This is a genomic window from Marinobacter sp. MDS2 (genome assembly GCF_030718085.1).
Taxonomy (GTDB): domain Bacteria; phylum Pseudomonadota; class Gammaproteobacteria; order Pseudomonadales; family Oleiphilaceae; genus Marinobacter.
In genome coordinates, this window is record NZ_JAVAJF010000001.1 from 741,620 (window position 1) to 856,962 (window position 115,343).

General features: G+C 52.9%; 108 protein-coding genes and 1 pseudogene (1 of these 109 cut by a window edge). 31 read left to right on the top strand and 78 right to left on the bottom strand.

The window, feature by feature from the left end:
- Nucleotides 1-72 precede the first annotated feature (72 nt).
- The 14 genes from fliS to pseB form a co-directional block, all read right to left on the bottom strand.
- On the bottom strand, nucleotides 73-474 hold the full coding sequence (fliS, locus tag Q9245_RS03545) for a flagellar export chaperone FliS (RefSeq protein WP_305895861.1): 402 nt from the start codon (nucleotides 472-474) through the stop codon (nucleotides 73-75).
- A gap of 35 nt (nucleotides 475-509) precedes the next feature.
- Nucleotides 510-1,886: a flagellar filament capping protein FliD gene (fliD, locus tag Q9245_RS03550; protein WP_305895862.1), complete on the bottom strand. Its 1,377-nt coding sequence runs from the start codon at nucleotides 1,884-1,886 to the stop codon at nucleotides 510-512.
- Between the two features lie 211 nt (nucleotides 1,887-2,097).
- Entirely contained in the window at nucleotides 2,098-2,475 is a 378-nt protein-coding gene (locus tag Q9245_RS03555) for a flagellar protein FlaG (RefSeq protein WP_305895863.1), read from the bottom strand.
- Between the two features lie 73 nt (nucleotides 2,476-2,548).
- A complete protein-coding gene (locus tag Q9245_RS03560) occupies nucleotides 2,549-3,373 on the bottom strand; it encodes a flagellin domain-containing protein (RefSeq protein ID WP_305895864.1) in 825 nt (274 codons plus the stop codon).
- Between the two features lie 145 nt (nucleotides 3,374-3,518).
- Nucleotides 3,519-5,627, bottom strand: coding sequence for a motility associated factor glycosyltransferase family protein (locus Q9245_RS03565; protein WP_305895865.1), 2,109 nt, complete (start codon nucleotides 5,625-5,627; stop codon nucleotides 3,519-3,521).
- 240 nt (nucleotides 5,628-5,867) lie between these two features.
- Nucleotides 5,868-6,464 (bottom strand): hypothetical protein, encoded by a 597-nt coding sequence (locus tag Q9245_RS03570; protein WP_305895866.1) that lies wholly within the window; start codon nucleotides 6,462-6,464, stop codon nucleotides 5,868-5,870.
- A 23-nt stretch (nucleotides 6,465-6,487) separates the two neighbouring features.
- Nucleotides 6,488-7,495, bottom strand: coding sequence for a pseudaminic acid synthase (gene pseI, locus Q9245_RS03575; RefSeq protein WP_305895867.1), 1,008 nt, complete (start codon nucleotides 7,493-7,495; stop codon nucleotides 6,488-6,490).
- A gap of 7 nt (nucleotides 7,496-7,502) precedes the next feature.
- The gene (locus tag Q9245_RS03580; protein WP_305895868.1) at nucleotides 7,503-7,727 is read right to left on the bottom strand and encodes an acyl carrier protein; all 225 of its coding nucleotides are present in this window, start codon (nucleotides 7,725-7,727) and stop codon (nucleotides 7,503-7,505) included.
- A 21-nt stretch (nucleotides 7,728-7,748) separates the two neighbouring features.
- Nucleotides 7,749-8,681 (bottom strand): ketoacyl-ACP synthase III, encoded by a 933-nt coding sequence (locus tag Q9245_RS03585; protein WP_305895869.1) that lies wholly within the window; start codon nucleotides 8,679-8,681, stop codon nucleotides 7,749-7,751.
- A gap of 37 nt (nucleotides 8,682-8,718) precedes the next feature.
- Nucleotides 8,719-9,369, bottom strand: coding sequence for a hypothetical protein (locus Q9245_RS03590; RefSeq protein ID WP_305895870.1), 651 nt, complete (start codon nucleotides 9,367-9,369; stop codon nucleotides 8,719-8,721).
- Nucleotides 9,362-10,525 carry a UDP-2,4-diacetamido-2,4,6-trideoxy-beta-L-altropyranose hydrolase gene (pseG, locus tag Q9245_RS03595; RefSeq protein WP_305895871.1) on the bottom strand — a complete coding sequence of 388 codons (1,164 nt, stop codon included), beginning with the start codon at nucleotides 10,523-10,525 and terminating at the stop codon, nucleotides 9,362-9,364. The genes Q9245_RS03590 and pseG overlap by 8 nt, the downstream gene beginning before the upstream one ends.
- The gene (gene pseF / locus Q9245_RS03600) at nucleotides 10,522-11,214 is read right to left on the bottom strand and encodes a pseudaminic acid cytidylyltransferase (RefSeq protein WP_371824781.1); all 693 of its coding nucleotides are present in this window, start codon (nucleotides 11,212-11,214) and stop codon (nucleotides 10,522-10,524) included. Before pseF ends, pseG begins: the two co-directional genes overlap by 4 nt.
- On the bottom strand, nucleotides 11,211-12,383 hold the full coding sequence (gene pseC / locus Q9245_RS03605) for a UDP-4-amino-4,6-dideoxy-N-acetyl-beta-L-altrosamine transaminase (RefSeq protein ID WP_305895872.1): 1,173 nt from the start codon (nucleotides 12,381-12,383) through the stop codon (nucleotides 11,211-11,213). The genes pseF and pseC overlap by 4 nt, the downstream gene beginning before the upstream one ends.
- Before the next feature lie 2 nt (nucleotides 12,384-12,385).
- Complete coding sequence (pseB, locus tag Q9245_RS03610) at nucleotides 12,386-13,384, bottom strand: UDP-N-acetylglucosamine 4,6-dehydratase (inverting) (RefSeq protein WP_305895873.1); 999 nt, start codon at nucleotides 13,382-13,384, stop codon at nucleotides 12,386-12,388.
- 254 nt (nucleotides 13,385-13,638) lie between these two features.
- On the opposite strand from pseB, the pseudogene Q9245_RS15950 reads away from it, so the two are divergent.
- Nucleotides 13,639-13,734, top strand: a pseudogene (locus tag Q9245_RS15950) (IS5/IS1182 family transposase); the annotation flags it as partial.
- A 169-nt stretch (nucleotides 13,735-13,903) separates the two neighbouring features.
- Here the strand turns inward: Q9245_RS15950 and sbcB are convergent.
- Both sbcB and Q9245_RS03625 read right to left on the bottom strand, forming a co-directional pair.
- A complete protein-coding gene (gene sbcB, locus Q9245_RS03620) occupies nucleotides 13,904-15,352 on the bottom strand; it encodes an exodeoxyribonuclease I (RefSeq protein ID WP_305895875.1) in 1,449 nt (482 codons plus the stop codon).
- A gap of 45 nt (nucleotides 15,353-15,397) precedes the next feature.
- The gene (locus Q9245_RS03625) at nucleotides 15,398-16,312 is read right to left on the bottom strand and encodes a hypothetical protein (RefSeq protein WP_305895876.1); all 915 of its coding nucleotides are present in this window, start codon (nucleotides 16,310-16,312) and stop codon (nucleotides 15,398-15,400) included.
- A gap of 361 nt (nucleotides 16,313-16,673) precedes the next feature.
- Here Q9245_RS03625 and Q9245_RS03630 point away from each other — a divergent pair, with 361 nt between their 5' ends.
- Nucleotides 16,674-17,699, top strand: a complete 1,026-nt coding sequence (locus tag Q9245_RS03630) for a response regulator (RefSeq protein ID WP_305895877.1) — start codon at nucleotides 16,674-16,676, stop codon at nucleotides 17,697-17,699.
- Between the two features lie 2 nt (nucleotides 17,700-17,701).
- Nucleotides 17,702-18,655 (top strand): sensor domain-containing diguanylate cyclase, encoded by a 954-nt coding sequence (locus tag Q9245_RS03635; protein ID WP_305895878.1) that lies wholly within the window; start codon nucleotides 17,702-17,704, stop codon nucleotides 18,653-18,655.
- 1 nt (nucleotide 18,656) lies between these two features.
- Here Q9245_RS03635 and Q9245_RS03640 read toward each other — a convergent pair whose 3' ends face one another.
- From Q9245_RS03640 to cysQ, 43 genes are all read right to left on the bottom strand, one after another.
- A complete protein-coding gene (locus tag Q9245_RS03640; protein ID WP_305895879.1) occupies nucleotides 18,657-19,871 on the bottom strand; it encodes a type II toxin-antitoxin system HipA family toxin in 1,215 nt (404 codons plus the stop codon).
- Entirely contained in the window at nucleotides 19,868-20,125 is a 258-nt protein-coding gene (locus Q9245_RS03645) for a helix-turn-helix domain-containing protein (protein WP_305895880.1), read from the bottom strand. Before Q9245_RS03645 ends, Q9245_RS03640 begins: the two co-directional genes overlap by 4 nt.
- A gap of 87 nt (nucleotides 20,126-20,212) precedes the next feature.
- Nucleotides 20,213-20,584 carry a histone-like nucleoid-structuring protein, MvaT/MvaU family gene (locus Q9245_RS03650; RefSeq protein ID WP_305895881.1) on the bottom strand — a complete coding sequence of 124 codons (372 nt, stop codon included), beginning with the start codon at nucleotides 20,582-20,584 and terminating at the stop codon, nucleotides 20,213-20,215.
- A 163-nt stretch (nucleotides 20,585-20,747) separates the two neighbouring features.
- Nucleotides 20,748-22,010: a Vi polysaccharide biosynthesis UDP-N-acetylglucosamine C-6 dehydrogenase TviB gene (gene tviB / locus Q9245_RS03655; protein ID WP_305895882.1), complete on the bottom strand. Its 1,263-nt coding sequence runs from the start codon at nucleotides 22,008-22,010 to the stop codon at nucleotides 20,748-20,750.
- A 50-nt stretch (nucleotides 22,011-22,060) separates the two neighbouring features.
- Nucleotides 22,061-23,587, bottom strand: a complete 1,527-nt coding sequence (locus tag Q9245_RS03660; RefSeq protein ID WP_305895883.1) for an MBL fold metallo-hydrolase RNA specificity domain-containing protein — start codon at nucleotides 23,585-23,587, stop codon at nucleotides 22,061-22,063.
- Between the two features lie 51 nt (nucleotides 23,588-23,638).
- Nucleotides 23,639-25,591 carry a nucleoside-diphosphate sugar epimerase/dehydratase gene (locus Q9245_RS03665; protein ID WP_305897162.1) on the bottom strand — a complete coding sequence of 651 codons (1,953 nt, stop codon included), beginning with the start codon at nucleotides 25,589-25,591 and terminating at the stop codon, nucleotides 23,639-23,641.
- Between the two features lie 40 nt (nucleotides 25,592-25,631).
- Nucleotides 25,632-26,807 (bottom strand): DegT/DnrJ/EryC1/StrS aminotransferase family protein, encoded by a 1,176-nt coding sequence (locus tag Q9245_RS03670; RefSeq protein WP_305895884.1) that lies wholly within the window; start codon nucleotides 26,805-26,807, stop codon nucleotides 25,632-25,634.
- 68 nt (nucleotides 26,808-26,875) lie between these two features.
- Nucleotides 26,876-27,532, bottom strand: coding sequence for a NeuD/PglB/VioB family sugar acetyltransferase (locus Q9245_RS03675; protein ID WP_305895885.1), 657 nt, complete (start codon nucleotides 27,530-27,532; stop codon nucleotides 26,876-26,878).
- 1 nt (nucleotide 27,533) lies between these two features.
- Nucleotides 27,534-28,142, bottom strand: a complete 609-nt coding sequence (locus tag Q9245_RS03680; protein WP_305895886.1) for a sugar transferase — start codon at nucleotides 28,140-28,142, stop codon at nucleotides 27,534-27,536.
- Nucleotides 28,139-29,353, bottom strand: a complete 1,215-nt coding sequence (locus Q9245_RS03685) for a glycosyltransferase family 4 protein (RefSeq protein ID WP_305895887.1) — start codon at nucleotides 29,351-29,353, stop codon at nucleotides 28,139-28,141. The genes Q9245_RS03680 and Q9245_RS03685 overlap by 4 nt, the downstream gene beginning before the upstream one ends.
- A gap of 48 nt (nucleotides 29,354-29,401) precedes the next feature.
- Nucleotides 29,402-30,556 carry an O-antigen ligase family protein gene (locus Q9245_RS03690; RefSeq protein WP_305895888.1) on the bottom strand — a complete coding sequence of 385 codons (1,155 nt, stop codon included), beginning with the start codon at nucleotides 30,554-30,556 and terminating at the stop codon, nucleotides 29,402-29,404.
- Between the two features lie 3 nt (nucleotides 30,557-30,559).
- Complete coding sequence (locus Q9245_RS03695) at nucleotides 30,560-31,894, bottom strand: lipopolysaccharide biosynthesis protein (protein ID WP_371824782.1); 1,335 nt, start codon at nucleotides 31,892-31,894, stop codon at nucleotides 30,560-30,562.
- 18 nt (nucleotides 31,895-31,912) lie between these two features.
- Nucleotides 31,913-32,677, bottom strand: a complete 765-nt coding sequence (locus Q9245_RS03700) for a hypothetical protein (RefSeq protein ID WP_305895889.1) — start codon at nucleotides 32,675-32,677, stop codon at nucleotides 31,913-31,915.
- A 162-nt stretch (nucleotides 32,678-32,839) separates the two neighbouring features.
- The gene (wecA, locus tag Q9245_RS03705; protein WP_305895890.1) at nucleotides 32,840-33,898 is read right to left on the bottom strand and encodes a UDP-N-acetylglucosamine--undecaprenyl-phosphate N-acetylglucosaminephosphotransferase; all 1,059 of its coding nucleotides are present in this window, start codon (nucleotides 33,896-33,898) and stop codon (nucleotides 32,840-32,842) included.
- Nucleotides 33,899-34,043: 145 nt separating this feature from the next.
- Nucleotides 34,044-35,813, bottom strand: a complete 1,770-nt coding sequence (locus Q9245_RS03710) for an SLC13 family permease (protein WP_305895891.1) — start codon at nucleotides 35,811-35,813, stop codon at nucleotides 34,044-34,046.
- A gap of 42 nt (nucleotides 35,814-35,855) precedes the next feature.
- Nucleotides 35,856-36,455 (bottom strand): adenylyl-sulfate kinase, encoded by a 600-nt coding sequence (cysC, locus tag Q9245_RS03715; RefSeq protein ID WP_305895892.1) that lies wholly within the window; start codon nucleotides 36,453-36,455, stop codon nucleotides 35,856-35,858.
- Nucleotides 36,452-37,864 carry a sulfate adenylyltransferase subunit CysN gene (gene cysN / locus Q9245_RS03720; protein ID WP_305895893.1) on the bottom strand — a complete coding sequence of 471 codons (1,413 nt, stop codon included), beginning with the start codon at nucleotides 37,862-37,864 and terminating at the stop codon, nucleotides 36,452-36,454. The genes cysC and cysN overlap by 4 nt, the downstream gene beginning before the upstream one ends.
- A complete protein-coding gene (cysD, locus tag Q9245_RS03725; RefSeq protein WP_273134947.1) occupies nucleotides 37,864-38,778 on the bottom strand; it encodes a sulfate adenylyltransferase subunit CysD in 915 nt (304 codons plus the stop codon). The genes cysN and cysD overlap by 1 nt, the downstream gene beginning before the upstream one ends.
- Nucleotides 38,779-38,891: 113 nt before the next feature.
- Nucleotides 38,892-39,857 carry a DHH family phosphoesterase gene (locus Q9245_RS03730; RefSeq protein ID WP_305895894.1) on the bottom strand — a complete coding sequence of 322 codons (966 nt, stop codon included), beginning with the start codon at nucleotides 39,855-39,857 and terminating at the stop codon, nucleotides 38,892-38,894.
- Nucleotides 39,854-40,945 (bottom strand): glycosyltransferase family 4 protein, encoded by a 1,092-nt coding sequence (locus tag Q9245_RS03735; RefSeq protein WP_305897164.1) that lies wholly within the window; start codon nucleotides 40,943-40,945, stop codon nucleotides 39,854-39,856. The genes Q9245_RS03730 and Q9245_RS03735 overlap by 4 nt, the downstream gene beginning before the upstream one ends.
- Nucleotides 40,946-40,974: 29 nt before the next feature.
- Nucleotides 40,975-42,006 (bottom strand): NAD-dependent epimerase/dehydratase family protein, encoded by a 1,032-nt coding sequence (locus Q9245_RS03740; protein WP_305895895.1) that lies wholly within the window; start codon nucleotides 42,004-42,006, stop codon nucleotides 40,975-40,977.
- 68 nt (nucleotides 42,007-42,074) lie between these two features.
- Nucleotides 42,075-42,824 carry a YdcF family protein gene (locus Q9245_RS03745; protein WP_305895896.1) on the bottom strand — a complete coding sequence of 250 codons (750 nt, stop codon included), beginning with the start codon at nucleotides 42,822-42,824 and terminating at the stop codon, nucleotides 42,075-42,077.
- 49 nt (nucleotides 42,825-42,873) lie between these two features.
- Complete coding sequence (locus Q9245_RS03750; protein WP_305895897.1) at nucleotides 42,874-43,914, bottom strand: EpsG family protein; 1,041 nt, start codon at nucleotides 43,912-43,914, stop codon at nucleotides 42,874-42,876.
- A 49-nt stretch (nucleotides 43,915-43,963) separates the two neighbouring features.
- Nucleotides 43,964-45,937, bottom strand: coding sequence for an asparagine synthase (glutamine-hydrolyzing) (asnB, locus tag Q9245_RS03755; protein ID WP_305895898.1), 1,974 nt, complete (start codon nucleotides 45,935-45,937; stop codon nucleotides 43,964-43,966).
- 3 nt (nucleotides 45,938-45,940) lie between these two features.
- Entirely contained in the window at nucleotides 45,941-46,909 is a 969-nt protein-coding gene (locus Q9245_RS03760; protein WP_305895899.1) for a glycosyltransferase family 4 protein, read from the bottom strand.
- A 110-nt stretch (nucleotides 46,910-47,019) separates the two neighbouring features.
- Nucleotides 47,020-48,195: a glycosyltransferase family 4 protein gene (locus tag Q9245_RS03765; RefSeq protein WP_305895900.1), complete on the bottom strand. Its 1,176-nt coding sequence runs from the start codon at nucleotides 48,193-48,195 to the stop codon at nucleotides 47,020-47,022.
- 189 nt (nucleotides 48,196-48,384) lie between these two features.
- Nucleotides 48,385-49,470, bottom strand: a complete 1,086-nt coding sequence (locus Q9245_RS03770) for a glycosyltransferase (RefSeq protein WP_305895901.1) — start codon at nucleotides 49,468-49,470, stop codon at nucleotides 48,385-48,387.
- 9 nt (nucleotides 49,471-49,479) lie between these two features.
- The gene (locus tag Q9245_RS03775) at nucleotides 49,480-50,598 is read right to left on the bottom strand and encodes a glycosyltransferase (RefSeq protein ID WP_305895902.1); all 1,119 of its coding nucleotides are present in this window, start codon (nucleotides 50,596-50,598) and stop codon (nucleotides 49,480-49,482) included.
- 23 nt (nucleotides 50,599-50,621) lie between these two features.
- Nucleotides 50,622-51,506 (bottom strand): sulfotransferase, encoded by an 885-nt coding sequence (locus Q9245_RS03780; protein WP_305895903.1) that lies wholly within the window; start codon nucleotides 51,504-51,506, stop codon nucleotides 50,622-50,624.
- 4 nt (nucleotides 51,507-51,510) lie between these two features.
- Nucleotides 51,511-52,503, bottom strand: a complete 993-nt coding sequence (locus tag Q9245_RS03785; protein WP_305895904.1) for a glycosyltransferase family 2 protein — start codon at nucleotides 52,501-52,503, stop codon at nucleotides 51,511-51,513.
- Between the two features lie 23 nt (nucleotides 52,504-52,526).
- Nucleotides 52,527-53,180 carry a sulfotransferase family 2 domain-containing protein gene (locus Q9245_RS03790; RefSeq protein WP_305895905.1) on the bottom strand — a complete coding sequence of 218 codons (654 nt, stop codon included), beginning with the start codon at nucleotides 53,178-53,180 and terminating at the stop codon, nucleotides 52,527-52,529.
- 15 nt (nucleotides 53,181-53,195) lie between these two features.
- Nucleotides 53,196-54,479, bottom strand: a complete 1,284-nt coding sequence (locus tag Q9245_RS03795) for an oligosaccharide flippase family protein (protein ID WP_305895906.1) — start codon at nucleotides 54,477-54,479, stop codon at nucleotides 53,196-53,198.
- Between the two features lie 238 nt (nucleotides 54,480-54,717).
- Nucleotides 54,718-55,263, bottom strand: coding sequence for a dTDP-4-dehydrorhamnose 3,5-epimerase (gene rfbC, locus Q9245_RS03800; protein WP_305895907.1), 546 nt, complete (start codon nucleotides 55,261-55,263; stop codon nucleotides 54,718-54,720).
- Nucleotides 55,264-55,370: 107 nt separating this feature from the next.
- The gene (locus Q9245_RS03805; protein WP_305895908.1) at nucleotides 55,371-57,326 is read right to left on the bottom strand and encodes an acyltransferase family protein; all 1,956 of its coding nucleotides are present in this window, start codon (nucleotides 57,324-57,326) and stop codon (nucleotides 55,371-55,373) included.
- Nucleotides 57,327-57,383: 57 nt separating this feature from the next.
- Nucleotides 57,384-58,256: a glucose-1-phosphate thymidylyltransferase RfbA gene (gene rfbA, locus Q9245_RS03810; RefSeq protein WP_305895909.1), complete on the bottom strand. Its 873-nt coding sequence runs from the start codon at nucleotides 58,254-58,256 to the stop codon at nucleotides 57,384-57,386.
- A 140-nt stretch (nucleotides 58,257-58,396) separates the two neighbouring features.
- Nucleotides 58,397-59,254, bottom strand: coding sequence for a dTDP-4-dehydrorhamnose reductase (rfbD, locus tag Q9245_RS03815; RefSeq protein WP_305895910.1), 858 nt, complete (start codon nucleotides 59,252-59,254; stop codon nucleotides 58,397-58,399).
- A 121-nt stretch (nucleotides 59,255-59,375) separates the two neighbouring features.
- Nucleotides 59,376-60,455 carry a dTDP-glucose 4,6-dehydratase gene (rfbB, locus tag Q9245_RS03820; RefSeq protein ID WP_305895911.1) on the bottom strand — a complete coding sequence of 360 codons (1,080 nt, stop codon included), beginning with the start codon at nucleotides 60,453-60,455 and terminating at the stop codon, nucleotides 59,376-59,378.
- A gap of 101 nt (nucleotides 60,456-60,556) precedes the next feature.
- Nucleotides 60,557-62,764 (bottom strand): polysaccharide biosynthesis tyrosine autokinase, encoded by a 2,208-nt coding sequence (locus Q9245_RS03825; protein WP_305895912.1) that lies wholly within the window; start codon nucleotides 62,762-62,764, stop codon nucleotides 60,557-60,559.
- A gap of 15 nt (nucleotides 62,765-62,779) precedes the next feature.
- Nucleotides 62,780-63,214, bottom strand: a complete 435-nt coding sequence (locus Q9245_RS03830) for a low molecular weight protein-tyrosine-phosphatase (RefSeq protein WP_305895913.1) — start codon at nucleotides 63,212-63,214, stop codon at nucleotides 62,780-62,782.
- Nucleotides 63,215-63,224: 10 nt separating this feature from the next.
- On the bottom strand, nucleotides 63,225-64,349 hold the full coding sequence (locus Q9245_RS03835; protein ID WP_305895914.1) for a polysaccharide export protein: 1,125 nt from the start codon (nucleotides 64,347-64,349) through the stop codon (nucleotides 63,225-63,227).
- Between the two features lie 92 nt (nucleotides 64,350-64,441).
- The gene (locus Q9245_RS03840; RefSeq protein ID WP_305895915.1) at nucleotides 64,442-65,938 is read right to left on the bottom strand and encodes a capsule assembly Wzi family protein; all 1,497 of its coding nucleotides are present in this window, start codon (nucleotides 65,936-65,938) and stop codon (nucleotides 64,442-64,444) included.
- Nucleotides 65,939-66,208: 270 nt separating this feature from the next.
- Complete coding sequence (gene rfaH, locus Q9245_RS03845) at nucleotides 66,209-66,688, bottom strand: transcription/translation regulatory transformer protein RfaH (RefSeq protein ID WP_305895916.1); 480 nt, start codon at nucleotides 66,686-66,688, stop codon at nucleotides 66,209-66,211.
- Nucleotides 66,689-66,760: 72 nt separating this feature from the next.
- On the bottom strand, nucleotides 66,761-67,528 hold the full coding sequence (gene cysQ, locus Q9245_RS03850; protein ID WP_305895917.1) for a 3'(2'),5'-bisphosphate nucleotidase CysQ: 768 nt from the start codon (nucleotides 67,526-67,528) through the stop codon (nucleotides 66,761-66,763).
- A 169-nt stretch (nucleotides 67,529-67,697) separates the two neighbouring features.
- Between cysQ and Q9245_RS03855 the strand changes: the two genes are divergently transcribed.
- The 3 genes from Q9245_RS03855 (at nucleotide 67,698) to Q9245_RS03865 (ending at nucleotide 69,025) form a co-directional block, all read left to right on the top strand.
- The gene (locus tag Q9245_RS03855) at nucleotides 67,698-68,345 is read left to right on the top strand and encodes a transposase (RefSeq protein WP_305895918.1); all 648 of its coding nucleotides are present in this window, start codon (nucleotides 67,698-67,700) and stop codon (nucleotides 68,343-68,345) included.
- A 151-nt stretch (nucleotides 68,346-68,496) separates the two neighbouring features.
- The gene (locus Q9245_RS03860; protein ID WP_305895919.1) at nucleotides 68,497-68,772 is read left to right on the top strand and encodes a type II toxin-antitoxin system ParD family antitoxin; all 276 of its coding nucleotides are present in this window, start codon (nucleotides 68,497-68,499) and stop codon (nucleotides 68,770-68,772) included.
- On the top strand, nucleotides 68,744-69,025 hold the full coding sequence (locus tag Q9245_RS03865) for a type II toxin-antitoxin system RelE/ParE family toxin (RefSeq protein WP_305895920.1): 282 nt from the start codon (nucleotides 68,744-68,746) through the stop codon (nucleotides 69,023-69,025). Before Q9245_RS03860 ends, Q9245_RS03865 begins: the two co-directional genes overlap by 29 nt.
- An 85-nt stretch (nucleotides 69,026-69,110) precedes the next feature.
- Here the strand turns inward: Q9245_RS03865 and Q9245_RS03870 are convergent, their stop codons facing one another.
- Nucleotides 69,111-70,472, bottom strand: coding sequence for an MBL fold metallo-hydrolase (locus Q9245_RS03870; RefSeq protein WP_305895921.1), 1,362 nt, complete (start codon nucleotides 70,470-70,472; stop codon nucleotides 69,111-69,113).
- A 147-nt stretch (nucleotides 70,473-70,619) separates the two neighbouring features.
- Between Q9245_RS03870 and Q9245_RS03875 the strand changes: the two genes are divergently transcribed.
- The 3 genes from Q9245_RS03875 (at nucleotide 70,620) to Q9245_RS03885 (ending at nucleotide 73,769) form a co-directional block, all read left to right on the top strand.
- Entirely contained in the window at nucleotides 70,620-70,901 is a 282-nt protein-coding gene (locus Q9245_RS03875) for a pyrimidine/purine nucleoside phosphorylase (RefSeq protein ID WP_305895922.1), read from the top strand.
- Between the two features lie 228 nt (nucleotides 70,902-71,129).
- Nucleotides 71,130-73,283, top strand: a complete 2,154-nt coding sequence (locus Q9245_RS03880) for a mechanosensitive ion channel family protein (protein ID WP_305895923.1) — start codon at nucleotides 71,130-71,132, stop codon at nucleotides 73,281-73,283.
- A 99-nt stretch (nucleotides 73,284-73,382) separates the two neighbouring features.
- Entirely contained in the window at nucleotides 73,383-73,769 is a 387-nt protein-coding gene (locus Q9245_RS03885; RefSeq protein WP_305895924.1) for a glutaredoxin, read from the top strand.
- A gap of 41 nt (nucleotides 73,770-73,810) precedes the next feature.
- On the opposite strand, the gene Q9245_RS03890 is transcribed toward Q9245_RS03885, so the two are convergent.
- Both Q9245_RS03890 and Q9245_RS03895 read right to left on the bottom strand, forming a co-directional pair.
- Entirely contained in the window at nucleotides 73,811-74,248 is a 438-nt protein-coding gene (locus tag Q9245_RS03890; RefSeq protein ID WP_305895925.1) for a pilin, read from the bottom strand.
- Between the two features lie 233 nt (nucleotides 74,249-74,481).
- Entirely contained in the window at nucleotides 74,482-74,934 is a 453-nt protein-coding gene (locus Q9245_RS03895) for a pilin (RefSeq protein ID WP_305895926.1), read from the bottom strand.
- Nucleotides 74,935-75,332: 398 nt separating this feature from the next.
- On the opposite strand from Q9245_RS03895, the gene pilB reads away from it, so the two are divergent.
- From pilB to Q9245_RS03955, 12 genes are all read left to right on the top strand, one after another.
- Nucleotides 75,333-77,045, top strand: coding sequence for a type IV-A pilus assembly ATPase PilB (pilB, locus tag Q9245_RS03900; RefSeq protein WP_305895927.1), 1,713 nt, complete (start codon nucleotides 75,333-75,335; stop codon nucleotides 77,043-77,045).
- A 2-nt stretch (nucleotides 77,046-77,047) separates the two neighbouring features.
- Nucleotides 77,048-78,268: a type II secretion system F family protein gene (locus Q9245_RS03905; protein ID WP_305895928.1), complete on the top strand. Its 1,221-nt coding sequence runs from the start codon at nucleotides 77,048-77,050 to the stop codon at nucleotides 78,266-78,268.
- A gap of 122 nt (nucleotides 78,269-78,390) precedes the next feature.
- A complete protein-coding gene (locus Q9245_RS03910; RefSeq protein WP_305895929.1) occupies nucleotides 78,391-79,266 on the top strand; it encodes an A24 family peptidase in 876 nt (291 codons plus the stop codon).
- Between the two features lie 87 nt (nucleotides 79,267-79,353).
- Entirely contained in the window at nucleotides 79,354-79,953 is a 600-nt protein-coding gene (gene coaE, locus Q9245_RS03915) for a dephospho-CoA kinase (protein WP_305895930.1), read from the top strand.
- Nucleotides 79,940-81,037 carry a hypothetical protein gene (locus Q9245_RS03920; protein ID WP_305895931.1) on the top strand — a complete coding sequence of 366 codons (1,098 nt, stop codon included), beginning with the start codon at nucleotides 79,940-79,942 and terminating at the stop codon, nucleotides 81,035-81,037. The genes coaE and Q9245_RS03920 overlap by 14 nt, the downstream gene beginning before the upstream one ends.
- Nucleotide 81,038: 1 nt before the next feature.
- Nucleotides 81,039-81,788 carry a tRNA (N6-threonylcarbamoyladenosine(37)-N6)-methyltransferase TrmO gene (gene tsaA / locus Q9245_RS03925; RefSeq protein WP_305895932.1) on the top strand — a complete coding sequence of 250 codons (750 nt, stop codon included), beginning with the start codon at nucleotides 81,039-81,041 and terminating at the stop codon, nucleotides 81,786-81,788.
- 157 nt (nucleotides 81,789-81,945) lie between these two features.
- Nucleotides 81,946-84,186 carry a response regulator gene (locus Q9245_RS03930; RefSeq protein WP_305895933.1) on the top strand — a complete coding sequence of 747 codons (2,241 nt, stop codon included), beginning with the start codon at nucleotides 81,946-81,948 and terminating at the stop codon, nucleotides 84,184-84,186.
- A 38-nt stretch (nucleotides 84,187-84,224) separates the two neighbouring features.
- A complete protein-coding gene (yacG, locus tag Q9245_RS03935; RefSeq protein WP_133004943.1) occupies nucleotides 84,225-84,413 on the top strand; it encodes a DNA gyrase inhibitor YacG in 189 nt (62 codons plus the stop codon).
- A 144-nt stretch (nucleotides 84,414-84,557) separates the two neighbouring features.
- Complete coding sequence (locus Q9245_RS03940; RefSeq protein WP_305895934.1) at nucleotides 84,558-85,118, top strand: YfaZ family outer membrane protein; 561 nt, start codon at nucleotides 84,558-84,560, stop codon at nucleotides 85,116-85,118.
- Nucleotides 85,119-85,244: 126 nt separating this feature from the next.
- Nucleotides 85,245-87,449 carry a hypothetical protein gene (locus tag Q9245_RS03945; RefSeq protein WP_305895935.1) on the top strand — a complete coding sequence of 735 codons (2,205 nt, stop codon included), beginning with the start codon at nucleotides 85,245-85,247 and terminating at the stop codon, nucleotides 87,447-87,449.
- A 77-nt stretch (nucleotides 87,450-87,526) separates the two neighbouring features.
- Nucleotides 87,527-88,441 (top strand): glucosaminidase domain-containing protein, encoded by a 915-nt coding sequence (locus Q9245_RS03950; RefSeq protein ID WP_305895936.1) that lies wholly within the window; start codon nucleotides 87,527-87,529, stop codon nucleotides 88,439-88,441.
- Between the two features lie 33 nt (nucleotides 88,442-88,474).
- A complete protein-coding gene (locus Q9245_RS03955; RefSeq protein WP_305895937.1) occupies nucleotides 88,475-89,371 on the top strand; it encodes an acyltransferase in 897 nt (298 codons plus the stop codon).
- Between the two features lie 24 nt (nucleotides 89,372-89,395).
- On the opposite strand, the gene Q9245_RS03960 is transcribed toward Q9245_RS03955, so the two are convergent.
- From Q9245_RS03960 to zapE, 5 genes are all read right to left on the bottom strand, one after another.
- A complete protein-coding gene (locus Q9245_RS03960) occupies nucleotides 89,396-92,080 on the bottom strand; it encodes a LuxR C-terminal-related transcriptional regulator (protein ID WP_305895938.1) in 2,685 nt (894 codons plus the stop codon).
- A gap of 271 nt (nucleotides 92,081-92,351) precedes the next feature.
- Nucleotides 92,352-93,713 carry a DUF1329 domain-containing protein gene (locus tag Q9245_RS03965; RefSeq protein ID WP_305895939.1) on the bottom strand — a complete coding sequence of 454 codons (1,362 nt, stop codon included), beginning with the start codon at nucleotides 93,711-93,713 and terminating at the stop codon, nucleotides 92,352-92,354.
- Nucleotides 93,714-93,746: 33 nt separating this feature from the next.
- Nucleotides 93,747-95,534: a DUF1302 domain-containing protein gene (locus Q9245_RS03970; protein ID WP_305895940.1), complete on the bottom strand. Its 1,788-nt coding sequence runs from the start codon at nucleotides 95,532-95,534 to the stop codon at nucleotides 93,747-93,749.
- Between the two features lie 471 nt (nucleotides 95,535-96,005).
- Entirely contained in the window at nucleotides 96,006-97,190 is a 1,185-nt protein-coding gene (locus Q9245_RS03975) for a thiolase family protein (RefSeq protein WP_305895941.1), read from the bottom strand.
- Between the two features lie 37 nt (nucleotides 97,191-97,227).
- Nucleotides 97,228-98,325, bottom strand: a complete 1,098-nt coding sequence (zapE, locus tag Q9245_RS03980; protein ID WP_305897165.1) for a cell division protein ZapE — start codon at nucleotides 98,323-98,325, stop codon at nucleotides 97,228-97,230.
- A 234-nt stretch (nucleotides 98,326-98,559) separates the two neighbouring features.
- Between zapE and Q9245_RS03985 the strand changes: the two genes are divergently transcribed.
- Nucleotides 98,560-98,994: a YhcB family protein gene (locus Q9245_RS03985; protein WP_305895942.1), complete on the top strand. Its 435-nt coding sequence runs from the start codon at nucleotides 98,560-98,562 to the stop codon at nucleotides 98,992-98,994.
- Between the two features lie 255 nt (nucleotides 98,995-99,249).
- Here the strand turns inward: Q9245_RS03985 and Q9245_RS03990 are convergent, their stop codons facing one another.
- The 11 genes from Q9245_RS03990 to Q9245_RS04040 form a co-directional block, all read right to left on the bottom strand.
- Nucleotides 99,250-99,993: a Nif3-like dinuclear metal center hexameric protein gene (locus Q9245_RS03990; RefSeq protein ID WP_305895943.1), complete on the bottom strand. Its 744-nt coding sequence runs from the start codon at nucleotides 99,991-99,993 to the stop codon at nucleotides 99,250-99,252.
- Between the two features lie 218 nt (nucleotides 99,994-100,211).
- Complete coding sequence (gene hisC, locus Q9245_RS03995; protein WP_305895944.1) at nucleotides 100,212-101,273, bottom strand: histidinol-phosphate transaminase; 1,062 nt, start codon at nucleotides 101,271-101,273, stop codon at nucleotides 100,212-100,214.
- A 232-nt stretch (nucleotides 101,274-101,505) separates the two neighbouring features.
- Nucleotides 101,506-102,810, bottom strand: coding sequence for a histidinol dehydrogenase (hisD, locus tag Q9245_RS04000; protein WP_305895945.1), 1,305 nt, complete (start codon nucleotides 102,808-102,810; stop codon nucleotides 101,506-101,508).
- A gap of 241 nt (nucleotides 102,811-103,051) precedes the next feature.
- Nucleotides 103,052-103,699: an ATP phosphoribosyltransferase gene (gene hisG, locus Q9245_RS04005; protein ID WP_305895946.1), complete on the bottom strand. Its 648-nt coding sequence runs from the start codon at nucleotides 103,697-103,699 to the stop codon at nucleotides 103,052-103,054.
- A 30-nt stretch (nucleotides 103,700-103,729) separates the two neighbouring features.
- Nucleotides 103,730-104,992: a UDP-N-acetylglucosamine 1-carboxyvinyltransferase gene (gene murA / locus Q9245_RS04010; protein WP_305895947.1), complete on the bottom strand. Its 1,263-nt coding sequence runs from the start codon at nucleotides 104,990-104,992 to the stop codon at nucleotides 103,730-103,732.
- A 19-nt stretch (nucleotides 104,993-105,011) separates the two neighbouring features.
- Nucleotides 105,012-105,260, bottom strand: a complete 249-nt coding sequence (locus tag Q9245_RS04015) for a BolA family protein (protein ID WP_114334096.1) — start codon at nucleotides 105,258-105,260, stop codon at nucleotides 105,012-105,014.
- A 60-nt stretch (nucleotides 105,261-105,320) separates the two neighbouring features.
- Nucleotides 105,321-105,638, bottom strand: a complete 318-nt coding sequence (locus tag Q9245_RS04020) for a lipid asymmetry maintenance protein MlaB (RefSeq protein ID WP_305895948.1) — start codon at nucleotides 105,636-105,638, stop codon at nucleotides 105,321-105,323.
- Nucleotides 105,635-106,288, bottom strand: coding sequence for a phospholipid-binding protein MlaC (locus Q9245_RS04025; protein ID WP_305895949.1), 654 nt, complete (start codon nucleotides 106,286-106,288; stop codon nucleotides 105,635-105,637). The genes Q9245_RS04020 and Q9245_RS04025 overlap by 4 nt, the downstream gene beginning before the upstream one ends.
- 24 nt (nucleotides 106,289-106,312) lie before the next feature.
- Nucleotides 106,313-106,762 carry an outer membrane lipid asymmetry maintenance protein MlaD gene (gene mlaD / locus Q9245_RS04030; protein WP_305895950.1) on the bottom strand — a complete coding sequence of 150 codons (450 nt, stop codon included), beginning with the start codon at nucleotides 106,760-106,762 and terminating at the stop codon, nucleotides 106,313-106,315.
- A 21-nt stretch (nucleotides 106,763-106,783) separates the two neighbouring features.
- Nucleotides 106,784-107,566, bottom strand: coding sequence for a lipid asymmetry maintenance ABC transporter permease subunit MlaE (mlaE, locus tag Q9245_RS04035; protein ID WP_305895951.1), 783 nt, complete (start codon nucleotides 107,564-107,566; stop codon nucleotides 106,784-106,786).
- Entirely contained in the window at nucleotides 107,563-108,375 is an 813-nt protein-coding gene (locus Q9245_RS04040) for an ABC transporter ATP-binding protein (RefSeq protein ID WP_305895952.1), read from the bottom strand. The genes mlaE and Q9245_RS04040 overlap by 4 nt, the downstream gene beginning before the upstream one ends.
- Nucleotides 108,376-108,578: 203 nt before the next feature.
- Between Q9245_RS04040 and Q9245_RS04045 the strand changes: the two genes are divergently transcribed.
- The 9 genes from Q9245_RS04045 to rapZ all read left to right on the top strand — a co-directional run.
- Nucleotides 108,579-109,568 (top strand): KpsF/GutQ family sugar-phosphate isomerase, encoded by a 990-nt coding sequence (locus Q9245_RS04045; protein WP_305895953.1) that lies wholly within the window; start codon nucleotides 108,579-108,581, stop codon nucleotides 109,566-109,568.
- Nucleotides 109,568-110,137 (top strand): HAD family hydrolase, encoded by a 570-nt coding sequence (locus Q9245_RS04050; RefSeq protein WP_305895954.1) that lies wholly within the window; start codon nucleotides 109,568-109,570, stop codon nucleotides 110,135-110,137. The genes Q9245_RS04045 and Q9245_RS04050 overlap by 1 nt, the downstream gene beginning before the upstream one ends.
- The gene (lptC, locus tag Q9245_RS04055) at nucleotides 110,134-110,733 is read left to right on the top strand and encodes an LPS export ABC transporter periplasmic protein LptC (protein WP_305895955.1); all 600 of its coding nucleotides are present in this window, start codon (nucleotides 110,134-110,136) and stop codon (nucleotides 110,731-110,733) included. Before Q9245_RS04050 ends, lptC begins: the two co-directional genes overlap by 4 nt.
- Nucleotides 110,717-111,238 carry a lipopolysaccharide transport periplasmic protein LptA gene (gene lptA, locus Q9245_RS04060; protein WP_305895956.1) on the top strand — a complete coding sequence of 174 codons (522 nt, stop codon included), beginning with the start codon at nucleotides 110,717-110,719 and terminating at the stop codon, nucleotides 111,236-111,238. Before lptC ends, lptA begins: the two co-directional genes overlap by 17 nt.
- A 13-nt stretch (nucleotides 111,239-111,251) precedes the next feature.
- On the top strand, nucleotides 111,252-111,977 hold the full coding sequence (lptB, locus tag Q9245_RS04065) for an LPS export ABC transporter ATP-binding protein (RefSeq protein ID WP_305895957.1): 726 nt from the start codon (nucleotides 111,252-111,254) through the stop codon (nucleotides 111,975-111,977).
- A gap of 182 nt (nucleotides 111,978-112,159) precedes the next feature.
- On the top strand, nucleotides 112,160-113,692 hold the full coding sequence (locus Q9245_RS04070; protein ID WP_305897166.1) for an RNA polymerase factor sigma-54: 1,533 nt from the start codon (nucleotides 112,160-112,162) through the stop codon (nucleotides 113,690-113,692).
- Between the two features lie 71 nt (nucleotides 113,693-113,763).
- Nucleotides 113,764-114,066: a ribosome hibernation promoting factor gene (gene hpf / locus Q9245_RS04075; protein WP_305895958.1), complete on the top strand. Its 303-nt coding sequence runs from the start codon at nucleotides 113,764-113,766 to the stop codon at nucleotides 114,064-114,066.
- A gap of 103 nt (nucleotides 114,067-114,169) precedes the next feature.
- Nucleotides 114,170-114,640: a PTS IIA-like nitrogen regulatory protein PtsN gene (gene ptsN / locus Q9245_RS04080; protein ID WP_305895959.1), complete on the top strand. Its 471-nt coding sequence runs from the start codon at nucleotides 114,170-114,172 to the stop codon at nucleotides 114,638-114,640.
- A gap of 42 nt (nucleotides 114,641-114,682) precedes the next feature.
- Nucleotides 114,683-115,343: the 5' portion of an RNase adapter RapZ gene (gene rapZ, locus Q9245_RS04085; protein WP_305895960.1), read on the top strand. Its footprint extends 224 nt past the window's final position; only the first 661 of its 885 coding nucleotides appear in the window; its start codon is at nucleotides 114,683-114,685; its stop codon lies off the right edge, out of view.

The following is a 115,343-nucleotide window of genomic DNA, read 5'->3' on the forward strand; positions in this document are numbered from 1 at the left end:
CGGGGGAGTTGGCTATTGGGAGGTGCGTTCACCCTCTCCCACGAAGGGAGGGGGTGTCGCGGAATTTAGATATCAGCCAACGTGTGCGGTTTGGGTAACCGCTTCTTCGCGGATGCCGTCCCAGCCTTCTTTGATGGAGCGGAGGAGGCTAATGACTTCGTCCAGTTTGGCCATGTCGTTCTTGGCGCTGGCCTCTAGAAGCGTGCGCTCCATGTAGTCGTACAACGCTTCCAAGCGGGTTGCTAGCTCACCGCCCTTTTCAAAGTCCAGAAAGCTTTTTAGGCCACCAATGATTTCGATGGCCTTGCCGATTAGCTTGCCTTTGCCTTCGTAATCTTTCGCCTGCATACGGGCTTTGGCCATGTTAATGCGTTCGATCGCCCCGTTATATAACAACTGAATCAGCTTGTGGGGGTCCGCATCGGTGATGCTGGTTTGGGTGTTAACACGTTGGTACGCTTGTAGACCGTTCATAGCTAACCTCTTTAACTCTAATCGGATTCAACCGATCAATTGTTCTGATTGTTCTGCGGAGCCAGCGCAGCCAACTGCTGAGAAACATAGTTACCGGTACTCTGAAACTGCGCAATAAGCGCGTCGGCAGCGGAAAACTGCTTTACCAACCTAGCTCGTAAAGACTCGATTCTGTCATTCAATTGAGTACGCTGATCTTGGATATCGTCAAGCGTCCGACTCAAACCTTCTGTTCGGTTATCGAGCCGGCCACTGAACTTCACATATTCATCCACCGCATTGAGCGCACTTGATGCAATGCCTGCTTCGCCTGAGAACAAGGCCCTTACATCTTCCGGATGATCAGCCAGCTGCGTCTTGAATTCGCTGGCATCGAAATCCAACTTACCGGTATCCGGATTGGTTGAAATACCAAGATCGGCCAGCATCCGAACTGGGGAGTTCTGAAGGTCGGCCGGAATACTTGTCAGCATGCCCCGCAATTCATTTTGAAGACTGCGAATGGTGGAATCGCCTGTAAGCGCTCCACCACGATCCGTGGCCGCATCGTACCCAGACGCGTTTTTGATCACGTCTTGCAGAGCATTGTACTTATCGACAAATTCTTGGACCCGCTCTGTCACCGCATCCGGGTCTGAATTGATGGCAACCGTAGACGTGCCCGTCGATTTCAAATCAAAGGTCACACCCTCTACAACGCCTTCAACGGTATTCGAGGAACGTGTAATCGCAATCCCGTTCACTTCCAGCTCAGCATCCAGAGCCGCAACGGTTTCACTCATGCCTGTGCCGCTTCCGTCATAAGCAAACTGAGACAACCCGGCGTCACCCGAAGCGGTCACACTAACGGCGTTAGCAGTTCCACTCTCATCGGAGGTCATCACCAAACGGTAGCCCGAACCTGTATCCACCACCCCAGCCGATACCCCCGCCCCAGCATCGTTAATAGCATTCGCGATGCCCTCAAGGGTGTTATTGCTGTCATCGATGGTTACTTCCGTTGTCACACCGCCCACCTCAAAGGTGAGCGTACCATTGCCAAAGGTCGTCGCATCTTTATCCGCTTGACTGGCGGAAGCCAACGACTGACGCTGGGCCAATTGCGTGACGTTCAGCGTATAGGAGCCCCTTGAGACATTGCCCTCATCAATGGTAGCACCTGCAACCGCCTCGTTGGAGATGCTCGACGTGTACGCGTCAAAAGCCGCCCCTGACTTCAAGCCGTCTAAAGGCGACTTCATCTCTTCCAACGCATTCTTCAACGCACCGAACGCCGAGATTTTGGCCTGTATCGACCTTTCTTTGCTATTCAGACGCTCTTCTGTAGGAACGCGCTCAGCCGCGACAAGCTTGTCGACAAGGTCAGCACTGAAAATGCCTGATCCTACTCCGAGTGAAGAAATTGATGCCATGATGCGCCTCCATAGGGGCTAAACTGCACGTATGTCTACCGGTATATAAGAGTTATCGGCAGCAAGCGGAAAAACTTTGCCGCTTTTTACACTTTAGATACAAACATTATAGGCCTTAACGAAAAACACCGTCGGCTCTTGCGAGACTGACGGTGTTAGCAGCTGGCCCTCAGCCCTAGCGCCGAAACGCCCTGAGCTAAAATGACGGGCCTCAAACCTTGATATCAAACAACGTCAGCGGTTCTTCATGCTGCAAGTTTTTTGCCAACCTTAGCGCAACCTCGTCCGGGATCTGACGAATCACTTCCTGGGTTTCGCTATCCACAACTCGAACGATCGTCTCGCCACGCTCCAAATCGACTTCAAACTGCAAGTCTCGCTGTACGTTTTGTACGTAATCGTTGAGCCGCGTGACCGCTTCACCAAGCTCTTCAGGCTGAATTTCAGCGCCAGTCGGCTGAGCTCGCCCTACAGATGAAGAGTCCGCCGCGATTTCGCGACTTACGGGCTGAACCTGCTGAGTGCCGGGAACCTGGCCAGCAGCCTCAACAAACTTCATATTTGGGCCATACAACTTCATGTCATTCATAGACCACCCCGCTAGCACAAAAACCAGCCTTCCTTACGAAAGACTGGCTTTATCATCTATCTAACCGCTTCAATTACTGAAGCAGGGACAGAACCTGGTTTGGACGGGCGTTTGCCTGTGCCAGTACCGAGATGCCAGCCTGCTGCAACACGTTGGCCTTGGCCATTTTGGCAGACTCGGCGGCAAAGTCGGCGTCCAAAATTCGACTGTTTGAAGCGCTCAGATTCTCAAGGTTTGTCGAAAGGTTGTTGATTGTGCTCTCAAACCGGTTTTGTACCGCACCCAGATCAGCTCGAAATGCATTCACTTCCGAGAGCGCACCGTCAATGGTAGCCAACGCAGCGCTCGCACCACCTGCAGAAGAAATCGAAATTCCACTGATACCTAGGCCAGTAGCGTTCATGGTTGAATCGAAAGCAATATCAATGGTTTGCCCGGCGTTTGCACCAACCTGGAACGAAACTGCCGACCCCAAACTACCATCCAAAACATTCAAACCATTAAACTGGGTATCAGTGGATATACGACCAATCTCCGCTACGCGCTGATTAACCTCAGCCTGCAGTAAAGCACGATCGTCATCGGTGTTAGAGCCGTTAGCTGCCTGAACAGCCAACTCACGGATACGCTGGAGGTTAGCAACCGTTTCGTCGAGACCGCCCTCTGCAGTCTGAACCATTGAAATACCGTCGTTAGCATTTCTTTGTGCAACGGTCAGGCCACGGATCTGAGTATCAAAACGTGTAGAGATGGCCAAACCTGCAGCATCGTCTTTAGCCGAGTTAATGCGCAAGCCTGAAGACAACCGCTCCATTGCCTGATTCGCCATACCCTGCGACTTCGAAAGCTGATTCTGAGCGTTCAGTGAGGCAATGTTAGTGTTGATTCCGAGAGCCATAATGCTTCCCCTTCGAGATTGTGTAGAGACACTTTAGAATGGCCAGCTCCCAGTTAATATTTAGGGAAAGCTGCCCTGATACTCTTCTTAACGGCAGCTGTTCCGATCGCTTTAGAATTCTTTTAATTATTAGTGTAACAAAATGTTATCCCCCAAACTCCGGCAGACTGGGTTCTGCATTCATAAGCCGAGTTGTCACCCAAGGATCGTCCTCAGGAGGCTGATTAGATAAGATAACTGACGAAAAATGCATGGGCAGTTTTTCAAGAAAGGATTTAAACGTCGCGACCCAATGATCTAAAAAGGGTTGCAAGTCCTTGTCTTCGTGCGCTAGCCCATGACAAAGCCCGGTCTGCAGAAAGCGTTGAACTGTTCCCTTCAGGATTTGCCAGCCCATCAACTGGATAACAACGGGAGATTGCCGATCACTGCCTGGCCCGACTCTATTGAGGTGATCTCGAACCTCGTTACACACAACAATGAGATCCTTACGCCCCCGAAGCCGACTACTTTTTAGTACTAACAAAAATTCTCGGGCCCTCTCCGCAACCTCTTTAGCAACATCCCCGAATAACTGTTGTGTATCAAACGTTGGCATACCTTTAAAGCAAGCTTCTAACGCTTCCAGCTCTCGGGCTAGAGCTACCGTCTCAGGCTCGAGGAGCTTACCTAGCTCCTCAGGTGACAGCCACTCTGCCCCTTCGATTAGAGCTCCATCCGAACAATTCCGCACCGAAAAGTTAAGCCTTTGGTTCTTACGGTCGAGCAAAAAATTTTCCACAGCCCGCTTAGCCGTAAAGTAATCTCCTTGGGTTATTATCGTGGTTCCGTTAACACCTTGAGTTTCAAATTTTGGCCGAGCTTCCGTGCCTCTCGCCGTTTCTTTCTGGAACCGAGAAGCGAAGTCGGTTCGGGACTCCTGTCCATACACAGAAAATCGCGAGTGATGCTGCGACTTATCCTGATACCCATAGTCTGTTCCGAACAAAAATAAATTTCGAAATCCGAAGGCAAACGCCAGCGCAAGCGCCGCATTGGTGCAAGTTGGGGAGCAGCCAGGAATGGCGTCTGCGTTCAGCCCCAAAAACGCGGGAATGTAGTACTCATTGGAGAGATAAAACTGATAGCGCTCAAACAAGGGAGGAACAAGTGGATTTACACTGATCGTACATAGCAGGGTGATACCTTTCAGGCCGTATTGCTCCTCAATATCTTTAAGCATCTCATAGATCATATAATCGGCATCCAGCTCGACATGGAAGTCCGGCCGGATGCCATGACTAAGAAGCGCCCGAAGACCAGTGCCTGCGCTAATGACGATCATTTTTCCCCTATTCGCTTTCAGCCCGTCGATACGCGCATCAAGCGACGGCCCACTACCAACTATCGCGACTGGTACCTGCGATTCATCTAATTGATAGGGTTTAACCTGCCCCCCTCCCATTCTCAAGTTATGAAACACATTCCGAAAGCCTCTCAGCTCAAAATCGTAGTTACCCCAGTTTGCACCCACAACCGGCAAATCGTTTTCCAAATCCTTGGCGATTCGATACAAATCGACATTGGCTAAGTGGTTGTAGTAGCTAGTCAAATAAGGGTAAAGCGGTACGATTTCAGCAAGTTTGGCACCAAGCACTCGTCTAATATTTTCTTCATCGTGCCTAGTCGCTATACAAAAAGAGATAGACCGCCCTTTTTCTCGGAAACGAGCACAAATCTCTTCCCAATCGACCGAGAATAACGTCAAATAAAAACGGTCAGGGTCAGGCTCAAAAACAACGGCATCAATCACTTCCATTTGGGCCGTCAGGCTGTCTATGTGATACCCAAGACCGCACCCCAGAAATACGACCGATGGCAATACAGTGCCTCGATAATAGCCTTTGAATGTAGACGGAGTCAGTCGACTCTTTACCAAGCTCTCCCGCACATATTTAGAAGCAAACCGTGCGCTCTCATTCACCTCTAGGTACAAAGGCGGAACAGTATTCATAGGTTTTTCAGGCAAATTGTTATTTATAAATTGCTGCACTTCTGCCTGAGAATATTCTCGCGCGAGATGCCGATAAACAGACCGCCCGCGATCAACAAGATCAACGTCATCTCTACCTGGCGTGATGCTTAGCTCGCAATGACGCGGTTCGTAGTTAGCAAAAAACCCGAAAATCTCAGGACGGTATCTCTGAAAGTACAGTAGATTTTTTTGCTTACGTCTTAAGAACGGCGCGGCAATATCTTCATCGTTAACAGACATCAAGGATTCCTCGTTAAAGATTCAGGTTATTAAGGATGTCTTCGAGATAGGTTTCTGCAGTCTTCGCTGCAGTACAAGACGATTATCCGGTGAGATCAAAGGATTTCTCCCGGCTTTTTGGGCGACGCAATGAAATTCATGGCGAAAAAAGAGTCAAAAATCACGCCAACTCATTGCTTTATTTTAGATTTCTGGCTTTTAGGGCCGACCGTTTTGACAGACTTCGTACCAGAACCAATGTTAAGCAACAATAAATCGAATATCACCAACTAGACGACCATCCAAAACAATCCGGTTACGGCTGAAGCGATCTTTAATGTTCTGATAGTTTTCGATCTGTATCTGCCCACTGCACTCAGGCAAACGCTCATTAAGAATAATCTGGCCGAAAACCCATTTACCCTCGGTAAGAGGAAGCTTCTCACTATGAAGTCTCTTAGTAAGTGCCACGATATTCTCAATCATTGAGAACTTTGAATCGAATGGCCGAAGAATCTTGTCTTCGCTAATCTCAGCGCCAGAACAAAGCCCCCCTTCATCAAACTCATAACGATCAGACACCGAGGCCCCTTGTTCCACCACCCAAAACTTTACGTCTAAGCCCTCCTGACTGACGTGCCAACGCCCTTGGCAAATGATCCGGGCATCCGGACTGTCAGGAGCCGAGAACAGTATAGCGCATTGCCTATCGCCAAAAAGACGGAACGACATTTCCTTCAAATAGCCACTTTTTCTGGTTTCCAAAAACTGAGTTACCGACTGAAACAGGTCTGTGCCATGAATATAGGTTCGTCCACCTTTGAATCTGAAATCCGGTAGCATTGTTAATTCAGACAACTTATACATCCCCGCATCAGAATTTATTCAAAGTCTTCAGGCCGAGCCGGTGTTCCAGCCGATATATCTAATTTTGCGCGTTTACCAATAAACCAACTTATAGAATCAGGCTCTGCGCCATGGCCAGGCCGAACGGAGCGAAGGTCATCCTCGGTCACTGCCTGCCCTTTCGTAAACGACACGCTGGTAAAAAGCGAGCGTCTTCGGAGCTTGTCTTCATCTGCAACGTCGTACGAAACCTCTCCCATAGTCTCCTCGGCGGCGCGAACCTGACGCACCATTTCCGAGAACTCTGAGGGGTCGAGAGAAAACGCTGCATCCAACGTTTCCTGTTTTTTATCAAGCACCACATGCTTTTCAACAAGACTTGCACCCAATACCACAGAAGCGACGGGCACGATGAAACCTAGGGTATGGTCCGAAACACCAACCGAAACACCAAATCGCCGAACCATATCTGGAATGGTTCTCAGGTTCGCAGCGTTAAGAGGGGCTGGGTAACTGGACGTACATTTCAGGAGGGTCACGTCTGTGTTACCCACTTCAAAGCATGCATCCACAGCTTTCTGTATATCCGGAATGCCACCAAGCCCGGTTGAGATTATGATCGGCTTACCTTGCGAGGCTGCTTTTCTGATCAAAGGTAGGTCATTGATCTCCATAGAGGCGATTTTATAGCGGCTCACATTCATGGAGCTCAAAAAATCAACGGCCTCAAGATCGAACGGGGAAGAAAAAAACTCAATTCCTCGTTTTTGGCAGGCCTCTTGTATCTTCCAATGCCAATCATAGGGAAGAGAACCTTCGCTGTAGATATCCCAAAGAGTTTTACCTTTCCAGAGTCCGGATTTTCTTGGGCCAAAGTAGTCATTGTCTATGTTCATACACAGGGACTCTGGACGGAATGTCTGCACCTTAATCGCGTCGGCACCCGCCGATGCGAATGCATCGACGGTTTCGAGAGCCAGCCCAAGGTCATTTCCGTGATTGGCGGAAAGTTCCGCCACAATCAGAGCATTTCGCTGCGTCATTTTGCTATCAGCCTGCATAGAACTGGATGATTGCCTCAATAGTGTTCATTTTATCGATATCTTCATCTGGAATTTTCTTTCCACCCACATCCTCAAGCTCAAGGAAAAGGTTGAAAAAGTCTAGACTATCAATGCCATGATCACCCAAGTCATCTTGGGGTCCAATTGTGCTGACATCTACGTCAATTCCCGCGGCAATGATGGCGTCTTTTACTTGTTGCTCGGTAATCATCGCAATCCTCACTTCAATGAATCAATTTTCGTTTCTAGTAAGCAAGCCTGTTCCCCAGGAGAACCCAACTCCAAACCCACTGATGACAATGGTCTTACAGTCTGATTTAAGCACGTGCTTTTCTATCAGTAATGGAATGCTAGAAGAAACCGTGTTGCCCGTGTTTTCAATATCCCGAACGAATCGATGCCGGTTTTCCTTAAATCGCCGGGAGATCACATCAACAATGGCATAGCTACCCTGGTGAATGCAGAACGCATCAACCTGGCTTTCAGCCATTTTGGCTTTGGCCAGTAGTGCTTTGATATTCGGGGCAACGTTTTTCGCTGCAAAGTCGAAAACCTGCCGACCGTTCATGGTCAGGCATGCCCCACTTGTTTTGAGTGCGTCCTCTCCCTCTCCATCGGTACCGAAGAGGGCGGGGCCTATCAGCCACGAAGGCGACTCGCCTAACCAGGTGGCGGTCGCTGCATCCCCAAATAGGAGCGAGGTGTTCTTATCAGCAGGATCAACAATTTTTGAGTAAGGGTCTGCAGTTACCAGTACACCATTCTTTAATCCTGCGGATTCCATGAATCCTTTAAGTACATGCAAACCATAGACGTAACCGGAGCACCCAAGAGACACATCGAAGGCGGCGACGCTTTTGGGCAGCCCCATCTTGGCCTGAACGATAGCGGAAGTGTGTGGCAAACCTTCACCATCACCGTTCTGCGTCACAACTACCAATGCGTCAATTGAAGACGATGCGAGCCCATCCGAACTCCTAAGCAGCTGCTCGATCGCTTTGACTACCAAATCAGACGTCTCTTCCGCTTCGCCTTTCCGAGGTAGTTTTAAGGCACCGATTTTCTTTACGATGAAATCTGATGTTTCACCGAACTCCTCCACTCTCTGAAGGTTGTCCAACGCATCTTCTGGGATAAAGGACGCTACATTCTTGATTCCGATCATTTTACCTATCCTGTCTGATGCAAGAAATTTTTAGAGGTTACTTAACTCTTCTAGCTGGATTTCCCATCCAGACAGTTCTCGGCTCGATATTCCTAAGCGCGACACTCCCAGCACTCAAAACTCCGAACTCGCCCACTGATACGCTATCCCGCACAACAGAATTCGGAGCCAAATGCGCGCCTTTCGCCACGGCGGAGTATCCGCAAAGCGTGCAATTCGGGCCGATATCAACAAAATCAGCCACCTCGGCGTCATGGCCCAGATTCGCTCCCGCTCTGACAATCGAGTTGTTTCCAATGGAGCTACCAGGCTGACAAGTAACATAGGAACAGATAACGGACCCTTTACCGACCGATACCCCAGAGCCCACCAACGCGGTTGGGTGAACTAGAGTCTCAAGCTTGTCTTCAGGCACCAAAAGCGCCGAGAGCAGGTCACTGCGCTCTTCCATTTTCCCTACACTCAGCAAGGCGAAAACGATCTGCGTGTCTGACTCAAGTTTCTTCCATTCTCTGGGACGACCGATAACTTCGTACTCACCAATGCGACTGCCTATCGGCTCGTGATCGTTAAGAAAACCCGCAACCGCAATGTTTTGGCCAGCACTAGCCATATCTTCAATAACCTGAGCAACAACAAGGCCGTTACCTTTGCCGCCAACAATTGCGATTTTTTTAATCTCACTCATTATTACAGCCTTTCATAACATTCAGCCAATCATCTGTTTGAGGCCAGTCTGACATGACTTCAAACGCCGCGCTTGACATAGTGCATAAAGCCTCAGGATTCTGGGAAATGTGTCTCAAGGCCTTCTCAACTCCGGATTCATAACCCTCGTCGGGCGACCCAACTGAAATCACAGCTCCCTTTGCTTCAAGCCGTTCTATTGGTTTTTCCTGATTCTCAGCCAGCGGCACGACGATTGCTGGCAACCCTAACAAGCATCGCTCCCACAGCATGATCCCACCACCTCCAATGGCCAGATCTGCCGACAGCATCAAGGACGAGAGATCGTTCAAGCCAACGTGCGTACGACAACGGGAATAGCCCACAACCAGTTCTTCCAACCTCTTAAGAGACGGAAGATCCGATGGCACAGCAATATCGATCTCAACGACGGAAGACCGCGTCTGGTCAGCTCGGGCGACTAGGGTCTGCACCGCCCTGTATACGAGGTCCTGAATGTCGGTGCCTCCAAAACACACCAGAACCCTTTTTACAGGCCCTGACCGGATTGAAGCTCTTTCCCGCGCTGATTCAAAAGCTTGTGACAACGGCAGGCAGGATGGACCGCTATAAAAAACACAAGTATCGGGCAACAGGCCAGCCCACTTTTCCGCCGGGTTTTCAGAAATCTGCGGATCAACCAAAACATCTGCGTGGTGGGGCGTATTAGCCTGGCCGTCTATCGCCAGAACCATACACCCCGTTTTGGCAGCAAATCGCGCCTGCCAGGGTTCTCTGATCATCATGTGATCGGATACAACCCATGCTATTTTCACCCCCGGATACTGCCTTGCAAACGCATCTGCGCTCCGCTCGGCGTCCTGCACCATGTTCTCGAAATCGGCTGCGGAAAACGTGGAGCTAAATACGCTGAAAGCAAAACGTTCGTCGTCGGGTAACAGAACCAGTTCGAAACCGGCTTGTTCAATTATATGAGTGTTCGCTCCAGGGATATCCCGACAGATAAAGACAGGGCCAAAGCCGTTTCTCTTAAGGAAAGCGGCCAGAGACAAACAGCGGCGCACATGGCCAGAACCAATCTTGTGGCCGCTATCTACGCGGATAGCAACCGCAGGTAGCGTAGGTAGAAACGCTGTCTCTGAAGGGGTTTGTCTCATCGCTGCTCTAGAGCCCTGAACAAGAGCTCGGCGACAGCCCAGTCTTCCTGGGTATCAATATCGTGGACACGGGTTCCCGGAAGCACGTATGCAACCCCTGCCTCAGACATCGGGTCTCCAAGGTTCAGGAAGGCATTGGTTTTTCCCCAATAGAACTGCCCTGCATCATGATAGGTTTCTTCCAGATCCTGAGACCTTGTATATCGATGCTCTGGCCAGAGGCGTTCAACCCGGCCTAAGTCATTAACCCGAAAGCCCCGCTTTATCGGATACGGAAACCGACCGGCGGAAAAGACAAAATCGGCGTTGCTGTCTCTGAGTTTGGTAAAGGCCTGTTTCAGGTCCTCGGCCAGCATGAATGGTGATGTTGCATAGAGACAACATACGTATTCAGGCATTCCCCAAAGCCGGGAGACTTCCTGAATGGCATGGTTGATCACTGGCCGTGTTGCAGTGTGATCATCGGCCAGTTCCGGAGGCCTGGTAAACGGGACTTTGGCTCCATACTCCTCAGCAACTGCCGCAATCTCCGGGTCATCCGTCGAGACAATAATATGATCAAAACACCCCGACTCGCGGGCAGCTTCAATCGACCAAGCAATCATGGGCTTGCCGCAGAACTCTTTAATATTCTTACGCGGTATGCGTTTACTGCCACCGCGGGCGGGAATAATTGCAAGCCGCATCATACCTTACCTCCAGCGTCCAGCGCCGACGTCAAAGCACTCAGTACTTCATCTTGCTGCTCATCCGTCATGCCCTGAAACATCGGTAAGCTGATAGCCTCACCGTAATAGGCCATCGACTCCGGGAAATCTTCCGCCTTGAAGCCCATCGCCTTGTAATACGGCTGTGTGTGCACCGGAATATAATGCAGATTCACTCCAATGCCCTGTTCCCTCAGAATTTCAAAAACCTGCCGGTGACTGACCGTAATTTTGTCTAGTTGGAGGCGGATCACATACAGGTGCAGGCCTGAATAACTATCAGGATGCTGCGAGGGTGTGGTCACGGGCAGATCCTTCAACAACCGGTTGTAACGCCTTGCCAACTCGTGCCGGCGCGCCACAAAAGCATCCAGTCGATCCATTTGGCTGATACCAAGTGCCGCTTGCAGCTCTGTCATCCGGTAATTAAAGCCCAGATCCACCTGCTGATAGTACCAGGGCCCATCCGGTTCGTGGGTCATCAAACTCTGATCCCGGGTTACCCCGTGGCTACGCAGGAGGTTCATGCGGCTAGCCAGCTCACCGCAGTTCGTGACAGCCATGCCCCCTTCCGCCGTGGTGACAATTTTCACGGGGTGGAAGCTAAACACCGTTATGTCGCTGTAGCGGCCGCTGCCTAAAAACTCATCCTGATACTTGCCGCCGATGGCGTGGGAAGCATCCTCAATGATCCGAAAACCGTATTGTAGGCTTAGCTTGTGGATGGCTTGCATATCGCAGGGCTGGCCACACAGATGTACCGCCACCAGCACTTTTGGCAGGCGGCCTTCACGCTTAGCCGCTTTAAGCTTTGCCTCTAACGCTTTGGGGCACAGGTTGTAGGTACGTGGGTCTATATCGACAAAACCTACTTGAGCTCCGCAATACAAGCCGCAGTTAGCAGAGGCCACGAAAGTAATTGGCGTGGTCCAAAACCAATCGCCCTTGCCCAATCCTAAAGACAAACACGCAATGTGCAATGCCGAGGTGGCGCTATTTACCGCCAGTGCATACTTTGCACCCACGTAGCCGGCAACCTTGGCCTCGAAGGCTGGGACCTGCGGCCCTTGCGTCAGGAAGTCAGACTGCAGCACATCAATCACGGCATCAATGTCTGCCTGGTTGATGTCCTGCTTACCGTAAGGAATCATTGTCAGATTTTACCGATTTCACTGTAATTGGAGTTAATCCAATTCTGTAGCTCTTCTTCCGTCATCCACTCAGCATTGTTGTCACTGGCATAAACAAAACCTTCTTGGACCTTCTTGCCATCTTTAATCCTGTGTTTGCAAGTGCCCCAGCCATTAATATTAGGCAAAATCTTATAGTGTTCCGGGTATTCGTAGGTGAAGTAGGAATCTTCCGCACCAATCATCTGCTCGTGAAGCTTCTCGCCTGGGCGAATACCCACCACTTCATGCTTCGCATTGGGCGCCACCACGCGGGCTAGATCGGTCACCTTCATGGACGGGATTTTCTTCACATAAATCTCACCACCAACCATATCCTCAAACGCATGCCAAACCAACTCTACGCCCTGCTCTAAACTAATCATGAAGCGGGTCATACGAGGGTCTGTGATGGGTAGAACACCCTTCTCTTTGATGGACATAAAGAACGGAATAACGGAGCCTCGGGAACCCATCACATTGCCGTAACGCACCACGGAAAACTTAGTGTCATGACCGCCTACGTATGAGTTTCCGGCTACAAACACTTTGTCCGAAGCAAGTTTTGTGGCGCCGTACAAGTTAATAGGGCTGCTGGCCTTATCAGTTGAGAGCGCCACTACGCCTTTAACCTTCTTGTCAATGCAGGCATCAATCAGGTTCATAGCCCCGATGATGTTGGTTTTGATGCACTCAAACGGATTGTACTCCGCGGTAGGTACAATCTTCGTAGCTGCAGCATGGACTACGTAATCGACACCATCCATTGCGCGATAGAGACGTTCTTTGTCGCGGACGTCTCCAATGAAAAACCGCAAGCGGTCATCATTTTGGTACAGCTTGGCCATTTCCCACTGTTTCATCTCGTCCCGAGAAAGAATAATGATTTTCTTGGGGTTGTACTTTTCCAGCGTCATGGGAATGAATTTGTGGCCGAAGGAGCCAGTGCCACCGGTGATTAGAATGGTTGAATTTTGCAACATATTTCAACTCTGATGAATGAAGTTAAACAAGGCGTGGCATCTCTATGCGACACTAATACAGCAAACGTCAACGGCAAAAGTCAATTGACATCTTGGATCGTGATTACCGTTTCCGAAGCGGAATACCAGCCCAACAAGCTCAAAACCCACCACGAGATCCCTCTCGAACGAGTGGACGAGCTGATTCCCTGAAAGCAGCTAAAGAAGAAAGTAGCCCTTTATGACCCGAAAGGCCAGAACGGGCTCGCATGTGTCCGTTGTTTGCCAAACTGCGCGTTAACTGCTGGCAGTTGTTCTATAACCTCAGTGATCCAGCCGTGGAAGACGCGCTGTACGAGATTGAATCCATCGGAATAGCCCACGATAAAGATGGCCACAGCTTGGCGACTGCACCAGTGCAGAGGCAGATCCAGGCGGAGGCTCTGAGAAGTGAAGTACAGAGCTTGATGGGGCAGAGTTTGAATGTTTATTTTCAGAAGCGGAGATAAACGAAACGGGGGCCAAAACTGGCCCCCGTTTTTACATATAAGGAATCAAAGACTCTCCATACAAATGCAAATCCTCCAAGATCTGCTGATTCCTAGACGTCAGCTCCGGATCACTCGCCAGCCGCTGCAATTCGAGCCCGTAGGCCTCCAGCGAGCGCCAGCCCTTTTTCGGATTCATCAGGCGCTCCGTTCTGAAGGTTTCCCAACGTTCCATTTCTTCGCCGCTCAGGGTGTTCGGATAATTCCGGGCGCGGTAGCGGAAGAGCATCTCGTTTAAACGCTCATCATCAAACCGTACCTCTTGCTCGCCTAATGTTTCTACCGGTTGGGCGATCAGGTCTTTCAGCCGCTCTCGGTCAGCATTGCTGATAAAGCCACCGGCGTAGAGTTGCTCGTCGGGGTCGGTCAGGTCACTGCCTTCAAAGCTACGGTCGAAGGCTTTCGCAATGCGTGCTGGCAAGTCCGGGGCGTTTCGCAGCTTGGCCAAATTGGCGCGCAGCACGTCACCATCCAGCTCTAATTCCGCCAAGCGTTCTTTGGAAAGCGTAGACAGCATGTTAGCCGGGGCCAGTACCGGGCACTTGTTCACCTGAATGCCTTTCAGGGGGAAGCGCGCTACACCCTCACCCAGCTCGGCCTGGGAGGTAAATACTCGCTCCTGAATCTGCTTCGGCGTGGCGTTGATCAGTTCTGTTGGGTCTTCGCGCAGATCGTAAACGATAACCTGGTTTTTATTGGTGGGGTGCTCCGCCAATGGTGCCACCAACGCACAACAGCCGCGGCTGGCCGGGAATTTGGCGGAGATGTGGAACACCGGTTTCATAGTGGCGGTGTCCAGCATCTGGCGCGCCGCGTGTTTGTCTTTGTTCTTGAGAACAAAATCAAACAGCTTAGGCTGCTTCTCTTTAATCAGCTTGGCTACCGCAATGGTCGCCCAAACATCCGACATGGCATCGTGGGCCGCTTCGTGGGCAATGCCGTTGGCGGCCGTGAGTTCTTCCAACCGGAAGCTGGGGCTGCCGTCTTCCTTACGTGGCCAGTTGATGCCTTCCGGGCGCAGGGCGTAGGTCAGCCGCACCATGTCGATGATGTCCCAGCGGGAATTACCGTTCTGCCATTCTCGGGCGTAGGGGTCACGCAGGTTGCGGTAAAGGGTGTTGCGGGTGACTTCGTCATCAAAACGCAGGCTGTTATACCCCACTACGCAGGTGCCGGGCTGACTGAAGGCTTCATTAATTTGCGCGATGAATTCCGCCTCGGGGAAGCCATCTTCCAAAGCTTTTTGCGGGGTGATGCCGGTAATCAAGCAAGCTTCAGGGGAAGGCAGGTAGTCGTCCGTTGGTTTGCAGTAAATCACCAACGGGTCTTCGATCACATTCAAATCCGCATCGGTGCGAACCCCGGCAAACTGGGAGGGCCGGTCATGCAGCGGGTCTACACCGAAGGTTTCGTAATCGTGCCAGTAAAAAGAGCGGATCAAAGGAAGACTCCCACCGTGTGAATGAATAGCAGGAGTCTAACAAAATCAAAACAACTTAGTCCCCATATCCACCTGATGGGTACGGCGGCGGTCTATACCGGGGCCGGTCAATTGTTCCAATTTCACGGTCATGTTTGTGGGAAGATTGATGTAAACGCCCTTTCCCGCCGCTATCGAACTGGTTCCATCCAACGTTTTCCAGGCCACACCATCTTGATCTCGCTGAAAGCCAATAAAGAAACCATCGGTGAAACCAGCCACACCGGCCTGCCCGGAATCTTCGCCGATATCCAGTGAGCGGAGTTGTGTGAGCGGTGCACAGTTGGCCAAGGTTGCACTCACGTTGCATCCGGCAGCCTGATTCGGGTTATTCGGTTTTAAACCAATGTGCGTGGCGCGGTAATCGGTAGCCGCGCCACCCGGCCCTTGAAACAATTGAGCATCATATACTTGGCCGAAAGATTCGATCTTCATGCCAATGTTGCCGCTAAAGCTGGTGGTATTGGAAGAAACCGATCCACGAGCCTCATGAAAGCCCATGCGGAAGCCGGCCAAGCCGGCGGCATCTTCCGCCAATTCGATATAAGGGCGGCGAGCTTCGAAGGGAACGGCGTCGCCTTCGTTATAGGTCACACCGTTATAGACTTCGCCATTAAGCCGAGCAATGTGGCCTAGGGCGAGGTGGCTGGCCGCGAAATCCGTACCAGCATTTATTTCACCAACCTTTACGTCATCCACGTTCACCCGTGTTTCCACATCAATGCCGAGCGACATCCGGGTAACTTTTTGTTCCTGACCGTTAAGGTTCTGACCAGTGAAGTTTTCAATCTGCATAAACGCCTGCCCGGTCACCTCACCCATCGCGTCATCAGAAATGGGTGCCAATTCCGCGTGGGCAACGGGCATAATACCCACGCAGAATAGATTAAGGGCAGCGTATCCGTACGCATACTTAGTCATAGATTGTGTCTCTGATTTATTATGTGAGCCAGTTTCGACGCCCGACTCTCATGCCGCCCGTTTATTATGTTTTTCCGGTGCTGGCATGCGGTCTTATTATTGAATGTAACGATTTGTTTCTTTTTTGACCGCACATCCACTATAGCCGAGTAAAGGCTGTGAATAGAGTGAGCCACATCACACTCGGCCATTGCATTGAAATGAATCAAAGTAAGCTTGAAGCGTGTCACAACCTGCCGCGCACCAATGCAAGCACTCGCACAGACGACCCGAACACCAAAATCGCCAAATGTAGCACATACATACACATTCCATTAGGCTACTCTTGTCACTCTACGGTTCCGGCACCACACTACACATCATGAACACCAAAATCCTGATATGCGATGACTCCGCGCTAGCCCGCAAGCAAATGGCCCGCGCACTGCCGACTGGCTTGGTAGACAGCGTGCTGTTTGCCCAAGATGGCGAAGAAGCCCTTGCCGTTCTACGCAAAGGCGAAGCGGAGCTTTTGTTTCTTGACCTGAACATGCCGGGGCCAGACGGGTATCAGGTGTTAGAACGGATTCGTAAAGAAGACCTTCCGGTGCTCACCATCGTGGTGTCTGGTGATATCCAACCTGAAGCTCGGGAACGGGTGCGCAAACTGGGTGCCATCGATTTCATCAAAAAACCGACCAGCACCGAGCTTGTGGCAGACCTGCTTCAGGAATACGGCTTTTTCCGGCCGGAAGAACTTTCTGCGTTGGCAGCAACAAGCCCTTCTTTTTCCAAACCAAGCCACACCCCGGAAATTTCCGTCAGCCTCACGGAATACCTGCAAGAAACCGCCAACGTTGCCATGGGCCGGTCGTCTGATCTTCTGGCGCGGTTGCTGCGGGTGTTCGTCAAACAGCCCGTTCCGAAAGTCGCTTTTATCGCCAGCTCCGAGCTTCACATGGCAATTTTCTCTGCCGAGGCCGGCAATACCTTTTCGGCCGTGTGTCAGGGGTTCACCGGCTCGGGCCTGGCTGGTGAAGCGCTGCTTTTATTCGATGACGCCAGCTTCGAGGAAATGGCCGAGCTGCTTCATTACGAAGGCGTAGAAGGCGACGCCATTGATGTGGAAGTGTTGATGGACATGTCCAGCATCCTGTTTGGGGCTTTCCTGAACGGCGTGAGTGACCAGCTCGATATCAAGCTCGGCCTGAGCCACCCGACCGTACTGGGCCAACACCGCCCTATCAACGAACTGCTGGAGCACCACAGCAGCCGGGAAGAACAGTTGCTGTGCTTAGAGATCTGCTACACCATCGAAAACAGGGATATTCGCTGTGACATGCTGGTGCTGTTTACCGAAGACTCCGTGCCCTTTCTGGAAAAACGTCTCGAATATTTGGTGGATTGACCATGGCTTTTGACTCAGACAACGTAGACGCCTTCCACTGGCTGGCCGACATGATCGAAACCGTCGAAGTCGGCCTGGTGGTACTGGACCTCGATTTCCGCGTGCAGGCGTGGAATGGTTTTATGGAAAACCACAGCGGCATCACCGCCACCCAAATTCGGGGTCAGCAGATCTTTACCACCTTTCCCGACATCCCCAAAGCCTGGCTCACCCGCAAAGTGGATGCCGTTACCACACTGAACACCCGCGCCTTCACCTCGTGGGAACAACGCCCGTACCTGTTCCGGTTTCGCAATGCCCGCCCCATCACGGGCACCGAAGAGTTCATGTATCAAAACCTGACCATCAGCCCGCTCACCAATTCAACCGGCAAAGTCGATAAAGTCTGCCTGCTGATTTACGACGTCACCGAATTCGCCAGCAGCAAACGGGCGCTGGAACGGGCGAACGAGCAATTGGCCAAATTAAGCATGACCGACCGATTAACCGGCTTGCTTAACCGAGGCACCTGGGAAAACCTGGTGGATGCAGAATTCGAACGTTACGGCCGCTACGGCCAAACCACCACCCTGGTGATGTTCGACATCGACCACTTCAAATCAGTGAACGATACCTACGGCCACCTGGCCGGAGATGATGTGATCCGCCACACCGCACAAGTCACCCGCGACAGCATCCGCCAATCCGATTCCGCCGGGCGTTACGGCGGGGAAGAATTCGGCCTCATCCTGCCGGAAACCGATGCAGAGAACGCGCGCATTCTATGTGAGCGCATACGGGAAACCATTGCACAAAGTAGGGTCAACACCACGGCGGGTGATATTCAATACACCATCAGCATGGGTATCGCGCAATTAGGGGGGGAACCGGAGAATTATATGCAGTGGATGCAACAGGCGGATAAGGCGCTGTATCGGGCTAAAGAAGGGGGACGTAATAAGGTGGTTATCTATTAAGTCAGGGCCTTACCCCTGAGTTAATTTCAGTACTACTTTCCCGGAAAAGCTTGGCCATAGCTCCGCCGATATCAGAGAAAGCTGGCGACTTTTCACAGTAGACCTCAATCTGCCCTGCAACTTCTCTAAGTTTGCCCGCAAGCAGGCTCAAATCTTCCGAAATTTCTTTGGTCGTCAAACCACACGATTGACGGCCATATCTCCTGAGATAATCGACCGGCCACCATACCTTCCGGCCCGCTAATGTCAGCGCCGGCACGTCATGTTTCAGATAGGGTATCGTTGAAACGATATCGTAAGTAGGCGCTAACCAACGCTCGGTAAAGGGTTCCCGATATAAAAGCCCGAAATTCTTTAAATGAGCATCGCCATTACGCACTGCCCAAGACAGTGCCACCGACATAAATAACCAGCGTAAACCTTGGCGACGGTGTTGAGGAGAGAGATAACGTGAAAAGGTTTTAGCAAGTTTCTCGTAGCTGCCCGAATATTTGTCTTCCGGAAGCAACCCCTGAAGTACGCAGGCATCTTCAAAACCGAGCCAAACACCACCCGAACACCGATCGAAGCGCGACATAATAAATAGCCGACCATTATCGGACAAATAAAAATCCGGCACCGGCAGCCCACACCCCTTTGCTAACGTCATACAAAAGAATTCATTAGCCGCCAACTGGGGATAATCATCGCCCCACGTTTTTACAATGTACCCCTCGGTTCGAAGGGTGGATTTTTCAGAAACGCGCGCGGGCACCAAGACCTTAGGCTGAACACCGGAAATACCGGAACGCAAAGCATATTTCTCAACCAGCTCTTCAAAGAGCGAACCATCATCCGCAGCCAGCAACCCGGCTAACGACTCGCCAGCAGTATCACCCTCACCTGCGCCAGACGTTGGCCCGGCCACCACCACTCGCCCAACCTGGTGTCGGCCCAGAGCGGTAAGGACCGTTAAATCGCCGGTGCCGTAAATCTTTGCAATATGCTTTCGAATCACATCACCCAGATATCCTTCAGGAAGATTCTGGGCAAAGATCGGGTGAAGTCCATCGTATGAATAGCTCGACCCGTCAACGGGCATCGTAACGGAGACTGCGAGCTCATCAACGACATTGTCACGATAACCGAAGATCGTGGGTTCAGGTCGCCCGGGAGAAAACAAGTCCCCAATTTCTTGGCCGGAAACCTCCACAGCCGCCCGGCGAAGTGAGCTCACTCGTCACCTCCTGCACGTTCACGCTGCAAATCCTTTAAGGTAGGGAGCCCACCAATGGGGCGGATAGAAAATTCCAGATTTAACGCTGCCAGCAAACGCTCTAGCTTTGCATAGCCCATCTCGGGAAGGCGTTGGTTTTCCAGCTTTGAGAGTGTCGTGCGGTCAACCCCAGCCATTTCGGCCAATGCCTGCATGGAAAGTCCTGCACGCTTTCGCTCTGCACGGATGTAAGGGCCGAGATCAAGAAGGGTCATGTGAATATACTCCACAAATCTGCATAACTAGCATTGATTGTAGCGTATATTCACACTTTTGCCAGATACCAAACGGCAGGGTTTTGATCAGTCCTGCTGCTGCCAGCTCTGAACCGCTTCTTTACCGTGCTTCTCACGCCACTCGTTCAGAGTTTTGTGGTTACCGCCGCGGGTTTTCACCACTTCACCGGTATGCGGGTTTTTATAGGTTTTCATCGGGCGCTTGGCACGAGTACCTGTGGCTGTTTCCGCTTTTGCGCCGGCAATAGAAGGATCAATCGCGGCAAGAATCTGCAATACATGCTTTGGTGACTTATCGTATTCGGTCATCAAATCACGAACTTTATTTTCAAATTCCAACTCGCGCTTAAGCGCCTGGTCGTTTTCGAGCTGCTCCAGCTCTGCCGCAAGCTTTTCCATAAGCTGTTTTTTCTGATAGTAATCGTTGATCTTCGCCATGAAAGTAAGGCCTTATATCGGATGATTTAAACAAAAAAAACATGACCGGAAAGTCAGGCTGCATAGTAATAAATAAGTGTGGCACTCGTAAAGAAAATTAATTAAAGATCATAAAAAAAGCCGACACAATGGTCGGCTTTTAAATTAAAAACAAATCCGATTATTACAGCCGAATATCGGCTTCTCCCAAAGGCAACACACCTTTCAGATCAAAAAGAATACCGTTATCTTTTGTATAAGCTCTCAACTGCTGCGCGCTCATGGCCGCATATTCATTGTGTGGCACCGCCAGGAACACGGCGTCGTAATATCCGCTTTCCGGCTTATCCACCAAAGAAATACCGTATTCTTCTTCCGCTTCGGCATTGTCTGCCCAGCAATCGGTTACGTGTACTTCGCAGTTATAGTCTTTTAGTTCTTCGATCACATCCACGACACGGGTATTGCGCAAATCCGGGCAGTTCTCTTTAAACGTCAGCCCCATCACCAACACTTTGGCGCCAGAAACCGCTTGGCCATTCTTAATCATCGATTTAACCAACTCAGAAGCCGCATAAGGCCCCATATTGTCGTTAACACGACGGCCAGCCAGAATGATTTCCGGATGATAACCAATAGCCTGAGCTTTATGGGTCAAATAATACGGGTCCACACCAATACAATGGCCACCCACCAAACCCGGCTTAAATGGCAAGAAGTTCCATTTAGTTCCTGCTGCGGCCAATACTTCATGGGTATCAATACCCAGCTTCGCGAAGATCATAGAAAGCTCATTCATCAGCGCAATGTTCAAATCCCGCTGCGTGTTTTCAATCACCTTCGCGGCTTCTGCCACTTTAATGGAACTGGCTTTATGGGTGCCGGCGGTAATGATATCGGCATACAAGGCATCCACTTCGTCAGCAATTTCCGGCGTAGAGCCAGACGTTACTTTCATAATGGTCGTAACGCGGTGCGCTTTATCACCCGGGTTGATTCGCTCGGGGCTATAACCACCAAAGAAGTCTTTATTGAACGCAAGGCCAGATACTTTTTCCAATACCGGCACACATACTTCTTCGGTAGCTCCTGGGTACACCGTGGATTCGTAAATAACGATGTCGCCTTGTTTTAGCACCTTACCGACGGTCTCACTGGCTTTGACGAGTGGGGTCAGGTCCGGAGTTTTAAATTCATCAATCGGAGTCGGTACCGTCACGATATAAACCTGACAATCCGCAATCCCTTCCACCGAATCGGTAAACGTCAACTGCGTTGCGGTTGCCAACTCTTCGCTGGACAGCTCACGAGTGAAATCCACGCCATCCTTCAGCTCTTCAATACGCTTGGTGTTGATATCAAAACCCACCACCTCACGCTTCTCACCAAACGCTGCAGCCAGCGGTAAACCCACATAGCCCAAACCTACAACCGCAATCTTCTTCATCACTCCTCCAAACCATGATTGGGGTCAGACCCCGGATACATTTTAATCGGTCAAATGTCTGGGGGTCTGACCCCAGGTATTAAAATTTGTGTGTTGGGCAGGCGAGTTTCTAGTTCTCGCTTGAACGCTGCCTTTGCATCGTCATCCCCGTGTACGATGCGAATTTCTTTGGGCGGTACTGGAATGCCGTCAATAAACCGCAATAAATCGTCTTGCCCGGCGTGGGCGGAATAACCGCTTACCTGATGCACTTTGGCGTGGATGTCGTAACGCTTCCCATCCAGCTCAACCCAGCCGCCTTTCGGGCCATGGGTGAGAATATCCCGCCCGGGTGTGCCGGCAGCCTGATAGCCAACGAATAACACATCGTTACGCTCATCGCCCAGCATGGCTTTTAGATAATTCACCACCCGGCCACCGGCGCACATACCAGAACCGGCCAATACCACACAGGGGCGGTGAGATTTGGCGAGGTATTCTACGGCATTCAGGTGGTCATCGTGAGAATTGATTACCGTTAGCTGCTCGAACGACAGCGGGTGGCGGCCCGATTTTACGAGCGTTTGGGCTTCTTCATCCCAGAACGGCTTAAGTTGGCGGTAGATGTTGGTGAATTCGGCGGCCAGCGGGGAGTCAACCACTACTTCGAGGTTGCCCCAGGTCTGGCTTTGGGTGGGGTCTGACCCCGAGGGGTCAGACCCCTTTGTAGACTGCACGCTCTCGCTACGGGGTCGGTCCCCACGAGAACCGACCCCAATCGCACCAACTCCAAGCTCCTCGCCACCAAACTCCGCGATCAGGCCTTCGATCTCATAGAGAAGCTCCTGAGTGCGCCCAATACTGAACGCCGGAATCAACACCGTACCGCCATCCCGCAGCGCGTGCCCCAACACCGCCTTCAAACGATACCGGCGTGTCTCACGGTCTTCATGATTTTTGTCACCGTAGGTGCTTTCAATCACCAGGCGGTCAGCACGCTCCGGGGAAGCAGGTTCCGGTAGCAAAGGCGAATGCGGTGCACCGAGATCGCCGCTAAACACGATTCGCTCTTCAAGCCCGCCAACCCGGGCATCACACTCCACATAAGCCGAGCCTAAGATATGCCCTGCCCTTTGCAATCGCACCGACAAAGAACGGTCAGGTTCTTCGAATACCCTATGCCACTGGTTATAAGGCACTGGCACCAAGCGCTCGCGAATAACGCACAAAACACGCTCAATTAACCGGCGGTCCCGGGTGAAGCCTATTTTCAGCGCATCTCCCAGAATCTCGGGAAGCATTACGGCTGAAGGTTCGGAGCAAATAATCGGGCCGTCAAACCCCGCGGCTAACAAGTAGGGAATTCGGCCAACGTGGTCAATATGAACGTGGGTGACCACCAAGGCGCGGATGTGAGCGATGGGGAAATCTATTACTAGATCTTCAGCGGTCGAGTGGCCTTTGGATTCGCGGCCTTGGAACAGGCCGCAGTCTACGAGGATTGCATTTTTAGAACGGTGGTCATCCGAGATTAAAGAGAGTTCATGGCAGGAGCCGGTTACGCCGTTCACCGCTCCGTGGTGGCTTGTATTAATCATCCAACAATCCTTGTTGTAAAACGAATCCCCTGCACGCTTTCACTGTTTCACTCAGTGCTGATTAACGCCAGGGAAATGATGCACCTTAGCGCTGCCAGCATCCAAGCCAGCTTGATCATGACTGCCGTTGCACCACACCAAATCAACCACGTCCCCATTGGGCGAATATCCTGTTGGCGCTTCACGCAACATCGTTACAATCCGGCCACAGTCAAATTCACGGCTCGCCTCGGCAAGCTTATCCAACAAGTCGCGCAGCTCAGCCCAAGGCATTGAGACCTCCCTGGCCATCATGATGCGCGGGTGCTCGGTACCCTGCGGGTCATCGCCGATCAACAGTTCCTCAAACAGTTTCTCGCCCGGGCGTAATCCCGAATAAACAATCTCAATATCGCCAGAAGGATTCTCGTCGTTCTTTTCTGTAAGCCCCATCAAATGAATCATCTTGCGGGCCAGATCGGCGATCTTTACGGGCTCCCCCATGTCCAGCACAAACACTTCACCACCCTTTCCCATACTACCGGCCTGAAGCACCAACTGGCTTGCTTCCGGAATGGTCATGAAGTAACGGATGATATCCTTGTGCGTGACCGTCACCGGCCCACCGTCACGGATCTGATCACGAAACAGCGGAACAACCGAGCCGGAAGACCCCAGCACGTTGCCAAAACGCACCATAGAAAATACCGTTTTGCTCTGATGCTGTGCTAAGCCCTGCAGCACCAATTCAGCCAAGCGCTTACTGGCGCCCATAACATTGGTCGGGCGCACCGCTTTGTCGGTAGAAATCAGCACAAAACGCTCAACGCCGGCCGCAATAGCTGCTTCCGCCGCATGCCAGGTACCAAATACGTTATTTTGGACACCTTCAATGACATTGTGCTCAACGAGCGGCACATGCTTGTAGGCTGCTGCATGATAGACCGCCTGAACGCCAAACGTGCGCATAACGGTCTCACACCGGCGACGATGTACTACATTGCCCAGAACCGCATGCAACGAAACATTCAATCCTTCAATCTGGTTAATTGTCCTGAGTTCGCGTTCAATCGAGTACAGTGAAAACTCAGATTGCTCAAACAGCACCAACGTTTTTGGCCTGTGCTTTAATATCTGCCTGCATAGCTCCGAACCAATAGAACCCCCGGCGCCAGTCACAAGCACAGATTTTCCAAAGAGGCTTTCCGTAACAGCAGCGGCATCGGGGCGAACCGGATCCCGCCCTAAAAGGTCTTCAATTTCCAAGTCTCGAATGTCATTAATCCGGGCTTGCCCCGCCACTAGCTCCGACATAGAAGGAACGGTTTGAACGGGTACAGACAACTGTTCAAGAACCTGCATTAACTGCTTACGGTTCACCGGCGCGCTATCTTCAAGGGCAAGCAACACTCGAGACGCGTCCTGCTTGCGAACAGCCTTTTCAATATGCGCGATAGAAAAAACGGGAAGGTTTCCAATTAGCGATTTATGGTTTGACGCAACCAAAGAGACGAAACCGACAGGTCTAAACTCAACGCCTTGTGCAAGCGCGGAAGCCAGCTGCATTCCCTTTGGACCGGCTCCTACAATCAGTACGGGCTCCTTCGAGCTCCGCCCAGGTCGGCGAACAATACTTCTCACCGCAAACCGAGTTCCACCAACCAATAAAAACGCAAACGCGCCATATAAAACAGGCACCGAACGCGGCACCAAAGCTTGAAATAGAAACCCAAAAACAATTAACGAAATGCTGGATATAACCACGCCCACAAGGATGGCGAGGAAGGCGTACTCACTCAGATATCGAATAACTGCGCGATACAAACCGAGTTTCACGAAAGCCACAATGGTAAAGAGTACCGTTGCACTAGCGGCAGACAACTGATACCCGGTAGGCACCCATGAAAGGCTCTCAAACCGCAATGCAAAGGCAGCCCAGGCCGCCATTAACAGCAACACAATGTCCGTCACCACGGAAATTGCTCGCTTCGTTGGCCGAGAAAAGTGCAGAACCTTGTTAATCATCCTGTTTTTCACTGTCTACACTCCTTTAAAACACGCCGACTCATTCAGCTGCTTCTGCCATCACACCCTGTAATACGCGGCAAGTTTTCTCGATTTCCTGCGCTGTAAGCGTTGGGTGCACCAAAAACATCAAGCTGGTTTCCCCCAACTCCTGGGCAACAGGCAAACGCTGTTCGGGGCGCAATCCGGTATTGTCGAATGCTTTTTCTAAGTAAACTTCCGAACAAGAACCAGAGAAACAAGGCACACCGGCATCGGCAATGGCTTGCTGGATGCGATCACGACTCCAGCCTTCGGCTAATTTTTCAGGCTCGACGAACACATAGATTTTGTAGGCACCATGCTCGACAAACGCTCCAACCTCCGGAACTCGCAAGCCCGGGAGTGTTCGAGCAGTGCTCCAGATCTGCTCTGCATAGCGCATACGCTGATGATGCCACTCCCCCATCCTCCGCAACTGGATACGACCAATCACAGCCTGCATTTCGGTCATTCGCCAGTTCGTACCAAAGCTTTCATGCAACCATCTGAAGCCAGGTGGATGCTCGCGTTCGTAAACAGCATCCCAGCTTTTCCCGTGATCTTTGAAGGCCCACATACGCTTCCACAAAGCCTTGTCATTAGTCGTTACCATGCCGCCTTCGCCGCCAGTCGTCATGATTTTATCCTGACAGAACGACCAACATCCCACGTGGCCAAGAGCTCCAACTGAGCGATTTTTATATCGAGCAGCATGGGCCTGGGCACAGTCTTCGATCACATAAAGGCCATGCTCATCTGCTAAGGCCATAAAGCCATCCATGTCACAAGGCCAACCCGCCAAGTGAACGCACACGATAGCCTTGGTACGCGGAGTTATCACATCACGTACGGTTTCAGGCGTAATGTTCTGGCTGTCCCGATCGACATCCGCGAACACCGGGTTGGCTCCTGCCGTCACAATACTTGAAACGGATGCAAGAAAAGTTCGTGGTGTAACCACAACCTCATCTCCCGGACCAATACCCAGCCCCTTCAACGCCAAGTCCAGTGCCACCGTACCATTAGCCACCGCAATGGCGTGTCCTGCGTCTGCAAAAGCCGCAAATTCTCGCTCGAACTCACTACACTCCTGCCCAGTCCAGTAATTAACCTTATTAGACAACAGCACATCGCGTACAGCATTGGCCTCTTCTTCGGTAAAAGATGGCCAAGGGGAAAACGGTCCGTTCAGCATGATTAATTAGTTCTATTTCGAGATTGAATAATGAGACAACCATTTAAGATTGAATGCAGAGGCGCACTTTACGATTTTCGGGGCGCAAATACCTTAGCAGGGTTGCCAACCACAGTAACCCCCGGCGGGACATCCTTTGTAACTACTGCCCCCATACCAACAACGGCACCTCGGCCAATGACCAGTGGCTTATCAGGGGCACCCTGCTTGATGATAGCCCCTGTTCCAATATATGCATGATCTTCAATCATTATGTTGCCATTACAGCGAACGGATGGAGCAAAAGTCACATAATCCCCAATCACACAATCATGGGCTACATAGCTGTAAATATTCGCGTGAAAATGCTTACCAATGCGAATATTGGAAGTAAGCTGCGTAAAATGAGAAAGGATCGCTCCCTCTCCGATTGATACATCGTCAAGCACAACCACATTGTCAGCTTTCACTGAAAGCACAGAAACACCATCGTTGGCACACTTTTGTGCGAGCAACTCTCTGATCTTTCCATCAGCAATCGCAAAAACAATCTGCTTACCCGGTGCATCCGAAGCCAAAAACTGTTCGTAACTCAGAACCCTATAGCCGTTAACCGAAGCACCCACGTCACCGTCGTCTACAAAAACCAAATCAGCATCGACTGCGTGCAGCTGTGCGCGGGCCAAGGGCAAGACTTCGCGTCCTAGCCCGCTTGCACCGTAAATTCCTACCAGTGTTTGGGCCATATCACTTCATATCCTTTTTTTCGCTACCGGTAAAAGGTGCCATAGTAACTTCACCCTCACCACTAATTCCATCTCGCACGAGAACCTTTTTCACGGTCAAAAACAGTATCTTTAAATCCAGCCAGAACGACCGGTGGTCCACATACCATACATCCAGCTTGAATTTCTCTTCCCAAGAGATCGCATTACGGCCATTTATCTGTGCCCAACCCGTCACACCAGGGCGAACATCGTGGCGACGGTATTGCTCTTCGGAATACAGCGACAAATAGCTCATCAATAACGGCCTTGGCCCAACAAGGCTCATATCACCTTTCAAGACATTCCAAAGTTCCGGAAGCTCATCAAGGCTCGTCGAGCGCAAAAAACGGCCGAAGCCGGTCATTCGCTCCGAATCCGGTAGCAACTCGCCATTCGCATCCCGCTGATCCGTCATCGTGCGAAACTTCACCATACGAAAAGGCTTGCCTCCCAACCCTGGGCGCGACTGCGAAAACAACACAGGTCGGCCTAACTTAGAGGCAACAACAACCGCAAGAATCATTAGAAGAGGAAACAGAACCAGCAGGGCTCCCCCAGAAACAACAACATCAAACGCACGCTTAATCACGACTCAACTGCCTCTCCAAGAACGCCGATTAGGCGCTTGGCCAGTATATCCCTAGAAAACTCAGCCTCAGCTAGCTTAAATGCCGCTTGTCCGGCAGACTCAACCAGCGCGGGTTGCAGCAAAAACTCATTTAACTTTATAGCCGCCGCATCACTGACTTCAGTCGGCAGAGCCACGCCAATGCCGTGATCTTCAATGAGTTGTTTTTGCCACCCTCCGTGGTTTATAGCAACGGGTTTGGCTGCGGCCATGGCATCAAAAACCTTGTTCGCACTATTCTTCCAAAGCTCCTCCATCCCGATCACCCAAGAACAGCATATTGTCGCCGCAGAGAACATTTGAGCAACCTCTTTCTTAGGCACCGCGCTTTCCATGAAGAAATTGACATCGAGCACACCGGAAGCACTCGCCAGGTTCCGCACGCTATCCCATTCAGCTCCGGCTCCAACCGCGAGAAAACGCACGTCAGAGTTAATGCCCAGCATCTTCTCGGCAAGCTTCACCATGTAATCTACCCCGTTTACACGGCCAAAAGTCCCGGCGTACAAAACAAGGGGGCGCTCTCCAAGCCAAGGGCGACTGGCCCTAAAACCCTCACCAACCGACGGGGCGCAGTTAAACAAATCAATATCCGCACTATTGGGTATGCAAGAAACTTTGGCGGGATCAATGCCCGCGTTGATCACCCCTTCGCGCATACCGGGTGATAAAGCAATAATCCTCTCAGAATTCTCATACGCCCATTTTTCAAGCCGCTTAGCGAGGAAAGCGCTCCCTGGTAGACGAAGTGCTCCCATCGCAATCGGCACTTCCGGCCACAGATCCCTGACTTCAAAAACCAGCGGGACTTTTCGCTTTCGGCTGGCGCGCACGCCTGGAAGCGCTATCGTGAGAGGCGTACTGGATGCAAAAACAACATCAGCCTCTAACTTCGCCGCATAGGCTCCGGCCTTTCGAGCAAACTCCGTAAATGCGAGAAGTCGCCGCGCAATACTCATTGAATTGTTGTATTGAACCGGCAACCAATGAACGTTAATACCCGAAATGGTTTCCCGCACCCACTCGTTACCCGTGAAAGCATTGTCAGTTCTTGAAGTAACCATGTCCACTTGGTGGCCGGCCTTCACCATCCGGCGAGCCATTTCATATGACCGGGTGCCCCCGACCATATCCGGAGTATTAAAATACTGATGCAGGTAAACAATTCTCATTTAGCCAAACCTATCCGGTAAATTGGCACCATCTGTAAGACAGCACTTTCATGCATGATTTAACATTTTCCGTTTTTTATAACGTAAGGGGTGGCGAAGAATAACGCCCAAAAACCCAAACAAATAAACGAACCGAAGGTAGCCTATATCGCCACTAAACGACGTACACAACACAAAAAACAAAATATAGCCTCTGTACTCTACGTTACTTTTCACCAGCATCCACATCACGACCAAAACGTGAAAAAATCCCGCAAATACACCCAGCTCTAAAAACACTTCCAAATGTTCATTGTGTGGATAAAACAATACATCGTACTGATAATTTCCCAAACCGATACCAAGGAGAGGGAACTCCAAAATTTTAGCTAAGGAATCAAACAACATCGCCTGTCGGATTCCGATAGAGCCCCAGTCAGACTGAGTTACATCTGCTTGCGCTAGTCTATACACACCGGAAAATCGTGAATCCAAAAACGCCGCCCATAACACATCAAAGAAAACTACTGCGACACCTATCGCCAAAAAACCACCCAGCAGTAGATAACGCCGGCCAATTCGGTGGGCCAAAGAAAAATACAAGAAGACAAAAGCCAAGGCTACAAGCGGCCCCTTCGACGCTGTCCAAACCACCGCCAATGAAAACAGCGCCGTTGCCAGAAGCAGGTGCAACTTCTGTCGCCGAAGAAAATTTACGTAGGACACCAGCGCGGCAAACCCCATCAACCAACCAAAAACGATCGGACCGTTCAGAAAGAAACGAACATCACGATCCATTAACCCAAACTTCAACTTGAACACGATGGTCATCGCGAGAATCGCCATCGAAACAAGCAGATAACAATGCCAGAATCGATATTGACCGTAATTTGATATCAGTTTTCCGGATAGAATACTCGCAATTAAGGTCACAACAATGAAAGCATCGAACTTCTCTAACGCGTAAACGGGCTCGTAGCTCCGAATTGCACCGATCAGCAAAAAAACACTAAATACAAGTAACACATAAAAGACGAAACCAAACTCAGATCCACGAGACTTAAGCAGATAAAAAAACACCGAGGCAAAAAAAATCAACAATACAGATAGTGAAAAGAAAACATACTGTGACAAAAACGAGAAAAAACCGCCAAATGCCATGAGAACATAAAAAAAGAAAGCTCCCAGAAAAACCAGCAGACTATTCCGTTCAATGAATATCATGCTTTAAGTACGCCCTTGATTGATTGCAACGCAGCGCTTGGTGATCCCCCAGAAATCCCGAAAACTTGGAACAACTCTGATACTTACCAGCTTAGTGGCGTAATATAAGGCGATAACGTTTGGAAGAGCGATAAACAACAGCAACGCAATCGCGCCACCTTCCACAGAAAACGCATCGATCAACGGGGTCATCACTAAGAAGGACAAAACGTAAGAGGCAATCGAAATATTCCGCATCCGGCGGGAATAGTCGGTCATTCCCAAGAGTTGAGCTCCGGGGCCAGTTAACACATTGATCATCTGCCCCGTGGCGACGAGTATCAACACGCCCCCGCCTTGTGCCAGGCCCCTATCAAGCAAACTCAACACCTCCCCGGGCCACAAAGTAATCACAATGTAAAACGGGAAAGCGCCCCAAAAACCCAACACAAAACAATTATGCACTAACGACCGTAGTTCGGCGGTATTACGCTTAGCCCATGCCCGAGCGAACTTCGGCGGATAGATAGCATTCAGCACCATTTGTACGAACTCAACGGCAACCGCCACCTGCTGAGCAGCCTTTAATAAACCAACGTCCTGTTTACTCAGATATAAACCAGCCAAGATAAAGGCACCAGAATGCATCAGGAGGCTGCTACAATTTACGTACAGGAAATCTTGGGCAACACTTTTATAGCGTTTATAGTCTTCACGTTGCGCTCCTGTACGGACGGCATCCCCTTCGGCTGAAGCAGCCATCAATTGCTTCCAGTACCCCAGAAGACCAACCAGGCCGAATACAAGAAACGCGAGCGTCGCAACCCCGTAAGACACCGCAAGCGTGATTGCAAATTCGCCGCTTTGCCAAACGCTGGCCAAAGCCAATAACGACATTGCCAGCAAGACGCCGCCATTATCCAATAAGCACCCGACGTCTGCGCGCCCCAGCCCCTTGTATATACCCGAGAGGACCCGCACCAATCCCATCAGCGGAATAGAAACAGCGACCCCGATCAGAATGGGTGACAACTCCGCCATATCGAAACGGTCGGCTAGCCAAGGGGCTGAAGCGGCCAACACCGCCCCCAAAACACCCCCAACCCACACTGCGCGCTTGATTGCGAAAACGACAATGCACAAAGTGCCGGCGCTTACACGATCGGCGCCCACAAACTTCATTAACGCATTGCCTGCGCCCCAAGTCGCGACCAGCGAACCAGCGACGAAAAACGCATGGGCAACCGCAAAAACCCCTAGCGCTTCTACACCAAAAAACTTGGCCAGAACCAATACGATAACCAGACTGCCGCCAGCTGAAACCACTCTGGCGCCAAACGCCCTAACGAATCGAGCCACGATTCTCGTCTCTAATGACTAGCAAGGTTCACCTGACCTCAGTCGCGTCTTAACGGCGCTACCAAACTCTAAAAGCAACACCGTCAAAACGCCAATGACAATACCGAGGAGGATGCCAACCGCCACAATAAACAATCTATGCGGCCCTTTAGGTTGGAAGCTACGCTTACTGACTGCGATAACTTCCGCTTCAATCAATGCATCCGCATCGACCTGCAACTCTGCAATACGGGCAGCTAAAGACGTATCAGCATCAGAGCTTGGCCGGGCTTCTCCCAATGAACTCCTAAGCTCCTGTAACGATTGGATCTGTCGAGCTGCTACCTGCTGTTTTCTCTTAACCAGCAACTCCTGTCTCTTCATAAATACATCGAGCAGTTCAGAGTGCGCTTCTTCCACTTTGCTACTCAATTCGTCAGCGGCCAACGTGGTCAATCGAATGACCTCGCCCGATTGCGAAGCCTTGAAGTTCACTTCAAACGGCATCTCGCCAAATTCCGTTTCGTACGAGCGTTCCACTTGCGGAAGCCATCGCCTCTCGAAGGTTTCAACCAACGTATCGACAGGCTCGATTGTCTCACCTTCAGCATCCTTCGCGAGTTGCACCAAGCTCGTATATTCATATTCGTCGGCAGGCAAAACAGCAAAACCAAGAGCCGCAAAAAATACAACGATCGACGCCACCAAAAACGCTCGACGTCGCCGAATAATCGTGACCGCCATATCCACTACCGAAAGCTCGCTACGGACACACGGTTCCTGGTTCTCTAGTTTGTCTACCATAAACTGCAATACCTTATCCTTGAAGATGGTTGCGCCAATGCCAATGGGTCAGGCATTTTACGCGTTTCGGCGTGGGTTTTCAGTTTCGAACGGTTACGCTTTGCCTAAAACAAAGAAAACGGGGACAACGCCCCGTTTTATTCCCCCCAAACACCTGCCTTTTCAAATTGTCCCGCGCCCCCGAAACACGACCAAAAGCCGCCAAACATGCCGCAACGACCAGTCATACACCGCAAACAACCCAAGAAACGCTGCAAACATAAACCACTCAGGCACATGGTAGAAATCGCCTAGCAGCCCGATGCTAGCTAACAGCAACGCCACCACCGTAATAGCCACAAGCGCCTCACGATCCGTAAAACCGGCTCGCATAAAGATGTGATGCAAATGATCCCTATCCGGCATCATCACAGACTGCCCCTTACGGGCACGGCGGAACATAATCGCGACCATGTCCATCAACGGAATCGCGATAATCCATAAAGCCGTCACCGGGCGCATGGCAGTGTGATCTGGTTGAGTAGCATTCACCAGCATCCACACCACCGCAAACCCGATAAACATTGAGCCTGCATCACCCATAAAAATGCGGCGGCGGAACGGGGGAATTCTCAGGTTCGCCATCAAATAAGGCACCAAGGCGCAGCCTATACCCATCGCAAGGGCCAACTCCGATGAAAAACCGGAAGATTCGCTAAACAACAATGCCAGTGAACCCAACGCTACCAACGACAAGCTACCGGCCAACCCGTCAATCCCGTCCACCATATTGAACGCATTAGTCGCGCCAATCACCGCTGCAATGGTCACTAACGGTCCCAGAATGCCCAATTCGATGGCACCAAAACCCAACAAATCGCCAAACGTTGTTAACGAGATACCGGAGCCAAACGTCAGCACAGCCCCCAAAATCACTTGAATGGCCAACCGGAATTTAGCCGGCAAATCACGGGCATCGTCCACCGCCCCCACAATCACCAGAAGCGCGGCACACAGCAAGAACAAACCATGGGCACTGAGCACGGGCATCCATATCACCCACGCCATAAAAACACCCAAGAATGCGCTTAAACCACCTACCAAGGGAACCGCCCCTTTGTGCAACTTTCGATGGTCTGGCGTGTCCACCAACCGCAAATGATGCGCTACAGGGCGAAGCAGAAAAAGGGATACATAAGAAAAAAGAACGGCCATAAGGCCGATCGGACTAGCCGCTTCCATGGACAACTCTCCTGAATGACTCTACATCGCCTACTCAAAACATCACTTTAGACGACATTAACATTCGATATACCGGTGATGGCGGCACAGAATAACACTTGTTGAAACGCAATATGATGACTATCGACTAAGGAACGCTGCCCTATCATTCAAACGTCCAAACCAAAGGTATCAACCCGATCGCCACACTCGCCACCAGCACCGACAAAGGCACACCAATACGCATATAATCCATAAACTGATAGCGCCCTGGCCCGTACACCATCAGGTTCGTCTGATAACCCAACGGAGTAATAAACGAAGCCGAAGCCGCGAACATCACGGCGACCGCAAACGGCAAGAAACTAACCCCCAATTGCTCCGAAACAGCCAAGGCGATAGGAAACATCAGCACGGCCGCAGCGTTGTTCGTAATCACTTCGGTAAACAGCGCCGTCAGCACATACACCATAGCCAAGGCCACCCACGGGGTAAGCGGCCCAAAACCAAGCAAACCACCAGCCACCCATTGAGCCGCCCCCGTTTCCGTCATCGCATTACCCAAAGCAAAAGACGAAGCAATCACCACCAGCACCGGTAAATCTACACTACGACGGGCCCGGCTTGCGGTTATGCAACCGGCTGCAATCATCGCTCCAGACGCTAAAAAAGCCGATTCCAAAATCGACAGCAATCCGGAAGCACTCAGAACGACCATGACCGCGAGAATACCCAGCGCCCTTGGAGCTTTCCGGAAATCAGGCGGCGTAGAATCGTTGAGCGCACTCACCAGCAGAAAGTCTCGACGAAATCGGTACTGCTCAACAAACTGATGGCTGGCTTCCAGAAGCAGGGTATCGCCCATGCGGAACGTAATATCACCCAGCTTACCGGGCACCCGCTTCCCTTCTCGGGACACTGAAAAAATCACGGCATTAAAACGAGTACGAAAACGGCTGTCGCGAATCGTCTTGCCCAGCGCCGGGAACTCAGGCCCCAGAACCACCTCGACCAAACAGCGCTGGTGGTTCTGCACTTCTAACTTGTGCACACTACCGTTCGCAGGCTTAAGCCCCTGAATGCGGCGCAATTCACTGGCACATTCCGGCGCGCCCACGAAGTACAATTTATCACCCGCCTGCAGGGTTCGGTCTGGCTCTACCGCCGTGATCAAACGCCCCTCTCTGTCAATCTCCGTCAAGTAGCCGTAAGTCAGTGCTCGCAAACCCGCCTCGGCAATGGTTTTACCCGACAGCGGCCCGCGCGCCTCTACTTGAACCTCAACGCCGTATTCCCGAACCTGGTCCAGCTCCTCGCTCAAGCCGCCACGGTCTGGCAGCAGCCGGTGGCCGACAAACACCAAAAAAGCACCGCCGACAACCAATAACGGAACACCTACCCAGGCGAGCTCGAACAGTCCAAGGTTTATCCCCAGCCGGCTCTGCAACATGCCGTCCACTACCAGGTTGGTACTGGTTCCAATCAGCGTACACGTACCACCCAGAATGGCCGCGTAACTCAGGGGAAGCAGGAGCTTAGAAGCCGGCACACCCAAGCGCTGAGCCCAATCCTGAATGGCCGGAATGAACATGGCCACCACCGCCGTATTGTTCATGAAGCCACTCAGAACACCCGTCGGAGCAATCATCCTCAGCTGCGCACCGCGCTGAGTTTCCGGGTGCCCCAACAACAACCTAGCGATCCATTGAACTGCACCAGTTTCCTTTAACCCCGCCGCCACCACGTACAACGTGGCAATGGTAATCACCCCCGGGTTCGCAAACCCCGAAAGCGCCTCAATCGGCCCCAGCACGCCACTTACCAGCAGCAACGCCAGCGCAGCCATCAGCACCAAATCCGCCGACAACCGCGTTAACGCCAAAGTACCTAACACCCCTGCCAACGTAATTAGGGTAAAAACGGCCTGCCATTCCATGCGTTCAAGCACTCCAGAACGGGGTCAGACCCCATAGCGTTACTATTTTCGGGCGATCATTCCACGGTCCAGCAAGTACGCGATTAGCGAATCCACGCACTCCTCCACCGTGTTCTGAGAGGTGTCCAGGCGAAGCTCGGGGTGGGACGGCACCTCGTAGGGTGAATCGATCCCGGTGAAATGCTTGATCTCACCGGAGCGAGCTTTTTTATAGAGCCCTTTGGGATCGCGGGATTCGCAGGTTTCCAGCGGGGCATCCATGAAAACCTCGATAAATTCACCGGCCGGGAACAGTTTGCGTACCATGCGGCGGTCGCTGGTGAAGGGCGAGATAAACGCGCTCATCACAATCAGCCCGGCATCTGCGAACAATTTGCACACTTCACCTACCCGGCGGATGTTTTCCTCACGATCATCGTCGGAAAAGCCCAAATCGTTGCACAATCCGTGGCGCACGTTGTCGCCATCCAATAGGAAGGTGTGGTAGCCCCGCTCATGCAGAGCCACATCCAAGGCATTGGCAATGGTGGATTTCCCAGAACCACTCAAGCCAGTAAACCACAGCAGGCAAGGCTTCTGATCTTTGTTAGCCGAACGCTCCGCGCGAGTAATCTTATGATCGTGCCAAACGATGTTGCTCATACTTCTTGACACCCCCACTCCGGGAAATTCTCACGAACGTATCGGTTCAAATTCCGCTCCGCTTCGGTGTATTCACGCTTGGGCAAATCGCCTGCACTATCCAGCGCACGCTCTACCATGCCGGCCGCAACGGTCACGTTGGTTAAACGATCAATCAAGATGAAAGCGCCCGTGCCCGGGTGATTCTGATAGCCTTCCACGACAACCGGCTCAGCCAGTTCAATGTCACACACACCAATACCGTTCAGTTCAAGGCCACTGGCGGTTTGCGCACTCCGCTCCAAGCTGTTTACGTCAACCTCTTCCAAAACCTTGTTAACGAAACAACCGGTCACCTTGGTGCCAATTTTAATGCCGTACTCACGCCCCGGCACCAACGCCTTCTCACTCATCCACACAACGTTGGCGGCAAAACGCTGGCCCATCTCTGGCTGCTGGTTGGCGTGCACCAACAGGTCACCACGTGAAATGTCGATCTCATCTTCCAGCGTGATAGTAATCGCATCACCCGGCCATGCCCGCTCAATCTCACCTTCGTAGGTATGAATCCCCTTCACCCGGGAACTCATACCCGAAGGCAACACAGCCAGTTCATCGCCTTTGTGCACTACACCGCTGGCAACCGTTCCGCAGTAACCTCGGAAATCCAGGTTTGGCCGGTTCACAAACTGCACGGGAAAGCGGAAGTCCGTAACATTCTGGTCTGTGCGCAGCTCAACCTGCTCCAAGATATTCATCAAGGTTTCGCCGTGGTACCAGGGCGTGTTTTCGCTACGATTTACCACGTTGTCGCCATTCAGAGCGGAGATCGGCACATAGTAAACGTTTTCCAGGCCGAGTTGCTTGGCGAGCTTTTCGTATTCATCACGAATCTCGTTAAAACGCTCTTCGCTAAACTCCACTAGGTCCATCTTGTTAATGGCGACCACTACGTGCTTCAAGCCCAGCAGCGAAACGATAAAACTGTGGCGGCGAGACTGAGTCAATACGCCTTTGCGGGCGTCAACCATCACGATGGCGAGATCACAAGTGGAGGCACCTGTCGCCATGTTTCGGGTGTACTGCTCGTGGCCCGGGCAGTCCGCAATAATAAACTTGCGCTTGTCGGTGGAAAAATACCGGTACGCCACATCAATGGTGATGCCTTGCTCCCGCTCGGAAGCCAGGCCATCTACCAACAGAGCCAAATCCAACGCCTCACCGGCGTTACCCTGGCGCTCGTTATCCTTGTGCAGTGCCGCCAAGTGATCTTCAAAAATCAGCTTGGAATCAAACAACAAACGACCAATCAGGGTAGATTTACCGTCATCCACGCTGCCGCAGGTCAGAAACCGCAGCAGGTCTTTGTTCTCGTGCTGGTCCAGATACGCGAGGATGTCTTTTTCAATCAAAACCGATGCGTGCGACATTAGAAATAGCCCTCCCGCTTCTTCTGTTCCATGGATGCTGCACCGTCGTGGTCAATCACCCGGCCCTGGCGTTCAGAGGTGGTGGTTAGCAGCATTTCCTGAATGATGTCCGGCAAGGTCGCCGCTTCGGATTCCACCGCGCCGGTCAGCGGGTAGCAACCCAGGGTACGGAAGCGCACCATCTTCATTTCTGGCGTTTCGCCCGGCTCCAGCGGCATGCGGTCGTCGTCCACCATAATCAGCGTGCCGTCGCGCTCCACCACCGGGCGCTCGGCCGCGTAGTACAGGGGCACAATGTCGATATTTTCCAGATAGATGTACTGCCAGATGTCCAGCTCAGTCCAGTTGGACAGCGGGAACACGCGAATGCTCTCGCCCTTGTTCACCTTGCCGTTGTACAGGCTCCACAACTCCGGGCGCTGGTTTTTCGGGTCCCAGCGGTGGAACTTGTCGCGGAAGGAATACACCCGCTCCTTGGCCCGGGACTTCTCCTCATCCCGCCGTGCACCCCCAAAGGCCGCATCAAAGCCATACTTGTCCAGCGCCTGCTTCAGCGCCTGGGTCTTCATCACATCGGTGTGCTTGGCACTGCCATGAGTAAACGGCCCAATGCCCTGTTCCACGCCTTCCTGGTTGGTATGAACAATCAGCTTCATACCCAGCTTCTCAGCCATCTTGTCCCGGAACGTAATCATCTCCCGGAACTTCCAGGTGGTGTCCACATGCATCAGGGGGAACGGCGGCTTACCGGGGGCGAAGGCCTTCATGGCCAGGTGCAGCATCACCGCAGAGTCTTTGCCTATGGAGTACAGCATCACCGGGTTATCAAACTCGGCAGCCACTTCACGAATAATATGAATCGACTCCGCCTCAAGCTGCTTGAGGTGGGTTTTCTTCGGGGGGGTTAAGGTCATTACTCTTCCATTCTGTTGTTTAGCCACGGACACTCACGGACCCACACGGACGAAAGACAAAAAACTATTCATTTCTTTGTCCGTGAGCGTCCGTGAGTGTCCGTGGCAAAAAATCACTTATTCCAAAAACTAGCCATCACGCCAATAAACTGTTCCAACTGCTCCGCCGGCAAATCATTAATCCCGGCCGCTGCCTTACGCCCGCCACCGGTCGGAAACTGCCGCGCCACGTCATCAGCCCCGGTGCGGTTATTCAAAGGCGCACGAATACTCACCAGATAAGCGCCATCGGCCTTATCCGTCACAATGGCACAAGCCTTATCCGGGTTACGGTTAGCCAGCTCATTACCCAGCACGCCACTCACCCGCCGGGCCCAGGCTTGGTCGGGCAACTTTACCACCAAAGACGTTGCAGTTTCATTCAACACCGGCGCGGCCAGCCCTTCGGCCATATCTGCCCTGTAACCATCCCGCAGCTTCTGCCAGGCGGCAGGCTCGCTGGCAATCAAATCCAGCGGGTCGTCAAACTGTACAAACTCCCGGTATAAATCTGCCGGATGAAAGTGCAAATCCTCCACCGTGGCGCCATAACCATTGTAATTGATGCACACACCCAGAGTTTTCAGGGCTTCAGCCTGCTCGGCACGCAAACCCGCCTTAGCAGCCAACTCTTCAGCCACCGCATTGAGGTTATCCCCAAACGCCGCAGCAATGGCCCAGTTGTGAAACCGGCCATCTAAATGCTGATCCACCAACAAACTGGTGCAGGTAGTAGGCTGAGTATCAATCAACGCGGTAAAGCCCGGCGCAGCCGGCAGGGTTTCCCCGGGGAAGTGGTGGTCCACATAAAACACCGAACAGCCGGCTGCTAACAGGCCATCCACCGCATCGCGGTTTTTATCCAGGCTCACATCCAGAATGTTTACCCGGGAAGGCGATTCGGCCGGTACTTTGCGAGCCAGGGCGATATCACGTTTTACGCCGGTGACCAACGTGGACTCACAAGGCTCCGCCAGGCGGAGTTGGATCAGCGCGCAGATGCCGTCTGCGTCGCCGTTGAATACATCATAAACCTTCATAAACACTCCAAGTAGGCGTGAACCACCAAATCCTCACTAAACTCCCTCTCCATCCTCCCCCGAGCCGCATCCCCAGCCCTTTGCACCTCAGCAGCATCCATCCCCAAAACCCGCCGCATAACCCCAGCCAAAGACTCCGCACTGCGCACCTCACACAACCACCCGGTCACCTCCGGCTCTATGGCATGGCGGCAGCCGGGCACGTCGGTCACTATGGCCGGGCGGCCCATGGCGGCGGCTTCCAGAACGGTGCGAGGCATGCCTTCGCGGTAGGAAGGCAAAACGAGCACATGGGCCTGTTCAATCAGCGGGCGAACATCGTCTGTGGCACCCGGGTATTCCACAATGCCCTCGGTCTGCCACTGGCGAACCTCCTCCTCGGAAATCGCCGTGCGGTTGCTCACCCCCAACGGCCCCACCAACAGGCAACGCACATCCAGCCCTTCGGCTTTCAACTGCCGGCAGGCTTCGGCATATTCCCGAACGCCCTTATCCCCCAGCAAACGGGCAATCATAATAAAGGTGAACGGCCCGCCTTCCGGCAGGGGCGAGGCCTGAAACCGCTGCAAATCCACGCCGGAGCCGGGCAACAGGGTATAGGGCGTATCCCCCAGCAACCCCTTATCCCGAAAAACCGACAAATCTTCTTCATTCTGGAAAAACAACCTCCGCGCCCGGCGGTTCACCAGCCCATACACCTGCCGCACCCGCCGGAACAGCCAGGAATCGTGAATAAACGCCGTACCCAGGCCGGAAATGTTGTTCGCGAACGGAATCTTCTGCAGCGCGCACACCAGGCCGCAATAGATGTTCATCTTCACCGTAAAGTTGAACACAAAATCCGGCCGGTACCGGCGCATCACCGCCCAGATAAACCGCAGGCTGCGCAGCTCCTGCACCGCGCCCGTGCTCTTGCCATCCAGCGGCAAGGCAATATGCTCCGCCCCCAGCTCATCCGCCAGGCGCTGGCTGAAATCATCCAACGGAGACAGGCAAATCACCCGGTTACCCTGCTCACGCAACGCCTGAATGGTACTCGCGCGGAAGTTATACAAATACCAGGAGGTATTAGACGTAAGAAAAACCACCGGCTTCAAAAGCGCACCCGCCTGCCCGCTCAATGCTCCAAATACCAGGGCATGGCCCTGGCAATCCCCTCAAAAATCCGGAACTCCGGCGCATACCCCAGCTTACTCGCCGCCTTACCAATATCCGCCTGAGAATGCCGAACATCCCCCGGCCGAAAATCCCGGTATACCGGCTCTTTGTCGTACACCACACCATTCTCCGCCAGAGCACTCTTCAGCGCGGCGAACAGATCATTCAGCGTGGTGCGGTCACCCACTGCCACGTTGTAAACCTCGTTTTTGGCAGAATCCTCCGCCGTGGCCGCCAGCAGGTTAGCCTGCACCGCATTCTCGATAAAACAGAAATCCCGGCTGGTTTCGCCGTCGCCGTTGATGAACACATCCTCACCGCGCACCATGGCGGCGGTCCATTTCGGGATAACCGCCGCATAGGCCCCATCCGGGTCTTGCCGCTTGCCGAACACATTGAAGTAACGCAGGCCAATGGCCTTGAAGCCGTAACTGCGGGCGAACACCTCTGCATACAGCTCATTCACATACTTGGTGACCGCATAAGGCGACAACGGCTTGCCAATGTTCTCCTCCACCTTCGGCAACGCCGGGTGATCACCATAGGTAGAGCTGGACGCCGCATAAGTGAAACTCTTCACCCCCGCATCCCGCGCCGCCACCAGCATATTCAGAAAACCGGTGATGTTGGCCGCATTGGTGGTGATGGGATCATTCAAAGACCGGGGCACCGAACCCAGCGCCGCCTGGTGCAGCACATAACCCACACCCTCACAGGCCCGGGCACAATCTTCCGGATTGCGGATATCGCCCTCAATAAACTGAAACCGCGCCCACTGCTCTGCAGACACCAGGCTGCGAACCTCATCCAGGTTACGCTGATAGCCGGTGGCGAAGTTGTCCAGTCCGACCACGCGCTGGTTCAGCTTCAGCAGGTGCTCCAGAAGGTTGGAGCCGATGAAGCCGGCTGCGCCGGTGATTAGCCAGGTTTTGGGCTGGCTGGGGAGTTGGTCGAGAAGTTGGGGGTAGCGCCGATTATCAGCAGAGAGCATCAGAGAACCTTTTAGAGTTTATTGGCCACGAAAACCACGAAAGGACACGAAAAATACGGACGGGATTTTTAGCGCCCCGCCAGGCGCCCGACAATTTCCTTAATCGCCCGACTGCTGCCGTCCAGCGCGCGGGTATCAGGAAGCAGGTTTCGCCACAGGGGCCGGGACAGCACTTCGTGGTCGGTTGCCACCGGAACAACCTCCAAGCCTTGGGCCTCAAACAAACGCCTGGCCCTTGGCATGTGATAGGCGGAAGTCACCAGAAGAATCCGGCTAATGCCGTGCCCTGCAAGAATCTCCGCCGAATACTCTGCGTTCTGGCTGGTATTCCGGCTCCGGTTTTCCAGAACCAAGGCCTGGCCGGGAACTCCCAGATCCCGCATAAACTGGCCCATAGCTTCAGCTTCAGACGCAGCACTGTGCGAAGGATCGCTGCCACCGATTAGCAACACTAGCGGTGCTTTAGAAGCATGAAACAACCGGGCGGCATGCCAAACCCGATCAGCACCGGACTCCAGGTTCGGATACAGATCACCGTGGCCCGCAGGCGACACGCCGCCGCCCAACACCACAATAGCCTCCGCCTGAGGCACATCTTGAATCGCCATCGGTGGATGCTGATTTTCCAGGTAGCCGCGTACCCAATTGCTGGCGGCAGGCAAAGACCAGAACCACAACCAAAGCAGCGCCAACACACCCAGTGATATTGCCAAACGCAGACGGCCCCAGAGCGCCAGAACAACACCCAGCAAACCGCCAAATATTGATGCGCCCAATGGCGATATCAGTGCTATCGCGAGCTTGGAGATTATAAACATGCCTTACTCGCCATTCTTGACAAAGGGATAGCCCTGCCAATACTGCAGCTTAAAGCCAAACAATATTTTGGTAAGGCAACCAAGCAAAAGAATGCCCCGCAAAAAACAACCAAACGGCCTGCACCAGCCCGTAATACCCAACCACTCCAAGCGTGACCAGACCACGGTGCCGAGGATCAGTCACCACAAACGGCAAACGGGCAAATACAAACATCTGAATCGGAATCAGATACAACGCGACTCGATCAGTAGCAGTGGAAGACAAAACCACCAGCGGAATACACACCAGGGAAAGCACTGACATCCAGAACCAGAGTTTGTTCTCTGCTTCGGTCAGCCTCAGGTACCGGCGAAACACAAAGAACAACATCGCAGGAACCGCATTCATCAGCACCCTGATCAATCCGCCCTGTGACTCATAATCCGCCTCCACGTAGTTCGTCCAAAGCCGCTCTGCGGAGTCGAAGACGAAGAGATAGCCACCTACCAGCGAAATAAGGCCAACCCAGAGCAAACTCCAGAAACGGTTTGAGGTAGAGGCCAACGCAGCGACGGGTAGCATCAGAACTGCCGACTTGTGGAAAGTAGCGGCCAACATCACCCAGAAAACAAACCAGCGCATTTGGCCGTTACTAAGTGAGACCAGGCCAATCAACAGTAGCCCCAAGGCCGCTGACTGACGGGTGTAGCCCATGCCCACCACAATGATCAGATAAGGAACGGCCACCAATAGCGCCAGCCAGGGCAGGGGCTGGCTGCGGGCAAAACGCACGACACCCGCCATTACAATCATCCCGCAAAGGGTGTTAACCCAATAAATCGTGCCTCCGGCTTGCCCTACAAACCAGTTAAGCAGGTAATAGCCAGGGTCCCCTCCCGCTATCACCTCCCACAGGTTCTTTGCGGTATGAATTTCGAGAAGGTTTATGTAGGCAAACCAGTCCCCGCCAACTTCAAAACGCAGCCCTATCGCAAGAGAGAACACCAACCAGGCAAGGCCCCAAGCGTACGGCTTCGATTTGTCAGCCAAACGCTGATTCGCCAGAACCACGCCTGCTGGGATCAGAAAAAAGAGCCAATAAGGCAGCATGGGTTACCTAAGAGAAATGAATGAGGAATTCAGGCAGTATCAAAACAAATCAACTTACCGAGGGATTCCAGCGCTTAATCCAGGCGCTCAACTGAAGCACGGCCCACAACTGCTGTGCATAATGCCCTCGCCCCTGGATGTGCCGATCCCACATCAATCGGACAGTTTTAGGGTCCAAAGCCGGAATTTGACTCAACCAGTGCACGCTCAATAAATCTTCCGCCCATTCCCTCAACGGCCCACGCAACCAGTCATCCAAAGGAATCGCAAACCCCATCTTGGGCCTCTCAATCAGTTCCCGTGGTACATGGCGATAAAGAATCTGGCGCAACGCCCACTTGCCCTCACCATTTCTCACCCGCATATCCAACGGCAACTGCCAGGCTGCTTTAAATACCTCTGGATCAAGGAAAGGCGCCCTAACCTCAAGGCTGCTGGCCATGCTGGCGCGATCCACTTTAACCAGCACATCATCCACCATGAAGTTGAGGGTATCCATCAACATCATCCATTCCACCTGATTAAATCCCGCCAGGGCTGGATACAAATCCTCTACCGGATTTCCAGATCGATAGTCAGCCTTTAATAACTGCTCAGGGTGGCGATTCATAGAGGCCAGGCCACCATATAGCGCCCGGTCCGAGCTGCAAGCAAGCACATCTGCCAATTTATAAAGCTTCTCGCCAAAGGTACGAATCTGATATCTGGACGGCAGCACCTTGCTTCCCAAGACCATCATGCGATCGTATCCAGACGAAGGCACAAGTTTCAGCATTTGCCCCAGCGCTTGTCGCACTGGCAAAGGCATGCGGTTGAGCTTGCTCCACACCCTCGGTACCCAAACATAGCGATTATAACCCCCAAACAACTCATCGCCCGCGTCGCCACTCAAGGCAACCGTCACATGCTGCCGGGTAAGGGCAGATATCAAACAGGTAGGTAACTGGGATGAATCAGCAAACGGTTCATCGTATAACTCAGGCAGCTTTGGAACGAGGTCCAACGCCATCTCCGAAGTAGCCCGGAGAGTTGTATGCTCCGATCCAAGATGGGCGGCAACCGCAGCCGCATGCTCAGATTCATCGTAACGAGGGTCATCAAACCCAACTGAAAATGTTCGGATCTTCTGGCTGCTCTGGCTTTGCATCAGCGCCACAATGAGCGAGCTGTCTACACCACCGGAAAGAAAGGCACCAAGTGGCACATCCGCCGCCATCTGCTGGCGAACCGAGGCAACCAGCGCCTGCTCGACGTTGGCCAGTGCCAATTCAGGATTATTGTTGCGGCCCTCCAGCGCAGTGCGTGCTGCCTCAACGGGAGACCACCACTTAATCGCCGGTGGCAGCCCGCCGTTACCGGCATCCGAAACCGAAACTTTCAATAAACAGCCCGGTGGCAGCTTGAACACATCTTTGAAGATGCTCTCCTGCCCGCCAACGCAACCAAAGCGGAGGTAGTTTTCCACCACATTGGGCTCGACCTCTCCCCTCCATCCCGGTGCCCGCTGCAGCGCTTTAAGCTCAGAACCAAATACCAGTGCACCTGCAACCAAACCATAATAGAGCGGCTTCTCCCCAAATCGATCCCGAGCCAAGGTAAGCGTTTGTTCTTCGCGATCCCACAGGGCAATCGCAAACATACCGGTTGCCATTTCAAGGGTTTTCTCAACACCCCACATAGTGAAAGCACAAAGCAACGTTTCTGTGTCTGAGTGTCCCTTCCAGCCTGTGGATGCCTTGCCGGCAGATTCCAGTTCCCTGCGAAGCGCATTGTGGTTATAGATCTCTCCGTTAAACGCCAGCACAAAGCGCCCACAACCGGAAAGCATGGGCTGATGGCCTGCGGGCGACAAATCCACAATCGAAAGGCGCCTATGCCCCAACCCTAGACCAACCGAAGGCTCTTCCCAAACTCCTGAATCGTCCGGACCGCGATGGATAATCGAATCGGCCATTTGTTGCAGGGCAGGATTGAGAGGTTCGCTGCCAGGAACGCCCCGGAAAATGCCAGTAATCCCGCACATAATTCAGGAATTACCCCGCTGCCCGACACTTCGGAGAATACCGGCCAACACCGGCGCCTGTACCTGCAGAGAATACTTCTGCTCAACTGCTTTCCGGCCAGCCATACCAAGCTCGGACTGCCGAGGCCGGGAACTTAGAATTCCTGTCAAAGCCTCAGCCCATTCACCTACCGATTCAGCCAGCTGCCCACAGTAGTTCTCGTTCACGATCTCGACATTAACCCCAACCGGCGAAGCCACCACTGGAACACCACAGGCCATATACTGAATCAGCTTGTAACCACATTTGCCCTTTTCCCACGGACCATCTTCAAGTGGCATGATGCCGACATCCATTTGGGCAACGAGGGCTGCTTCTGATTCTTCAGTCCACCGCACAACATCCACCGGAATCCCTGGCAATTGCTCCCGCACGCTTTCTGTAGCCCCGACCAGTAGCAAACTAGCTCCCGTCTCATCACAGACTTTTCTCAGAGCATCCCGAATATCGACGACATAACGCTGCGTGGAGGGTGAACCAATCCAGCCAATGATCGGCGTCTTGGTTTGATCAGTCTTGGCATTCTGATAACGCTCGCGGTCTACCACGGTAGGAATTAGTTCAATTCGGCGCGCACCGGCTTTTCGAGCGCGTGCCGCCAAATATTCATTGCCTGCCACAACACAGGCAGAATTGCGCATCACAGCATCAATTTTCTTTCCCAAAAACACTCTGATGAGCCCATTGCCAGAGCGATCATAGTTATGAAAAACCGCATCATCGTAATCAACCACGTAGGGTTTACCGAGCAATCTCAGCAATTGCTCTGCAAAAGCTGGGAGATAGGGAAATACTTCGTACTCAATCCACAATACGTTATAGCGAAAGGCTGTCAGCAAAAGGAAAAGTCGCTTCAAATACAGCATAAGCGAGCGGACCTTTGACTTACGCCCTTTCTCGTAGAGTTCCCTGAGGTAATTCTCATCAAACAAGCTGCTGACCGTAACCTCGATACCCTCGTCAGCCAGAGCCGGAAGGTATTGCAGGGAGCGCAACCGGGAACTAGCCCCCATACGCGGGTACTTCGATAACAACAGTACCTTCATTGAAGAATGTCCCGGTAAAGCTCCCGGTAGGCTTGGGTGCCTGCCTGAAGAGAAAAAACTTTCTCCGCCGCACGCCTACACCGCCCAGGTAGCTCTGCATCATTCATCAGCTCCAAGAGCTCTCGAAACGCAGACTTCATCGCATCCGGCGTCCCTTCAGTAACCAGAACACCCACACGGTATTTCTGGATAATCTCAGCCACATCCCCAACCCCAGGATTGGCAACAACAGGTAAGCCACAACCAAGAATTTCCGCCATACGGGTTGGAGAACGTCCCAATTCCGAAACTTCCCCGCCGGCATAAAACATCACAGAAGCAGTGTGGCGCTGAACAGCTTCGTGCACTTCGTGAGAAGGCATCGAGTAGATTTTTAGCCTTGCATTCAGATCACCAGCCAGACCAAGCTGTCTTCTTACCTCGCTGGGATCATCCCGAGTGACAATTTCAAAACTAGCAGTCGGTTCGTGCGATCCAACCTCCTGAAAAAAAATACGGAGCCAATCCAGGCGAAACCAACCGCTTAGCACTGTTCCCAAACAACTGAATACAGGCGCACTCTCCTGAGCAGAGAACCTTTCTTCTTCATCTAAAGGCACAAATCGGTCAAGGTCAGCACAGGTCGGAATAACAACCAACTTTTGGTTTCGAAGTTCATCCGGGTACGTCTCTCGAAGATAAGCGGTTGCCGCATCGGTTAACGAAACCACCGCCGCTGCGTTCTTCAAACATGAACGCTCAACCCAAGCGATGGCTTTGTGCATGACAGAGCCTCGCTTCAAACGGCCAGCAGTGATCAATTCCTCTGGCCACAGCGCCCTCATATCGAAGATAAAGGGTGTACCGGTCAGCTTATTAACAAGCAAGGCAACAGCAGCGGGAATGTAGGAGCGCGCGTGAATCAGTTCGGCGTTGCCCTCACGAACTTCCCGAAGGCACAAGAACAGAAAAACAATCATACTCCAGGCTGGAGCGATTACCTTCGGGCGATGGTGGAATCGCTGCGGGAACCAACGGATTCCATGCCTTTCGCAATCGTTCTGCACGCTGCCGAAGGCTTGCTGGTCTGCGCGATCCTCTGGTTTCTCGAAACTAATCAGAGAGACTTGGTAATTCTTTGATAAGAATTTCAGATAGGAAAGAACCTGGCTTTGGCCCAGTGGTTCAAGCATTCCATTTCGGGTGATATATAAAACCTTACACTTGCGCAACGAAAACCTCAGAGTGTCTTTTTATGAAAATTTGCTTGTGGAAAGCCTAAACTCATCTTTAATCTTCTCCCGAAGATTAAATACTAATCTAACTACCCTTGAAGCAGTTACATCAAAAACATGCGGGCAGATCTAAGCATTTTTTGTAAATTATGAGGTCAATAATTCAAGATATTTCTGACCAATCACCTCAACACTGAAGTCTGCAGCACGCGCCTCTAACTCGACAGAATCATGAGCGCTAGCCAAAGATTCAACAATTGCCGTTGCTAATGCGACGTGATCCCCAACAGGTACTAGTCGCCCATACCGACCATAATCCAAGATTTCAGCAGGGCCGGATCGACAATCCGTTGATACAACGGGAGTGCCCGCCGCCATTGCCTCGACGATGACATTTCCAAAGCCCTCCCAAGCAGAAGAAAGAATAAATAGCTCTGCTGCTCGATAGAACGGACCTGGATCTGCCACAAATCCACCAAAATGAACATAATCATCGAGCCCAAGCGAGAAAATAAGTCCTTTCAGCTCATTTTGTAAGGGGCCCGTTCCAAGAATAAGTAAAGAAATATCCCGACCAGAATCGACAACTCTCCTAACAGCCCTAAACATAGTAGGATAGTCCTTGGCTGGTTTAAGCGACCCTACCGCTAACAGACGGTCACCCGCCGCATGTTCAATCCACTTGCGACAGTTTTTGTCTTCCGGCAGCAATCTACTACTGAGCGCTATAGGATTGTGAATGACCCTGCCAAAATCTTTAGGCAAACCCAAACCATATAGATCGTTTAGAACCCCTGCCGAAACACCAACGACTTCATCCGCTTTACCATTAACCCAGCGCATACTGGCTCGAAGTGCAATTCCGGAAAGACCGGTACCTTGGGGGGATTGGGACAGGGATGAGTGCTCCGACAGAATTAGTCGTCCCCGAAAATGAGCTAGTTTGACACAAACTAACGCCAGCGTGGTTAGAGGCCACATTGAAGCCATCAGAGCATCAGGCTGAACTTCTCGAAGATATTGGATTAAAGGCATCATCCCCCGCCTGATCCGATCAGCCTTAAGATCTATAATCCGCACTGTAGCTGGCACTTGCTCCAACAAAACGCCCTGCTTGCGCAAAACAATCAAATCAACGCTGTAGCCCCTACGGAGAAACTCTTGAAGCAGAAGTAAATTGACACGCTCTGCCCCCCCACCCCTTAAGTCTGGGACAAATACCGAAATCCTCATACAATCCAGTCAACCTTCATGATTCAAGCAACTTTGAAATACGTGATCAATATCTCCAAGTATTACATCAACATGAAAACGCTTTCCTCGATCCATTAACCTACCCTTATCCTCGCAGCTATCCAGTGCCTCACTCATGGCAGTGGATAGCCTGTTTGCATCACCAACAGGAACGAGATGCCCATACGCTCCATCTCGCAAAATCTCGCTGGGGCCACTAGGGGCGTTCGTGGACACAACCTTACAGCCACACGCAAGCGCTTCAGCAATAACATTTGCAAACCCCTCATAACGAGAGGAAAGAACAAACAAATCTGAACGCCTCATATAAGGAAATGGGTTATCAACTTTCCCAACAAAACATACGCTTTTTTCAATCCCTAGGTCGTCAACCTGCCTTTCAAGTTGCATTTTTAATGGCCCATCACCAACAATCAGAAGTTTAGTGCCTCTTCTGCTCTCTTTAAGCATAGAAAAAGCCCGGATAAGAACATGCAATTCTTTTTCGGGCGCTAGCCTTGCCACTGTAATTACTACTTCAGAACCAACATCATCGAACCAGGGGTGGTTAACATTTTCTTCAAAACGCGACTCGAAATCAGAACCCAAGACAGGGTTATACATCACACCAACAGATTTTCTATCAACCCCCAAAATGTCTGCCCAATCTTCCGCAGCACCTTTCGAGGTTGCCAAGCGAAAATCAGTCCATCGATTAGCGACCCTCATGAGCCTGATCAGTAGTTCACGGTTTAGCCTTCCTCTATCCTCAAACATTGAAGAAGTATGGGAGTGAACCCTATTAACTAAAATAACAGGAACTCCAGCCACTGCTTTTGCCAAACCCGCAACAACATGAAGAGCCGGCCCAGAAACAAATAAAATATTAGGTTTGTAATCCTTCAAATATTTGACTAGCTTAAAAAAAATCGCAACATTAGAGATGGCATTCAAACTACTGACCTGAACGCTCTGGGGTGCACGACCATATACATCAGGCTTAACCAATGTGCCAAGCAAAGAGACCGACCAACCCCTAGCACCAAGCTCAGAGGCCAACCGAAAATTATTATAAGTGATTGGCCCCAAACCTGGACCATTCTGAAGAAAAACAACTTTTCCTGCCAAGAAACCACCATAAAAAGTTTAAATTAATTATTAACCCAAGACTCCAGATCCCTTTTCACTAAAGCCGAAAGACGTCTTACATCATTATAAAAATACTCTTTCAACTCTTTTACGAACTGCTCTGATGGATAATCATACCGACTCTCTACGTTATTATAACGGTGAACTCCAGACAGGATACCTGTATTAAAGTTAATGCCGGCCTTTCTTTTTAATCTAGCAACAACCATCAAAAAATAGTGCAAACCCAAAAACTTTCTTTTTGTCGCCTTATTCGCATGAGTAAATTTTATTCTATCAAAGGGATCAATCTCTAAAAAACTCTGGAGATCCTTCCAAACTAGCTCGGGGCAATTTTTTATATCGTCCATTACAATGAACTTAACCCTTTCGGGAGACACAATCCGAAGCAACGCATCAACTTGTGAACCTAGCATACAAGCTTTCTTATACGCCATGTGCGAAGGATCCCCTCCCTTTAAGTCGAAGATTTTATCAAACCCACCTCGCGCTCTCGAATCTGATAACTCCCATGCCTTCACGAAATCTCTCTCTAGTTCGTGACCTGTATAAACTTTCTGAGCATGCAAAGAAATGGCCATTTCCACAGGATTTCTAAGACATACAATATACTTTGCACAGGGAAAACTCTGCTCAATAGAAACTATTGCCTCAGGGCTAAACAAATACCAAACTGAACCTTCCGCAATGACTGAGTGACGACGGTCTGCACCTTCGAAATTGTTTAAATAATCAGTTAATTCGCTCTTCATCCCTTTATAATTGTAAAAGAAGTCCAACTCTTTATTTTCTGAAAAAAAAACATCCGGGTGCTGAGCTAGCCAACCCGAAATGCTTGTAGTCCCGCACTTTGGAGCGCCAATTAGAAATGTATTCGGATACTTCATCTAGTTAAACCTTTACAAAAAGATCTTTCAACGCGCTACGAATTCCCTGATCTTCCCTGTAACCGCCAAAAACATAATATCTCACTACATGGGCAAGCCTCTCTTTACGACTTATACGGACAATTTGTATTCGCCGCCTAATATGCTCACTTCGAACTTCCAGCTTCTTGATAGCATTATTTCGGGCCTCTTGTCTCAATGAACCGAAAAACTTCTCACTTCTTTCCAAAGCGTCGATTAACGACAGCGAATTCTCCAAGGAACCGTGAAGTTCCTGTTCAAAGGAAGAAGACTGACTGTATATCTCTTTAGCTCTCCGGATTACGGCGGAGACAAAAAAAGACAAGGGACTTAAAGTATGATCATTTAGTGCAATTTTTGATGTATTTTTACCGTGTCGCCGATAGAACTGAAGGGGTTTATCAATAATAATTTTCGCTTGAATTTTATCCGCGAGACCGACCAACCAGTTATCATGCCCTGGATACGTTATAGGTATTGGCAGCGCCCACGTCAGGAAATCACGCCTGAAGGCGCAGCAACAGCCCATAACGAATGATTCGTTACTTAATCCGGCCTTCCTTATTCTTTGATACTTGGTATGTAACGAGACATTGAGCTCTGCATCTGATATCAAAGCATCATTCATTAGCACCAAAGCTTCTTGGTTATGCTCAGCAGCTCTCGTCATATACTCAATCTTTTCAGGAAGCCACACGTCATCTTGGTCACTTAGGAAGACCAGATCACCGGTCGTTTTCATCAGCGCCGCGTTAAAGTTGCCGCAGTAACCGAGGTTCTTTTCATTGCGATGAAACTCAACGGTAAAGGGCGCGGTTTTGGCGAACTCACGAACGAAGGCTTCGGTCTGGTCGGTAGAGCAGTCGTCTGTGATGATCAGTTCATCCGGCTGACGGGTCTGGGCTACGAAGCTTTGGAGTTGCTCTTGTATGTATTGGGCACCGTTGTAGGTGGCCATGGCTATGGAGATTTTCATATTTCCCGTTAAATACCTGAGGGTCAGATTTTGTAGGATAGCGTCGAATAGTCTTGCTTATAAAATTCCACAATTCGATCGTAGTGACGCTCGAATTTCGCCTCGATTTCAGGATATTTCAAAGACCGTTTTTCCTGCCTGTCCGGGGTAAAGAGAGAGGTGAGCCATTTAGCCCACGAGTTGCGGTTTTCAGATTCATTGGAAAAGCCCAGAAATAATTTTTTAGCTCTCTCTACACCACCCTCTTCCAGCTTAAAAACTTGAGGCTGATGGGGACTCCTAGGAATAAATTCTACTTGAGGGCGAATGTGATTATCATATATGTAACTGTTTCCAAGATACTTTTCAAAAGTGTCAGAAACCCAATCATCAACTGAAAGTTCGGTAATTCCCTGAGTTCTCTGCCAGTAGTATTCCGATTTAAAGCGTGAGAATGGATTTCTTACCACGGTGAAAATAGAATCAAATTGTTCAAACTCCAATATGGATTCCAAGGGCTGTACGTGCAAATGCTGAAGACTCGCCTTGCAATATCGTATTTCTTTTAAGGACTTTCCACGAATAGAAAAACTCTCTTCCCACCCAAAATCATCAGCAATCTTTTCTATGGTAGATCCTGCAGACTTCGGAATATGAAGAAATAAAATATTGACTTTACCTTTTGAGAAAACCGGCACAAAAAGCCTCCAAAATTAAAACGCTGCGGGTCTTATATTTAGCTTTTTAAGGACGAAATAAGCTAACACTAAATTCCAAACAACAATACTTAAAGCTACTGATACCGCTGCACCAACTGCGCCGAATCGGGGAATCAGGAGGATGCAAAATACTATATTAATTAACACAGCAATAACTTGACCACCTAATGTAAATCTTTCGTAACCGCTCATTGACAGAAGATGTCCAACCGAACCGAAGAAAACGTTAATCAATTGCCCAATGGCAATAATTACAACAGGCCAGTACGAAATGGTCGCGTATTCCTCACCAAAAGCCAGGCGAATCAGCGGATCACCGCCAACAATCAAAATTCCAGCCACTGGTAGCGCTAAAAACAAGCTCCCTCGTGCCGACTTTCTGGCAAGGTTCTGGAGAAGAACCTGGTCTCCATCCCTGTAAGCCCCAACTATGTAGGGGGCAATGACCATATTGACGAGCATAAGAGACATTGCCACAAATTGCCCGCCGCGCTCTGCAACACGCATAGCGGCAACTTGCTCGTCAGCGCTAAGAAACCCAAGAGCGATAATTCCGATTTGTGCATTAAATGTGCTAACCAGGGCAATCATGCTGAATGGTAATAATGCCCGTTTCCAACGCCCAACCTGATAGGTGGCAGCTACGCCTTTAGCGTCGCTTGGCTGGATTTTAAAAAACATCCAACTCGCGATCAGGAATATCACGGCCCCACCAGCCACTTGGCTCCAGATAGCAGATTTCGCATCTAAATCGCCATACAAAGCCAAGACAGTAAACAGGACTAACATGACCACAGGCTGAATTAGCTGTCCCGGTATCTCAGCGTAGGCCGGGAAGCCTAAGCCTTTGATTGTCCCCGTTCTAACGGCGGCTAGACCGCTAAGAGGCACCATCATCAGAGCAATTGGCAGTAAAGACCATTTTGCATCCGAGGGTAACAGTTGTAGCACCACTCCCAGAACCCAGTAGCCGATCAGTATTGCCGCTGCTACGAAGAACACCCAAACATGGGAAGCTCGCAGCGCACCTCGATAAAGCGACCAGCTTTTTGAGTGGGCGAAGGTTGCAACTTCTCTGGTTAGAAGCTGTGGTAGACCACCGCTTACTGGTAACGCGATGAGTGGAATCAACGCTATTACGAAGGCGTATTGGCCAAACCCTTCTGGCCCCAATGTCCGCGCCAGAATAATGCTTGTCGCGAGTCCGATGGGAATTGAGAAGAGCTTCATTGCTCCTACCCCCATGAAGCTCTTGATTAGCTGCGCTTTAAGGCTCAAGTTAAGGTCCGCGATTGATTTTGATTAGCGAGAGTTATGACTTATCACAGCCTATGGCTATGTTTGAGGCCAGATCACGTAGTAACCTGCAACTGATAAGACTACGTTGTCTGCGTAATTATTCATTGCTGCTTGCTTTCACTGATGTCTCGTGTCCCGTCAGGTTAGTTCCCTCACCTACTGAGTGACGAAGATCCTTTTGAGCAAGGCGCGAGGCATTCAGCTACGCCTTGCTTTTTCAATAATACTCCGCAGCCGAAAAAGCCACGCCAGCTTTATCCTTCTCGGAGACTAGCGGTTCACTCTCAGTATCTATCGGCCAAGTAATCATTAACGATTGATCCGCCCAGTGAATAGACCTCTCATAGTTAGGTGCATAGAAGTCCGTGCACTTATACTGAAAATCTGCCGTCTCACTGGTTACCAAAAAGCCGTGTGCAAACCCCGGTGGCACCCACAGCATGCGGTTGTTCTCTTCCGAGAGGTATTCCCCTACCCACTGGCCGAAGGTGGGGGAGTTGGCGCGCAGGTCTACGGCTACGTCAAACACTTCGCCACGGGTTACCCGCACTAGCTTGCCTTGTGGCTGTTTGATCTGGTAGTGCAAGCCACGCAAAGTGTTCTTTACCGAGCGGCTATGGTTATCTTGTACGAAGGTGGCGAATATTCCTGCCTCACGAAAAGCCTTTTCGTTCCAGGCTTCCATAAAGAAGCCACGTTCATCTCCAAAAACTCTGGGTTCAACGAGTTTCACGTCAGGAATCTTGGTTTCAGTGATTTTCATATAGGTAAGTAATGCTAACTGAAAAATAGGGGTTAGTTATTTCCACCGGTTGGCAGAAGGTTTGCTGAGGATTTCGGCCAAGAGCAATTGCAGGACAAATGTTATCCTCATTCTTTTTTTCGACTAAGAGATTCAGCTACGACGGAAACTGCCCCGGAATACGACAAGTGATCGTCATCATAATAAATGGGAACGCCATTACGCTCTATATCACACCAAAGCTCATCACAGAATGACTCCCAAACAGGTATAAACTGAACGTCACTAGGAATTCGCTCTGAGATAAACTTATCAGAAACCCTTGCACGCTCTTCAACTTGGCCTCTTGGTATGCCACGGGGTACCTCTATACCTGCGTAACGAGCCAAGGCAATGGTGTGGGGGACACTAAAACCCGGTTCTGGAACCGAGCCAATAACAATCACCTTAATATCGCGAGTGGACAGTCGATCTAGAGTTTTCTCCAAAGATCGCTCTACAACTCGCGCATTTTCTTGAACTGAGTGGCTAATCGTCTGCTCGTCTTCCAGAAAAGTTCGATTTGAACCGCCAACTTCTGGGCGCCATCCAGTCAGTTGGAGGGACCAACGTCCACCCAATATCACTTTATCGATTTGAGGATTGTTATCAATCTCCTCCCACACTTTTTCTCTGAAAGCATTGCAATCATTGCTTTTTGGCACATCGGCCCGTTTCGCTCCATCGAGCAGCGGGCATCCAGCTTTCCAATAGAGTGTACCCGCGCTATCACCCATCAATTCAGATGCCTCGACTGCCGGCCTTAATGCTGCCGCGTGGCTATCACCAATTATTGCGTAAGTTACAGCCGCGTCCGGATTTCCAAATCGACATCTATCTCGGTTATCAAAACCACTACACCGAGTGCGGAAAGGGTCCACATCCTCCGCCGCCGCTAACGCAACGCGTGACGATTCGTCCAATCTGGCTGGGAAACCTGCGTAGGCAATTGAGACCAGCGCCAGCGCAGCCATAGCAACACTCCCCCCCGCTAGGGTTATAAAGCTAACCTTTGCAGGCATTAAATCTCTTTTCCGGAAGGGCTGCTCCACAAAACGCCATGAAAGCCAGGCAAGAACAAATGTTGTCAGAATGGCTGCAACAGCTAATTCAAATTGAAGATGGACATTTGCGGTGCTAACGCGAAGTGTAGCAAGTACAGGCCAATGCCATAAGTAGAGCGAGTAGGATAGTAACCCGATTAAGACTACAGGCTTATACATCAACACTTTGCGCGCGATCCATGCGGTTCCGTCACTATGTATGACGAGTGCAGCGCCCAAGCAAGGAATAAGGGCCACCCAGCCAGGGAATATCATGTCACTATGAATATAGAAAACGGATAATAGAATCAGCCCAATACCCAGTATTGGGAGCGATTCTCTCAAAAATTGAGATTTGGCACGTGGAATTGCACTTGTCGCCAGAACAGCGCCAATTGCTAGTTCCCAAGCTCGGGCGGGAAGAAGGTAATAAGCAACTGAAGGTTTATTTACAGAAAGCCATAGACTTGCCGCAAAGGCCGCGATCGTGCCGACAACCAGAAAGCCCTTTATCGATACCCGAAGCTTACAAACGGCGATCAGAATTATTGGAAATACAAAGTAAAACTGCTCCTCAACAGCCAAGGACCAAGTATGTAGCAATGGCATGAATTCTGTTGTTGGTGAAAAATATCCTGACTCGCTCCAAAAATAGAAGTTCGATAGCGACAGTAATGCGGCAATGCCCGATTCTGAAACGCTTACTGCTTGGTCAGGCAGGCTGATCACCTGAAAAACCGGCACTGTGACCAGAAGCATTACAAGCAATGCGGGAATAATCCTGCGTACGCGCCTTTCGTAGAACCTTTTGAATGAGAAGCGGCCAGCTTGCACCTCACGAAGAATGATGGAGGATATGAGGTAACCACTAATCACAAAGAAAATATCGACGCCAACAAAGCCGCCTGGCAACCAGCTAGCACCGGCGTGAAACAAGATAACCGGCAATACTGCAAAAGCACGAAGACCATCAATGTCTGCGCGGTATTTTAAATCGCTCATCACTTTATCTCGTGTATGAATAATGCTGGCATCTACCAAATGTAGATCCGAGCTGGCTTACTTTGCTGTTTTAACAAGTTTTTTTAAGTAGTCGCCGTAGCTGTTCTTTTTTAGATTTTCGGCCTCGGCCAGCAATTGGTCTTTGCCAATAAAGCCCATGCGGAAGGCAATTTCTTCCAGACAGGCGATTTTCAGGCCCTGGCGCTTTTCCAGGGTTTCGATAAAGCCGCTGGCTTCGTGCAGGGAATCGAAGGTTCCGGTGTCCAGCCAGGCGAAGCCCCGGCCCAACAGTTCGACGCTCAGGTCGCCGCGTTCCAGGTAGGCCTGATTGACGCTGGTGATTTCCAGCTCTCCCCGGTGGCTGGGTTCTACCTGTTTGGCGATGTTAACTACATCGTTGTCGTAGAAGTAGAGGCCGGTTACGGCGTAATCGGATTTCGGGTTGGCCGGCTTTTCTTCGATGGAGATGGCTCGGTGGTTGTCATCAAACTCCACTACGCCGAAGCGCTCCGGGTCGGTTACCTGGTAGCCGAATACGGTGGCGCCCTTTTCCCGCTTGGCGGCGGTTTGCAGCATGTTGCTCAGGCCCTGGCCGTAGTAGATGTTGTCGCCGAGTACCAGGCATACGCTGTCATCGCCGATGAAATCTTCGCCGATGATGAAGGCCTGGGCGAGGCCGTCCGGGCTGGGTTGTTCTGCGTAGTTGAGGTTAATGCCCCATTGGCTGCCGTCGCCGAGCAGGCGCTGGAAGCCTTGTTGGTCTTCGGGGGTGGTGATGACGAGGATATCCCGGATGCCCGCCAGCATGAGTACGGAGAGCGGGTAGTAGATCATGGGTTTGTCGTATACCGGGAGGAGCTGTTTGGATATGCCTCGGGTGATTGGGTAGAGGCGGGTGCCGGAGCCGCCGGCGAGGATTATTCCTTTCACTTAGAACTCCTTGAATTTGGTGCAGAGGGGTCTGTCCTCGTAGGGGCAGACCCCGTCGTAACATTTTTGCCACGAAATCCACTAAAGAACACGAAATAAAAAACAAAGATTTAAAGATTTTTTAGTGTTCTTTCGTGGGTTTAGTGGCAAATTTCTTCGAGATATTCATTGAGCGTCAGCGCCAGTTGGCTTTGCCAGTCTGGGAGCTGGATGTTTAGGGCTTGCTGCAATCTGGTTACGTCCATCCTTGAGTTCAGCGGGCGTTTTGCCGGTGTTGGGTAGTCGCTGGTGGGGATGGGGTTTGCTTTTGTGTTTTTGCCGGCCAGGCGGAAGATTTCTTTGGCGAAGCCTTGCCAGCTGGTTTCGCCGGTTGGGGCCAGGTGGTAGAGGCCGGTTTCCAGCTTACTATGGATGGCTAGTGCGGTTACCTGGGCGATGAGCCTTGCCGGTGTGGGTGCGCCGATCTGGTCTGCCACTATGTTGAGTTCGGTTTTGCTTTCGGCCAGGCGCAGCATGGTTTTCATGAAGTTGTTGCCGCGGGCGCTGTATACCCAGCTGGTGCGGAAGATGAGGTGGTCGGCTCCGCTTTGCTGGATGGCTTCATCGCCTTGTAGTTTGGTTTGGCCGTATACGCTCAGGGGGCCTGTGGGGCTGGTTTCCTGCCACGGGGCTGTGCCGGTGCCGGGGTAGACGTAGTCGCTGCTGTAGTGGACCAGGCGAGCGTTGTTGGCCTTTGAGTATTCTGCAAGCTGTTTGGGTAGGCCTGCGTTCAGGCGCTGGGCTTCGGTTTGCTGGGTTTCGGCGGCGTCTACGGCTGTCCAGGCTGCGGCGTTTACGATCAAGTTTGGCTTGATATTGGCCAGAAAGCGGTCAACGGCTTGCTCGTCCATTAGGTTCAGTTCTACTCTGCTTGGGGCGGATATGGTGCCCAAAGGGGAGAGAGTGCGATGGAGTTCGAAGCCTACTTGGCCGGTTTTGCCTAGTAATAGTATGTTCATAGTTTGGGTGTGGTGTTGCCGAATTTGGGTGGCATGGGGGTCTGTCCTCGTAGGGACAGACCCCGTCGGTGCTTTGGTGCCTTAGCTCCCTATGGACAGGCCCCTTCGATGCTTTGGTGACTTAGTCTTTGCTTGCTACGCCCAGGCGTTCACGCTGGTAGCTGCCGTCTTGTACTCGTTGGCACCACTCTTGGTTATCCAGGTACCACTGGACGGTTTTTCGGATGCCGGTTTCGAAGGTTTCTTCCGGGGTCCAGCCCAGCTCTTTCTCGATTTTGCTAGCGTCGATCGCGTAGCGCATGTCGTGGCCGGGGCGATCTTTTACGGTGATGATGAGGTCGCGGTAGCTGGTTTCCTGTGGGCGCAGTTCCTGCAGGATGTCGCACAGGGTGTGGACTACTTCGATGTTCTGTTTTTCGTTGTGGCCACCGATGTTGTAGGTTTCGCCTACTTTGCCTTCTGTTACCACTTTGTAGAGGGCTCGGGCGTGGTCTTCAACAAACAGCCAGTCTCGAATTTGGTCGCCTTTGCCGTATACCGGGAGCGGCTTGCCTTCCAGGGCGTTGAGGATCATCAGCGGGATGAGCTTTTCCGGGAAGTGGTAGGGGCCGTAGTTGTTACTGCAATTAGTGACCAGTACCGGCAGGCCGTAGGTGCGTTGCCAGGCGCGTACCAGGTGGTCTGAGCTGGCTTTGCTGGCGCTGTAGGGGCTGCTTGGGGCGTAGGCGGTTTGTTCGGTGAACAGGTGTTGCTCTGCATCAGCCGCTTCACTTGGATGCGGGAGGTCGCCGTAGACTTCATCCGTGCTGATGTGGTGGAAGCGGAAGTTGGCTTTTTTATCGCCATCCAGTGCCTGCCAGTATTGGCGGGTGGCTTCCAGCAGGGTGTAGGTGCCTACGATGTTAGTTTCAATGAACTCTGCAGGGCCGTCTATGGAACGGTCTACGTGGCTTTCTGCAGCCAAGTGCATAACGGCGTCTGGTTGGTGTTGGGCTAGTACGCGCTCTAGCTCGGCGTGGTTGCAGATGTTTACTTGTTCGAAGGTGTAGCGCTCGCTATCGCTGACCTCCGCCAGGCTTTCTAGGTTGCCGGCGTAGGTGAGTTTGTCGACGTTGACCACTTCATCGTTGGTGTTGGTGATGATGTGGCGGATGACGGCGGAGCCTATGAAGCCGGCGCCGCCGGTTACTAAGAGTTTCATTTTGGTGCTTTGCTCGGGTTTTGAGTTTGTCGCTGGCTTTGGTGGGGTCTGACCTCGTAGGGTCAGACCCCTTTGTAGATTGCCGGGTTGGTGCTGCTTTCCTACTCGGATTTGTAGGCGTAGTTGTAGTAGCCGTAGTAGCCGTAACTGGTGGCTGCTTTCTTTTCCATCGCGTTTAGAATTACGCCTTTGATCGTCACGCCACCGTTCGCTAAGCGGGTTTCGGCTATCTGAACTTCTTTTGGTGTGGTTACCCCAAAACGAACGACCATCAGTGTTGTGCCGCACTGTTTGCCGATGATGGCTGCGTCGGTTACGGCTAGAATCGGAGGCGTGTCTATGATCACCAAATCAAATTGGCTACTCAGATACTCCATAAACTCAGTAAAACGTGCCTGCATCAGTAGCTCTGACGGATTGGGAGGAGCACTGCCTCGGCTTACCCAACTGAGGCGTTCCAATTCCGTAGGCCGTACAGCTTGCTCGAATTCCAGCTTGCCGGCGAGCACGTCAGACAAGCCGTCTTTAGAATCTTGGCCTAGCTCTTGGTGTACATGGCCTTTGCGCATATCGCCGTCTACCACTACCACTCTCTGGCCGGCCTGCGCACAGATTGCGGCGAGGTTGGTGGACGTGAAACTTTTACCGATACTCGGGCTCGGGCCCGTAATCACCAAGCGGTTGTCGGTACTTTCCATCATGGCGAAGTGTAGCGAGGTACGCAGGCTTCGAATGGCTTCAATCGAGAGATCCGCGGGGTTACGCACGGCTAACAGGCCGGCGTTGGTCCGCTTGCCTCGGGACTTCTTCGCTTTCTCGTTGCGGCGTTTTTCTTCTTCAGAAAGCGGCACGGTTGCGTATACCGGAAGGTCCAGCTCTTCCAATTGTTCGGGGGAGACAAGTCCACGGTTAAAGGCGGCACGGAGCAACACGATGATCATGGCCAGCAGCAACCCACTCATGCCTGCCACGGCGACAATCAAGTTGCGTTTAGGAGCTACCTGGCCTTGAACTACGGCATCGTCCAGTATGCGTACATTACCCACGGTACCGGCACGGGCCAGTCTCAACTCTTGCATACGGTTGAGCAGTTGCACGTAGATTTCTTGAGTGACTTTTACATCGCGGCTCAGGCGCAGGATTTGCTGCTGGGTTTCTGGCAGGTTACCCGTGCGCTCTTCCAAGCGCTCTTTTTCCCGCATCAGCTGTTCTTTCTTTTCAAGCAGTGAACGGTAAACAGGATGATTTGGCGTAAAACGGCGAGCCAGTTCAGATTCCTGTAACTGCAGTTCGTTCAAACTACTTTCAATCGCTACCAAGCTGTTTAGTGCGTTCTGGGTTTCAAAACTCAGGTCTATGCTGTCACTTTGCAGACGGTATTCGTTTAAGCGGTTTTCTGCTTCGTTTAACTGCTCTCGAACCTTAGGGGCTTGCTCTTCCAGAAATTCCAGGCTTTTATCGGCCTCGGCAGCTTGGCGGGCTACGTTCTGAGTGAGGAAGACCTCGTTCATGGCATTCAGGCTACTTACGAGCTCTTGTTCGTTCACACCTGTCAGCTCCAACCGGAGCATGCCGGTATCCTTACCTAAGGTGTTAATGCTCAGGCGTCTCAATAAACCTCTGATTGCTGCGAGCCGGCTTTTCTTAACCACGATGAAAGTAGCACCGGCGGGAGCGCTTAGCTCAGAAACAGTTAGCTCAATCCATGGTTTTTCTATTGTGAGCATCTCGCCCACGATTCCCTTACCCAAGCTATCACCATGTCCGTTTAACAGGGTGTAACTATTGTTGCCATCGGAGCGCAAGGTGAACTGCAGCGTCTCGCTGTTGTGAGCGGTTACTAGCCGCCCTATGCGCAGCGTGTCGCCCGCCCACACCGTGTTACTTCCCTCTGCAAGACTGGGGCGTTTGATGCCTTTGCGTAACAACCAGTCACCAATTACCGGCCACGTGCTTGGAACAATCTCTACAGCCAAGCCGGTCTGATCTACAACCTGTCCGAGAATCAGGCGTGAGCGTAGTATCTCAACTTCGGTACTGGTGCTGGGTTCCTGTTCGCCTAGCAATTTGTTCATATCAGCACCACCGATCGTGCCGGATTTTTGCTCAATCTGCACCAGCGCATCCGCTTTGTATTCAGGTGTTGCCAAAGTGGCGTAGACAAGGCCAGCCAGTGCGAGAACAACCGTCAGAATGACGATGAATATTTTATGATCCCACAGGCTGCCCAGTAGAAAACCAATATCAATTTCATCGTTATCTTGTGCGGTTTCGCGGGTACGCGTTGAAGCATTGTTTGCTTGAGTCATTCGTCGCTCTTGCTGTTATTTCAATCGGGGAAGCCAGGCGTGTACGGCTTCTTCGAGTAGTTGATGTACGTGCACGAAAGCTTCGCGGCTTTTTTTATAGGGGTCTGGAACGTCCGGCTTTCCCGGTAGCCAGTGGCTGAGCAGCATGGTTTTACCGGCGGCAGTTGGATCCAGCGTGCGAACCTGGGCCCGCTGCCCTTCACTCATAACAAAAATAAGATCGGCTCGCCGCAGGTGATCAATCGTCACTTGCCTTGCCCTATGCTGGCTGAGATCCAGGCCCGCCTGTTCTGCCAGGCCAGCCGCCGTTGCGTCTGCGCCATGATCTACGAGCGCCCCCAACCCTGCAGATTCAACGGTCTTTTCTGGCAGACTCTTTTTCAACAATGCTTCTGCGACCGGGCTACGACAAATGTTGCCCACGCAAAGCACCAATATATGATTAAACATGGGCTTAGGCTCAGTTACCGAGATTAAGGGCCCGGTCACCCAGGAACAGGGCCGAGAAGGATGGCACCAACAACGATACGACACGGTTCCAGCGCGCCAGAGGGGCAGCAGTTACATAGACCATGTCGCGATTTTGCAGATTAAAACTGTCCGCCAACACCAGGGCTGTCGCGTCTTTCAGGTTCAGCTGATACATGTCGATTAAGTGTTCGCTCTCTGGTGAGGCGTTTTCCGAACGCCTTACAACGAACACTCCCGTCGCATCCGACTGGCGCTGGTCCAGGCCACCCACATTCGAAATCGCTTCGGCCAGGGTTAGGCCATTTCGCCCCATCGGCAGGGTTTTCGTGGTGCCCACTTCACCCAAGACAAACACTTTCTGATCGTCACCCAGTGGAACGTTGATCACGTCGCCACTTTGCAGCAATACGTTATGCAGTTTGTTGCCCTGCTCGTACACGGCTTTCAATGAGAGGCGATAATCCATGCCATCACGGGTAAGGGTTACGTTGCGCCAGTCTGCACCTTCTGACATATCCAACCCGCCCGCCTGGCTGATGGCATCGACGATGCGCGTGGGTACATTCGTGAGCGGGTAAACCCCTGGCTTCTCAACCGCACCACTCACGTAAACCCGCTGGCTGCGAAAACCGGCCACTGACACATCTACCTGGGGCGATTCGATGTAAGTTGATAGGCGACTGGCGATTTCCTCACGGATTTCCAGCGTCGTAAGCCCTACCACATCTACATAGCCGATGTACGGGTAGTAGATGGTGCCGTTCTCATTCACCACGTTGCCGGATTCTTGGGAGCTGCGGTTGGAGCCTGCCGGTATGGTCAACTCTGGGTGGTCCCAAACCGTGACCTGTAAAACATCACCAATACCGATGCGGTATTCGTATTCGCTGTCTTCGCGGATAAGCTCGGCGCTAGGTACCGGCACTTCGGCCGCGATGGCGTGGCGCAAGGTATCAGGTCCAATGCGGCTGACGTTCACCAAGCTCGAGAGGTTTTCTTCTTTCGGGCTTTCGTAATCGGCATTCCAGCCGCCAGTACTGATGTGCGACCCAGGTGCGAAGGCGCAGCCTTGCAGAGCCAATAAAGCGAAAGGGAGCAAAATCCTTAAAAACATAGTCGTGGTGCCGGGGCAATTTTGGTTGTTTGGGAGCCGATAATAACCGGAACTTTACTTTGTTGCATGCCTAGGGTGCCAGAAAGCAAACCCTAAAAGTGATAACGCCAACTCGCGCCGGCAGACCACTGATCGAGTTCACCCGAAGCCAACTCGATTTTCTTGTCGGTGCCGCGCAGGTTGATCTCCAGCCTGCCCTTGAGGAAATCGGTGCTATAACCAAGATTAAGAATGCCGACTTTCTGGTTGTTTGCGGGAACAAAGTACTGCACGCTGGGGTCTGGCATCACAGTGCGTACAACGCCGTCACTGTTCAGCTCTGCGTAGCTGATAGTCGCAGAGAGGTTGTCGCCGTTATCGAAAAACTGGAACGCGCCAAGGGAGATCGCGTCAGCGTCGCCTTCGAATGTGCTGGCCAAGTTTCGGCCGTGGTGTCGGTAGCCGGTATTGTAGTTAAAGTGGTTGTACGTAATATTGGGCATGGCGTCGCCAAAGAGGTAGTCCGCCGTGGTGTTGGCATATTCCAAGAACCATTGCTGGTCTGTGTTGAGGAAACCCGTCGTCCAATCCAACCCCAACAACCAAGACTTCCGTGCGGGGAAAGCCCCTGCTTCGTCTTCACCCATCATTTGGGTGTACAGCCCCATACTCTGGTTGCCCACAGAAAAGCCGTAACGGATGTCGATACTGGCGAGCTGGTTGCCCGGGTCGTTTTCGCCACCGTCTTGGCTGTTGTCTCTACCCGTTAGGGCATTCCACAAAGTGGAGCCGTTTTCAGGCCGACCTTCGCCGCCGAACATAATGGCCCGCGAGAGGCCGACATCAAGGCCCTGTATTGGGCGGAATGTAACTCGCATGCCGATGAGCTTGGGTTCGTCAATCACTCGCTCATCCTGAAACTGGCCGGCAAAGAGGGTGACATTCCAAGGGCCGATCCAGCTCAGCCATGAGGATGCGGGTGCGATGTCCCGCTTTCGATTTAGCCACACCGCCGGAATGGGCCGCGCGTTATTCGAAAGAATCAAGCTAGATTGCCAACCCGGCCCCCACCAGCGGTCGATCGCGCCCGCGCCAAACACCCAGTTGCCAAGCGTGGCAGCGAGGTAGCTGCCATCGTAACGGTATTCTTCATCGTCTGTCGGGTTAGCGACAACCGAAGGCGATAGGCCAAGCGCCCAGTATTCGCCTTGCCATTGCAAATCTAGTGTTGCTTGCCCTTCTTCCTGGCGGGTACCGCTAAAGCCCTGTACCAACGGCTGCTCGGAACTGCCCGCCAGTGAGACCTCGGCGCGTGTACCGCTGGAAAATTGCGCTTGTTGTTCGGCATTCAAATACGCCATGGCACCGGCTGTTGCGGTGGCATCGGAGGTAACACTGCTGTTGATGCCTTTCGCTACACTGCTCCACATCACCGGCCAGGTAGTAACAGTTCGATCAAAATGACCGCGGTCCGCCAGCTTTTGCAGTGCAAAACGGGCACGAGCATCGCCGGGTTCGATCCAAGGTGAGGCATAGGTGGCCGTGGTGGTAACAAGGCCGATCAGGCACGCTACCGCCCCACCGACCCGAGTCCAGTGCGTTAAGGGCATACGATTTACTTTTTCAGTGCAGGGAAAAAAGCCAAGAAAGGAAGGCCCTAACGTGATCCCTGTCAGGTTTTTGAAAAAAATTACTATTCCGAAGCGGTGGGGAATTCTACTAGAAGCTGCGTGACAAACAAGTGACAATTACTGTTGCATGCAAATAATCAACAAGTTACCAACGTAAACTTTTGTAAAAGGCCTAATATGGGGTCATAATATGGGGTCAGACCCCCGATACATTTGAGAGCTCTAAACGCACCCTGACCTGCGTTTAGCTTAAGACCGAATTGCCGACACCGGCACACTCACCCGCTGCTGTTTCTGCATGAAGCTGATTAGCACAATGGCGCGCTCTTCGCCGTCGTAAGCCTGAAAAATAGCGCCCAAGCCTTTGAACGGGCCATCGTCCAGCTCTATTGCCTGCCCTGCCTTAATACCACCCTGCTCCGCCACCTTGCCCATGCTGGCTTTGATGTGTTCGATCACCTCATCGGCTATGGCTGCAGGCTTATTGGCAAAACTGACAATCCGCAGCACACCGCGAGTGGACCGCAACTTCGCCCACATCGGGTCAGTTTGCTCCAGCTTTACGAAGATATACCCGGGAAACAAAGGCTCCAGCCTCTTGCTTCGTTTACCCGCCTTAATCTTCTCCACCTCGATTTTCGGGTAGAAACAAGCAATTTCCTGATTCTGCAAATGCTGAACCGCCCGATCACCCTGTGCCGGTTTGTGCTGAAGCGCGTACCAAGTCATAAACATTCCAATGTGGGGTCAGACCCCGGTGCATTTCATTCAACCAAATGTATCGGGGGTCTGACCCCAACTTTAAAAGTACCAGTTTCCCGCGGCGATGAAGTGCGGGTTGAGGATGTCTTTTTTGCCGTATTGCAGCGGGGTGTTATCCAGCGTTTGGACTTTGCCGCCGGCGGCCAATAGCACGGCGTGTGCAGCGGCGGTGTCCCATTCGCAGGTAAGGCCCATGCGGGGATAGATGTCGGCGTGGCCTTCGGCGATGCGGCAGAATTTGAGGGAACTGCCGGCTTGGACGGTTTCGTGCTCACCCAGGGTTTCGATGAAGGCGCGGGTTTCATCATTGAGATGGTTTTTGCTGGCCACCACTCGCTTAATGTCTTTTGGCTCGGCCACATGGATGCGGTGGGTTCGGCCGGTTCGGTCGCGTTTGAAAGCGCCCTCACCTTTGATGCCCCAATAGGCTTCCTTTAACGCGGGGGCCGTTACTACCCCCATGATGGGCTGGCCGTCTTCAATCAAAGCAATATTGACCGTGAATTCGCCGCTACGCTGGGTGAAATCCTTGGTGCCGTCGATGGGGTCTATCAGCCAGAACCGGCGCCAGTGCTTGCGCTCTTCCCAGGGCACCTGTTCGCCTTCTTCCGACAGAATCGGGATGTCGCGGCTGATGCTCCGCAAGCCCTTCACAATCGTTTCGTGGCTGGCCATGTCTGCGGCAGTGATGGGCGAATGATCTTCTTTATATTGCACTTTGAAATCGGACTGGTAGATGTGCAGCACGCGTTCGCTGGCTTCATCTGCGACTTTGATGACATCCGGTAGTATTGAACTGTAGTGCATGATCACTCGCTCCCTGCTTGGCCTCTGCCTATGTTACCAAACTTTGTGGGGTCAGACCCCCGATACATTTTATGTGACGAAATGCTCAGGGGGTCTGACCCCAGCTTGAAATGACGGTGCGGGTTCGGCACATTGTTGCACTTTACAACCAATCCACAAGGAATGTGAGATGGCCCGCCGACCCAGGATTTGCCCGGCCGGGATGCCCCAGCATGTGATTCAGCGGGGGAACAACCGGCAGGTTTGTTTTCGAGATTTATCTGATTTTGCCACCTATTCGATGTACCTGAACCGTTACCGGGAAAAGTTTGAGGTGGATATTCACGCCTGGGTGTTCATGAGCAATCACACGCATCTACTGCTGACACCGAAAACCGACGATGGGCTTTCAGCCTTCATGAAATCGTTAGGCCAGTGCTACGCGCAATATTACAACGCGCGGCATGAGCGCACCGGCGGATTATGGGAAGGGCGTTTCAAATCTTGCCTTGTGGATACCGAGGAATATTTTCTGCAATGCCAGCGTTACATCGAGCTGAATCCAGTAAAGGCGGGCATGGTGGACTACGCGGGTAATTATCAGTGGTCCAGTTATCTTTGTCATGCTTATGGCGGAAGTGCGCGGTTTCATTCGCCTCATCCTTGTTATCTGGCGTTGCAGCCGGAGGCTGATCGGCGGCTGGTGAGTTATCGGTCGTTTGTTGCTAGCCCAATGGCGGAGTCGCTTACGGAGCAGATTCGGTATTCGGCGCTATCCGGTTTGGCGCTGGGTTCTGAGGAGTTTCAGAGGCGGATGGGGGAGCAATTTGGGGGCTGATTGATTTCTTGAGATTGGTGGGTTTTGGATTGGGAGATTGGGGGTCAGACCCGTGGGGTCTGACCCCTTAGCCTGACCCCGTAGCTGGCCCTTGCTTGAATCGCTTATTTTGGCAATCTTTGCCATAATTTTGGTAAAGGAGGAATCAATTATGGCAACTATGAATGTTTCGCTGCCTGAAGCGATGAAACTCTGGGCGGAGCAGCAGGCGCAGTCCGGCCGTTATTCCAACACCAGCGATTATGTGAGGGACCTAATTCGCAAGGATCAGGACCGTTTGCGGAAGATTGACGAATTACAAAACCTCATTTCTGCGGGGATTGCTAGCGGACCAGGCACGCGCTCAATGGAAGAGTTGCGATTAGCCGCGATAAAATTAGCCAAGGATGGAATCGCTGATGAGGTACTTTCTCAGCAGGAAGGCTGAAGAAGACATTATTGCCATCTACTTATATGGGCTGGAAAACTTCGGAGAGGCTCAGGCAGCGAAATACCATGCTCAGCTTGAGGTCAGCTTTGAGTTTTTGGCCCAGAACCCATACGCGGCAGCAGAACGCGTAGAGATATCACCACCCGTTCGAATACATCCAATTGGCGTGCATATTGTGATCTATCAGATTACTGACTCTGGCAGCATTTTTATTGTACGTGTTCGGCATGAGCGTGAGGATTGGGTGTAGTGATTGGGAGATTGGGGACTGGGAGTTGGGGGTCAGACCCGTGGGGTCTGACCCCGTAGCCTAGCCATCAGCCAGTCTCCAGACATCAGATTTCCACTTCTTGGAACAGTTCCGGTACTTCCGCGGGCCAGCCGAATTTTTCGGTGATGCGTTTGCGCATGATGTCGCTGGCGAGGGCTTCGCCGTGGGTTACGTAGACTTTTTCGGGTTTCAAGCTGCCCTGCTCTAGCCAGGTCAGGATTTCCTGGTAGTCCCCGTGGGCGGACATGGAATCCAGAGAGTACACATCCGCTTTTACTGGCCAGTATTCGCCATGGATTTTGACGGACTCCGCGCCATTCACCATTGCATCCCCTCGTGTACCCGGCGCCTGAAAGCCGGCGAACACAATACTATTGCGGGGATTCGGCAACAGGGTTTTCAGATGGTGGAGCACTCGCCCGCCCGAAGCCATGCCACTGGCCGAGACGATGACGCAGGGGTAGCGTTTGGCATCCAGCTCTATGGATTCATCCACAGTTCGGACGTAGGTGGTTTTTTGGTCGATAAGAGTACACTGCTCACGGCTCAGCTTGTGCTCTTTATGATACCGACAAAAACTTTCCGTTGCTTTGATCGCCATGGGGCTGTTCAGGTAAACGGGCATTTGAGGAATACGGCCGTCTTCCATGAGCTTATGCACCACGTAAAGCAGCATTTGAGCACGCCCCACCGCAAACGCGGGGATCAGCGTAATGCCCCCACGCCCGGCGGTTTTGGTGATGATGTCTTCAAGGTCACCTTCGGGGTCTGATTCACCATGAGCTCTGTCGCCGTAGGTAGATTCGCACACCAGTACGTCGGCCTGCTTCAGCGGTTCGGGCGGGCGCATGATGATGTCGTCTTGCCTGCCTACATCACCGCTGAACACCACGGTTCGATCAACGCCTTTGTGATGCACATGCACACAAGCGGAACCCAGAATGTGACCAGCGGGGGTGAACGATACCTCAAAACCTTTTACCGGCTCGAAGGGCTCATGGTAGTGCAGCGACTCGAAATGTTTGAGCGCTTCGTACGCGTCTTTCTCGGTGAACAGAGGTTCGGGTTTCTCGTGTTTCGAGAATTTCTTCTTGAAGGCATAGCGTGCGTCTTCCTCCTGCAAAAACCCGGCGTCCGGCAGCAACACCTTGCACAGCTCATGGGTGGCTTTGGTGCAATAGATCTTCCCTTTGAATCCATTTTTCACCAACGCCGGCAGATAACCGGAATGGTCAATGTGGGCATGAGTGAGAACCACTGCGTTAATGGTGGAAGGCTTTACCGGAAAGGGCGCCCAGTTTCGCCGCCGCAGGGTTTTCACCCCCTGATACATCCCGCAATCCACCAGCAACCGATGATTTTCATCGGAAAGCAGATAGCGAGAACCGGTAACCGTGCCTGCGCCTCCAAGAAAGCGAAGCTTCATTGTGTGCCCACCTATACTCAGCCATTTAATTCAGCTTAGCCCAATCTCCCTATTGGGGTCAGACCCCCGAACATTTTGCACGGCGAAATGTATCCGGGGTCTGACCCCGTGGTATCTTAGCCACCCAACTTTTGAGGAATGACGGCTATGCTGAGTGTAAATGAGTACTTCGACGGTAAAGTGAAATCCATTGCCCTTCAGGGCGAGACGCTGCCTGCCACCGTGGGTGTGATCAGCCCGGGTGAGTATGAGTTTGGTACCAGTCAGAAGGAAGTTATGACGGTTGTTAGTGGTGCATTGACCGTTCTGCTGCCGGGCAGTGACAACTGGGTTCGTTATGGGGCTGGTGATGCCTTTGAGGTGGAAGCGAATGCCAGCTTCAAGGCTAAGGCGGAGGTGGATACGGCTTATTTTTGTACTTACGAATGAGTTTTTAGGGGTTATTGAGAGCTTGTAGTTTGGGTGATTGGGGGTCAGACCCGTGGGGTCTGACCCCGTGTCTAGACCCCGTGTCGCAGTGCCTCGCTAGCGATGCGAATCAGGTAGTGTGTTACGGTAGTACGCCAACTAGCTACATTTAACATTCTCTGATTGCGAAGAGGTAAAAGCTTGAGGCGTTCGGTTGTCTTTCTTGGCCTTTGTTTGTTGTTTTTCGGTATGCCTACCCAGGCAAACCCTTTGTCTCTGCCCGGTATTCCGGGCTTTTCCGCGCAGGAAGATAAAGACGAGAAATCACCGGAAGAGCTTCAGGCTTCGCTGGAAGTCACCATTCAAGCGCTGGAGAACGATGAAGAACGCTCAGCGCTGGTGCAGCAACTCAAAGCCATTCAAGCAGGGCTCGAAGCGCAGTCTTCATCGGCAATAGGCGGCGCCTCTGAAGGAGAAGGTTTACTCGGGGCGCTTGCAGTCTTTTTTAACGATGACAACAGCAGTGCCGACAATACTCCGCCCAGCTATCTTTCCATTTGGAAAACACACTTTCAGAACGCCTACACCGCCGCCCGCACATTGCTGAACAGCGCATCCCCCCGTGTACTGGCCGAAACTACCGCGGGGCTGGCCGTTTGGTTGGCGGTGTTGTGGGGGCTTTCCCGGCTGGGCCAAGTGTTTTTTGTTTGGCGGGATTGGCCTCTTCAGATGCCCCGAAATCCCAGGCCATGGCTTCTTGCCGTGCATTTCCTCAGGCGGATTCTGCCTTGGCTGCTGACCTTTATCGGGCTACTCACCGGGTTGCCAACGTTCGGCATATCCGAGGCCGCACAGACCACCGTAATGATTCTGGCGTACACCGGCCTCAGCGCCCGCATTCTGACCTCGTTATTCGACGTGATGATTTCCGTCTTCTCCAATGGCCATCGCTTGCCGGCGGTGATGATACTGCGCCGACGCATGTTGCTACCGCTGTTCATCATCGGCGCTCTCTTCGCCCTTGAGGATTCTTTAAGCACCGTGGAACTCACCCAACAGCTTGGCCCGGAACTGGCCCGCGCACTGGCCTTGGTATTCAGCGTGATTGCGGCACTGATGAGCTTCTACCTGATTGTTCGCAACCGTCGGCCGGTTACCCATCTGATTCGCAACCGCTCTTATAACCAACGTAAAAACGAAGGTGTTTCACGCGAAATCATCGCTCTACTGGCCCGGCTTTGGCACATCCCGCTGCTGGTAGCGATCAGCGCCTCGGTGGTGGCGGTGTTCATCAACGGTGGCGAGGCCGATGCGGCGCTTGGAAAAGCCATGATTTGCGCCCTACTTCTGGCACTGACCCTTGCCTTGCAGGGACTGCTAGGCATCCAACAGAACCGATCCAAACATCGCTCTTTGAGCACGTTTAGCCACAGATTGGTGCGCTTCGGCTACAACCTGATTCAGGCTTCTGCCTGGCTGCTGTTCTTCGAATTAACCCTGCAAATCTGGGGCTTGTCGCTGTTCGGCTTGGCTGGCAAGCCTTCCGTCAGCGTTGGCCTTGCGGGTAGCCTGATGGGCGTCGTTGCCATTCTGTTGGCGGCAAAACTGACGTGGATCTTTATAGACGAGCTACTGGAACGCGCCATGGGCGGTGGCGAGCGCAAAAAGCGAATCAAAACCGCCCGAGCGCAGACCATTCTGCCCATCGCCCGCAACACACTGCTGATCACCGTTCTGATCATTGCCACCTTGGTGAGCCTGTCTACCTTGGGCGTAGACGTTACACCCCTGCTGGCCGGTGCCGGTATTATCGGCCTTGCCGTGGGTTTTGGCGCGCAAACACTGGTACAGGACTTGATCACCGGCCTGTTTATTGTGGTGGAAGACTCCATGTCGGTGGGGGATTTCGTACAGATCAACGGATTCATGGGCACCGTGGAAGGCTTCAACCTGCGTACCGTGCGCCTGCGGGACCTTGAAGGCGTGGTGCACCACATCACCTTCAGCAAAATCAGCTCCATTCACAACATGTCGCGCCAGTTTGGTATTGCGCTACTCAAAATCCGTATCCCCCGGGAACTGCCCATCGACGACGCCATATTGCTGATGAACGAAACCGCCGACGACCTGCGCCTGCAGCCCGACATGCGCTGGCTGATCTGGTCGCCGCTGGAAATGCAGGGCATTCACGCCTTCGAAGAAGGCTGCCCGGTGCTGCGGATGCGCATGCGCACCAAGCCGGAGTACCAATGGGACGTATCCCGCGCCTTCAACTTGCTGCTGAAGCGGAAAATGGAAGAACGCTACATCGACGTGGCCGCGCCGCGGATCAGCGTGCAAATGGAAGGCGAAGGTGGCAGCGGCTCCGCATACCTGGAGCGCCGCGGGCAGAGCGAGGTTTGATCGTGAACGGGGTCAGACCCCAATTTATTCTACGGCCATGATATCCTTGCCGCCCTATTTTTATCAGTTACGCTCACTTCAAACAGTTTAGGTTTTATTATGCGAATGATTATTCGGGCATTTTTCCGCCTGCTCCGCTTGGTTCTGACTCCGTTTATGTTGCTTTCAGAGAAACTCAGTACGCCTAAGGCCATCGAACGCTCGCCGGAGCGGCAGGCTGAAGTTGATAAAGCCACCGAAAGCCTGGCGCTCTATGAGTTCCGCGCTTGCCCGTTTTGTATCAAGGTTCGGAAGGAGATGGCCCGGTTAGGGATAAATATTGAGCGGCGGGATGCGCAGCGTGATCCGGAGCATCGGGAGGCACTGTTGGAGGGTGGTGGGGCTGTTAAGGTTCCTTGTTTGTTGATTGTGGATGAGCGGGGTGCTGAGCGGTGGATGTATGAGTCTGGGGATATTAATGGTTGGTTGGGAAGGGAGTTTGGGTGAGTGGGTTGGTGCCCACTCATACTAGGCCCAGATAAAACCGGTCACAGCCGACATCCAGGCGGCAAGTAAGAGGCTTTCCAACCAGCTGCTGCGCTCGGATCAATAACACATTCCCACGTTCCCGAAGGGCTGCGCTCGAGGCTCAGAATCACACCTGACAAATTTGGGTGAGCTTTGCCCCCTAAGGTCACCTGAAGCTGACCAGAGCCGTCGGCATTGCGCACGCCTATATTCACAGCCTGACGGCCTGAAGTGAGGTTGGATGGGGTGTATCCGATATCGCTATTTGTCACGCTACCGCTTGAGCCAACTCGCTCCTCAAACGGAGTTTTGTAGGCTGACAATTCACCAACAGCTCGGGTTATTTGGGTTTTTACAATGTAATGCTGGTAGCTTGGAATCGCAATTGCTGCAAGAATTCCGATGATTGCGACGACGATTGTCAATTCAATCAGCGTAAAACCGGTATTATTTTCCATATGGCCAAGCTCTATTGATTGCAAGCCACAAAATCTTGAAAATTTTATTGCCCACAAGTAGCAGATTCACAAGTGCCCAAAAAACTCGAACTTTATTGCACTATTTAAACGAACCTAGAACCCTACTTAGAGTATCCAGCGCTCACCAAAAAGGCTCGGGGTTCAAGACCACCGAGCCTTCAGAGGCATACTCACAAACCGCCTCTCAACAACCTATAATGCCCTAACCAGAGTTATAGTGCTGTGATAGTTGATCCCCCGGTGCAACCACTGGGCGTTAGATCGGCATCAGCATCAGTTGCGCACGTCCAAACACCAGCAGTACTGCGGGCAAGCTCGATTATCTTACTATTAACTTGTGGAGTTCCCGAAATAGTGCATTGAATCTGAGCAGCACCCGTATTAACGATTTTTGTTTTGACCGTCCCACATCGATCGCTAGTAGCAAGACCAATCTTTGCAATATCAGTAATCGCCGTACCCCCGACCCCTTCGTTAATCAAAACCTCAGCTTGGGTTTTTCCGGGTGTCACTTCCGCCAAAGCTGTAGTCACCTGAGATTTTGCAACATAATCCTGATAAGCAGGAATCGCCACAGCCGCCAAAATACCAATGATCGCAACAACGATCATCAATTCAATCAGAGTAAAACCCTGCTGCCCTTTGTTCATTTGAATCTTTTGCATAATTCGACCTCTATGTCGTTTTTTGGTTCTTAGTAGCTCCGGGGCGGTGGAGCGTAACCCCGTGACCGCTTTGAGCTTGGAGTAAGTTAAGCATCGCGCGTGCCAAATGCAAGATACCATACGTAAACAGCGCTCACTCAATGAGTTAACGCACCTGCGTGACGTCCGTCACACAACGACAAAGAGCACACCCCTAGCCGAAAAATGGCCGTGAGTGACAAATTTTGTCACCGAGCCGCCAGACTGAAGCGTCATCAATCTGAAGACTCCCCTTGTACTATCGCAACCAAAAACCAAACTTGAGATCCAGCAACCTTTCCAAACCTACCCACTACATCTAAACTCTATGCTCATAAATACGTGATTCAGCCACTTACGAGACTTTCCTCAGAGCACTTATGGCGAGCAATAACCGAAACGTAACGCTTACGGGCCTGGCCCGTCGATTTGTCGATGACGGGCTTCTGGACGAGGACATCGCGAAAGATGCGTTCACCCAAGCATCCGAGAATCGCACCCCTCTCATCACTTACCTTACTCAGAATGATCTGGCTGACAGTTCCAAACTAGCCTTCTCTGCTGCGATGGAGTTCGGCATTTCTGTTCTCGACCTGGATTCTTTCTTGCCAGAGATGATGCCGGAGAAGTCTGTCGACGAAAAACTGATCCGAAAGCACAACGCCCTGCCTCTCTATAAAAGAGGCAATCGGCTCTTTATTGCCGTTTCTGACCCAACCAACATTCAGGCGCTCGACGAGATCAAGTTCAACACCGGGCTGAGCACCGATGCTGTTCTTGTCGACGATGCAAAACTGCGTTCCGCTATTGAGAAATACTTGGAATCCCATGACACATCCATGGGCGACCTTGACGATGCCGACCTTGAAGGCGTTGAAACGGAGGGCGGCGACACTGAAGAAGATAACGCCGCATCAACCGCGGAGGTTGACGATGCGCCTATCGTCAAGTACGTCAACAAGATGCTTCTTGACGCCATTCGTGGCGGCGCCTCGGATATTCACTTCGAGCCTTACGAAAAAACTTATCGAGTCCGCTATCGCACCGACGGCATTTTGAAAGAAGTCTCTCGACCCTCTATCAAACTTGCACCCAAGATTTCTGCTCGCGTGAAAATCATGGCGCAACTGGACATCTCTGAACGGCGGGTGCCGCAGGATGGCCGGATCAAGATGAAGCTGTCCAAAACCAAGGCCATCGACTTCCGGGTAAATACCCTGCCGACGCTTTGGGGTGAGAAAATCGTTCTACGGATACTCGATCCTAGCCAGGCAAAATTGGGCATCGACGTGCTTGGCTACGAAGAGGACCAGAAGCAACTTTACCTCGAGGCTCTTGAACAGCCTCAAGGGATGATTCTGGTCACCGGCCCCACCGGTTCAGGTAAAACGGTTTCTCTGTACACTGGCCTGAACATTTTGAACACCAACGAGCGGAATATTTCGACTGCGGAAGACCCTGCCGAAATTAACTTGGAAGGCATCAACCAGGTAAACGTGAATACAAAGGTAGGGCTCGGTTTTGCCGAAGCCCTCCGTGCGTTCCTCCGGCAAGACCCCGACGTGATCATGGTCGGTGAGATCCGGGATTTGGAAACCGCGAACATTGCTATAAAGGCATCTCAAACAGGTCACTTGGTTTTATCTACCCTTCACACCAATAGTGCAGCGGAAACCCTCACCCGAATGATGAATATGGGTGTTCCAGCGTTCAACATCGCCACGTCTGTGAGCCTGATCATCGCTCAGCGTCTAGGCCGTCGCTTGTGTAGCTGCAAACAAGCAGCAGACGTCCCAAAAGACGTGCTTTTAGCCGAAGGGTTCACACAGGAACAAATTGACACAGGGTTCACGTTGTTCCGCCCCAAGGGCTGTGATAAATGCAGTGGTGGGTATAAAGGCCGCGTCGGTATTTATGAGGTGGTCAAGATTACAGACGATCTGGCGAACATGATTATGGAAGAGGCCAGTTCGATTCAAATAGCTAAAAAAGCGCAGGCCGAGGGCTTCCGCACTCTCAGGCAGTCAGCTCTGATGAAGGTAATTCAGGGCGTGACCAGCCTTGAAGAAGCCAACCGCGTGACGAAGGATTAAGCATGGCAGAAAAATCGCAAAAGCTGGAAGCGTACGTTTGGGAAGGCAAAGACCGAAAGGGCAACAAGACCAAGGGTGAGCTGAACGGCGTCAGCTTGGCTTTGGTTAAAGCCCAACTTCGCAAACAAGGCATTATTCCAGACAAAGTTAAAAAGAAGCCGAAGCCCTTGTTTGGCGGCAGCAAGAAAATTACGCCTTTTGACATTGCCATGCTTACGCGCCAGCTAGCAACCATGATGAAAGCAGGTGTCCCATTGGTGCAAAGCTTTGACATCGTAGCGGACGGGCTTGAGAACAAAGGCCTTCAAGAGCTCGTAATGTCAATTCGGAATGACATTTCTTCGGGCACCAGCTTCGCCGGCGCTTTGCGCAAGCACCCAAAATATTTCAATGAGTTGTACTGTAATCTCGTTGACTCGGGTGAACAGGCGGGTGCGCTAGAATCCATGCTTGATCGAATTGCGACTTATCTTGAGAAAACAGAACTTCTCAAGAAAAAAGTTAAAAAAGCGATGACCTACCCCATAGCCATCATCGTCGTTGCGATCATTGTCACGGCGATATTGCTCATTAAGGTAGTTCCGCAATTTGAAAGCCTGTTTTCCGGATTCGGCGCTGAGCTCCCTGTGTTCACGCAAATGGTTGTGCGCCTGTCGGAATGGATGCAGAGCTGGTGGTTTATTGTGCTTCTCGGTATTGTCGGCACGATTTTCTTGTTCAAAGAAGCTAAAACGCGATCTCAGAAATTCTCGGATTTCGTGGACAAGTACGTTTTGAAACTGCCCGTAGTCGGGGAAATCCTGGATAAATCCGCCGTTGCTAAGTTTGGCCGGGTTCTATCGACAACATTTGCGGCAGGTGTTCCATTGGTTGACGCGCTGGATTCCGTGGCTGGCGCAACTGGCAATGCCGTTTATCGTGATGCGATCATGAACATCAAAAACGACGTTTCAAGCGGCACTCAGCTTCAGGCCACCATGCGCCAGCAAGATGTGTTCCCGGTTATGGCGGTTCAGCTGACAGCGATTGGTGAAGAATCCGGCAACTTGGACGAGATGCTAGAGAAAGTTGCCGTGCATTACGAAGCAGTGGTCGATGACATGGTGGACAACCTGACAGCACTCATGGAACCCATGATTATGGCTGTTCTCGGGGTCCTGGTTGGTGGCTTGATTATTGCCATGTATCTGCCGATCTTCCAGATGGGTCAGGTTGTCGGCTAACCGACTTCTTCACTCGCCGACACACTCATCAATCTTCTCACCCTCCCCCGCAACGGGAGAGGGTGATTCGAAAACCGGATTCACACTCCTTCGGGAGCAAAAAGTTCACAAACGAGCCCCCAATGCCATCACTAGAAACCTTCCTCGCACCCCCCTGGCTTCTCTACACTACAATCACCTTACTCTCCCTATGCATCGGCAGCTTCCTGAACGTGGTCATCCTGCGCTTGCCCAAAATGATGCATCAGGACTGGCGCTGCCAGTGCGAGGAATTTCTTGAGGTGCCGGAAGAAAAGCGCAAAAACGAAACGCAGATAACACTCTCAAAGCCAGCCTCTACCTGCCCGTCCTGCGGCCACCAAATCCGAGCCTGGGAAAATATCCCGGTCGTCAGCTGGCTGCTACTCGGCGGCAAATGTTCTTCCTGCAAAACCCGAATTTCACCCCGTTATCCTTTGATTGAAGCGTTTACAGCTGCGGCTTCGGTGGTCACAGTTTGTTTGCTGGGCCCTACGGAAGCTTCGCTCTGGGCGTTGCTGTTAATCTGGGCCTTGGTTGCACTCACAGTGATCGATTTTGATACTCAACTTCTGCCTGACAGCATCACTCTCCCCTTGATGTGGCTAGGCTTGGTGCTGAATTATTTCGGTGTGCTTACAGATTTCGAGAGTGCCTTCTGGGGTGCGGTAGCGGGCTACCTATCGCTTTGGTCGGTTTACTGGCTGTTCAAGTTGCTAACTGGCAAGGAAGGTATGGGGCATGGGGATTTCAAGCTACTGGCCGCCTTGGGTGCCTGGCTGGGTTGGCAGATGTTGCCGGCGGTGATTTTGCTGTCGTCGTTGGTGGGTGCCGTTGTTGGTATTAGTTTGATGGTGTTCCGCAAGCATGGGCGGGAGGTGCCGATTCCGTTTGGGCCGTATTTGGCGGTGGCCGGGGTGATTTGTTTGTGGTTTGGGGCGGAGATTGTTTCGGCTTGGTATGGGTTTCTTGGGGTTTGAGCCCTTGGGAGTTTAGTTAGGCCTTGGTGGGGTCAGGCCTCGCAGGGCCCGACCCCTTTGTAGATTGGTAAGCATGGAGTGAGTGGTTTGGCGATTGTTGGGTTAACAGGCGGGATTGGTTCGGGGAAGTCTACGGTGGTGCGGCTGTTTGGGGCGTTAGGTGTGCACTGGGTGGATGCGGATGATGTGGCTCGGGAGGTGGTTGAGCCGGGTATGCCCGCGTTGAACGCCATTGCTGAGCATTTTGGGGATGAGGTGTTGTTAGCGGATGGCGCGCTTGATCGGGCCTGGTTGCGGCAGAAGGTGTTTGCGGAGCCTGAGGAGCGAGTTTGGCTTGAGGCCTTGCTGCATCCGATTATTCGCGACGAAATTATCCGCCAGCTTCAGCCTGAGAATTACACCCTGCCCTATACTTTGCTGGTATCGCCGTTGCTGCTGGAAACAGACCAGCACGAGCTAACAGACAAGACCCTCGTTATTGATGTGCCGGAATCCGTTCAGCTGGAGCGCACCATGGCGCGGGACGACAATTCCCGCGAGCAGGTGGAGCGTATTATGGCGGCCCAGATGGCCCGGAAAGACCGGTGCGCCAAGGCAGACGCGATCATTGATAACAACCAGCCTTTGGTTGAGGTTGAGCGGCAGGTTGCTGAGCTGCATAATCAGTGGCTGCTTGAATTCAGTTAAGGGGCTTTTTCTGCGTTACCTCTCATGCACTGCTCTTCTTTTGCCGCTGCTACTGGGCATTCCGCCCCATGCCCGCAGTGCAGGGCCGATTGTCGTTGATGAAGTCTCCCTAGCGGACAAACTCTCGCCCTACCGCTTACCGGCTTCGTTTTATACGGTTGAACCTGAAGAGTACTGGTCCGAGCCCGTGGATTCCTGGTGGTTGAGTGCCAGTAACTGGGTTATTCATCAGGAACGCCTGCACGGCAGCAAAGTTCAGGGGATTGGAAACTGGGCCGACCAAACCTTGTCAGGCTCTGAGCACGCCTTGCCGAACAACGAGAGCTACCTGCGGCTTGGCTTTGCGGCAGAGTCTGAATACAGCGACCCGGCGCAATTCAAGCCGGAAGTGCGCTTTCGCCTTGATCTGCCCACCACCGAAAAGAAACTGCGGTTGGTTATCGAGAGCGACAGCGACGAATTGGTTCCGCTGGGCGAGCGCGAGCGGGACCGGCAGCTGACTGAGCCGGAACGCACCGACACCGAGACGACCGGCGCCTTTCGTTATCTGACCGATGTGGGCGATGCCATTAACCTGTCGATGGATGTGGGTGGTAGGCTTCGGCTTCCGCCCGAGATGTTCTGGCGTTTGGAGGCAGGCAAGCGCTGGCTCGCGGCAGACAACTGGCGCATTGGGGTTAAGCAACGAGTTTATTATTTTCATACTTCCGGCTGGGGTTCCCGCTCTTGGTTCGGCGCGGACAGGCCCGCCTGGAACGGCTGGCACTTCTTTACGTCATCCGAATTGGAGTGGGTGCACAGCGACCGCAAATTCGAAGCCGCGCAGCTTTTCAGCCTTCGCAAACGCACCAGTTCCCGCTCCGTAATTTCGCCCAGAATCGGCATCCTCGGGGAAAGTCAGCCATCATGGCGAACCACGTCGTATTTTGCCGATGTCACTTGGCGCTACCGGGTGTATGAAGACTGGTTGTTTGCGGAACTGATTCCCGCTCTGGAATTCCCCCGTGAGGAAAGCTTTAAAGATCAGGCTTCGGTGATTTTCCGTATCGAAATGTACTTTGCCGGCACCATTGATAGAGACTGACATGACGCGACCCAGACACAAAAGCAAACCGGCAACCGAAGCCTTAACCCTTACCCCTATTGCCTACACGCGCTCCTGCTTCAAGGATAAGTTCGGGGTGCCGCGCCAACCGGGCCTCACCCGCTACGCCCATGCGGATCTGGTGATTGAACCGCCGTTTGACCGGGAAGATGCCTTTCGGGGCCTGGAAACCGCCAGCCATCTGTGGCTGACCTTTCAGTTTCACGAAGCGGTGCGGGCTGAATGGCGACCGGTAGTTCGACCGCCCCGTTTGGGCGGTAACAAGAAGGTAGGTGTGTTCGCCAGCCGCTCCCCCTTTCGGCCCAACAGCCTCGGTTTGTCGGTGGTGCGCAATGAAGGTCTTGAGCGAAAGAATGGCCGCCTGGTACAGAAGATCCGTGATCACGATCTGATTGATGGCACCCCCATTCTCGACATAAAACCCTACCTGCCCTTTGCCGATGCCATTCCGGAAGCATCTTTAGGCTGGGCCGACACCCCCCCGGTGGACCGTGTTGAGGTGTGTATCAGCCCCGAAGCGGAAGCAGAACTGGCCTCATTGTCCCCGATTGACTACCCGGATCTTCGGGGGTTGATTGAAGATGTGGTCAGCTACGACCCCCGCCCTTCGTTCCGCCGCGGACGCGATGAAGACCGCATTTACGGCGCACATTTGTATGATCTGAACGTGCGTTTTCGCTTTATCACCGAGACCGGAAAGGTACGTGTGGAAGTAGTATCCATCTGTTAAACTGCCGTTGGTTAACTTGTTGTCGACACAGGGAATTCGTGACTTGTCATCAAACCGTTTTTTAAAGCGCTGCGGTGTGCGCCCCCTGGCCCTGAGACTGCTCGGGTGGGTGCTTCTGTATAGCCTTGTTTTATCACTGGTCGCCACAGGCGTGCAGATGATCGGCGAATTCGAGCGCCAGAAATCACGCTTGGAAAGCAGCCAGGGGCGCGCGGTCAATCTTATCTCCAGTACCTTAAGTTCGAATTTGTGGGTTCTGAATTACAGTGAGGTGGCCGCCAACCTCGACGATTTGCGCAATGTCCCCTACATCCAATATACCCAAGTCATCACGTCTACCGATCAGGAATTCAGCACCGGAACCTATCCGACAGGCCGCACCATTTCCCAAACCTTTCCTTTGGATTTCAAAAGCAGCCATTTGAAAGAACCCCAGCGAGTGGGCCAGCTAACGGTGGTTTCTTCCGTTGAAAGTATCTATCAGGAACTTCTGGCCAGCGCCCTGATCAATCTGCTGTACCAGTCGATTATTGTCATGCTGGGCACCTTGGGCCTGTTGTTGATCGTGCGCGTTGCCTTGTCACGCCACCTGGAAACCATGGCGGACTATGCGGCCAAGCTCAACCTCGATGCGTTGGTTGCGCCGCTGGAACTTCGCCGTAAAAAACCGGCTCAGCCGGATGAGCTTTCAGAGCTGGAACAGGCACTGAACAAAATGCGCCTGCAGATTCTGGAAGACACCCGCTCCCTGCGCCAGATTTCGGTAAAAACCCGCGGTGAGCGGGACGAAGCGGTACGTGCTAACCAAGCCAAGAACCAGTTCCTGGCGAATGTCAGCCATGAGCTGCGCATCCCCCTGCAATCGGTACTCGGTTACGCCCACTTGCTGGCCGATACGCCGCTGGACCAGGAACAAACGGAATACGTCAGCACATTGATCAATGCCTCCGAGAATCTGTCTTCCATTCTCAATGACCTGCTCGACATCTCCAGCATGGAAGCGGGCAAGCTGGAGCTGGAGGAAATTCCGTTCGACCTTCGCGAAACACTGAACGATCTGGTTCACATGCTCGGCGCCAGAGCCCGAGAAAAGGGTTTGGCGATGGAAATGCGGGTGGATGAAAGCCTACCTTGGGCAGTTGTGGGCGATCCAGTCCGTATCCGCCAGGTACTGATCAATCTGCTGGCCAATGCCATCAAGTTTACCGATTCGGGCCACGTTCTGGTGAGCGTCGAGGTACTCGGCCGCAAAGATAACAAGGTTCGTTTACGGCTGGCTGTCGAAGACACCGGCGAAGGCATTAACCCCGAAGAGCTGCCGTTGGTGTACGAACCTTACATCCAACTTGGCCAACGGTTCACACGACAGTTGCCCGGAGCGGGTCTGGGCCTAACGATCTGCCGTCAATTGGTTGACCGGATGGGTGGCGCACTGGATGTTGAGAGCCGGCTTGGCGAAGGCTCCACGTTCTGGATTGAGCTGACTCTGGAAGAGGTCAGCGACAGCGCCACGCGCACCCGGCCCGATTCGAGCATGGTACGTGGCCGACGCATTCTGGTGGTGGATTCGTACGAGCTATCCCGCAAGATCACACTGGAAATGCTGTCTCGCTTTGATCTGCAGATCGAAGCCGTTAAGTCCGCAGGCGAAGCCCTCACTTCTGTACGGCAAGCCTGCGATGCCGGCGACCCGTTCCACGCCATCATCCTGGACGGTTTTGTGCCCGACATGGATTGTGACCTGTTGTGCCGGCAAATTCGCAGCAACGCACAGTGGGCCGAAACCCGGCTGTTGATTTTGTCGTCCAATCCCCAGCGCGGTGATGCCGAGCACTTCCGCCAAGCCGGTGCCGATGCATTTTTAAGCAAGGCCCTGCGGGAGTCCTACCTGATTCCACTGCTTAACCAGCTGTTCAGCGACATCGAGCAGCAGGAGCGGCGCTTTCTTACCCGTTTTTCTCTCAAAGGCCTGACCGACTCAAGCGCCACCCGCTATGAATTGCCGTGTGGTCGCATGCGCGTTCTTTTGGTTGAAGACAACCCGGTCAACCGTATTCTGACGCAGCGGCTGCTTGAAAAGCTGGGCTGTGAGGTGACCGCCGCCAACGATGGCGAAGCGGCAATGTCGCTTTGGCAACAGCACACGTTTGATCTGATCTTTATGGATTGCCTGATGCCCCAAATGGACGGGTTCGAAGCCACCCGAAGCTTGCGTGCCTGGGAGCAGAAAAACAATCGTTTGCGGGTACCCGTGGTGGCGTTAACGGCCAGCGCCATGGAAAAGGATGAAGAGCGTTGCCGTGCAGCGGGCATGGATGTGTTCGTTGCCAAACCTGTCAACCTTGAAATGTTACGGGCAGTGCTGGAACAATACTGCCATGCACCTGCCGATAATTAATCACCGGCAGCTTACACACACAGCCCGGACGGATACCCATGAACGTTGAATGCCCCACCTGCAAAAAATCTGTTGAATGGTCTGAAGCCAACGCTTGGCGCCCGTTTTGCTCCGAGCGCTGTAAACTGATCGATCTCGGGGCCTGGGCGAATGAAGAATACCGGGTGCCCGCTGAGAACGTATCGCCTGAAGATCTGGATCAGGGTCACGACGGCCAGCTCCACTAACCCCCTTCCTTTCCGCCGGCTTACGGGCTTTTAAGTTGTACTGAGCGGAGCAGGTGTTACCATCCTGCTCCGTCAGAATCATCGCTGGTGCAAACAACCCATACCTGCTTTGCATCCAATAACGACAGCTACAAAGGTGTATACATGAAGATTACCCGTATCTCTGCTTTGGCACTTTCTCTGGCCGCAGCCCCGGTTATGGCTTCTGATCTCGACCTGAGCCTGACGTCTGACTCGGTTAAAGGCCAGATGAACTTCTTTGGCACTCAGGACGAGTTGCAAGTTGGTGCCGGATACACCTACCACGAAGGCGGACGCCACATTGGTAACGTAGATTTTCATGCCCAAGGCCGCACGGCACTCGGCAACCTGCCAACGACTGCGGGTATCGGCCTGCGTGGTGTTGGTTGGGATGACGATCACCTCGACGGCGGTGCCGTTGGCGTAGGTGGCTTCGCGACTGTAAATGTTCCCGATGTTCCCGGCCTGTCTTTTGGCGGCAGCCTTCATTACGCGCCCAGCATTCTGTCGTTCGGTGACTCCGACGAAATGACAAGCCTGGAACTGCGCGCCAGCTATCGCGTGATCCGCAACGCCGAGGTGTTCGCCGGTTACCGTTACCTGAACACCGAGCTGGATTTCGCTGGCAGCCCGGATGTGAATCTGGACGAAGGCATTCTGGCTGGTATGAAGATCTTCTTCTAAGACCGCCGTTATTATTTTGGGTTACCCGAGCAACTGACGGGTAACCCAATCGTGCACCCCTTCACGCCCTTCCCTCTGTTTACCTGTTAGGCTCTTCCAATACTTTGTACCTGGATAGGCCTTGGCATGAGATTCAAGCTCACTTCCCTGCTTTTGACTTCTTTCTTGATTGCCGCCTGCGGCGGTGGTGACAGTGCCATCGACGGTGCGCGAGAAATCCCGAACCGGTTTGGCAGCACCATCAACGCACTGGACGATTTCAGCCCCGGCAGCACCGGCGATTCCAGCAACGCCAAAGGTCTGAAAGGAAACGAAGTGCGCGTTACCATGGAAGTGCCTGCTGACTTCGCACCTCGCGGAGAACCCACTCGCCGCAACCTGCGAATTGTCATTCCCGATCGTATTGAGGTGTATAGAACCAATCACTCTTTACAGAAACTGGATACCGTAGAGCATTCGATAGCCACCGGTGACGATGGCCATTTCATTGTTAGCTTCAAGAACGGGCTGCCCATCGGCCCCGACGTGGTCATCGAAGCCAGCTGGAATGGCCATGGCGGTATCACCATGAAAGCATTGGCGGCAGATGCAGACCGGGATGTGAAAGTGAATCCATTCTCCCACTACGTGGTTGCCGAGACTCTGGGCAACTATCAGGCCAACGAATTTCAAACCGTGATGGGTTGTGTGAACGATACCGGCGGCGGTTTGTGCCTGAACAAGTATGTTTGGTCTACGCTTGCCGATCAGGTGCACGATTTCGAGATCGACATTGCAAGCGGTGCCAAGCTGGCTACGGCACTTGAAGCCTTGAAAGCTCGGGTAGATTTCAAAACCTATGTGGATGATATTGCCCGCTACGCGCTACTCGCTGAAGGAGCCTCGGGAAGCATCAAAGCCAGTTCCGCCGACTATAACTCGGTATTTTTCGGGCTGGAACTCGGGGAAGCGTTTCAGATGGACGGCGCCCCCTCCGCGGGCCAATGGGGCGTGCGCTCCACCCGGGAACAAGACCTGACCGACGGCACAGCCGAAGCGTTTCTGTATCCGGCGTTAACCCTGACCACCTTCGATGCCTTTGGTTTAAGCGTGACCTCTTTGGCCACCGATCTCCCTTATGACCGGCAAACCATTAGCCAGACACCGGATAATCGCTTTATTACCGAAAGCTGGTTGCCAAACAGCCACTCCAGCTCACCGGGAGCGGCGACCCTGACACCGAAATTATCTGGCGATGAACTCCACCCCGCCCGGTTATTAGCCGGCCGCGCGCTCTATCAAACCATTACCTACCCGTCGGATACCCGAACCTTGGGTTGGACACGAAACCCTTACTATTTCGACGCCTTCACGACGCAACCCATCGATGCGCAAACCGGCCCCGACCGGGTGTTGGCAAGTTACTTTACAGCAGGTAAAGCGATTGACCTGAACAATCAGGGCAATCAATTGAAGCGCGGTGACACGCTGGCAAACCACCACCTCTCTGCGTTCGAGCTGCATTTGCTGCGGAGCACAGATTTTGATCTATCCGCGGTGGAAGGCGATTTTAACCTTGTGTATTTCGCAGGCAGTTTTGGCGGCACCGATCCGGTCAGTTTTGAGACAGGCTCGGGCATCCTGAATACCGGAGCGGCCGCGGATAACGAGCTGTCCGCCAGCCTCAACGCAACGACCTTCACGGTAGCCCGGGCCGGCGATGGGTCTGTTGCTGCGAGTTCAGGGGGCGAAACGCAGGCGCTGAACATTGCCAATCGTCGTTCCAAGCTCAGCGACGGAACCCGGTTTATGGGCCGGTTGAGCCTGTGCTCTACCTGCCCGGATACCGACTACACCCAGCCCGACCTTGGCCAAGGCGCAGCCTCCCCGGATGGCTCCCTACTGGCGTTCAACCTCGACGACAGCGTTTGGGGTGACGGGCTTTTAGTGGCCGGTAAGGCACCTTCCTCAGGCCTTCAAACCAATGCTCGATATCGCCTTCAAGGTTCGTTCCTGTCGATGACCGCCAACACCAATGAACTCCAGCATCTGAATGGTGGTGTACTCACGTTCATCAGCAGCACCGAAGCCCGGCTCACGGCTACCGGCTTCAACATGCGCCACACCATAAGCGATGCCCAATTTAGCGGACCAGCGGGTTCGGACATCGCTGAGACCTTCAATTATACCGCTGCCCCGGGCGGTGCTCTTACCCTGATTTCCACCACGTCCGGGCTGGATCTGAAGGGGTTTTACACCGGTGACGCGGATCAGATATTCCTGACGGTCAGGGATCCATCCGCCACTAAGCCTCGTACGGGTCTGTTAATGGCGACGCTGATTCCCGAATAGGCCAAGACGCCGCCGACGCCGGATAAAGGCTTATAACCTGTTATAATTCCGTCCATATCGATTTTAGTGAGGGATTTATGACGGCTGTTTCTCGCGTATTGTTGCTCTGCGTACCACTCATTTTGTTTGCCGGCGCAGGCGCGCTTTACACGCCACTGTTTGATCAGTTTGATGACGACGGCGACATTGCTCTCAGCTCGCTTCCCGAACTCCCCTCGTGGGCAGCGGCGCCCCTTCCGGACTTTTCCACCATTCGCGACACCACCGAGCGCAAAGCGGCCTTCTTTTCTTTTTTGTACCCTCGTATTGTGCTGGCCAACAGCCGTATTTTGATTGAACACCACTATCTTGAGACTCTGCGCACGAAATCCGAACTCTCCGAAGCCGAGCGGCAATGGCTGGCTGCTCATGCCGCCCGGCTTCGCATTGACGAGCCCAACGGCAGTGAGGCTCAGTTTGCTCTTTTGGAGAAACGCATCGGAGTGATACCGCCCTCGCTCATACTTGCTCAGGCCGCAAACGAATCCGCGTGGGGCACGTCCCGGTTTGCGACCAAGGGCAACAACCTGTTTGGACAGTGGTGCTTTTCGAAAGGCTGCGGTTTGGTGCCACTTAGCCGGGTCACCGGGGCCAGTCACGAAGTTGCCAGGTTTGGTTCACCCTATGGCTCCATTCGCGCCTATATCACTAACCTGAACCGCCACCCGACTTACCAACGAGTGCGGGACGTTCGCCATCAAGCACTTCAGAACGATACCCCACTGTCGGGTGTCGCCATGGCCGGCGGCCTGCTCGGTTACTCGGAGCGGGGTGAAGACTACGTGAAAGAAATTCGGGCGATGATCCGCTACAACAATCTGGAATTCTACGACAAACAGTTTCAGGCGTTGATTGCAGACCAAGCTCCGGAGCACCTGCTGGCGTTAGCCACTGCGCCCAATGCTGAATCCCTATTGCCCGGCAACAGTGGCACTGCCTCACCCGAACAATAACCCTATAACCTGGATCAACAGAGACGTTGCGATATGCTTAATTTCCTGCCCGCCCCGCTCAAAGGGGTTCTGGTACTGCTTCTCATCGTTCTGAATACGGTTATCTTTCTGCCGTTTTTGCTGCTGTTTGCGATCATTAAACTGGTTTTACCCGTTATCCTGATCCGCAAGGGCTGCACCATCGTGATCAATGGCATCGCCTGGTATTGGATTGGTTTCAACAACACCCTGGTGCGGATTTTTCACAAAGTGGAATGGGACATCCGTGGCGCACAAACGTTGAGCAAAGAGCACTGGTATTTCGTGTCCTGCAACCACCAGAGCTGGGCCGACATCACTGCTATTCAATATGTACTGAACAGTAAAATTCCACTGCTGAAATTCTTCCTTAAAAAAGAACTGATTTGGGTGCCGCTGCTGGGCATTGCCTGGTGGGCACTGGATTTCCCGTTCATGCACCGCCACACCAAGGCGCAGCTCGCCAAGCGCCCGGAACTGAAAGGCAAGGACATTGAAGCCACCAAAGCGGCGTGCGAGAAATTCCGTTATACCCCGGTGACCATTTTTAACTTCATGGAAGGCACCCGTTTCACCCCCGAGAAACATCAGCGCCAGAACTCACCCTACAACAACCTGCTGAAGCCCAAAGCAGGGGGCACCGCCTTTGTGTTTGGCGCCATGGGCGAGATGATCCACACCATGCTGGACGTGACGATTGTGTACCCCGGCGGCACGCCCGGGATCTGGGATTATATGTGTGGGCGGGTAACGAAAATCATCGTAGACATCCGCACCCGCGAAGTGCCAGCGCAGTTCCTCGGCATGGACTACGAGGGTGATCGGGAGAAGCGGGTGGAATTCCAACGCTGGGTCAGCGCTATCTGGGCAGAAAAAGATACCCTGATCGATCAGCTAAAGCAGGAAGTCTGACACTGAAACGCAGAGAACAGGGGCTTAAAGCAGCCCCAATTCTCTGGCGCGCACGATGGCCTGGGTTCTGGATTTCACATCCAGCTTGGCATTGATCCGGCGAGCGTGGGTCTTCACCGTATGCAACGAGATATGCAGTTTGTCGGCAATCGCCTGATTCGATAACCCTGTGGCAATCAACTCCAGCACGCCTTGCTCTCGCTCGCTAATGGGCTCGGCCAACTGCCCTGCGGGGGCTTCCGCCTCGCACCCGAACAACTCACCCAACGCCTTGGTAAATTCGCCTTTCGGCAAAAACGCAAACGCCTTAGCCATTAGCGGCGCCAACTCTTTGGAAAGCTCCATAAATGGACTGATGAAATGCTCTTCTGACGCCTGAAGTACAACAACTTCCAATTGCTTTCTTGCGGCCTGAGCGCCTTTTTCAGACAGCAACAGTACGGAATTCAGTAAACCGACGTGAAGCTGCAAACCCGACGGAAACGCATCTCCGTACCGCTGATGAATGTTCTCTAGATTTTCTCTGGCCCGCACAAGATCACCGGAAGCAATCGCCTCCCGTACCTGTAGGCAATCCATCAGCCCCGGCATGGTCGGGAACAGCTCTGGCACGCAGCCGTCTTGGCGATAGGGTTCAAGTTTGGCAATCGCTTGCTTGGCACTGTCGGTTTGGCCACACGCCAGCCAACAACTGGCCTTCAGTGCTTCGAGCACCGGCACGTAGAGCGCCTCATCTACCTGCCAGGCGTGCATGGTACGCTCTGCCCGACCGATCCAGACAAACGCTTCGTCTAGCATATCCTGGCTGCGACACATCAACACTCTGAGCGCCATGGCAAGCAACAAGCCTAAATCCCGTGTTTGCTCTGCATGACGTACACAGTGGATCAGCAGTCGATCCGCCTCTTTCACCCGGCCTTGGTGCCACAATACCAATACCAGGCTCAGCTGCAGCCGCGTTTCGCCGATGCGAGCGGGGCGACTCAGCTCCTGAAGTGAGGTGTCTAAACCGGTACGGAGCAAATTTTCTGCGTGGCCCAACGCGCCCTTGCTCAATTCGATTCGCGCGTGCGAATACACCGCCAACGCTTCAGAACCCGAGTCGCCAGCTTCTCTGGCCAGCTTTGACGCTTGGCGATTGGCTTCCCGCGATTCCTGAAAACGACCGGCGGCGCATAACGCATTCGCGCGCACGATGTGTGTCACCAGTTGAGCTTGCCCGGACAGGCCTCCTGCACTGAGCGCCTTGTCGGCCATGGCCAGTGCCGGCTGAACAAACCCTTCCCCCCTCAGGATAAACGCTTTCAGGGCGTAGATTCGTGATTCGTGATCTTTCCAACCTTCCGGTGCAAACCCTTCCAGCAACTGGCGCGCCTGGCGGAACTGTCCGCCGATCGCATGCACCCAGCCGTAGACAATTCGCAATCTGGCGCTGCGCTCAAGCAAATGCTCCGGCAGGTGTTTCCGAAGCATAAGTAACGAAGCCGTATCCTGCCCGAGCAAAAGTGCTTCGGTTCCTTCCGATGCAATGCGCACAACTTCATCATTGTCGCCCGCCATCACGGCACACTTCAACGCCTCGGGAACCTGATTCCGCTGACCAAACCACTGACAGGCCAAAAGCATGCGGGTTGCACGCCCGGCCACAGGTGGGCTTTGCAGGAAGGTTTGCAACAAAGGATTGAGCCGGAACCAACGACCCCGCCCGGGCACCAGTTTAATGGGCAGGCCTAGCTCGACTGCTTGCGATGGTGGTAAAGCGGAGCTGTCATCAGTACCACCAACCGCGTAAAACAGCTCATCGCAGCAACTGTCGAGTTCCGCGATAATTTTAAGCGACTTGATTTGCGCAGATGTCAGGGGCTGGCATACCGAGTCTTTCAGAAAGCGCTCTACATAACGGCTTTCCTGAATAGGCCGACGATCTTCTGCGGTTTCCAGTTCCCGCCGATAGAGTGCCAACGGCGTCAGCCAACCATCGGTCAGGTTGTAGAGATAATCGATAGCCACGCTGGTAATCGGGTTTTCAACGTCGGCCTTCTGGAAGAATTCAAACGTTTCAGCGCGCGTTAACTCAAGGCGTTCCGGACCAATTCGACGGTAGTTTCCGTTAAGTTGCAAGGTGTGGCTGGCGAACGGTAACGGTAGGCGAGACACCAGTGCAATCGCCAGATTACCCGGAATGTGTGTTACCAAATAATGAAGCAAGCCGATCACCGCCGGGTTGGTGACATGCTGAAGGTTGTCCAGAACCAACACTTCCGGCTGCGCAGTCGCTTGCCGCGCCTTCGACACCAGCATCAGCGCGAGATGATCCTCAAAGGCCTCGCTGTTTCCTTGGCCAGTATCGGAAACCTTCAATGCCGAGGCGAGTACGGAGAGAAATCGGGAAGGCGCGTTGTCACCGGCGCTCAGGGAAATCCAGCGTATCGCCGCCCTCTCAGGTTGCTCGGAAGAATCCGTCAGAGCGCTGACCAGCGCATGGGTTTTGCCATACCCACCCGGAGCTTCAAGGGTAAGTACATGCCCCGGGGCCAGTGCATCCCGAATGGCCTGATCAAGTTCCGGCCGACGCAATCGGTCAGCCGGGATCGCAGGGAGTTGTAGCCGGTGTTCAAGAAGATCACGAACCAATTCACCATGCTGAATACCGGCATTGGCAATTTGGAATTCGTCGTTAGCTGCACAGCCGTCGCTTAATGGTTTCACGCTCTGCCCCATTCAAAACCAGGCTACTTTGCAATATGCCTGGTACAACTATGATTCGCTTAAGCATTTAAGCGCTGGCGCCCGACATGGGGGTCGCCTTTAGTATGAAATTACGGGTAGAGGGTAAACCAAACGGCAGGCCTTTAGCAAAAAATGGCCCTTTCCGACATTGCAATACATCTACGTGATATTCATCACATTTTCAGGAAATATAAAAAAACAAAAAAGGCGAGCCCGAGGGCTCGCCTTTTTGATCACGTTAACCTCGCGATTAACGCGTACCTGCTCTGCGCAATGCAGCAGGTGTGTAATCACGGGAATGACGCTCAGCACCAAAGGTGTAAGGGTTGTTCTCTTCGTTGGTCAGACCCAACGCCAAGTAGCGGCCAGAGAGCAAATCGTACAGCACTTCGATCGCGTACCAAGGCACGTCTTTATCGTAGAACTGCATGGTGTGCGCTTCAGCTACACGCCACAATTCACCGCGACCATCGTAGTGATCAATCACGGCTGCCTGCCAGGAATCTTCATCGATGTAGAAATCACGCTGGGCATAAACGTGGCGCTCACCCTCTTTCAGAGTAGCGCGAACGTGCCATACCCGGTGCAATTCATAGCGGGTCAGATCCTGGTTGATGTGACCGGCCTTGATGATGTCATCATAGCTCAGGTCACGATCGACCAACTTGTAGGAGTTGTACGGAATGTACATCTCTTTCTTGCCGACCAACTCCCAGTTGTAACGGTCTGGTGCGCCGTTGAACATATCGAAGTTGTCACTGGTACGCATACCATCAGCCGCGGTACCCGGACCATCGTAGGCCACCTGAGGCGCGCGACGAACACGACGTTGACCCGCGTTGTAAACCCACGCGCGACGAGGCTCTTTTACCTGGTCGATGGTTTCGTGGACGAGGAGTACGTTACCCGCCAAACGTGCCGGCCCGGTAATGGCTTGCTTAAAGTAGAACAGAACGTTGTCGTCTTGCCCCTTCTTGTAATCCTTCAATGCACTGTTCCAGGTAATCTCGTCCTGGAATCGCACGATGGAGTAGGCACCATTCGCGGTAGGAGTTGCCTGCCCTACATTACGCGCAACCGAACCACCACGATAACGGGTGATGTGGTTCCAGATAACCTCTAAACCATTCTGCGGAACGGGAAACGGCGTAGCGCTTTCATAGTTGCCAAGGCCGTTACCGTTCTGGATAAGTTCTACCTTGGTCGCGTTTTCGACCGTTTTATCCATGACGTCTTTCGGATAGGTGGCCGTTCGATGGGTTTCGTACACCGGAATTTTGTAATCGGCGTATTGACGAATCATCGCTACCTGGCCCGGCGACAGCTTGTCGGCGTACTGATCCACGTTGCTCTGATCAATCACAAATTCAGGCTTCTCATCCGGGAACGGGTGCACATAAATGCCGTCGCCCTTATAGCCAGCAGGCGGTGTTGTCATGCCACCGGACCAGGCCGGAATAGCGCCGCCGTTGCCGGCTTTCTCAGCACCGATCGGGGTCAATGTATCACCCAACTTGGCCGCTTCGCCGGCAGAAACTGCACCCCAGGCCTGGCCAGCAAACATGCTTGCGGCCAGAACACCTGTAGCTAAAAGTTTCTTGTTCAGTTTCATTTAAATTACCTCTTTGAACAAAATCTGTCCGGTTCAGAATGAGTAGGAAACGCTCGCGCTTACGAAGTCGCGGTCGGTTCGCTCGTTATAAGGCTTGCCACCGAAGTAGTTGGTGTAACCGATGTTGCCGGTGATGGTGTTTTGGTATACGCCCGTTAGAGATAAACCGATCGACTTGCTTCCTTCATTGAAAGCGCCACCCGGCTGCGGGGCATAGCCTTTAACGTCATGAGCCCAGAACACGGAGGGGGTCAAGTTGATGCCCGCGAACGCATTCGGATATTCCCAAGCGAGGTTGGCACGGTAACCCCAGGAGAATGACGTTACGAAACCATCGTTGGTGCAGTTGTCAGGGTTGAGGTTGTTATCCTCGCAGTCAGTGCTACCCGGCGTGGCACCCAGGCCGAAGGTTCCCGAGCGACCGTAGCGTGCCTCATCCTTACCCGGCAGATCGTGGATGTAAGTTGCGCCAATTTCAGTCACCAACGACATCCGGCTGGCGCCCATAACCTGATCGAAGAATTTGATCAGCGTCATCTGAGCCTGGGATACGCCGTAACGGTCGTTACCGGATACGGCAACCCCGTCAGTATTGCCGTTATTTTCGGCCGCGATTTTATCTTTATCCCGAGCGTAAAGAAGGCTGAAGTCTTCCTGCAGTCCGCCGTAAATCAGCTCGAATGCGTTCCACTGGATCGGCATTTTGTCGCGGTAGCTGTATTCCGCGCCAAGCGACCAGCCTCCGGGTGTTGTCGTGTTGATACTGATGCCATACAGATCAATAGCTTCCGGGTATTCAATGAAATAGTTCGGGTAAGGTTTACCGTTTGAAGGGTCATTGGTCCGGCCACTGATGTACGGCAGCCGGCTATGGTACTTGATGTAGTAGAAGCCCAGCTCGGAATCGTTCAACTCGGGAACGTACCAACGCACAGCCATACCGAACTGATCTTTGGCATCAGGCTCTTGATCGCCTTCACGATTGATAACAAAACCATTCACCGCATTAGCGGCCTCTGAAAGCGCTCCTGTCAAAAATACTGGGCCACAGCCATCCGCCACAAAATCGACACTTGAGAAGAAGGTCCCACAATCATCTGTACGGATCTTTTCCCAGTCGGTTTGTACGAAACCTTCGATGGTCACGTTTTCAGTGACACCGGCAGACATGTAGAACATTTCTACCGGCAAGAGCGCATCTTTCAATTGCGAGCCGGGGGCACGGAAAGCCGGGATATCAACCGGGTTGATGGTGTTGATGCCACCTTGGATGTAAGTACTCTCACCCCAGCTCAGAACTTGTTTGCCGTACCGGGCACTGACGGGCACGTTGCCCAGGTACCAATCGGTAAACACGTAAGCATCGAGGATTTCGCCGCCCGATGCGTTGTCTTTGGCTTTGTCGTTCAGTTCAACGTATCGGCGATCGCCGTCTTTGAGTTCAAAGTCGTACCAATAACGACCGCGTACCAATGCACCTACTCGGGTCAGGTAATCGGAGTCTACGCTGTAATCCACGAATAGCTCACTGTTACCTTTAACAACGTTGGAGACCATGTCGCCTTTGTCGAAGTTACGGTTGCCGTCATCGTAGTTGTTTGTGGATGCTGTGCCACGGCCATCGTGTGGCGCGAGCAGTCGCTTGTCAGCATCTTCGGTACGCCATGCAGCCCCAACTGACAGCGTGGTATTAAACTGGACTTGCCCGGCATCCCCCAAGGGGTACGAAATAGCAAAGGCCGGGCTGGAGACGCCGGCTGCGATGGCGACGGCAAGTGGTAACTTGGTCCAGCGCTGCCAGGGTTGAGTTTTTCTTGTCATTGGAAGGCTACTCCGTTGTTGTTCTGAGTCGCTGCTCGATTATTCTGTTGGTTGGTGTTCTTCGGCCGTGTAGACATTGCCGTGATGCTAGCACTATAGCTAAGGCTTCTCGCGGCTTTGATCAGTCAAAAGTATGATTTTGCTGTCACTCTTGGTTAGCCGTCTTTCTCGCACCTCATCACTATAGTCAAGATTCGGGGATGCAACCACTTTGGGGTGGGTGGTTTTGGGCTGGCTCTTTGGAGAGTTCTGGAGGGGGATTCGCGTTAGTAAACACAGAGCAAATAAGACGACCAAACACAGTGCAAGCACAATACAGAGCCTCCCTTCCGGAAACCGCTACGAGCACATCCATGTGCGCTTCTCTCCGGCCATCCATGGCCTACGACATTTCCGGAAGGGAGGCTCTGTATTGTGCGCCCAAACTATTTTAGGGGAGTCTGGGAGCACTAAATCGGCATTGAGTGCCTGTTAGATCATCTCAATCGCCATAGCCGTGGCTTCGCCACCGCCGATGCACAGGGCCGCTACGCCTTTCTTTTTGCCGTAGCGCTGCAGGGCATACATCAAAGTAACCAGCAGGCGGGAACCTGTGGAGCCAACCGGGTGCCCTTGAGCGCAGGCGCCGCCGTGGACGTTTACTTTTTCAGGGTCGAGGCCCAGCTCTTTGATGGGCATCATGGCGACCATGGCGAAGGCTTCGTTGATTTCAAACAGGTCAACGTCATCCTTGCTCCAACCGGTTTTCGCGAACAGTTTCTCGATCGCGCCAACCGGTGCACAGGTGAACTCGGCCGGTAGCTGCGATTGGGTGGTGTGGCCAACGATGCGGGCGAGTGGTTTGAGGCCGCGTTTTTCGGCTTCGGATTCGCGCATCAGAACCAGTGCAGAGGCTCCGTCGGAGATTGACGAGGCGTTGGCGGCGGTTACGGTGCCGTCTTTGGCAAACGCAGGGCGCAGGCTTGGGATTTTTTCGATGTTGGCGTTGTGGGGCTGCTCGTCGTCTTCGACAACTACTTCGCCTTTACGGGTTTTGACGGTTACCGGGATGATTTCATCCTTCAATACACCGTCTTCGATGGCTTTTTTCGCGCGGTTCAGGGAGTTGATGGCGTATTCGTCCATCTCTTCGCGGGTGTAGCCTTTTTTGTCCGCCACTTCCTGCGCGAAGGAGCCCATCAGGCGACCGGTTTCAGCGTCTTCGAGACCATCCAGGAACATGTGATCTTGCGGTGCGGGGCCGGGGCCCATGCGGTAGCCTTGGCGGGCGCCTTGGAGGATGTGCGGGGCGTTGGACATGCTTTCCATGCCGCCAGCAACCATGATGTCGTTGGTGCCTGCTTTGATCAGGTCGTGGGCGAACATGGTGGCTTTCATGCCGGAGCCGCACAGCTTGTTGATGGTGGTGGCGCCAGTGCTGTCTGGCAGGCCGGCTTTACGCATGGCTTGGCGTGCAGGACCCTGCTTAAGACCTGCCGGCAGTACGTTGCCCATGATGACTTCTTGCACGTCAGCCGGCTGCAGACCTGCACGCTTGACGGCTTCTGCGATCGAGATGGCGCCCAGCTCAGGGGCTGTGATGGGGGCTAGGCTGCCCATGAATCCGCCCATGGGGGTGCGTACACCGCTGACGATAACGACGTTGTCTTGGCTCATGTTGTGACCTCTCTGTTTTCGTGCTTTCTAGTTTTGATTAGGGCTTGTGCGGTGCTTCCAGGTATTCCTGGGATTGCATTTCCAGCAAGCGGGATTCGGTACGTTCAAATTCGAAGCTCAGACTGCCGCCGGAGTAGAGTTCGGTGATCGGTGCTTCGGCGGAGATGATGAGTTTTACGTTGCGGTCGTAGAATTCGTCGATCATGTTGATGAAACGTCTTGCTTGGTCGTCTTTTTCTACGCCCATGACGGGTACGTTGCTGACTATGATCGCATGGAACTGGCGGGCCATTTCGATGTAGTCATTCTGGCTGCGGGGGCCGTCGCATACATCCAGAAAATCGAACCACACCACGTCGTCGGCGTGGGCTTGTGCCGGAATCTTCCGGCCGTTGATTTCCATGGACTTACTGTGTTTACCGGCCTCGACGGCCAAGGCGTCGAAGCTTTCCCGCAAGCTGGCATTGGCGCCTTCGTCCAACGGGTGATAATACAACTCAGCCTGTTCCAGTGTACGCAAGCGGTAATCGACTCCGCCGTCTACGTTGACGACGTCGGTGTGTTGTTTAACAAGTGCGATGGCGGGCAGGAAACGCGCACGCTGCAGACCGTCTTTATAGAGGCCGTCTGGGACGATGTTTGACGTACACACCAAGGTTACGCCCCGGCTGAACAACTCTTCCATCAATGTGGCCAGGATCATGGCATCACCGATGTCCGATACGAAGAATTCGTCGAAGCAGATAACACGGGTTTCGCCGGCGAAGGTTTTAGCCACTTTTTCCAGCGGGTTTTTTTCGCCTTTGAGTTTTCTAAGCTCACCATGAACACGCTGCATGAACCGGTGAAAGTGCACCCGCATTTTACGGTCGAATGGCAGGGCTTCGAAGAAGGTATCCATCAGGTAGGTTTTACCGCGACCGACTCCGCCCCAGAAGTACAATCCTTTTACGGGTGTTTCTTTACCCTTTTTCAGCTTGCGGCGTAATTTTTTGAGTCCTTTGCTACGCTCGCTTTCAGCTTCCACCAGTTTGTCGTACAGTGCTTGTAAGCGGCGAACGGCGTCTTCCTGCGCCGGGTCCTTGTGAAAATCCGGGCGTTCGAGATCCTTTTGGTAACGTTGCCAAGGAGTCAGGTTCGCAACAGTTTCGGTGGACACGGCTTCTGTCATCAGGGTTTTCCTGCCATCTGGGTGGGTTTCTGGGCGCGGTATTGTCGCTTATTTCGTGCTTTTTGGCCATGTTACTTAGGCTGCGGAGCAATACGACGATTGGCGCAGTGTTTCGGCATGTGCGCTGGTGCTTCGGAGGGGTATACTCCTTTTATAGGTTTTCGCTCTCTCGCATGTACTGACTAGGACGATTGTTATATGACGAACCTGATTATTGCGGCCGTAGTCGCGCTGGTAGTAGGCATTATCATTGGGGTTCTCTTTGGGCGCTCTGGCCAGGGTGCTTCTTTGCGTCAGCGGAGAGCTGAGCAGAAGATTGATGAGCTTCGGGGTGAGTTTACGCGTTATCAGGCTCAGGTGAATGAGCATTTTCTGGAGTCGGCGCAGTTGTTGGAGCGCTTTAATAGTGCCTATCGTGATGTGAATGATCATATGGCGCGTGGGGCGAATCGTTTGTGTAATGATGAGGAGTGGCCGGAGTCGCTGGGGCAGGATGTGTCTGGGCGAATTGAGCACTCGGATTCTGATTCTTCTGAGCCACCGCGGGATTATGCGCCTAAGGCTGATCCTGAGGAGAAGGGTACGCTTGCTGAGGACTTTGGGTTGCCTAAGGGTGAGAAGCGGCCTGCTTGATACTACTTCTACGGAGTAGGCTTATCTAAGCTCTCCGTTAGATCAGGATGGGGCGGCTTTTCAAAAACCGCTCCTTCGGCACGTCCATGTGACGCTTCTGCTCCGCCATCCATGGCTACGCACATTTTTGAAAAGCCGCCCCACCCTGATCTCGCAAACTTATTAGTGGCCCGCCCCAAGCTATTCGAAGACTCTATGTATCCTCAGTCATAGCAGGCCAATGGGCTTGACCCTTTCTGCAATACCTTCTTTCAGTTACACCGGGTTATCACAGTCGATGAACTGGTGCTCTACTCCAAATTCTTTCGCTAGCGCTTCACCCAATGCTTTCGCGCCATAGCGTTCTGTGGCGTGGTGACCGGCGGCGTAGTAGTGGATGCCGGATTCTCGGGCGGTGTGAGTGGTTGGTTCGGATATTTCGCCGCTGATGTAGGCATCGACACCGAGCTCTAGCGCTTTGGTGATGAACCCTTGGGCTCCGCCGGTGCACCAGGCGACGGTTTTAATCAGGTCTGCGCCCTCGCCTACGTGAAGTGGCGGTCGGTTCAGCGCGCTTGCGATGTGTTGGCCAAAAGCTTCTGGCGACATGGGCTCGGCCAGTTCGCCTTGCCAGACCAGGCCACCTACCGGGCGTGGGTTTTGGATGCCGAGTACGTTGGCCAATTGGCGGTTGTTGCCGTATTCGGGATGGTCGTCCAATGGCAGGTGGTAGGCGACGAGGTTGATGTCGTGGTCGAGGAGTTGTTTGATGCGGCGTTTTTTCATGCCGCGGATGGCTTGGTCTTCGCCTTTCCAGAAGTAGCCGTGGTGGACGAGGATCATGTCGGCGTTTTGTTCAACGGCGGCGTCGATCAGGGCTTGGGAGGCGGTTACGCCTGAGACGATTGTTCGCACCTCTTCTTTGCCTTCAACTTGTAGGCCGTTTGGGGCGTAGTCTTGGAAGTTTTCGGGCTGGAGCCATTCGTTTATTTTCGCCAGTATCTGGTTGCGGGTTACCATACTGTTTACCCCTCTCCTTCAGACTTTTGAGATTGGATCGGCGCTTTGGCTTGGGAAGAAAGTAAGGAGCAGGCGGGGCTTTCCAAAAACCGCTACGAGCACATCCATGTGCGCTTCTCTCCGGCCATCCATGGCCTACGGCATTTTTGGAAAGCCCCGCCTGCCCCTTACTTCACACTTGGGTGCGCGCTGCCTTCTCTTCGAAAACTCAAACGAGTTTAGAGAAAATCTAAACCTTTGATCAATGCGTTGTTTTGATCGCTGGTTCCAATTGAGATGCGCAGGAACTCACTGATCCGCGGTTTGTTGAAATGGCGAACGATGATGCCCTGCTCACGGAGTTTAGCCGCGATTTCTTCGCCTTTGTGGTCAGGGTGGCGGGCGAATACAAAGTTGGCTTTTGAGGGCAGCACTTCGAAACCGAGGTTTTCCAATCCTTTGGTGACCTTCTCACGCTCTCGAATAACACCGTTGCAGGAGTCTTCGAACCATTGGCGGTCTTCGAATGCAGCCACGGCACCAGCCAGCGCCAGTCGGTCTAGCGGGTAGGAGTTGAAGCTGTCTTTGACTCGGTTCAATCCTTCAATGAGTTCTGCGTTAGCTACGGCGAAACCGACCCGTAAGCCAGCCAGCGAACGTGCTTTAGACAACGTTTGGCAGACAACCAGGTTCGGGTATTGGTTCACCAAGCGAATCGCGGTTTCACCACCGAAGTCGATGTAGGCTTCGTCGACCACTACAACACTGTCCAGGTTGGCTTCCAAAATCGCTTCTACGTGCTGCAGCCCCATGTAGCGTCCGGTGGGTGCATTCGGGTTCGGGAAGATGACGCCGCCGTTGTCGCGTTTGTAGTCATCTGGGTTAATTTCAAAGTTTTCGGTCAACGGGATGATGTTGCTTTCAACTTTGTACAGACCGCAGTACACGGGATAGAAACTGTAGGTGATGTCCGGGAACAGGATTGGTTTGTCTTGTTTCAGCAGGCCCTGGAAGATGTGGGCCAGCACTTCGTCGGAGCCGTTGCCAACGAAAACTTGCTTTTCTTCTATGCCGAAATCGGTGTAGTACGAAGCGATGGCTTCTTTCAGAGCGTGGCCTTCGGGGTCTGGGTACAGGCGAAGGTTGTCGTTCAGCTCTGATTTAATGGCCGAGATCACTTTCGGGGATGGCCCGAAGGGGTTTTCGTTGGTGTTCAGCTTTATCAAATTGGCCATTTTAGGCTGCTCACCTGGCACATACGGCTGTAACTCGCTGACTAGTGAGCTCCAGTATTTACTCATGATTCACGCACTCCGAGTTGGTGCAATAATAAGAATTCAATGATGACGCTGATGCAGGGCGGCGGTGCACAAGGTTTGGGTGAGTGTGGCAAGAAGGCCTTTCCAAAAATGTGCGGAGCCATGGATGGCGGAGCAGAAGCGTCACATGGACGTGCCGAAGGAGCGGTTTTTGGAAAGGCCTTCTTGCCATGCTCTCAAGCACCCAATCCGAAACCGCCCTGCGCACAACGACTCAGTCTTTAATACGGTATTCCGCCGAGCGGGCGTGGGCTGTCAGCCCTTCCCCGCGCGCCAAAACAGAGGCCACACGCCCCATGCGGTCGGCGCCTTCTGGAGTAAAACCGATCAGGGATGAACGCTTTTGGAAGTCGTAAACACCCAGAGGCGAGCTAAACCGCGCGGTGCCGCTCGTAGGCAATACGTGATTCGGGCCGGCGCAGTAGTCGCCTAGGGCTTCTGCGGTGTACCGGCCCATGAAGATCGCGCCGGCGTGGCGGATGTCTTCCAGCATGGCTTGTGGGTCTTCTACTGACAGCTCCAAATGCTCCGGAGCGATGCGGTTAGAAACTTCCGCGGCTTCTTTCAGATCAGCCACGTGGATCAGCGCACCACGGCCAGTCATGGATGTGCGAATGATCTCTTCACGCTCCATCGTGGGCAGAAGTTTGTTGATACTCGCTTCAACCGCATCAAGAAAATCCGCATCCGGGCTGACCAGAATGCTTTGCGCTTGCTCGTCGTGCTCGGCCTGCGAGAACAAATCCATCGCGATCCACTCCGGATCGGTTTTGCCATCGCAAATCACCAGAATCTCGGACGGCCCGGCGATCATGTCGATACCGACGATACCGAACACTTCACGCTTGGCGGTCGCCACAAAAATATTCCCCGGCCCAACAATCTTATCCACGGCTGGAACCGTCTCCGTGCCATAAGCCAACGCACCCACCGCCTGCGCGCCACCGAGAGCAAATACACGGTCAACACCCGCAATCGCGGCTGCGGCCAGTACCATATCGTTCACCACACCATCCGGCGTAGGAACTACCATTATCAATTCACCGACACCCGCCACCTTGGCCGGAATCGCGTTCATCAAAACAGACGACGGATACGCAGCCTTACCACCCGGCACGTACAAACCAGCACGGTCCAGTGGCGTTACCTTCTGGCCCAAAACCGTTCCATCTTCATCCTGATACTGCCAAGACTGCTGATTCTGCCGCTCGTGATAATCCCGAACCCGATCCGCCGCCTTCTCAAGCGCCTCACGCTGATCCTGCGGAATCGCCACCAAAGCGGCCTGCAAACGATCCTGCCCCATCTCCAGCTCGGCCATAGAGCCGACCTTCAAACGGTCAAACTTCTCGGTAAACTCCAAAACCGCCGCATCGCCGCGGGTCTTCACCTCATGCAGAATATGACGCACCGACTCATTCACCTGATGATCCACACTGTCATCCCACGCCAACAACTGGGCCAGCGCACTGTCAAAGTCGCCTTGGGTGGTGTTAAGTCTGGTGATCTTATCGGTCATAACTCAAATCCTGCTTTGGATTGAAAACAAATGTCTGCCGAATAAAACCCGCCGGCAGTTACGGGATTCGAAAGAAGAGAGGCCAAATAACCCAAGCCCGAAAGAGAGTTCAGGGTGTCCCTTCCAAAAATGTGCGGAGCCATGGATGGCGGAGCAGAAGCGCCACAGGGATGTGCCGAAGGAGCGGTTTTTGGAAGGGACACCCTGAACGCTCATGCACCAAGCGTCTAAAAAGGCGGCCTTACTCCGAACCGCGACGACGCTCCACAGCAGCCGCCATCATCTCGATGATCGGATTAATCTTCCCATGCTGCATCTTCATCGACGCCCGGTTCACCACCAACCGCGTACTGATATCGTCAATCAACTCCCGCGCCTCAAGGCCATTCGCCTTCAGCGTATTGCCGGTATCCACGATATCCACAATCTCATCGGCCAGGTTAAGAATCGGCGCCAGCTCCATCGCACCATACAGCTTGATGATATCCGCCTGCCGACCCTGCGACGCATAATAGCGACGGGCAATATTCACAAACTTCGTCGCCACCCGAATACGCCCCGCAGGAGGCTGTTCACCCTTCTTGCCGGCCGTCATCAAACGACAGCGGGAAATGTTCAAATCCAGCGGCTCGTACAACCCTTCCCCGCCATGCTCCATCAACACATCCTTGCCGGTCACGCCAAGGTCTGCGCCACCATACTGAACATACGTCGGTACATCCGTTGCGCGAAGAATCAGCACACGAACATTCGGATCGGTGGTGGGGAACACCAGCTTGCGGGACTTTTTCACGTCGTCTACCAGCTCAATGCCGGCTTCCGCCAGCAATGGCAGAGTCTCTTCGAGAATTCGTCCCTTCGACAAGGCGATGGTGATGGAATCTGTCATGGGTCTTTCCGGGTTCCCGTTGGTGTTTGATTACGCTGGCAAACGGCGAATACTTCCGCCCAACAGCTGCAACTTCTCTTCAATACATTCGTAACCGCGGTCGATGTGATAAATACGGTCTACGATGGTGTCGCCTTCAGCAACCAAACCGGCAATCACCAGACTGGCCGAAGCACGAAGATCTGTGGCCATAACCGGCGCACCGGTCAAATGATCCACGCCTTTGATGATGGCTGCATTACCTTCCAGCGTGATGTCAGCTCCCATACGGATCAATTCCTGCAGGTGCATGAAGCGATTCTCAAACACCGTTTCCACAATGGTGCCAGAACCTTCCGCTACCGCGTTCATGGCCGCGAACTGGGCCTGCATATCGGTAGGGAATGCGGGATAAGGCGCAGTACGAATACTCACCGCCTTCGGGCGTTTGCCCTTCATATCCAGCTCGATCCAGTCCTCACCGGTGGTAATCTCGGCACCGGCTTCTTCCAGCTTCAACAGCACTGCTTCGAGAATGTCAGCTCGGGTATCTTTCAGCTTAACCCGGCCGCCAGTGGCCGCGGCCGCAACCAGATAGGTACCCGTTTCGATGCGATCCGGCTGAACGTCGTAGTGACAGCCGTGCAGACGCTCAACACCGTTGATTTCAATCGTCGCCGTACCGTGGCCTTTGATGTCTGCGCCCATGGCGATCAGGCATTCCGCCAGGTCCACCACTTCCGGCTCACGGGCCGCGTTTTCCAGGATGGTTTTGCCATCCGCCAGAGTAGCCGCCATCAACAGGTTTTCTGTACCCGTCACCGTCACGGTATCCATGAAAATGTGCGCGCCTTTCAGGCGGCCATTGGTCTTTGCATGGATGTAACCGTTCTCGACCTTGATGTCCGCACCCATCTGCTCGAGGCCGTGGATGTGCAGGTTGACCGGCCGCGTACCAATGGCACAACCACCGGGCAAAGACACCTGAGCCTCGCCAAAGTGCGCAACCAGCGGCCCTAGCACCAGAATGGAGGCCCGCATGGTTTTTACCAGCTCGTAAGGCGCGTGGTAATGCTCAATGGTGTTGGCGTGCACTTCAACACTCATTTTCTCGTCAATCAGCAGCTCGACACCCATTCGGCCCAGCAACTCGATCATGGTGGTGACGTCGTTCAGATGCGGCAGGTTGCCAACGGTTACCGGCTCGGAAGCCAACAGCGTTGATGCCAAAATCGGCAAAGCCGCGTTCTTGGCACCGGAAATCCGAATCTCGCCATCCAGAGGCTTACGGCCCCGGATCAGAAGTTTATCCACAATAGTAATCCTGTTCTGTTTAGCCGTTGGCCTGCCGCGCAGCCCACTCGCTCGGAGTAAAGGCTTTCGGGTGAAGAGCGTGAATGGTGCCGTCCATGATGTGCTGGAACAGTACCTTGTTGATCATCTGCTGTCTTTTAATGGTAGGCAGGCCTTCGAATACGTCACCCACTGCAACGACCATGTAGTGGTTGCCATCGACTTGTACCTGAACCTCACAATCAGGCAGGGCCTCTTTAACAAGTTCGGTAACCTGGGCGGCGTCCATAGAAAATCCTCAGCATTATTAAAATCAGGAGCGGAATTGTAACCAATTCCCGAGCGGCGGTCAGCTATGTGGGGAAAATCCGGGCAGATGGGCATCCAGGTTACTCAATGCCGCCAACGACTGTAAGCGGTCACTGGCACCCTCAAAAGAGAGCGCCACCTGTTTGGATTGGGCCAACCGTTGCCAGCACATCAGCATAGACAACACCACACTGTGGGCCGTATCCAGCTGCGCGAGATCAACCCTCAATGCCCCCGTGGCCGAGCCAACGAGATTTTCGCCTTGCTTGCGCAACTCAATCACGGTGTTCGCGTCTACCTTGCCGGTAACACTCAACACCGAACCTTCCAGCTTAACGACCGGGCGAGAGCTGCTCATGAGGCATTCACGTCCTCTTCCAGGTTCAACGATTTGACCGAATCAGTCCAACCGTCAATCACAACCTGAACCTGGCCGCGATTCTCTTCCATTTCCTGAGCAAAACGGTCACGGAAGGCCAAACCGATGTTGACGCCTTCAACAATCACGTTTTCCATCAACCAGCGGTCTTCTTTGTTCTTGTACATCGAGTAGGTCACGGGGTAGCGATTGCCCGAGGCCGTAATCACTACCAACTGCACCGATGCGCGGTTTTCGTTTTGCGGCAGAATCTCTGCTTCCCGCACTTCGATGGTGAAATCATCGGCGGTCACCAATGCTTTGGCATAGCTATCAAACAAACTGCGCTTGAACTTGGCAACAAACTCGTCCCGCTGCTCAGGGGTGGTCTGGCGCGCGTAACGGCCCATAACTCGGGCGGCTATCCGTCGAAAATCCACAAAATCGGTCAACGCGTCTTCCATGCTCTGGTAAAAGGCTTCCGGATCTTTTTCAAACAGGCCTTTTTCCGCGTTCAGCTTCTGTACCAACATTTGGGTGTTGTCGCTGACATATTGTTCCAGCTCGTCCTCTACACCGGCCCAGGCCTGACCTGCAACCATCATCAACAGCGCAACAATAACAAACAGCTTTCGCTTGAAACTTAACATCCTAATCTCCTGTCCTGTAGGGCATCAGCGGCCAGAGGCAAAGTTGCTGATCAATCTTTCCAGATTCATCGCAGACTGGGTGGAATAAAACGTGTCACCCTCGCTCAACGACTCCATATCTCCACCAATCGAAATATCAATGTATTGTTCCCCTAACAGCCCGGAAGTCCGAATCACTGCCGCACTGTCTGCCGGAATGGTATCCACATCCGACTGAATGGCCATGGCTACCCTGGCCTGAAACGTGTTCTTATCGAGACTGATGGACTCGATGGACCCCACGGTCACGCCGGCCATCGATACCTTGCCGCGCGGAGTCAGCCCCCCCACATCGTTAAAGTTCGCGTAGATTGTATACGTCGACGACGCCGACTTGGGCGACAACCCACTCACTTGCAACGCCAAAAACAGCAACGCTGCCAGCCCGGCGATCATGAAGAAACCTACCACTATTTCCGTTGTTCTCTGCACCATAACAGGGCTCCAGAATCCTTATTAGAAATCGCCAAACATGACAGCGGTCAGCACAAAATCGAGGCCGAGCACCGCCAGTGATGAATACACAACCGTTTTGGTCGTCGCAGAACTGATGCCTGCAGACGTAGGCACACAATCATACCCTTGATACACGGCTATCCAGGCACACACGAAACCGAAAACCACACTTTTAACAACGCCGTTAAGCACGTCATCGAGAAAATCGACCGATGACTGCATGTTGCCCCAGAAGGAACCTTCAAATACTCCCAGCCAGTCCACACCTACCAGCATGCCACCCCAGATACCGACAACCGAGAAGATCATCGCCAGTATCGGCATTGCGATGAACCCGGCCCACAAACGGGGTGCAATCACCCGTCGCAAGGGATCAACCCCCATCATCTCCATGCTGGACAGTTGCTCGGTGGCCTTCATCAATCCGATTTCCGCGGTCAATGCTGAGCCCGCACGACCGGCAAACAGAAGCGCTGTTACCACTGGCCCCAGCTCGCGCACCAAGGTGAGCGCAATCATCTGACCAATCGCCGCTTCCGAGCCATAATCACTGAGAATGGTATAGCCCTGCAGGGCCAGCACCATGCCAATAAACAAGCCAGAAACCACTACGATGGCAAGCGAAAGCACACCGACCGCATACAGCTGTTTCACCAGAAGCGGAAAACCTGTCGCAGGTTTGGGCACCCCCACAAGCACGCCGAACAGAAATTGAGTCGCACGGCCCAAAGAGCCCACCACTTCCATACTTCTTCGACCAAAGCCCGCTACATAATCCATCATATCGACACTCCTTTGATACCGAAGTCATCAACAGGCTTGTTCGCCGGATAATGGAAAGGTACCGGACCGTCGGGCTGGCCACTCAAGAACTGTTGCACGAGTTCAGACGGGTGATTCCGCAACTCTTCCGGTGTGCCGGTACCAATCACCTTGCCATCGGCAATAATGCACGCGTAATGGCAGATGCTCAGGGATTCCGGCACATCGTGAGACACCAGTACGCTGGTCAGCCCCATCGAGCTATTGAGATCCCGGATCAACTTGACCAACACACCCATCGCGATCGGATCCTGCCCGGCAAAGGGTTCGTCGTACATGATCAGTTCGGGATCCAGTGCAATACTTCGAGCCAAAGCCACTCGGCGGGTCATGCCACCCGAAAGCTCGGAGGGCATCAGATCACGCGCACCTCGGAGCCCGACCGCTTCCAGCTTCATCAACACGATGTCGCGAATCATGTCTTCCGGCAGAGCGGTATGCACGCGCAGCGGGAAGGCTACGTTCTCGAACACACTGATGTCGGTGAACAAAGCGCCACTCTGAAAGAGCATGCCCATCTTTTCGCGCAGACGGTACAGCTCCTTCCGCTTAAGCTTCGGAACCTCGTGACCGGCCACCATAACCTGACCGGAATCCGGTTTCAGTTGACCACCGATCACCCTGAGCAGCGTGGTCTTGCCGGTGCCACTAGGGCCCATAATGGCGGTAATCTTACCCACGGGAATATCCAGGGTAATGCCATCAAAGATGCGCCGTCCGGAGCGGGAAAACACCACATCCTTTAGCGTAATGTATGCAGATGACTCCATAATCGATCCTTTTCGAGGAGCGCCTACATTAAGATAAGCGTCGCCGGACCTCAATCTCAGGTTGTTAAAATGTACTGATGGCAACGTTCAGTTCCCCTGAACATTGGCAGCCCTACCGGGTATCAGTGATATACTTTCCGCCATAGTCGTCCGTCCCGATAACAGGGCCGGGTCCACAGACCGACCGAGTAAAGCCAGCCGAGATGACAGATTCAAACACTTCAAGTTCCCGGGATTACCGCAACTCCGCCGTTCGGGCCATCCAGATTGAACGGGATGCAATCGAAGCACTTGAACACCGTATCAACGGCGACTTCACCCGTGCCTGCGACATCATCATGGCCTGCAAAGGCCGGGTCGTGGTGACGGGCATGGGCAAATCCGGCCACATCGGAAACAAAATTGCGGCAACACTGGCCAGCACCGGCACACCTTCATTCTTTGTGCATCCGGGCGAAGCCAGTCATGGCGACCTTGGCATGATCACCCCGCAGGACGTTGTCATCGCCATTTCCAACAGCGGCAGCACCAGCGAAGTGGTGACCATTCTACCTTTAATTCGAAGAATGGGCGCGCCACTGATCAGCATGACGGGCAATCCCGACTCATTGCTGGCAAAAGAAGCCGCAGCCAACCTGGACGTGAGCGTTGCCATTGAAGCCTGCCCGCTCGGGCTCGCCCCAACCTCCAGCACGACCGCTACGCTCGTGATGGGCGATGCATTGGCCGTGGCATTGCTGGAAGCCCGCGGGTTCAGCGCGGAGGACTTTGCTTTCTCGCATCCGGGCGGTCGATTGGGGCGTCGCTTACTACTGCGCGTTTCCGACATCATGCACGCAGGCGACAAGGTGCCACGGGTACTTGAAAGCACCACCCTCAGCGGTGCACTTCTGGAGATAACCCGTAAAGGCCTGGGCATGACCACGGTGGTGAACGACGCCGGCGAATTGACGGGCATTTTTACCGACGGCGACCTGCGCCGAACGCTGGACAAATCGGTTGATGTACACACGACCGCCATCAACCAGGTGATGACCCGCAACGGCAAAACCATTCTGGCCGACCAGCTGGCCGCCGACGCGCTCAATATTATGGAAGAGCTAAAGATCAACGCCCTGCCGGTAACCGATACTGACGGCAATCTGGTGGGCGCCATCAACATGCACGACTTGTTGCGGGCGGGGGTTATCTGATGCCAGAACTGACACCCCCCATGAGCCAGCACTGGAGTGACGAGCTTCGCGCCAAAGCCGCCGCCATCAAACTCGTGGCCTTTGATGTAGACGGTATTATGAGTGACGGAAAACTCTACTTCAGTGCCAGCGGCGACGAACTGAAAACGTTCAACATTCTGGACGGATTGGGGCTCAAGCAACTGATGAACGCGGGCATCACCGTTGCCGTGATTACCGGCAGACGCTCGCCACTGACCGAAAAACGCATGAGCGACCTGGGTATCACGCACCTCATGCAAGGCCGGGAAGACAAAAAGGTGGCCCTGCAGGAACTGGTGGCCAACATGGACATCAGCCCCGAGCAAATCGCTTACATGGGCGACGACCTGCCTGACCTCCCTGCCCTGCAATTCGCCGGCCTGGGCATTACCGTACCGAACGGGTATTGGCTGGTCAGGCAGCACGCGGATTATTGCACCACCATTGCCGGCGGCAGTGGTGCCGTGAGAGAAGCCAGCGATTTGATTCTCTGGTCCCAAGACCGGCTTGCGGCAACCCTTGAACCCTATGTGAGCGCCGAATCGTGATCGCGCGTTTGTTCAGTCCCGGAAAAGGCAAAGCCTGGGCCCGAACCCTGGCTTTAGGCGGAACCATTGCGGCCACCTTATTTCTCATGTGGCAAAGCGATGAGCCGCCGGGTAGCCAGGATAATGCCAAGGAACTGCGCGGCCCGGACGAACCGGACGGATTTATCGTTCAGGCCGAATACCGAACCTGGGACGCTCAGGGCAATCCGAAAATCCGGCTGACCAGCCCGCGCATTGAACAGTTCGAAAGCCAAAACCTGGCTGCCATGGAACAACCCCGGGCAACCCTGCACGGTGAAGGCGACCCGGTGCCGTGGAATATTGAAGCGGATCAAGGTAGCCTTCTGCAAAATGAGGGTCTGGTCAATCTGCACGGTAACGTGGTGATCCATCGCCAGTTAAGCGGCGCTGACACCACCTTCAAAACCGACGAACTAACCCTCAACAACACCGAGGGTACCGTGTACACCGACCAACCGGTGACCATCACCGAACCGCACGGAACCACAAAGGCAACGGGCATGAAAGCCTGGCTAGACGACCGAATTCTGGAACTCAATTCCCAAGTGGAAGGGCATTATGATCCCATCAGGTAACCGACTTCTTTTTCCGCTGATTATGGCCGCTACCTTTCTGGCCAATACGGCGGCCGCCTTCACTCTGGACTCCGACGAGCCCATTAAAGTCAGCGCCAACTCCGCCCGTCTGGATGACAGCGCGGGCACTGCCATCTACACCGGTGCCGTGGAATTGGTGCAAGGCAGCGTTAAGCTGGATGCCGAACGGGTTGTACTTTATCGCAGCCCACAGGGACTTAGCCGCATTGAAGCAAGCGGCTCCCCCGCTCATTATCGCCAGCCGTCCCAGGATCAAACGGCCGTTATCAATGCCGAGGCACTGAACATTACCTGGTCGGCCAAAGACAGCCAGCTGACCTTCGAGCGAGAAGCCTTGATCGAACAAGGTGGCAGCACGTTTCGCGGTGATGTCATTCATTACGACACAGTGAACCGGGTGGTTACAGCAGAAGGCGGCAATTCGGAGGGCACAAGCTCAGGCCGCGTAGAAATGGTGATTCAGCCCCGCAGCTCAGGTCAATAACAGGAAGGTTCTGATGGCAGTTCTCAGGGCCAGCAATCTGGCCAAAAGCTACAAACAGAAAAAAGTGGTTCTGGATGTTTCACTGGAAATCCGTTCCGGCGAAATCGTCGGCCTGCTCGGCCCTAACGGCGCCGGCAAAACCACCTGCTTTTACATGATTGTCGGACTGGTCCCGGCTGACCATGGCCGCATCACCATCGACAACAACGACATCACCCCCCTGCCCATGCACGGGCGTGCCCGCAAAGGCATCGGCTACTTGCCACAGGAGGCGTCAGTATTCCGTAAGCTGACCGTGCGCGACAACATCATGGCCATTCTGGAAACGCGCAAATCGCTTTCCAAGGCGGATCGTGAGGCCAAGCTGGAAGAGTTGCTGGAAGAGTTCCACATCACCCACATTCGTGACAGCCTGGGTATGGCGCTTTCTGGCGGTGAACGTCGCCGGGTAGAAATCGCCCGGGCATTGGCAATGGAGCCGGCCTTCATTCTTCTGGACGAACCCTTCGCCGGCGTAGATCCCATTTCCGTCAGCGACATCAAACACATCATCCGGCACCTTCGCGACAAAGGCATTGGCGTTCTGATCACCGATCACAACGTGCGCGAAACACTGGATATTTGTGAGAACGCTTACATTGTCTCGGGCGGCCACATCATTGCATCGGGCAACGCAGATGCCATTCTGGCCAACCAGCAAGTGAAGGAAGTGTACCTTGGGGATGAGTTCCGACTTTAGACAATCGTAGACCTGAAGGCCGGGCTGATTGTTTTGCTGAACGCGAGCAAGTAAACTCGGCAGGGTACTTGCTTAAATTGTTGATCGCGTACTGTAAGTTACCAGCACACAACAATTTTTTATATTTGCAAGCAATGCTTTTGATCAGGATACGAGCACGTTATGGATATTGAGCCATGGTTATGAAAGCTTCATTACAGCTTAAAATGGGCCAAAGCCTAACCATGACCCCCCAGCTGCAACAAGCCATTCGGCTACTGCAGCTTTCCACGTTGGATCTACAGCAAGAAATCCAGCAGGCACTCGACTCCAACCCGATGCTGGAAACCTCCGAGGACGACGATCAGGCAGATTCAGTCGAGCAGCAGGAAAACAACCACGACGAACAACACGAGACTGCCTCGGCGCCGGAAGAATCCGCTTCAGATTCGCAAAGTACGGACTGGGACGAATCGGAAACCGCACCCGACTGGTCAGCGGAAGATCAAACACCCGACAATATCCCTGACGACCTGCCGGTCGATACTGCCTGGGACGACATCTACCAGTCAGCACCAGCTCCGGCCAGCCGTGGCGACGATGAAAACGACTCCGACTTCGAAACCCGAAACTCGCCCAGCGAAACCCTGCACGACCATCTGGAATGGCAGCTGAACCTGACCCCGCTCAGCGAACGGGATCAGGCGATTGCACACGCCCTGCTGGATGCGGTCGATGACCGGGGCTACTTGACGTCTTCCATCGAAGAAATTCATTCCGGCCTGTTTGAAGGCTCAGAAGACGATCCATTGGAACTCGACGAAGTGCAGGCGGTTCTGCACCGACTCCAGCACTTTGATCCACCGGGGGTGTTTGCCAGAGATCTTCAGGATTGCCTGATGATCCAGCTTGGCCAGCTGCCACCGGACACCCCATGGCTGCGCCAGGCCAAGCTGGTCGTGACCCAGTTTCTGCACTTGCTGGGCAACCGTGACTACGCGCAACTGCTTCGCCGTAGCCGGTTGAAAGAAGATCAGCTGAAAGAAGTGTTGGGGCTGATCACCAGCCTGAACCCGACCCCCGGCGACAGCATCGACCGTACAGAACCAGACTATGTCATTCCGGATGTCATCGTGCGCAAACATGAAGGCCGGTGGCGCGTGGAGCTCAATCCGGAAATTGCCCCGCGCATTCGCGTAAACGCGAGCTATGCTTCATTAATACGACGGGCGGACAGCAGCGCCGATAACACCTACATGCGCGACCAACTGCAGGAGGCCAAGTGGTTTATCAAAAGCCTGCAGAGCCGCAACGAGACCTTGCTCAAAGTGGCCACTCGCATTGTGGAATACCAGCAGGGCTTTCTGGATCATGGTGACGAAGCCATGAAACCGCTCATCCTGTCGGACATTGCCCAGGCGGTGGATATGCACGAATCGACCATATCCCGGGTTACCACGCAAAAATACATGCATACACCCCGAGGCATTTTTGAGCTTAAATACTTTTTCTCCAGCCACGTGGGCACTGCCGAGGGTGGAGAATGTTCCTCAACGGCGATTCGTGCGATGATCAGAAAACTGATTGCGGACGAAACTCCGAAAAAGCCATTGAGTGATAGCAAAATTGCAGCCATGCTAGGAGAACAGGGAATCAATGTTGCCCGACGTACCGTAGCCAAGTACAGAGAGGCGATGCACATCCCTCCCTCGAACGAGCGTAAACGTTTGGTTTAAGGATTCGTCAGTACAAGAGGTGCTGACACTCAGTCCGGCAAAAGCCGGCTATATGACAACAGGAGAAGCCTATGCAACTCAACATTTCAGGCCATCATGTAGAACTGACTCCCGCACTAAAGGATTACGTAAACACCAAGTTTGATAAGCTTGAGCGACACTTTGACCACATCAGTAATTGTCAGGTGACGCTGCAAGTTGAGAAAGTTCGCCAGATGGCCGAAGCTACCCTCCACGTGATTGGTGGCGAAATTCACGCAAAGGCTGAAAACGAGGATATGTACGCCGCCATCGACGGCCTGGTCGACAAACTCGACCGCCAGATCCTCAAACATAAAGAAAAGACAGTTGCCCGGATGCAAGGTAACGGCTAACGCGCCTCTTAGCGTGAAACCGAACCGGGTGTTTCAATAAAACGTGCTGCGGCAGGAGTATGATCCGGCCGCAGCCTTTTTTTTACGGAAATGAAGTCGATCTATGAGCGATTCATCCCTGACCATCGACAACATTCTGGCTCCAGAACTGACTCTGTGCCGTGTTGCAGCGTCAAGCAAGAAGCGTGTACTGGAGTTTATCGCCGAGCACATTCACCAGCAGGATGAAAGTCTCAACGATACAGATATCTTCAACAACCTGGTGTCGCGGGAGCGGCTGGGCAGTACCGGCATAGGCGAAGGCATCGCCATTCCCCATTGCCGGCTGGACGGGCTGAATAGGGTCATCGGCGTGTTGATGACTCTGGCCGAACCGGTCGAGTTCGATTCCATCGACAACCAGCCCGTCGATATTGTTTTCGCCCTGGTTGTGCCCAAAGAAGCGACCAGCGAACACCTGGAGCTGCTCAGTCAGCTCGCTGAAAAGTTTAATGAAAGCTCTTTTTGCGAAAAGCTGCGCCAGTGCCAGGATACCGACCATCTGCACAAGGCCATGATTTCGAATCAGAACTGATACGAATTCAGCAAAAGCGCGCAGCATGAGAGGAACACTGTTATGAAGCTGATCATCGTCAGCGGCCGCTCAGGCTCGGGAAAAAGTACCGCCTTGCACGTACTGGAAGATTTGGGGTTTTACTGCATCGACAACCTCCCCATAGGGCTCCTCTTCCCTCTGACCCAGGAAGCCGCCACCCAGGAGGCGACCACTCGCCTGCGTAAAATGGCAGTCAGCATTGACGCACGCAACCTGTCGGGCGAGCTGGCCAACTTCGAGGCCATATACAGTCAGCTCAAAAGCACCGGCATGGATGTCGAAATCATCTTCCTGGATGCCGACGAGCAAACATTGCTGCAGCGTTTTCACGCAACTCGACGCAAACACCCGCTCAGCGATGATAAAACATCGCTTCCTGAAGCAGTGTCTTACGAGAAAACCCTTCTAGAGCCGCTGTCCCGGCTGGCCGACCTGTACGTCAACACCACCGGGCTGTCCATGTACGAGCTACGGGACATGGTCAAGCAGCGGGTTGCGGGCCGGAAGGACCAGGAATTGGCCTTGCTGGTTCAGTCGTTCGGCTTCAAGCACGGGGTACCGGTTGACTCCGATTACGTGTTCGACGTTCGGTGCCTTCCGAATCCCTATTGGGACACCAGCCTCCGCAAGTACACCGGCGTTGACCAACCGGTCATCGACTTCCTCGAGCGCGAGCCTTTGA

What these genes read in the sequence shown, in the direction of transcription:
- fliS (WP_305895861.1), bottom strand. Translation starts at nt 474, where the DNA reads ATGAACGGTCTACAAGCGTACCAACGTGTTAACACCCAAACCAGCATC.
- fliD (WP_305895862.1), bottom strand. Translation starts at nt 1,886, where the DNA reads ATGGCATCAATTTCTTCACTCGGAGTAGGATCAGGCATTTTCAGTGCT.
- Q9245_RS03555 (WP_305895863.1), bottom strand. Translation starts at nt 2,475, where the DNA reads ATGAATGACATGAAGTTGTATGGCCCAAATATGAAGTTTGTTGAGGCT.
- Q9245_RS03560 (WP_305895864.1), bottom strand. Translation starts at nt 3,373, where the DNA reads ATGGCTCTCGGAATCAACACTAACATTGCCTCACTGAACGCTCAGAAT.
- Q9245_RS03565 (WP_305895865.1), bottom strand. Translation starts at nt 5,627, where the DNA reads ATGTCTGTTAACGATGAAGATATTGCCGCGCCGTTCTTAAGACGTAAG.
- pseI (WP_305895867.1), bottom strand. Translation starts at nt 7,495, where the DNA reads ATGACGCAGCGAAATGCTCTGATTGTGGCGGAACTTTCCGCCAATCAC.
- Q9245_RS03580 (WP_305895868.1), bottom strand. Translation starts at nt 7,727, where the DNA reads ATGATTACCGAGCAACAAGTAAAAGACGCCATCATTGCCGCGGGAATT.
- Q9245_RS03585 (WP_305895869.1), bottom strand. Translation starts at nt 8,681, where the DNA reads ATGATCGGAATCAAGAATGTAGCGTCCTTTATCCCAGAAGATGCGTTG.
- Q9245_RS03590 (WP_305895870.1), bottom strand. Translation starts at nt 9,369, where the DNA reads ATGAGTGAGATTAAAAAAATCGCAATTGTTGGCGGCAAAGGTAACGGC.
- pseG (WP_305895871.1), bottom strand. Translation starts at nt 10,525, where the DNA reads ATGAGACAAACCCCTTCAGAGACAGCGTTTCTACCTACGCTACCTGCG.
- pseF (WP_371824781.1), bottom strand. Translation starts at nt 11,214, where the DNA reads ATGATGCGGCTTGCAATTATTCCCGCCCGCGGTGGCAGTAAACGCATA.
- pseC (WP_305895872.1), bottom strand. Translation starts at nt 12,383, where the DNA reads ATGATTCCTTACGGTAAGCAGGACATCAACCAGGCAGACATTGATGCC.
- pseB (WP_305895873.1), bottom strand. Translation starts at nt 13,384, where the DNA reads ATGTTGCAAAATTCAACCATTCTAATCACCGGTGGCACTGGCTCCTTC.
- Q9245_RS03625 (WP_305895876.1), bottom strand. Translation starts at nt 16,312, where the DNA reads ATGACTAAGTATGCGTACGGATACGCTGCCCTTAATCTATTCTGCGTG.
- Q9245_RS03630 (WP_305895877.1), top strand. Translation starts at nt 16,674, where the DNA reads ATGAACACCAAAATCCTGATATGCGATGACTCCGCGCTAGCCCGCAAG.
- Q9245_RS03635 (WP_305895878.1), top strand. Translation starts at nt 17,702, where the DNA reads ATGGCTTTTGACTCAGACAACGTAGACGCCTTCCACTGGCTGGCCGAC.
- Q9245_RS03645 (WP_305895880.1), bottom strand. Translation starts at nt 20,125, where the DNA reads ATGACCCTTCTTGATCTCGGCCCTTACATCCGTGCAGAGCGAAAGCGT.
- Q9245_RS03650 (WP_305895881.1), bottom strand. Translation starts at nt 20,584, where the DNA reads ATGGCGAAGATCAACGATTACTATCAGAAAAAACAGCTTATGGAAAAG.
- tviB (WP_305895882.1), bottom strand. Translation starts at nt 22,010, where the DNA reads ATGAAGAAGATTGCGGTTGTAGGTTTGGGCTATGTGGGTTTACCGCTG.
- Q9245_RS03660 (WP_305895883.1), bottom strand. Translation starts at nt 23,587, where the DNA reads ATGATTAATACAAGCCACCACGGAGCGGTGAACGGCGTAACCGGCTCC.
- Q9245_RS03665 (WP_305897162.1), bottom strand. Translation starts at nt 25,591, where the DNA reads ATGATTAACAAGGTTCTGCACTTTTCTCGGCCAACGAAGCGAGCAATT.
- Q9245_RS03670 (WP_305895884.1), bottom strand. Translation starts at nt 26,807, where the DNA reads ATGCTGAACGGACCGTTTTCCCCTTGGCCATCTTTTACCGAAGAAGAG.
- Q9245_RS03675 (WP_305895885.1), bottom strand. Translation starts at nt 27,532, where the DNA reads ATGGCCCAAACACTGGTAGGAATTTACGGTGCAAGCGGGCTAGGACGC.
- Q9245_RS03685 (WP_305895887.1), bottom strand. Translation starts at nt 29,353, where the DNA reads ATGAGAATTGTTTACCTGCATCAGTATTTTAATACTCCGGATATGGTC.
- Q9245_RS03690 (WP_305895888.1), bottom strand. Translation starts at nt 30,556, where the DNA reads ATGATATTCATTGAACGGAATAGTCTGCTGGTTTTTCTGGGAGCTTTC.
- Q9245_RS03700 (WP_305895889.1), bottom strand. Translation starts at nt 32,677, where the DNA reads ATGGTAGACAAACTAGAGAACCAGGAACCGTGTGTCCGTAGCGAGCTT.
- wecA (WP_305895890.1), bottom strand. Translation starts at nt 33,898, where the DNA reads ATGGAAGCGGCTAGTCCGATCGGCCTTATGGCCGTTCTTTTTTCTTAT.
- Q9245_RS03710 (WP_305895891.1), bottom strand. Translation starts at nt 35,813, where the DNA reads ATGGAATGGCAGGCCGTTTTTACCCTAATTACGTTGGCAGGGGTGTTA.
- cysC (WP_305895892.1), bottom strand. Translation starts at nt 36,455, where the DNA reads ATGAGCAACATCGTTTGGCACGATCATAAGATTACTCGCGCGGAGCGT.
- cysN (WP_305895893.1), bottom strand. Translation starts at nt 37,864, where the DNA reads ATGTCGCACGCATCGGTTTTGATTGAAAAAGACATCCTCGCGTATCTG.
- cysD (WP_273134947.1), bottom strand. Translation starts at nt 38,778, where the DNA reads ATGACCTTAACCCCCCCGAAGAAAACCCACCTCAAGCAGCTTGAGGCG.
- Q9245_RS03730 (WP_305895894.1), bottom strand. Translation starts at nt 39,857, where the DNA reads ATGAAGGTTTATGATGTATTCAACGGCGACGCAGACGGCATCTGCGCG.
- Q9245_RS03740 (WP_305895895.1), bottom strand. Translation starts at nt 42,006, where the DNA reads ATGCTCTCTGCTGATAATCGGCGCTACCCCCAACTTCTCGACCAACTC.
- Q9245_RS03745 (WP_305895896.1), bottom strand. Translation starts at nt 42,824, where the DNA reads ATGTTTATAATCTCCAAGCTCGCGATAGCACTGATATCGCCATTGGGC.
- Q9245_RS03750 (WP_305895897.1), bottom strand. Translation starts at nt 43,914, where the DNA reads ATGCTGCCTTATTGGCTCTTTTTTCTGATCCCAGCAGGCGTGGTTCTG.
- asnB (WP_305895898.1), bottom strand. Translation starts at nt 45,937, where the DNA reads ATGTGCGGGATTACTGGCATTTTCCGGGGCGTTCCTGGCAGCGAACCT.
- Q9245_RS03765 (WP_305895900.1), bottom strand. Translation starts at nt 48,195, where the DNA reads ATGCTTGAACCACTGGGCCAAAGCCAGGTTCTTTCCTATCTGAAATTC.
- Q9245_RS03770 (WP_305895901.1), bottom strand. Translation starts at nt 49,470, where the DNA reads ATGAGGATTTCGGTATTTGTCCCAGACTTAAGGGGTGGGGGGGCAGAG.
- Q9245_RS03780 (WP_305895903.1), bottom strand. Translation starts at nt 51,506, where the DNA reads ATGAAGTATCCGAATACATTTCTAATTGGCGCTCCAAAGTGCGGGACT.
- Q9245_RS03785 (WP_305895904.1), bottom strand. Translation starts at nt 52,503, where the DNA reads ATGAAAATCTCCATAGCCATGGCCACCTACAACGGTGCCCAATACATA.
- rfbC (WP_305895907.1), bottom strand. Translation starts at nt 55,263, where the DNA reads ATGAAAATCACTGAAACCAAGATTCCTGACGTGAAACTCGTTGAACCC.
- Q9245_RS03805 (WP_305895908.1), bottom strand. Translation starts at nt 57,326, where the DNA reads ATGAGCGATTTAAAATACCGCGCAGACATTGATGGTCTTCGTGCTTTT.
- rfbD (WP_305895910.1), bottom strand. Translation starts at nt 59,254, where the DNA reads ATGAACATACTATTACTAGGCAAAACCGGCCAAGTAGGCTTCGAACTC.
- rfbB (WP_305895911.1), bottom strand. Translation starts at nt 60,455, where the DNA reads ATGAAACTCTTAGTAACCGGCGGCGCCGGCTTCATAGGCTCCGCCGTC.
- Q9245_RS03825 (WP_305895912.1), bottom strand. Translation starts at nt 62,764, where the DNA reads ATGACTCAAGCAAACAATGCTTCAACGCGTACCCGCGAAACCGCACAA.
- Q9245_RS03830 (WP_305895913.1), bottom strand. Translation starts at nt 63,214, where the DNA reads ATGTTTAATCATATATTGGTGCTTTGCGTGGGCAACATTTGTCGTAGC.
- Q9245_RS03835 (WP_305895914.1), bottom strand. Translation starts at nt 64,349, where the DNA reads ATGTTTTTAAGGATTTTGCTCCCTTTCGCTTTATTGGCTCTGCAAGGC.
- Q9245_RS03840 (WP_305895915.1), bottom strand. Translation starts at nt 65,938, where the DNA reads ATGCCCTTAACGCACTGGACTCGGGTCGGTGGGGCGGTAGCGTGCCTG.
- rfaH (WP_305895916.1), bottom strand. Translation starts at nt 66,688, where the DNA reads ATGACTTGGTACGCGCTTCAGCACAAACCGGCACAGGGTGATCGGGCG.
- cysQ (WP_305895917.1), bottom strand. Translation starts at nt 67,528, where the DNA reads ATGCACTACAGTTCAATACTACCGGATGTCATCAAAGTCGCAGATGAA.
- Q9245_RS03855 (WP_305895918.1), top strand. Translation starts at nt 67,698, where the DNA reads ATGGCCCGCCGACCCAGGATTTGCCCGGCCGGGATGCCCCAGCATGTG.
- Q9245_RS03860 (WP_305895919.1), top strand. Translation starts at nt 68,497, where the DNA reads ATGGCAACTATGAATGTTTCGCTGCCTGAAGCGATGAAACTCTGGGCG.
- Q9245_RS03865 (WP_305895920.1), top strand. Translation starts at nt 68,744, where the DNA reads ATGAGGTACTTTCTCAGCAGGAAGGCTGAAGAAGACATTATTGCCATC.
- Q9245_RS03870 (WP_305895921.1), bottom strand. Translation starts at nt 70,472, where the DNA reads ATGAAGCTTCGCTTTCTTGGAGGCGCAGGCACGGTTACCGGTTCTCGC.
- Q9245_RS03875 (WP_305895922.1), top strand. Translation starts at nt 70,620, where the DNA reads ATGCTGAGTGTAAATGAGTACTTCGACGGTAAAGTGAAATCCATTGCC.
- Q9245_RS03880 (WP_305895923.1), top strand. Translation starts at nt 71,130, where the DNA reads ATGCCTACCCAGGCAAACCCTTTGTCTCTGCCCGGTATTCCGGGCTTT.
- Q9245_RS03885 (WP_305895924.1), top strand. Translation starts at nt 73,383, where the DNA reads ATGCGAATGATTATTCGGGCATTTTTCCGCCTGCTCCGCTTGGTTCTG.
- Q9245_RS03890 (WP_305895925.1), bottom strand. Translation starts at nt 74,248, where the DNA reads ATGGAAAATAATACCGGTTTTACGCTGATTGAATTGACAATCGTCGTC.
- Q9245_RS03895 (WP_305895926.1), bottom strand. Translation starts at nt 74,934, where the DNA reads ATGCAAAAGATTCAAATGAACAAAGGGCAGCAGGGTTTTACTCTGATT.
- pilB (WP_305895927.1), top strand. Translation starts at nt 75,333, where the DNA reads ATGGCGAGCAATAACCGAAACGTAACGCTTACGGGCCTGGCCCGTCGA.
- Q9245_RS03905 (WP_305895928.1), top strand. Translation starts at nt 77,048, where the DNA reads ATGGCAGAAAAATCGCAAAAGCTGGAAGCGTACGTTTGGGAAGGCAAA.
- Q9245_RS03910 (WP_305895929.1), top strand. Translation starts at nt 78,391, where the DNA reads ATGCCATCACTAGAAACCTTCCTCGCACCCCCCTGGCTTCTCTACACT.
- tsaA (WP_305895932.1), top strand. Translation starts at nt 81,039, where the DNA reads ATGACGCGACCCAGACACAAAAGCAAACCGGCAACCGAAGCCTTAACC.
- Q9245_RS03930 (WP_305895933.1), top strand. Translation starts at nt 81,946, where the DNA reads ATGATCGGCGAATTCGAGCGCCAGAAATCACGCTTGGAAAGCAGCCAG.
- yacG (WP_133004943.1), top strand. Translation starts at nt 84,225, where the DNA reads ATGAACGTTGAATGCCCCACCTGCAAAAAATCTGTTGAATGGTCTGAA.
- Q9245_RS03940 (WP_305895934.1), top strand. Translation starts at nt 84,558, where the DNA reads ATGAAGATTACCCGTATCTCTGCTTTGGCACTTTCTCTGGCCGCAGCC.
- Q9245_RS03945 (WP_305895935.1), top strand. Translation starts at nt 85,245, where the DNA reads ATGAGATTCAAGCTCACTTCCCTGCTTTTGACTTCTTTCTTGATTGCC.
- Q9245_RS03950 (WP_305895936.1), top strand. Translation starts at nt 87,527, where the DNA reads ATGACGGCTGTTTCTCGCGTATTGTTGCTCTGCGTACCACTCATTTTG.
- Q9245_RS03955 (WP_305895937.1), top strand. Translation starts at nt 88,475, where the DNA reads ATGCTTAATTTCCTGCCCGCCCCGCTCAAAGGGGTTCTGGTACTGCTT.
- Q9245_RS03965 (WP_305895939.1), bottom strand. Translation starts at nt 93,713, where the DNA reads ATGAAACTGAACAAGAAACTTTTAGCTACAGGTGTTCTGGCCGCAAGC.
- Q9245_RS03970 (WP_305895940.1), bottom strand. Translation starts at nt 95,534, where the DNA reads ATGACAAGAAAAACTCAACCCTGGCAGCGCTGGACCAAGTTACCACTT.
- Q9245_RS03975 (WP_305895941.1), bottom strand. Translation starts at nt 97,190, where the DNA reads ATGAGCCAAGACAACGTCGTTATCGTCAGCGGTGTACGCACCCCCATG.
- Q9245_RS03985 (WP_305895942.1), top strand. Translation starts at nt 98,560, where the DNA reads ATGACGAACCTGATTATTGCGGCCGTAGTCGCGCTGGTAGTAGGCATT.
- Q9245_RS03990 (WP_305895943.1), bottom strand. Translation starts at nt 99,993, where the DNA reads ATGGTAACCCGCAACCAGATACTGGCGAAAATAAACGAATGGCTCCAG.
- hisC (WP_305895944.1), bottom strand. Translation starts at nt 101,273, where the DNA reads ATGAGTAAATACTGGAGCTCACTAGTCAGCGAGTTACAGCCGTATGTG.
- hisD (WP_305895945.1), bottom strand. Translation starts at nt 102,810, where the DNA reads ATGACCGATAAGATCACCAGACTTAACACCACCCAAGGCGACTTTGAC.
- hisG (WP_305895946.1), bottom strand. Translation starts at nt 103,699, where the DNA reads ATGACAGATTCCATCACCATCGCCTTGTCGAAGGGACGAATTCTCGAA.
- Q9245_RS04015 (WP_114334096.1), bottom strand. Translation starts at nt 105,260, where the DNA reads ATGGACGCCGCCCAGGTTACCGAACTTGTTAAAGAGGCCCTGCCTGAT.
- Q9245_RS04020 (WP_305895948.1), bottom strand. Translation starts at nt 105,638, where the DNA reads ATGAGCAGCTCTCGCCCGGTCGTTAAGCTGGAAGGTTCGGTGTTGAGT.
- Q9245_RS04025 (WP_305895949.1), bottom strand. Translation starts at nt 106,288, where the DNA reads ATGTTAAGTTTCAAGCGAAAGCTGTTTGTTATTGTTGCGCTGTTGATG.
- mlaD (WP_305895950.1), bottom strand. Translation starts at nt 106,762, where the DNA reads ATGGTGCAGAGAACAACGGAAATAGTGGTAGGTTTCTTCATGATCGCC.
- mlaE (WP_305895951.1), bottom strand. Translation starts at nt 107,566, where the DNA reads ATGATGGATTATGTAGCGGGCTTTGGTCGAAGAAGTATGGAAGTGGTG.
- Q9245_RS04040 (WP_305895952.1), bottom strand. Translation starts at nt 108,375, where the DNA reads ATGGAGTCATCTGCATACATTACGCTAAAGGATGTGGTGTTTTCCCGC.
- Q9245_RS04045 (WP_305895953.1), top strand. Translation starts at nt 108,579, where the DNA reads ATGACAGATTCAAACACTTCAAGTTCCCGGGATTACCGCAACTCCGCC.
- Q9245_RS04050 (WP_305895954.1), top strand. Translation starts at nt 109,568, where the DNA reads ATGCCAGAACTGACACCCCCCATGAGCCAGCACTGGAGTGACGAGCTT.
- lptA (WP_305895956.1), top strand. Translation starts at nt 110,717, where the DNA reads ATGATCCCATCAGGTAACCGACTTCTTTTTCCGCTGATTATGGCCGCT.
- lptB (WP_305895957.1), top strand. Translation starts at nt 111,252, where the DNA reads ATGGCAGTTCTCAGGGCCAGCAATCTGGCCAAAAGCTACAAACAGAAA.
- Q9245_RS04070 (WP_305897166.1), top strand. Translation starts at nt 112,160, where the DNA reads ATGAAAGCTTCATTACAGCTTAAAATGGGCCAAAGCCTAACCATGACC.
- hpf (WP_305895958.1), top strand. Translation starts at nt 113,764, where the DNA reads ATGCAACTCAACATTTCAGGCCATCATGTAGAACTGACTCCCGCACTA.
- ptsN (WP_305895959.1), top strand. Translation starts at nt 114,170, where the DNA reads ATGAGCGATTCATCCCTGACCATCGACAACATTCTGGCTCCAGAACTG.